At 63.0% G+C, this 112,389-nt stretch carries 106 protein-coding genes, 1 tRNA gene and 2 pseudogenes (2 of these 109 cut by a window edge); 65 read left to right on the top strand and 44 right to left on the bottom strand.

Going from position 1 to position 112,389, the window contains the following annotated elements:
- Window positions 1-7: the beginning of a Zn-dependent hydrolase gene (locus SJ05684_RS12195; protein ID WP_034856518.1), read on the bottom strand. 1,244 nt of this gene lie to the left of the window's left edge; the window shows 7 of its 1,251 coding nt (coding positions 1-7); it begins with the start codon at window positions 5-7; its stop codon lies off the left edge, out of view.
- Window positions 8-283: 276 nt separating this feature from the next.
- Here SJ05684_RS12195 and SJ05684_RS12190 point away from each other — a divergent pair, with 276 nt between their 5' ends.
- Window positions 284-925, top strand: a complete 642-nt coding sequence (locus tag SJ05684_RS12190; protein WP_034856519.1) for a TetR family transcriptional regulator C-terminal domain-containing protein — start codon at window positions 284-286, stop codon at window positions 923-925.
- A 146-nt stretch (window positions 926-1,071) separates the two neighbouring features.
- Here the strand turns inward: SJ05684_RS12190 and SJ05684_RS12185 are convergent, their stop codons facing one another.
- The 3 genes from SJ05684_RS12185 to SJ05684_RS12175 form a co-directional block, all read right to left on the bottom strand.
- Entirely contained in the window at window positions 1,072-2,739 is a 1,668-nt protein-coding gene (locus tag SJ05684_RS12185; protein WP_034856521.1) for an adenylate/guanylate cyclase domain-containing protein, read from the bottom strand.
- A gap of 199 nt (window positions 2,740-2,938) precedes the next feature.
- Window positions 2,939-4,252, bottom strand: a complete 1,314-nt coding sequence (preA, locus tag SJ05684_RS12180) for an NAD-dependent dihydropyrimidine dehydrogenase subunit PreA (RefSeq protein WP_034856523.1) — start codon at window positions 4,250-4,252, stop codon at window positions 2,939-2,941.
- Between the two features lie 31 nt (window positions 4,253-4,283).
- Window positions 4,284-5,645, bottom strand: coding sequence for an NAD(P)-dependent oxidoreductase (locus SJ05684_RS12175; RefSeq protein ID WP_034856524.1), 1,362 nt, complete (start codon window positions 5,643-5,645; stop codon window positions 4,284-4,286).
- A gap of 197 nt (window positions 5,646-5,842) precedes the next feature.
- On the opposite strand from SJ05684_RS12175, the gene SJ05684_RS12170 reads away from it, so the two are divergent.
- From SJ05684_RS12170 to SJ05684_RS12130, 9 genes are all read left to right on the top strand, one after another.
- Window positions 5,843-6,796: a sugar-binding transcriptional regulator gene (locus SJ05684_RS12170; RefSeq protein WP_034856526.1), complete on the top strand. Its 954-nt coding sequence runs from the start codon at window positions 5,843-5,845 to the stop codon at window positions 6,794-6,796.
- Window positions 6,797-7,007: 211 nt separating this feature from the next.
- Window positions 7,008-8,318, top strand: a complete 1,311-nt coding sequence (locus SJ05684_RS12165; protein WP_034856528.1) for an ABC transporter substrate-binding protein — start codon at window positions 7,008-7,010, stop codon at window positions 8,316-8,318.
- 178 nt (window positions 8,319-8,496) lie between these two features.
- Entirely contained in the window at window positions 8,497-9,369 is an 873-nt protein-coding gene (locus SJ05684_RS12160; RefSeq protein ID WP_034856586.1) for a carbohydrate ABC transporter permease, read from the top strand.
- A 4-nt stretch (window positions 9,370-9,373) separates the two neighbouring features.
- Complete coding sequence (locus tag SJ05684_RS12155; protein WP_034856530.1) at window positions 9,374-10,204, top strand: carbohydrate ABC transporter permease; 831 nt, start codon at window positions 9,374-9,376, stop codon at window positions 10,202-10,204.
- Window positions 10,205-10,214: 10 nt separating this feature from the next.
- Window positions 10,215-11,216: an ABC transporter ATP-binding protein gene (locus SJ05684_RS12150; protein WP_034856532.1), complete on the top strand. Its 1,002-nt coding sequence runs from the start codon at window positions 10,215-10,217 to the stop codon at window positions 11,214-11,216.
- Window positions 11,213-11,986 carry an L-iditol 2-dehydrogenase gene (locus tag SJ05684_RS12145; protein WP_034856534.1) on the top strand — a complete coding sequence of 258 codons (774 nt, stop codon included), beginning with the start codon at window positions 11,213-11,215 and terminating at the stop codon, window positions 11,984-11,986. The genes SJ05684_RS12150 and SJ05684_RS12145 overlap by 4 nt, the downstream gene beginning before the upstream one ends.
- 27 nt (window positions 11,987-12,013) lie before the next feature.
- Entirely contained in the window at window positions 12,014-13,498 is a 1,485-nt protein-coding gene (locus tag SJ05684_RS12140; RefSeq protein WP_034856536.1) for a mannitol dehydrogenase family protein, read from the top strand.
- A gap of 3 nt (window positions 13,499-13,501) precedes the next feature.
- Complete coding sequence (locus SJ05684_RS12135) at window positions 13,502-14,170, top strand: HAD family hydrolase (protein ID WP_034856544.1); 669 nt, start codon at window positions 13,502-13,504, stop codon at window positions 14,168-14,170.
- A gap of 179 nt (window positions 14,171-14,349) precedes the next feature.
- Window positions 14,350-15,933: an FGGY-family carbohydrate kinase gene (locus tag SJ05684_RS12130; protein ID WP_034856551.1), complete on the top strand. Its 1,584-nt coding sequence runs from the start codon at window positions 14,350-14,352 to the stop codon at window positions 15,931-15,933.
- A gap of 423 nt (window positions 15,934-16,356) precedes the next feature.
- Here SJ05684_RS12130 and SJ05684_RS12120 read toward each other — a convergent pair whose 3' ends face one another.
- Window positions 16,357-17,151: a response regulator gene (locus SJ05684_RS12120; RefSeq protein ID WP_034856553.1), complete on the bottom strand. Its 795-nt coding sequence runs from the start codon at window positions 17,149-17,151 to the stop codon at window positions 16,357-16,359.
- Between the two features lie 187 nt (window positions 17,152-17,338).
- Here SJ05684_RS12120 and SJ05684_RS12115 point away from each other — a divergent pair, with 187 nt between their 5' ends.
- The 3 genes from SJ05684_RS12115 (at window position 17,339) to SJ05684_RS12105 (ending at window position 19,769) form a co-directional block, all read left to right on the top strand.
- Window positions 17,339-17,533, top strand: a complete 195-nt coding sequence (locus tag SJ05684_RS12115; RefSeq protein WP_034856587.1) for a NepR family anti-sigma factor — start codon at window positions 17,339-17,341, stop codon at window positions 17,531-17,533.
- A gap of 7 nt (window positions 17,534-17,540) precedes the next feature.
- On the top strand, window positions 17,541-18,095 hold the full coding sequence (locus tag SJ05684_RS12110; RefSeq protein ID WP_034856555.1) for an RNA polymerase sigma factor: 555 nt from the start codon (window positions 17,541-17,543) through the stop codon (window positions 18,093-18,095).
- Window positions 18,096-18,248: 153 nt separating this feature from the next.
- Complete coding sequence (locus tag SJ05684_RS12105) at window positions 18,249-19,769, top strand: sensor histidine kinase (RefSeq protein ID WP_034856557.1); 1,521 nt, start codon at window positions 18,249-18,251, stop codon at window positions 19,767-19,769.
- Between the two features lie 83 nt (window positions 19,770-19,852).
- On the opposite strand, the gene SJ05684_RS12100 is transcribed toward SJ05684_RS12105, so the two are convergent.
- The 3 genes and pseudogenes from SJ05684_RS12100 to SJ05684_RS12090 all read right to left on the bottom strand — a co-directional run.
- The gene (locus SJ05684_RS12100) at window positions 19,853-20,287 is read right to left on the bottom strand and encodes a hypothetical protein (RefSeq protein WP_034856559.1); all 435 of its coding nucleotides are present in this window, start codon (window positions 20,285-20,287) and stop codon (window positions 19,853-19,855) included.
- A 110-nt stretch (window positions 20,288-20,397) separates the two neighbouring features.
- Window positions 20,398-20,760 (bottom strand): DUF883 family protein, encoded by a 363-nt coding sequence (locus SJ05684_RS12095; protein ID WP_034856561.1) that lies wholly within the window; start codon window positions 20,758-20,760, stop codon window positions 20,398-20,400.
- A gap of 173 nt (window positions 20,761-20,933) precedes the next feature.
- Window positions 20,934-21,102 (bottom strand): annotated as a pseudogene (locus tag SJ05684_RS12090) (heme ABC transporter ATP-binding protein); the annotation flags it as partial.
- Between the two features lie 151 nt (window positions 21,103-21,253).
- Here SJ05684_RS12090 and SJ05684_RS12085 point away from each other — a divergent pair.
- The 5 genes from SJ05684_RS12085 to hmuQ all read left to right on the top strand — a co-directional run bounded on the left by SJ05684_RS12085 (window position 21,254) and on the right by hmuQ (window position 23,873).
- Window positions 21,254-21,688 carry a hypothetical protein gene (locus SJ05684_RS12085; protein WP_034856563.1) on the top strand — a complete coding sequence of 145 codons (435 nt, stop codon included), beginning with the start codon at window positions 21,254-21,256 and terminating at the stop codon, window positions 21,686-21,688.
- A 40-nt stretch (window positions 21,689-21,728) separates the two neighbouring features.
- The gene (locus tag SJ05684_RS12080) at window positions 21,729-22,640 is read left to right on the top strand and encodes a TonB family protein (protein ID WP_034856565.1); all 912 of its coding nucleotides are present in this window, start codon (window positions 21,729-21,731) and stop codon (window positions 22,638-22,640) included.
- A 181-nt stretch (window positions 22,641-22,821) separates the two neighbouring features.
- Window positions 22,822-23,226 (top strand): DUF2325 domain-containing protein, encoded by a 405-nt coding sequence (locus SJ05684_RS12075; protein ID WP_034856567.1) that lies wholly within the window; start codon window positions 22,822-22,824, stop codon window positions 23,224-23,226.
- A gap of 53 nt (window positions 23,227-23,279) precedes the next feature.
- On the top strand, window positions 23,280-23,555 hold the full coding sequence (locus SJ05684_RS12070; RefSeq protein ID WP_034856569.1) for a hypothetical protein: 276 nt from the start codon (window positions 23,280-23,282) through the stop codon (window positions 23,553-23,555).
- 3 nt (window positions 23,556-23,558) lie between these two features.
- Entirely contained in the window at window positions 23,559-23,873 is a 315-nt protein-coding gene (gene hmuQ / locus SJ05684_RS12065) for a heme-degrading protein HmuQ (RefSeq protein WP_034856571.1), read from the top strand.
- Between the two features lie 57 nt (window positions 23,874-23,930).
- Here the strand turns inward: hmuQ and SJ05684_RS12060 are convergent, their stop codons facing one another.
- Together SJ05684_RS12060 and SJ05684_RS12055 are read right to left on the bottom strand one after the other, a co-directional pair.
- Entirely contained in the window at window positions 23,931-24,293 is a 363-nt protein-coding gene (locus SJ05684_RS12060) for a DUF423 domain-containing protein (RefSeq protein ID WP_034856573.1), read from the bottom strand.
- A gap of 6 nt (window positions 24,294-24,299) precedes the next feature.
- Window positions 24,300-24,692 carry a globin domain-containing protein gene (locus tag SJ05684_RS12055; RefSeq protein ID WP_095694300.1) on the bottom strand — a complete coding sequence of 131 codons (393 nt, stop codon included), beginning with the start codon at window positions 24,690-24,692 and terminating at the stop codon, window positions 24,300-24,302.
- A 136-nt stretch (window positions 24,693-24,828) separates the two neighbouring features.
- On the opposite strand from SJ05684_RS12055, the gene SJ05684_RS12050 reads away from it, so the two are divergent.
- Together SJ05684_RS12050 and SJ05684_RS12045 are read left to right on the top strand one after the other, a co-directional pair.
- Window positions 24,829-25,389, top strand: coding sequence for a TetR/AcrR family transcriptional regulator (locus tag SJ05684_RS12050; protein ID WP_034856602.1), 561 nt, complete (start codon window positions 24,829-24,831; stop codon window positions 25,387-25,389).
- A 127-nt stretch (window positions 25,390-25,516) separates the two neighbouring features.
- Window positions 25,517-25,789: an SMR family transporter gene (locus SJ05684_RS12045; protein WP_374193091.1), complete on the top strand. Its 273-nt coding sequence runs from the start codon at window positions 25,517-25,519 to the stop codon at window positions 25,787-25,789.
- Between the two features lie 29 nt (window positions 25,790-25,818).
- Here the strand turns inward: SJ05684_RS12045 and SJ05684_RS12040 are convergent, their stop codons facing one another.
- Window positions 25,819-27,048, bottom strand: a complete 1,230-nt coding sequence (locus SJ05684_RS12040; protein ID WP_034856663.1) for an alpha/beta hydrolase — start codon at window positions 27,046-27,048, stop codon at window positions 25,819-25,821.
- A gap of 80 nt (window positions 27,049-27,128) precedes the next feature.
- On the opposite strand from SJ05684_RS12040, the gene SJ05684_RS12035 reads away from it, so the two are divergent.
- From SJ05684_RS12035 to SJ05684_RS11990, 10 genes and pseudogenes are all read left to right on the top strand, one after another.
- Window positions 27,129-27,338, top strand: a complete 210-nt coding sequence (locus tag SJ05684_RS12035; RefSeq protein ID WP_034856606.1) for a hypothetical protein — start codon at window positions 27,129-27,131, stop codon at window positions 27,336-27,338.
- A gap of 77 nt (window positions 27,339-27,415) precedes the next feature.
- Window positions 27,416-28,471 (top strand): dipeptidase, encoded by a 1,056-nt coding sequence (locus SJ05684_RS12030; RefSeq protein WP_034856608.1) that lies wholly within the window; start codon window positions 27,416-27,418, stop codon window positions 28,469-28,471.
- Between the two features lie 47 nt (window positions 28,472-28,518).
- A pseudogene (locus SJ05684_RS12025) lies at window positions 28,519-30,158 on the top strand (ABC transporter substrate-binding protein).
- A gap of 17 nt (window positions 30,159-30,175) precedes the next feature.
- The gene (locus SJ05684_RS12020; protein WP_034856611.1) at window positions 30,176-31,243 is read left to right on the top strand and encodes an ABC transporter permease; all 1,068 of its coding nucleotides are present in this window, start codon (window positions 30,176-30,178) and stop codon (window positions 31,241-31,243) included.
- On the top strand, window positions 31,240-32,172 hold the full coding sequence (locus tag SJ05684_RS12015; protein ID WP_034856613.1) for an ABC transporter permease: 933 nt from the start codon (window positions 31,240-31,242) through the stop codon (window positions 32,170-32,172). Before SJ05684_RS12020 ends, SJ05684_RS12015 begins: the two co-directional genes overlap by 4 nt.
- On the top strand, window positions 32,169-33,002 hold the full coding sequence (locus tag SJ05684_RS12010; protein WP_034856615.1) for an ABC transporter ATP-binding protein: 834 nt from the start codon (window positions 32,169-32,171) through the stop codon (window positions 33,000-33,002). The genes SJ05684_RS12015 and SJ05684_RS12010 overlap by 4 nt, the downstream gene beginning before the upstream one ends.
- Window positions 32,999-33,766 (top strand): ABC transporter ATP-binding protein, encoded by a 768-nt coding sequence (locus tag SJ05684_RS12005; RefSeq protein WP_034856617.1) that lies wholly within the window; start codon window positions 32,999-33,001, stop codon window positions 33,764-33,766. Before SJ05684_RS12010 ends, SJ05684_RS12005 begins: the two co-directional genes overlap by 4 nt.
- Before the next feature lie 175 nt (window positions 33,767-33,941).
- On the top strand, window positions 33,942-35,381 hold the full coding sequence (locus SJ05684_RS12000; protein ID WP_034856619.1) for an FAD-binding oxidoreductase: 1,440 nt from the start codon (window positions 33,942-33,944) through the stop codon (window positions 35,379-35,381).
- Between the two features lie 94 nt (window positions 35,382-35,475).
- Window positions 35,476-35,883, top strand: coding sequence for an EF-hand domain-containing protein (locus SJ05684_RS11995; protein ID WP_034856621.1), 408 nt, complete (start codon window positions 35,476-35,478; stop codon window positions 35,881-35,883).
- A gap of 94 nt (window positions 35,884-35,977) precedes the next feature.
- Window positions 35,978-36,352: a DUF488 domain-containing protein gene (locus SJ05684_RS11990; RefSeq protein ID WP_034856623.1), complete on the top strand. Its 375-nt coding sequence runs from the start codon at window positions 35,978-35,980 to the stop codon at window positions 36,350-36,352.
- Between the two features lie 274 nt (window positions 36,353-36,626).
- Here the strand turns inward: SJ05684_RS11990 and SJ05684_RS11985 are convergent, their stop codons facing one another.
- Window positions 36,627-37,880 carry a saccharopine dehydrogenase family protein gene (locus SJ05684_RS11985; RefSeq protein ID WP_034856625.1) on the bottom strand — a complete coding sequence of 418 codons (1,254 nt, stop codon included), beginning with the start codon at window positions 37,878-37,880 and terminating at the stop codon, window positions 36,627-36,629.
- Between the two features lie 38 nt (window positions 37,881-37,918).
- Entirely contained in the window at window positions 37,919-39,019 is a 1,101-nt protein-coding gene (nspC, locus tag SJ05684_RS11980; RefSeq protein ID WP_034856627.1) for a carboxynorspermidine decarboxylase, read from the bottom strand.
- A 584-nt stretch (window positions 39,020-39,603) separates the two neighbouring features.
- Here nspC and SJ05684_RS11975 point away from each other — a divergent pair.
- From SJ05684_RS11975 to SJ05684_RS11970, 3 genes are all read left to right on the top strand, one after another.
- Window positions 39,604-40,305, top strand: coding sequence for a hypothetical protein (locus tag SJ05684_RS11975; protein WP_034856629.1), 702 nt, complete (start codon window positions 39,604-39,606; stop codon window positions 40,303-40,305).
- Between the two features lie 834 nt (window positions 40,306-41,139).
- Window positions 41,140-41,313 carry a hypothetical protein gene (locus tag SJ05684_RS29640; RefSeq protein ID WP_157211989.1) on the top strand — a complete coding sequence of 58 codons (174 nt, stop codon included), beginning with the start codon at window positions 41,140-41,142 and terminating at the stop codon, window positions 41,311-41,313.
- Between the two features lie 466 nt (window positions 41,314-41,779).
- On the top strand, window positions 41,780-42,322 hold the full coding sequence (locus SJ05684_RS11970; RefSeq protein WP_034856630.1) for a DUF2971 domain-containing protein: 543 nt from the start codon (window positions 41,780-41,782) through the stop codon (window positions 42,320-42,322).
- A gap of 297 nt (window positions 42,323-42,619) precedes the next feature.
- On the opposite strand, the gene SJ05684_RS11965 is transcribed toward SJ05684_RS11970, so the two are convergent.
- The 4 genes from SJ05684_RS11965 to xylF form a co-directional block, all read right to left on the bottom strand.
- Window positions 42,620-42,696 (bottom strand) — tRNA-Arg (locus SJ05684_RS11965).
- A 217-nt stretch (window positions 42,697-42,913) separates the two neighbouring features.
- Window positions 42,914-43,699 carry an ATP-binding cassette domain-containing protein gene (locus tag SJ05684_RS11960; RefSeq protein ID WP_034856632.1) on the bottom strand — a complete coding sequence of 262 codons (786 nt, stop codon included), beginning with the start codon at window positions 43,697-43,699 and terminating at the stop codon, window positions 42,914-42,916.
- A 15-nt stretch (window positions 43,700-43,714) separates the two neighbouring features.
- The gene (locus SJ05684_RS11955) at window positions 43,715-45,028 is read right to left on the bottom strand and encodes a sugar ABC transporter permease (RefSeq protein ID WP_034856634.1); all 1,314 of its coding nucleotides are present in this window, start codon (window positions 45,026-45,028) and stop codon (window positions 43,715-43,717) included.
- A gap of 247 nt (window positions 45,029-45,275) precedes the next feature.
- Window positions 45,276-46,316, bottom strand: coding sequence for a D-xylose ABC transporter substrate-binding protein (gene xylF / locus SJ05684_RS11950; RefSeq protein WP_034856635.1), 1,041 nt, complete (start codon window positions 46,314-46,316; stop codon window positions 45,276-45,278).
- Between the two features lie 281 nt (window positions 46,317-46,597).
- Between xylF and SJ05684_RS11945 the strand changes: the two genes are divergently transcribed.
- The gene (locus SJ05684_RS11945; RefSeq protein WP_034856637.1) at window positions 46,598-47,815 is read left to right on the top strand and encodes an ROK family transcriptional regulator; all 1,218 of its coding nucleotides are present in this window, start codon (window positions 46,598-46,600) and stop codon (window positions 47,813-47,815) included.
- 66 nt (window positions 47,816-47,881) lie between these two features.
- On the opposite strand, the gene iolG is transcribed toward SJ05684_RS11945, so the two are convergent.
- Complete coding sequence (gene iolG / locus SJ05684_RS11940; protein WP_034856639.1) at window positions 47,882-48,874, bottom strand: inositol 2-dehydrogenase; 993 nt, start codon at window positions 48,872-48,874, stop codon at window positions 47,882-47,884.
- Window positions 48,875-49,353: 479 nt separating this feature from the next.
- On the opposite strand from iolG, the gene SJ05684_RS11935 reads away from it, so the two are divergent.
- Complete coding sequence (locus SJ05684_RS11935; RefSeq protein ID WP_034856641.1) at window positions 49,354-49,584, top strand: hypothetical protein; 231 nt, start codon at window positions 49,354-49,356, stop codon at window positions 49,582-49,584.
- Window positions 49,585-49,635: 51 nt separating this feature from the next.
- Here SJ05684_RS11935 and SJ05684_RS11930 read toward each other — a convergent pair whose 3' ends face one another.
- Together SJ05684_RS11930 and SJ05684_RS11925 are read right to left on the bottom strand one after the other, a co-directional pair.
- Window positions 49,636-50,088, bottom strand: a complete 453-nt coding sequence (locus SJ05684_RS11930) for a hypothetical protein (RefSeq protein ID WP_034856643.1) — start codon at window positions 50,086-50,088, stop codon at window positions 49,636-49,638.
- Between the two features lie 68 nt (window positions 50,089-50,156).
- Window positions 50,157-51,131, bottom strand: a complete 975-nt coding sequence (locus SJ05684_RS11925; protein ID WP_034856645.1) for a LysR family transcriptional regulator — start codon at window positions 51,129-51,131, stop codon at window positions 50,157-50,159.
- Between the two features lie 274 nt (window positions 51,132-51,405).
- Here SJ05684_RS11925 and chvE point away from each other — a divergent pair, with 274 nt between their 5' ends.
- The 6 genes from chvE (at window position 51,406) to araD (ending at window position 59,967) form a co-directional block, all read left to right on the top strand.
- Window positions 51,406-52,473 (top strand): multiple monosaccharide ABC transporter substrate-binding protein, encoded by a 1,068-nt coding sequence (chvE, locus tag SJ05684_RS11920; RefSeq protein WP_034856655.1) that lies wholly within the window; start codon window positions 51,406-51,408, stop codon window positions 52,471-52,473.
- A gap of 189 nt (window positions 52,474-52,662) precedes the next feature.
- The gene (gene mmsA, locus SJ05684_RS11915; RefSeq protein ID WP_034856657.1) at window positions 52,663-54,198 is read left to right on the top strand and encodes a multiple monosaccharide ABC transporter ATP-binding protein; all 1,536 of its coding nucleotides are present in this window, start codon (window positions 52,663-52,665) and stop codon (window positions 54,196-54,198) included.
- Window positions 54,198-55,412: a multiple monosaccharide ABC transporter permease gene (gene mmsB, locus SJ05684_RS11910; RefSeq protein WP_034856659.1), complete on the top strand. Its 1,215-nt coding sequence runs from the start codon at window positions 54,198-54,200 to the stop codon at window positions 55,410-55,412. Before mmsA ends, mmsB begins: the two co-directional genes overlap by 1 nt.
- A gap of 149 nt (window positions 55,413-55,561) precedes the next feature.
- Window positions 55,562-56,557 carry an AraD1 family protein gene (gene araD1 / locus SJ05684_RS11905; RefSeq protein ID WP_034856661.1) on the top strand — a complete coding sequence of 332 codons (996 nt, stop codon included), beginning with the start codon at window positions 55,562-55,564 and terminating at the stop codon, window positions 56,555-56,557.
- A 62-nt stretch (window positions 56,558-56,619) separates the two neighbouring features.
- Window positions 56,620-58,053, top strand: a complete 1,434-nt coding sequence (locus SJ05684_RS11900; RefSeq protein ID WP_095694257.1) for an aldehyde dehydrogenase family protein — start codon at window positions 56,620-56,622, stop codon at window positions 58,051-58,053.
- Between the two features lie 168 nt (window positions 58,054-58,221).
- A complete protein-coding gene (araD, locus tag SJ05684_RS11895) occupies window positions 58,222-59,967 on the top strand; it encodes an L-arabinonate dehydratase (RefSeq protein ID WP_034851641.1) in 1,746 nt (581 codons plus the stop codon).
- 177 nt (window positions 59,968-60,144) lie between these two features.
- On the opposite strand, the gene SJ05684_RS11890 is transcribed toward araD, so the two are convergent.
- From SJ05684_RS11890 to SJ05684_RS11880, 3 genes are read right to left on the bottom strand one after another with little or no spacing between them, the layout of a single operon-like run.
- Entirely contained in the window at window positions 60,145-60,993 is an 849-nt protein-coding gene (locus SJ05684_RS11890) for a transglutaminase family protein (protein WP_034851640.1), read from the bottom strand.
- A gap of 16 nt (window positions 60,994-61,009) precedes the next feature.
- Window positions 61,010-61,951 (bottom strand): alpha-E domain-containing protein, encoded by a 942-nt coding sequence (locus tag SJ05684_RS11885; RefSeq protein ID WP_034851639.1) that lies wholly within the window; start codon window positions 61,949-61,951, stop codon window positions 61,010-61,012.
- 4 nt (window positions 61,952-61,955) lie between these two features.
- Window positions 61,956-63,350, bottom strand: coding sequence for a circularly permuted type 2 ATP-grasp protein (locus SJ05684_RS11880; protein WP_034851638.1), 1,395 nt, complete (start codon window positions 63,348-63,350; stop codon window positions 61,956-61,958).
- A gap of 397 nt (window positions 63,351-63,747) precedes the next feature.
- Here SJ05684_RS11880 and SJ05684_RS11875 point away from each other — a divergent pair, with 397 nt between their 5' ends.
- On the top strand, window positions 63,748-64,209 hold the full coding sequence (locus tag SJ05684_RS11875) for a GyrI-like domain-containing protein (protein WP_034851637.1): 462 nt from the start codon (window positions 63,748-63,750) through the stop codon (window positions 64,207-64,209).
- A gap of 109 nt (window positions 64,210-64,318) precedes the next feature.
- Window positions 64,319-65,230, top strand: coding sequence for a DMT family transporter (locus tag SJ05684_RS11870; protein WP_172901128.1), 912 nt, complete (start codon window positions 64,319-64,321; stop codon window positions 65,228-65,230).
- 144 nt (window positions 65,231-65,374) lie between these two features.
- Here SJ05684_RS11870 and SJ05684_RS11865 read toward each other — a convergent pair whose 3' ends face one another.
- The 3 genes from SJ05684_RS11865 to SJ05684_RS11855 all read right to left on the bottom strand — a co-directional run bounded on the left by SJ05684_RS11865 (window position 65,375) and on the right by SJ05684_RS11855 (window position 68,569).
- Window positions 65,375-66,865, bottom strand: coding sequence for a DEAD/DEAH box helicase (locus SJ05684_RS11865; protein WP_034851634.1), 1,491 nt, complete (start codon window positions 66,863-66,865; stop codon window positions 65,375-65,377).
- A gap of 295 nt (window positions 66,866-67,160) precedes the next feature.
- Window positions 67,161-68,261, bottom strand: a complete 1,101-nt coding sequence (locus SJ05684_RS11860; protein WP_050979920.1) for a DNA alkylation repair protein — start codon at window positions 68,259-68,261, stop codon at window positions 67,161-67,163.
- 8 nt (window positions 68,262-68,269) lie between these two features.
- The gene (locus SJ05684_RS11855; RefSeq protein WP_034851632.1) at window positions 68,270-68,569 is read right to left on the bottom strand and encodes a hypothetical protein; all 300 of its coding nucleotides are present in this window, start codon (window positions 68,567-68,569) and stop codon (window positions 68,270-68,272) included.
- A gap of 143 nt (window positions 68,570-68,712) precedes the next feature.
- Here SJ05684_RS11855 and SJ05684_RS11850 point away from each other — a divergent pair, with 143 nt between their 5' ends.
- The gene (locus tag SJ05684_RS11850; protein WP_034851631.1) at window positions 68,713-69,387 is read left to right on the top strand and encodes a helix-turn-helix transcriptional regulator; all 675 of its coding nucleotides are present in this window, start codon (window positions 68,713-68,715) and stop codon (window positions 69,385-69,387) included.
- Between the two features lie 125 nt (window positions 69,388-69,512).
- On the top strand, window positions 69,513-69,962 hold the full coding sequence (locus SJ05684_RS11845) for a host attachment protein (RefSeq protein ID WP_034851629.1): 450 nt from the start codon (window positions 69,513-69,515) through the stop codon (window positions 69,960-69,962).
- 79 nt (window positions 69,963-70,041) lie between these two features.
- On the opposite strand, the gene mnmC2 is transcribed toward SJ05684_RS11845, so the two are convergent.
- On the bottom strand, window positions 70,042-70,758 hold the full coding sequence (mnmC2, locus tag SJ05684_RS11840; RefSeq protein WP_034851627.1) for a tRNA (5-methylaminomethyl-2-thiouridine)(34)-methyltransferase MnmC2: 717 nt from the start codon (window positions 70,756-70,758) through the stop codon (window positions 70,042-70,044).
- A gap of 118 nt (window positions 70,759-70,876) precedes the next feature.
- Here mnmC2 and SJ05684_RS11835 point away from each other — a divergent pair, with 118 nt between their 5' ends.
- From SJ05684_RS11835 to uraH, 6 genes are all read left to right on the top strand, one after another.
- Window positions 70,877-72,010: an NAD(P)/FAD-dependent oxidoreductase gene (locus SJ05684_RS11835; protein ID WP_034851625.1), complete on the top strand. Its 1,134-nt coding sequence runs from the start codon at window positions 70,877-70,879 to the stop codon at window positions 72,008-72,010.
- 106 nt (window positions 72,011-72,116) lie between these two features.
- Window positions 72,117-72,908: a DUF1045 domain-containing protein gene (locus tag SJ05684_RS11830; protein WP_083846061.1), complete on the top strand. Its 792-nt coding sequence runs from the start codon at window positions 72,117-72,119 to the stop codon at window positions 72,906-72,908.
- A gap of 221 nt (window positions 72,909-73,129) precedes the next feature.
- Window positions 73,130-74,059: an allantoinase PuuE gene (puuE, locus tag SJ05684_RS11825; protein ID WP_034851657.1), complete on the top strand. Its 930-nt coding sequence runs from the start codon at window positions 73,130-73,132 to the stop codon at window positions 74,057-74,059.
- Window positions 74,059-74,562 (top strand): 2-oxo-4-hydroxy-4-carboxy-5-ureidoimidazoline decarboxylase, encoded by a 504-nt coding sequence (gene uraD / locus SJ05684_RS11820; RefSeq protein WP_034851623.1) that lies wholly within the window; start codon window positions 74,059-74,061, stop codon window positions 74,560-74,562. Before puuE ends, uraD begins: the two co-directional genes overlap by 1 nt.
- A 78-nt stretch (window positions 74,563-74,640) precedes the next feature.
- On the top strand, window positions 74,641-75,156 hold the full coding sequence (locus SJ05684_RS11815; protein WP_034851621.1) for an ureidoglycolate lyase: 516 nt from the start codon (window positions 74,641-74,643) through the stop codon (window positions 75,154-75,156).
- Complete coding sequence (uraH, locus tag SJ05684_RS11810) at window positions 75,153-75,515, top strand: hydroxyisourate hydrolase (protein ID WP_034851618.1); 363 nt, start codon at window positions 75,153-75,155, stop codon at window positions 75,513-75,515. Before SJ05684_RS11815 ends, uraH begins: the two co-directional genes overlap by 4 nt.
- A 30-nt stretch (window positions 75,516-75,545) precedes the next feature.
- Here uraH and SJ05684_RS11805 read toward each other — a convergent pair whose 3' ends face one another.
- From SJ05684_RS11805 to SJ05684_RS11790, 4 genes are all read right to left on the bottom strand, one after another.
- Window positions 75,546-76,682, bottom strand: coding sequence for an alpha-hydroxy acid oxidase (locus SJ05684_RS11805; protein WP_034851615.1), 1,137 nt, complete (start codon window positions 76,680-76,682; stop codon window positions 75,546-75,548).
- A 103-nt stretch (window positions 76,683-76,785) separates the two neighbouring features.
- Complete coding sequence (gene guaD / locus SJ05684_RS11800) at window positions 76,786-78,102, bottom strand: guanine deaminase (protein WP_034851613.1); 1,317 nt, start codon at window positions 78,100-78,102, stop codon at window positions 76,786-76,788.
- On the bottom strand, window positions 78,099-79,331 hold the full coding sequence (locus tag SJ05684_RS11795; protein ID WP_034851611.1) for a urate hydroxylase PuuD: 1,233 nt from the start codon (window positions 79,329-79,331) through the stop codon (window positions 78,099-78,101). The genes guaD and SJ05684_RS11795 overlap by 4 nt, the downstream gene beginning before the upstream one ends.
- Window positions 79,332-79,507: 176 nt before the next feature.
- Window positions 79,508-80,407 (bottom strand): LysR substrate-binding domain-containing protein, encoded by a 900-nt coding sequence (locus SJ05684_RS11790; RefSeq protein ID WP_034851609.1) that lies wholly within the window; start codon window positions 80,405-80,407, stop codon window positions 79,508-79,510.
- A 37-nt stretch (window positions 80,408-80,444) separates the two neighbouring features.
- Here SJ05684_RS11790 and SJ05684_RS29635 point away from each other — a divergent pair, with 37 nt between their 5' ends.
- On the top strand, window positions 80,445-80,714 hold the full coding sequence (locus SJ05684_RS29635; protein WP_157211947.1) for a hypothetical protein: 270 nt from the start codon (window positions 80,445-80,447) through the stop codon (window positions 80,712-80,714).
- Between the two features lie 124 nt (window positions 80,715-80,838).
- Here SJ05684_RS29635 and xdhB read toward each other — a convergent pair whose 3' ends face one another.
- The 3 genes from xdhB to SJ05684_RS11775 form a co-directional block, all read right to left on the bottom strand.
- A complete protein-coding gene (gene xdhB, locus SJ05684_RS11785) occupies window positions 80,839-83,175 on the bottom strand; it encodes a xanthine dehydrogenase molybdopterin binding subunit (RefSeq protein WP_034851607.1) in 2,337 nt (778 codons plus the stop codon).
- 96 nt (window positions 83,176-83,271) lie between these two features.
- Window positions 83,272-84,768 (bottom strand): xanthine dehydrogenase small subunit, encoded by a 1,497-nt coding sequence (xdhA, locus tag SJ05684_RS11780; protein WP_034851606.1) that lies wholly within the window; start codon window positions 84,766-84,768, stop codon window positions 83,272-83,274.
- Between the two features lie 13 nt (window positions 84,769-84,781).
- The gene (locus tag SJ05684_RS11775; protein WP_034851604.1) at window positions 84,782-85,558 is read right to left on the bottom strand and encodes a 3-hydroxybutyrate dehydrogenase; all 777 of its coding nucleotides are present in this window, start codon (window positions 85,556-85,558) and stop codon (window positions 84,782-84,784) included.
- Between the two features lie 305 nt (window positions 85,559-85,863).
- Between SJ05684_RS11775 and glpK the strand changes: the two genes are divergently transcribed.
- From glpK to bacA, 5 genes are all read left to right on the top strand, one after another.
- On the top strand, window positions 85,864-87,357 hold the full coding sequence (gene glpK / locus SJ05684_RS11770; protein ID WP_034851602.1) for a glycerol kinase GlpK: 1,494 nt from the start codon (window positions 85,864-85,866) through the stop codon (window positions 87,355-87,357).
- 288 nt (window positions 87,358-87,645) lie between these two features.
- Window positions 87,646-88,692: an LLM class flavin-dependent oxidoreductase gene (locus tag SJ05684_RS11765; RefSeq protein WP_034851600.1), complete on the top strand. Its 1,047-nt coding sequence runs from the start codon at window positions 87,646-87,648 to the stop codon at window positions 88,690-88,692.
- A gap of 72 nt (window positions 88,693-88,764) precedes the next feature.
- On the top strand, window positions 88,765-89,514 hold the full coding sequence (gene map / locus SJ05684_RS11760) for a type I methionyl aminopeptidase (RefSeq protein ID WP_034851591.1): 750 nt from the start codon (window positions 88,765-88,767) through the stop codon (window positions 89,512-89,514).
- A 242-nt stretch (window positions 89,515-89,756) separates the two neighbouring features.
- On the top strand, window positions 89,757-90,890 hold the full coding sequence (locus SJ05684_RS11755; protein WP_244426592.1) for a YbfB/YjiJ family MFS transporter: 1,134 nt from the start codon (window positions 89,757-89,759) through the stop codon (window positions 90,888-90,890).
- A gap of 129 nt (window positions 90,891-91,019) precedes the next feature.
- On the top strand, window positions 91,020-92,282 hold the full coding sequence (gene bacA / locus SJ05684_RS11750) for a bacteroid development protein BacA (RefSeq protein ID WP_034851589.1): 1,263 nt from the start codon (window positions 91,020-91,022) through the stop codon (window positions 92,280-92,282).
- Window positions 92,283-92,294: 12 nt separating this feature from the next.
- On the opposite strand, the gene SJ05684_RS11745 is transcribed toward bacA, so the two are convergent.
- On the bottom strand, window positions 92,295-93,293 hold the full coding sequence (locus SJ05684_RS11745) for a polysaccharide deacetylase family protein (protein WP_034851587.1): 999 nt from the start codon (window positions 93,291-93,293) through the stop codon (window positions 92,295-92,297).
- Between the two features lie 184 nt (window positions 93,294-93,477).
- On the opposite strand from SJ05684_RS11745, the gene SJ05684_RS11740 reads away from it, so the two are divergent.
- The 3 genes from SJ05684_RS11740 to der all read left to right on the top strand — a co-directional run bounded on the left by SJ05684_RS11740 (window position 93,478) and on the right by der (window position 96,415).
- A complete protein-coding gene (locus SJ05684_RS11740; RefSeq protein ID WP_034851585.1) occupies window positions 93,478-94,065 on the top strand; it encodes an NnrU family protein in 588 nt (195 codons plus the stop codon).
- Window positions 94,066-94,302: 237 nt separating this feature from the next.
- Complete coding sequence (locus tag SJ05684_RS11735; RefSeq protein WP_034851647.1) at window positions 94,303-94,971, top strand: tetratricopeptide repeat protein; 669 nt, start codon at window positions 94,303-94,305, stop codon at window positions 94,969-94,971.
- A 10-nt stretch (window positions 94,972-94,981) separates the two neighbouring features.
- Window positions 94,982-96,415, top strand: a complete 1,434-nt coding sequence (gene der / locus SJ05684_RS11730) for a ribosome biogenesis GTPase Der (protein ID WP_034851584.1) — start codon at window positions 94,982-94,984, stop codon at window positions 96,413-96,415.
- Window positions 96,416-96,447: 32 nt separating this feature from the next.
- Here the strand turns inward: der and SJ05684_RS11725 are convergent, their stop codons facing one another.
- Window positions 96,448-97,371 carry a sugar kinase gene (locus SJ05684_RS11725; RefSeq protein WP_034851582.1) on the bottom strand — a complete coding sequence of 308 codons (924 nt, stop codon included), beginning with the start codon at window positions 97,369-97,371 and terminating at the stop codon, window positions 96,448-96,450.
- Window positions 97,372-97,513: 142 nt separating this feature from the next.
- Here SJ05684_RS11725 and bglA point away from each other — a divergent pair, with 142 nt between their 5' ends.
- Entirely contained in the window at window positions 97,514-99,160 is a 1,647-nt protein-coding gene (gene bglA / locus SJ05684_RS11720; protein ID WP_034851581.1) for a beta-galactosidase BglA, read from the top strand.
- An 87-nt stretch (window positions 99,161-99,247) separates the two neighbouring features.
- On the opposite strand, the gene ade is transcribed toward bglA, so the two are convergent.
- From ade to SJ05684_RS11680, 8 genes are all read right to left on the bottom strand, one after another.
- Window positions 99,248-100,945 (bottom strand): adenine deaminase, encoded by a 1,698-nt coding sequence (ade, locus tag SJ05684_RS11715; protein WP_034851579.1) that lies wholly within the window; start codon window positions 100,943-100,945, stop codon window positions 99,248-99,250.
- Between the two features lie 83 nt (window positions 100,946-101,028).
- The gene (gene aptA, locus SJ05684_RS11710; protein ID WP_034851578.1) at window positions 101,029-102,357 is read right to left on the bottom strand and encodes an omega-aminotransferase AptA; all 1,329 of its coding nucleotides are present in this window, start codon (window positions 102,355-102,357) and stop codon (window positions 101,029-101,031) included.
- Window positions 102,358-102,546: 189 nt separating this feature from the next.
- The gene (locus SJ05684_RS11705; RefSeq protein WP_034851577.1) at window positions 102,547-103,083 is read right to left on the bottom strand and encodes an ATP-binding protein; all 537 of its coding nucleotides are present in this window, start codon (window positions 103,081-103,083) and stop codon (window positions 102,547-102,549) included.
- A gap of 200 nt (window positions 103,084-103,283) precedes the next feature.
- Complete coding sequence (locus tag SJ05684_RS11700; protein ID WP_034851574.1) at window positions 103,284-103,628, bottom strand: ArsR/SmtB family transcription factor; 345 nt, start codon at window positions 103,626-103,628, stop codon at window positions 103,284-103,286.
- 116 nt (window positions 103,629-103,744) lie between these two features.
- On the bottom strand, window positions 103,745-104,488 hold the full coding sequence (locus SJ05684_RS11695; RefSeq protein ID WP_034851646.1) for a HugZ family pyridoxamine 5'-phosphate oxidase: 744 nt from the start codon (window positions 104,486-104,488) through the stop codon (window positions 103,745-103,747).
- Window positions 104,489-104,577: 89 nt separating this feature from the next.
- Window positions 104,578-105,624, bottom strand: a complete 1,047-nt coding sequence (choV, locus tag SJ05684_RS11690; protein WP_034851572.1) for a choline ABC transporter ATP-binding protein — start codon at window positions 105,622-105,624, stop codon at window positions 104,578-104,580.
- Entirely contained in the window at window positions 105,621-106,466 is an 846-nt protein-coding gene (gene choW / locus SJ05684_RS11685; protein WP_034851569.1) for a choline ABC transporter permease subunit, read from the bottom strand. Before choW ends, choV begins: the two co-directional genes overlap by 4 nt.
- A gap of 148 nt (window positions 106,467-106,614) precedes the next feature.
- Window positions 106,615-107,571 carry a choline ABC transporter substrate-binding protein gene (locus SJ05684_RS11680; RefSeq protein WP_034851568.1) on the bottom strand — a complete coding sequence of 319 codons (957 nt, stop codon included), beginning with the start codon at window positions 107,569-107,571 and terminating at the stop codon, window positions 106,615-106,617.
- Window positions 107,572-107,860: 289 nt separating this feature from the next.
- Between SJ05684_RS11680 and SJ05684_RS11675 the strand changes: the two genes are divergently transcribed.
- The 4 genes from SJ05684_RS11675 to SJ05684_RS11660 all read left to right on the top strand — a co-directional run.
- Complete coding sequence (locus SJ05684_RS11675) at window positions 107,861-108,445, top strand: thymidine kinase (RefSeq protein WP_034851566.1); 585 nt, start codon at window positions 107,861-107,863, stop codon at window positions 108,443-108,445.
- A gap of 116 nt (window positions 108,446-108,561) precedes the next feature.
- The gene (locus SJ05684_RS11670; RefSeq protein ID WP_034851565.1) at window positions 108,562-109,650 is read left to right on the top strand and encodes a coiled-coil domain-containing protein; all 1,089 of its coding nucleotides are present in this window, start codon (window positions 108,562-108,564) and stop codon (window positions 109,648-109,650) included.
- Between the two features lie 61 nt (window positions 109,651-109,711).
- Complete coding sequence (locus SJ05684_RS11665; protein WP_034851563.1) at window positions 109,712-110,860, top strand: hypothetical protein; 1,149 nt, start codon at window positions 109,712-109,714, stop codon at window positions 110,858-110,860.
- Window positions 110,861-110,863: 3 nt separating this feature from the next.
- On the top strand, window positions 110,864-112,389 hold the 5' portion of the coding sequence (locus SJ05684_RS11660; protein WP_034851562.1) for an AAA family ATPase. Its footprint extends 391 nt past the window's final position; the window shows 1,526 of its 1,917 coding nt (coding positions 1-1,526); it begins with the start codon at window positions 110,864-110,866; the stop codon falls past the right edge of the window.

Genomic DNA, 112,389 nt, shown 5'->3' with positions numbered 1-112,389 from the left:
CTGCCATGGCGTTCTCCTCTTTTTTCGGCTGGGCCCTCCCCGGGGATAGCCCTCATGTTCCCGTTGGCCAATTCGGAGCTTTGTTTTATGCCCTTCGAACAGCCGTTGCCTTTAGCGGCGATCTGGCTGATAATTTGACCGGTTGGTAAACATTACAGCTTCCGCAGCCGCACTCAAGCGGGAAAAAGAAAAAATCAAAGGCGCTGCGCAATTAAATGGCGCTGCCGAAATTCCGACAGTTCTATTCCGTTCCAATCGGATGCGGTCATCAACAGGGGGAGAGATGGTACTTCCAAGAGCGGCCAAGACCCAGAGGCGCACACGCATCCAAGAGGAAAAGGAGGAGCGCATCCTGGAAGCGGCGCTCGAGGTCTTCTCGGCCCATGGTTTTCGCGGTTCGACGATAGACCAGATTGCGGAAGTGGCGGGCATGTCGAAGCCGAACCTGCTCTATTATTTCCGCACGAAAGAGGCCATGCACCGCGCGCTGATCGACCGCGTGCTCGACACCTGGCTCGATCCGTTGCGCGAACTCGATGCCGAGGGCAACCCGGTCGCCGAGATTCGTAGCTATATCCGGCGCAAGCTCGAATTGGCGCGGGATTTCCCGCGCGAAAGCCGCCTCTTCGCCAACGAGGTCCTGCAGGGGGCGCCGCACATCGAGGACGAACTGAAGGGTCCGTTGAAACAACTGGTCGACGAGAAGGCCGAGGTCATCCGCGCCTGGGCGAAGGCCGGCAAGATCGCCAAGTGTGATCCCTATCACCTGATCTTCGCAATCTGGTCGACGACCCAGCATTACGCCGACTTCGACGTGCAGGTGCGCGCCGTCCTCGGCCAGGGACACGCGGGCGATGGGCGCTTCGAGGATGCGGCGCGGTTCCTCGAGCGGCTGTTCGTGGATGGGCTGCAGGTGCGGGAGTAGGTACGACGGAGTCTCTGCCGGGCCCCTCATTCCGCTGCCGGGGCCTTCTCCCCGTTTTGACGGGGAGAAGGGACTCGCGGCATACTCCCAGTCCCCTCTCCCCGCTTGCGGGGAGAGGGCTAGGGTGAGGGGCAAGCGGCGGTCTTTCAATCCTCTGCCGGCAGAGCCTTCGAAATCTCCGCGGCGTTCTCGACGATCCAGGTTTCGAGCCTCGCCTGACGGCCGCGTAGGCTGATGTCGAGCCTGCGATTGCCATCGAGGCCGATCCCCGCTCGACCGGCGAGTTCGACGGAGACGGCAAGCTCGCAGTCGTGTTCCTTTGCCAGGCCTTCCAGCCGGCTTGCGATGTTGATCGTGTCGCCGACGGCAGTCAGCGACGTCGCCCGGCCGTAGCCCATCTCGCCGATGATCGCGGGCCCGGCATGCAGGCCGATTGCGAGCCGCAGCGGGTGCCGAAGTTCGGCCTCGAATGTCTGATTGAGCGCCCGAACGCCCTCCGACAGCCGCATGGCGGCGGTGAGCGATTGCAGGCAAGCGTCCTTGTAAGAGCCCTTCAGACCGAAAATCGCCAGCGCGCCGTCACCGATGAATTTGTCGATGACGCCGCCCGAGCCCTCGACCGCCTCGCCGACCATCTGGAAATAGCGATTGAGCAGGAAGACCGTGTCGTAGGGCAGCCGGTGCTCGGCAATGCGGGTGAAATCGCGCAGGTCGCAGAAGAGCACGGCGACCTGCCGCTCGCGCCCGCCGCCATTGTGGCGCGCAAGCTGCGTCTTGGTGCCGAGACTGTCATTGTCGAGGACCGGCACGACCGTGACATTGTGCACGGGGCGGAACTGGCAAGCGAGGCGAACATTGTTGGGAGCGCCGATGCGGGTTAGTGTCGCAAGCTCCGCCGCGTCCGGTTCCGGCTGGCCTTCGAGGCCCTCGATGATACGTATCCGGCAGGTCGAACAGCGGCCGCGGCCGCCGCAGACGGAAACGTGGGGAATTCCGGCGGCGCGGCTTGCCTCGAGCACGCTGAAGCCGAGGCTGACCGCCGCGACCCGCCCATCGGGGTAACGCACGCGGATGCGGCCGCGCGATGGCAGCGCGCGCAGGGCCAGCGCTCCGCCGATAAGGCCGGTGAAGCCGGCATAGAGGGCCAGACGGATATCTTCAGCAGTCGGGCTGTTCTGCGACCGGCTGATGCTGGCCCTGTCGCCATAGGCGCCATGTTCCGCATAGACGGGCGGAAGCGAGCGGGCGCCGCTGACGAAGCCGAAGAGTGCGAAGATCGGGACGAGAATAGCAATCGTGTAGAGCAGAATCTCGTAGCGTGCAAACCAGCTTCGGCCTCGCATCCAGAACCACGCCCCGAGGCAGGCATGGCCCCACACCAGGAGCAGCGCGACGCTCTGCCGCGAGGCGTTTGAGGCATGCGACCAGAGCCCGCGCAGGATCATCGGATAGTCGGCGTTGATCCCGGTCAGGATCGGTTCCACGCGGGCCGCGACGACATGGGGTATGAGCAGAAAGGGCAGGCTCAGGCCGAAGACGATCTTCAAAGCCTCGCCGACGGGCATTCGCAGGGTTTGGCGACGATAGAGGCTGTCGAGCGCCATCAGGAAGTGCAGGAGAAGGGCACTATAGAGGAGGACGGTTCCGGGCGTGCTCTGCCAAAGCAGGCCGAGCGTGCGCCGCCCTGCTTCCATCGCGCCGACGGAAATGAGACCGAGCGAATGGTTGATGAGATGGCACAGGACAAAGGAGCCGAGCACGGCGCCAGAGACCAGGTGCGCTTTCTTGCGGATGTCGGCGGAAAGGATCGTCAAGCAGTCTGCCCGGATTGCAACCCTGTGGTGGCGTCTGATGCCGCTTCTTATTCACCAGATCGCCGTCCCCGACAACTTACGTTTCCTACACAAACTGTTTCGTTTTTGTGATCGGCGACCTACCGCACGAGTACCTGGCCACAGGCAGGCGACGGAGGCCGCCGATCCGGCGGCCTCGTGATCTGTTCAATGGACTCGCCTACTCCGCGGCCTCACGGGCCATCGGGTTGTTCGGATGCGTGGTCCAGTTCGCGTAGTCCGGATCGACCGGCTTGCCGGTCCGCCGGTCGAGCGTGCCAGCGGCAAGCGGCTCCATGGTGATGCAGTTCTCGACCGGACAGACGTTGACGCAGAGATTGCAGCCGACGCATTCCTCCTCGATCACTTCGAAGCGGCGCACGCCATTGACGAACTGCGTGATCGCCTGGTGCGAGGTGTCCTCGCAGGCGATGTGACAGCGGCCGCATTTGATGCAGGCGTCCTGGTCGATCTTTGCCTTGGTGACGTAGTTGAGGTTGAGATACTGCCAGTCGGTGACATTCGGGGCGGCGCGGCCGCGGATGTCGTCGAGCGTCCGGTGACCCTTGGCGTCCATCCAGTCGGAAAGGCCCGTGATCATTTCCTGGACGATCTTGAAGCCGTAGGTCATCGCGGCCGTGCAGACCTGGACGTTGCCGGCCCCGAGTGCGATGAATTCCGCGGCATCCCGCCAGGTGGTGATGCCGCCGATGCCGGAGATCGGCAGGCCATAGGTCTCCGGATCACGGGCTATCTCGGCAACCATGTTGAGGGCGATCGGCTTGACCGCCGGCCCGCAATAGCCGCCATGGCTGCCGCGGCCGTCGATCGACGGTTCCGGCGAGAAGGTGTCGAGATTGACCGAGGTGATCGAGTTGATGGTGTTGATCAGAGACACCGCATCGGTGCCGCCGGCCTTGGCGGCGCGGGCCGGCTTGCGGATGTCGGTGATGTTCGGCGTCAGCTTGGTGATCACCGGCATACGCGTATATTGCTTGCACCACCGAACGACCATCTCGATATATTCCGGTACCTGCCCGACCGCGGAACCCATGCCGCGCTCGGACATGCCGTGCGGACAGCCGAAGTTGAGCTCGATGCCGTCGGCGCCTGTTTCTTCGACGAGCGGCAGGATGGCCTTCCAGGCGTCCTCGTCACAGGGCACCATGATCGAGGCGATGAGCGCTCGGTCCGGCCAGTTCATCTTCACCTGCTTCATCTCGCGCAGGTTCACGTAAAGGTCGCGGTCTGTAATGAGCTCGATGTTGTTCAAGCCCAACAGCCGCCGGTCAGCGCCCCAGATCGCGCCGTAGCGCGGGCCGTTGACGTTGACGACCGGCGGCCCTTCCTCGCCGAGGGTCTTCCAGACGACGCCGCCCCAGCCCGCCTTGAAGGCGCGCTCGACATTGTAGGCCTTGTCCGTCGGCGGTGCCGAGGCGAGCCAGAACGGGTTCGGGGATTTGATGCCGACAAAATTGTTGCGAAGATCAGCCATTGTTCTCGTCCTCTCGATCCAGTTCCGCTTTTCAAGCAACGGCGCTCGCCAGCGGCGCTTCCGCGGCGAGGGCTTGGTTGATCGATTCGGCGGCGTCGCGTCCCATGGCGACGGCCGAGACGGTCAGGTCTTCGCCGCCACGCACGCAGTCGCCGCCCGCCCATACCTTTGCCAGCGAGGTGCGGCCGTCCTGATCGACGGTGATGCGCCCGCCCTCCATCTGAAGCGCGCCGAGGCCCGAGGCCTCGAATGTCTGGCCGATCGCCTTGAAGATCTGGTCGGCGGCAATGATACCGGTCTCCCCGGTCGGCATCAGCTTGCCCTCTACAAGGGTGGTGTATTCGAGCTCGATGCCGGCAACCTTGCCGTCCTTCACGGCTATGCGCTTCGGCTGCAGCCAGTGGCGAATGGTGACGCCCTTGGAAGTGGCCAGATCCTGCTCGAATTCCGAGGCGTTCATGTGCTCCTTGCCGCGGCGGTAGCAGATCGTCACTTCTTCGGCGCCGAGCAGTTTTGCCTGTACGGCCGCGTCGATCGCGGTCATGCCGCCGCCGAGGACGACGACCCGTCGACCGACGGGAATGTCGGCCCTGGTCTTCGATTGGCGCAGCGCGGCGATGAAATCCACGGCGTCCTCGACGCCAGCGGCATTCTCGCCTTCCATCCTGAGCGCGTTGACGCCGGCCAGGCCGAGGCCGAGGAAGACGGCGTCATGCTGCTCGGCCAGGTCGGCGAGCGAGAAGTCGCGGCCAAGCGCCTGGCCATGGCGTATCTCGATGCCACCGACGGACAGCACATAGTCGACCTCCTTCTGGGCGAAGTCGTCGACCGACTTGTAGGCGGCAATGCCATATTCGTTGAGGCCGCCGGATTTTTCACGGGCGTCATAGATCACCACGTCGTGTCCCTTGATGGCGAGGCGATGGGCGCAGGCAAGGCCGGCGGGCCCGGCGCCGACGACAGCAACCCTGCGGCCCGAGGGCGCGGGCCGCGTATAGTACTGCTTGTCCTCCCTCATCGCGATGTCGGTCGCATAGCGCTGCAAGCGCCCGATCTCGACCGGCCGCTCCTCGGCGGTGTTGCGCACGCAGGCCTGCTCGCAGAGCGTTTCGGTGGGACAGACGCGGGCGCACATCCCGCCCAGGATGTTCTGGTCGAAGATGGTCTTGGCGGAACCGATCGGGTTGCCCGTCGCGATCTGCCGGATGAACAACGGAATATCGATGGAGGTGGGACAGGCCGTCATGCAGGGCGCGTCATGACAGAAGTAACAGCGGTCCGCGGCAACGAGCGCTTCGTGTTTGTCGAGTGGCGGATGAAGGTCGGAGAAGTTCTCCTCGTACTCCGCGAGCGGCAGGCGCCCGGCGAGAATCCCAGATTGCGTCGTTCCCATTTTTGGCTCCCAATGTTTTCTCAGGATAGGAAACGGTATCACGCTTTATTTTTTTATCAAACGGTAAAATTTTGGCCGCGCTTTCCGCGAATCCGGAGGGTTGCGCTCTTTTTTCCTCGAAGTGCGGGTCGATTTACGCCTTGGTTTGACAGGGCATGGCAAATAATGGCAGCAAATCAAGGGGAAGGAGGCGATCCATGGCGCGCAAGCCGGAGAACAACAACAGGCTGGACGATGCTGCCCGTGCTGGCTGGCTCTACTATGTCGCCGGCCGCACGCAAGACGAGATCGCGGCGATCATGGGCATTTCGCGGCAGTCGGCCCAGCGCCTCGTATCGCTTGCCATGGCCGAGCGGCTCATCAAGGTGCGCCTCGACCATCCGATCGCCGCCTGCCTGGAAGCGGCCGCCCGGCTCAAGGACAGATACGAGCTGAAATATGCGGACGTGGTGCCGAGCGATCCGGGCTCGGCGTCGACGACGGTCGGCATTGCCGAAGCCGGGGCGGCGGAAATCGAGCGCTGGCTGAAGTCCGCCGATCCTGTCGTACTTGCGATCGGCACGGGCAGGACGCTGAAGGCGACCATCGACCAGTTATCGCCGATGGACTGCCCACAGCACCGCATCGTCTCGCTCACGGGCAATATCCGGCTTGACGGTTCGGCCGCCTATTACAACGTCATCTTCAGCATGGCGGACGTGGTAAACGCGCGCCATTTCCCCATGCCGCTGCCGGTTCTCGTCTCGTCGCCGGAAGAGCGCGAAGTGCTGCACAAGCAAAGCCTGGTGAAGATAGCGCTGGAACTCGGCGCCCGGGCCGATGCCGTTTTCGTCGGCGTCGGCGAACTCGGCGCCGAGGCGCCGCTCTGCGAGGACGGCTTCCTGGCCCGAGAGGAAATGGCGGGATTGATGGCGGCGGGGGCGGCCGGCGAGATTTGCGGCTGGATGTTCGACCATGACGGTTCCTTGCTCACGGGCAGCATCAATGAGCGCGTCGCCTCGATTCCGCTGCCGCCGCGCGACCGCGCCTCGGTGATCGGTATCGCCAAGGGAAGACGCAAATACGAGGCGTTGCGGGCTGCCCTGAGGGGCGGGATCATCAATGGCCTCATTACCGACGAATCCACGGCCGAATATCTGCTCAAGGCCTGAAGTCGGGCGGAAACGGAAATTTCGCCCAGCCGCCGCGGTTGCGGATTCACTGCTTCAAACCGGAAAACGCCGGAAGAAATCACAGATAAAACAGCGATTTAGTGCGTCGTGCTGCATTGCAGCATCGAATGCGCATTGACATTTTTTGCCAAAAAGTGAGTAATTGCCCACGAGCAAAGCAAATGCTCATTTCTTCCGGGAGGGAATATCGATGAATTTGAGAACATTTCTGCTGGGCACGTGCTCGGCAGTCGTTGTGGCGGGCTTGGCGCAGGCAGAGACCCTGACCATCGCGACAGTGAACAACGGCGACATGATCCGCATGCAGAAGCTGGCGGACGATTTCACGTCGAAAAATCCGGGTATCGATCTCGAGTGGGTGACGCTCGAGGAAAACGTGCTGCGCCAGCGCGTGACCACGGACATCGCGACGAAAGGCGGCCAGTACGACGTCATGACGATCGGCACCTATGAAGTGCCGATCTGGGCCAAGCAGGATTGGCTTCTGCCGCTCGACAATCTCGGCGCCGATTATGACGTCGACGATCTCTTGCCGGCGATCCGCAGCGGCCTGACCGTAGACGGCAAACTCTACGCAGCGCCGTTCTATGGCGAGAGCTCCATGGTCATGTATCGCAAGGATCTGTTCGAGAAGGCCGGGCTTACCATGCCTGAGTCGCCGACCTGGGAGTTCATCGCGGATGCGGCCCACAAGATCACCGACAAGGAGAACGAGATCTACGGCATCTGCTTGCGCGGTAAGGCTGGCTGGGGCGAGAACATGGCCTTCCTGACGGCGACCGCGAATTCCTTCGGGGCGCGCTGGTTCGACGAGAACTGGGAACCGCAGTTCGACCAGCCGGAGTGGAAGAATACGCTCGATTTCTATGTCAAGCTGATGAACGATGCCGGCCCGCCCGGTGCCTCGTCGAACGGCTTCAACGAGAACCTGTCCCTCTTCCAGACCGGCAAGTGCGGCATGTGGATCGACGCGACCGTGGCCGCATCCTTCGTTACCAACCCGGACGAGTCGACGGTTGCCGACAAGGTCGGCTTTGCACTGGCCCCTGACACAGGACTCGGTAAGCGCGGCAACTGGCTTTGGGCCTGGAGCCTCGCCATTCCGGCGGGTTCGCAGAAGGCGGACGCGGCCCAGAAGTTCATCGCCTGGGCGACCGGCAAGGACTATCTGAAGCTGGTCGCGGAGAAGGAGGGCTGGGCCAATGTTCCTCCAGGAACCCGCAAGTCTCTTTATGAGAACCCGGAATATCAGAAGGCCGCACCATTCGCGGAGATGACGCTGGAGTCCATCAACTCGGCGGACCCGAAGAACCCCGCCGTCAAGCCCGTGCCCTATGTCGGCGTACAATTCGTTGCGATCCCGGAGTTCCAGGGTCTCGGTACGGCTGTCGGCCAGCAGTTCTCGGCAGCGCTTGCCGGTCAGGTCAGCGTCGATCAGGCGCTTGCCAATGCGCAGCAGCTGACGACGCGCGAAATGACCCGGGCCGGCTACATTAAGTAAAGCTCCCAAGGGTCGGGGTGCTGGCTGGAAACGGCTGGCGCCCCGGCAAACTCCGGAGCAGGACGAGGAAGGCGAACACTCCCGGCCGCGTCCGCTCCGCCTTTTCAAATCGGCGATAGGCGTGTTCCGCATGCGACGCGCATGCTCAGCAACAGTGCCGACACTCATGGGGAATGCGATGGCGACCTTGCACACCCGCTCTGCCGCGCGGCTGATGATCGCACCTTCGGTGCTCCTGCTTCTGGCCTGGATGATCGTTCCGCTGTCGATGACGATCTATTTCTCGCTGCTCCGCTACAATCTGCTGATGCCGGGAATGGAAGAGTTTGCGGGCCTTTCCAACTATACCTACTTCCTCACGGATCCCGCCTTTTTCCAGGCGATCTTCAACACGCTCGCCATCGTGCTCGGCGTGTTGCTCATCACCGTTGCCGGAGGCATCGCGCTCGCGCTTTTGCTCGACCAGCCGATGTTCGGGCAGGGGATCGTGCGCATCCTCGTAATCGCGCCCTTCCTGATCATGCCGACCGTTGCGGCGCTCGTCTGGAAGAACATGTTCATGAATCCGGTGAACGGGCTTTTTGCCTGGCTCGCCAAGCTCGTCGGCCTGCAGCCCTTCGATTTTCTCGCCAATGCGCCGCTTTTCTCAATCATCCTCATCGTCGCCTGGCAATGGCTGCCTTTTGCGACGCTCATTCTCCTGACGGCGCTGCAGTCGCTAGATGAGGAGCAGAAGGAGGCGGCGCAGATGGACGGTGCCGGCGCCTGGAGCCGCTTCATCTATCTCGTACTGCCGCACCTTTCGCGCGCGATCACCGTGGTGATCCTGATCCAGACGATCTTCCTCTTGTCCGTCTTTGCCGAGATCCTCGTCACCACCAATGGCGGCCCCGGTACGCAGAGCACGAACCTTACCTTCCTGGTCTACGCGCAGGCGCTGCTGCAGTTCGATGTCGGTGGCGCGTCCGCCGGCGGCATCATCGCCGTCATCCTCGCGAATATCGTCGCAATCTTCCTGATGCGCATGATCGGCAAGACGCTGGAGGCTTGATCACATGGCACGAAATGTTTCGACCCGGCGCAAGCTGCTGACCACGGCCGCGGCCTGGACCATCGGCATCCTCATCTTCTTTCCGATCCTCTGGACGGTCCTCACCAGCTTCAAGACGGAGGCCCAGGCGATCGCCTCGCCGCCCGCCTTCCTGTTCTTCGACTGGACGGTGGAGAACTACTTCGAGGTGCAGAGCCGGTCTGACTACTTCAAGCACTTCATGAATTCGGTCGCCATCTCCTTCGGCTCGACGCTGCTTGGCCTGCTGATCGCCATTCCGTCCGCCTGGGCGATGGCATTTGCGCCGACGAAACGCACCAAAGATGTGCTGATGTGGATGCTCTCCACCAAGATGATGCCGCCGGTCGGGGTGCTGGTGCCGCTCTATCTTATCTTCCGCAATACGGGGCTGCTCGACACCCGCATCGGCCTGGTCCTGGTGCTCATGCTCATCAACCTGCCGATCATCATCTGGATGCTCTACACCTACTTCAAGGAAATCCCCGGCGAGATCCTTGAGGCGGCGCGCATGGACGGCGCATCGCTCGCCAAGGAGATCATCTATGTACTGACGCCGATGGCGATCCCCGGCATCGCCTCGACGTTCCTGCTGAACATCATTCTCGCCTGGAACGAGGCGTTCTGGACGCTCAATCTCAGCGCGGCACGGGCTGCCCCACTGACCGCCTTCATCGCCTCCTATTCGAGCCCCGAGGGCCTCTTCTACGCGAAGCTTTCGGCGGCCTCGACGATGGCGATCGCCCCCATCCTCATTCTCGGCTGGTTCTCGCAGAAGCAGCTGGTGCGCGGCCTCACCTTCGGCGCGGTCAAATAAGGAAACGACTATGGGAAGCATTACACTGAAGAACGTATCGAAGGTCTTCGGCGCCCACGCCGTGATCCCGTCGATCGATCTCGACATCAATGACGGCGAGTTCGTCGTCTTCGTCGGCCCCTCCGGTTGCGGCAAGTCCACGCTCCTGAGGCTGATTGCCGGGCTGGAAGATGTCAGCGGCGGCGAAGTCGTCATCGATGGCAAGAACGCGACCGAGCTGCCACCGGCCAAGCGCGGGCTGTCGATGGTGTTCCAGTCCTATGCGCTCTACCCGCATATGAGCGTGCGCGGAAATATCGCATTCCCGCTGAAGATGGCGGGCGAAGACAAGGCGGTGATCGACAAGAAGGTCCAGGATGCGGCGCGCGTCCTGAACCTGACCGACTATCTCGAGCGCAAGCCCCGCCAGCTTTCCGGCGGTCAGCGTCAGCGCGTGGCGATCGGGCGGGCCATCGTCCGCCAGCCGGAGGCATTCCTCTTCGACGAACCGCTGTCGAACCTCGACGCGGCACTGCGCGTCAATATGCGGCTTGAGATCAGTCAGCTTCACCAGCAACTGAAGACGACGATGATCTATGTCACCCATGACCAGGTCGAAGCGATGACGATGGCCGACAAGATCGTCGTGCTCAATCGCGGCCGTATCGAGCAGGTGGGCTCGCCGCTGGAGCTCTATCACCGGCCGGACAATCTCTTTGTCGCGGGCTTTATCGGCTCGCCGAAGATGAACCTCGTCTCCGGAGCGCCAGCCGCGGCCTACCAGGCCCACACGATCGGCATCCGTCCGGAACATCTCGTGCTGTCGAAGGACCACGGGACATGGCGCGGCACCGTTGGCGTCGCCGAACATCTCGGCTCCGACACTTTCCTGCATGTAAGTGCCGAGGGCATCGGCACGATGACGGCGCGCGTCAGCGGCGACTTCCCCGTCACTCATGGCGATCAGGTGTTCCTGACGCCGGACGCCCAGCGCGTGCACAGGTTCGACGAGAAAGGAATGGCAATCCGATGAAACGTCTCGACGGCAAGAATGCGCTGATCACCGGCTCGGCGCGGGGAATCGGCCGGGCGTTCGCTGAAGCCTATATACGCGAGGGCGCGACCGTCGCGATCGCCGACATCAATATGGAGCGTGCGAGGGAGGCGGCCGCGGAAATCGGGCCGGCGGCTTACGCGGTCGAGATGGACGTCACCCGACAGGACTCGATCGATGCGGCCATCGCCGCGACCGTCCAGCAGGCAGGCGGGCTCGACATCCTCGTCAACAATGCCGCTCTCTTCGATCTCGCGCCGATCGTCGAGATCACCCGCGAAGGCTATGAGAGACTGTTCTCGATCAACGTCGCTGGCACGCTCTTCACGCTGCAGGCGGCGGCGAGACAGATGATCGCGCAGGGGCGGGGCGGCAAGATCATCAACATGGCAAGTCAGGCGGGCCGGCGCGGCGAAGCTCTGGTCGCCGTCTATTGCGCCACCAAGGCGGCCGTCATCAGCCTCACCCAGTCTGCAGGCCTCGACCTCATCAAGCACCGGATCAACGTGAACGCGATCGCCCCCGGCGTCGTCGAGGGCGAGCACTGGGACGGGGTCGACGCGCTGTTCGCAAAATATGAGAACCGCCCTCTCGGGGAGAAGAAACGGCTCGTCGGCGAGGCCGTACCTTACGGCCGCATGGGCACGGCCGACGACTTGACCGGCATGGCGATCTTCCTCGCCTCAGCGGAAAGCGACTATGTCGTGGCCCAAACCTATAACGTCGACGGCGGCAACTGGATGAGCTGAGGCCGTGTTCTCGAAAGGAACAACAGGATGACGACCAAACTCTCGCTCGCCACGCTTGATGCGATTGAGGCCAAGGCCGGCGTGCCCGGGTATGATCGGCATGATCTCAAAGCCGGGATCGTGCATTTCGGCGTCGGCAATTTCCATCGCGCCCATCAGGCCGTCTATCTCGACGATCTCTTCAACCTGGGGCGCGATCGCGATTGGGCGATCATCGGGGCGGGCATCCTGCCCTCGGACGAGGTCATACGCGCCAAGCTCGAAGCGCAGGATTTCCTGACGACCGTGGTTGAGCAGGACAACAACCGCACGGCGGCTCGTGTGACCGGCGCGATGATCGCGTATCTGAAGCCCGGCGACACGCCGGCCATCGTCGCCCAACTTGCAAGCCCCTTCATCCGTATCGTGTCGCTGACGATCACGGAGGGCGGCTATTTCATCGACCCGGCCTCCGGGGCCTTCAATCCGGAGCATCCGGCAATCGTCGAGGATGCAGGCAACCCATCATCACCGAAGACCGTCTTCGGCCTCATTCTCGCGGGCCTTGCCGGGCGGCGGGCAAAGGGCATTCCGCCCTTCACCGTCATGTCCTGCGACAATATTCCGGGCAATGGCGAGGTGACGCATGCAGCCATTTCCGGTCTCGCGCGTCTCTCCGATCCGGTCTTCGCGGACTGGATCGACGCCAACGTCGCCTTTCCGAACGGCATGGTAGACCGCATTACACCGGCGACCGGCGCCCGCGAGATCGGCATCGTCGCATCCGATTACGGTATCGACGATGCTTGGCCGGTCTTCTGCGAGGAGTTCAAACAATGGGTGCTCGAAGACGACTTTCCGCAGGGTCGCCCGGCGCTGGAAGAGGTCGGTGTGCAATTCGTTTCCGACGTGGCGCCCTATGAGCATATGAAGATCCGCATCCTCAATGGCGGCCATGCGGCGATCGCCTATCCGGCGGCATTGCTCGACATTCATTTCGTTCACGAGGCCATGGAGGAGCCGCTGATCCGCGCCTTCCTGGCAAAGCTCGAGCATGAGGAGATCATTCCGGTGATCCCCCCGGTTCCCGATACGGACCTGAAGGACTACTACAGCCTTATCGAGAAGCGTTTCTCCAACCCGAAGATCGGCGATACGATTGCCCGGCTGGCTCAGGACGGCTCAAACCGGCAGCCGAAATTCATCCTGCCCTCGACAGCCGACCGGCTGGGCCGCGGCGAGGACGTGGTCGGACTGTCTCTGGTCTCAGCGCTCTGGTGCCGCTATTTCGTCGGTAAATCCGACAGCGGCAAGGACATAGTCTTCAACGACGCAAACGCCGACCGTTTGCATGCCGCAGCGCTCGCGGCAAAGGACGAGCCGGCGGCTTTTCTCGCGCTTTCCGACATTTTCGGCGATGTCGCGCAATCCGATCTCTTCCGCCGCCGTTTTGCTCATGCCTTGAAAACCCTCTCGGAAAAGGGTACGCGCGCCACACTCCAGTTCTATCTGGATGGCGAACTTGGGGAATAGGCAATGGCGGTGCACGCGTCCGGACTGGTCATTTTCGACTGTGACGGCGTGCTTGTGGACAGCGAGCCGATCTCGCTCGCCGTTCTGGTGGAGTCGCTCGAAGCCGCGGGGGTTTTCATGACGACCTCAGAGGCGGGCGAACGCTTCCTCGGACGCAGCCTCAAGAGCATGTCGGCCATCCTGCACGAGGAGTATGGGCTTGCGACCGACGATGCCTTCCTCGAAGGAATGCGGATGCGGCTTTACGCTCGCTTTCGTCAGGAATTGAAACCGGTCCGCGGCGTCCGCGAGGCCGCTTCGCAGCTCGACGGCGCTTGCTGCGTCGCCTCGTCGAGCCAGCCGGAGCGCATCCGCCTTTCACTGACGGTGACCGGGCTCATCGATTTATTCGAGCCGCATATTTTCAGCGCGAGCATGGTGGCACATGGCAAGCCGGCTCCCGACCTCTTCCTGCATGCAAGCGCCGAGATGGGTTACAGGCCGGCCGATTGCATCGTCATCGAGGACAGCCCGGCCGGAATTGAAGCGGCGAAGGCCGCGGGCATGCGCGTCTTCGCATTTGCGGGCGCCAGCCACGCGCGCAACGAGCGACACCGGCAAGCGCTCGCCAGTCTCGATCCCGATGTGTTGTTTGACGACATGGACGAATTGATACAGTTTGTCCGACAATGATCGAAATGGATTGAACGCCCAGCGCCACTGCATGTCTTTGTCCTTGTATCGTCCTCGATTTGAGGACGAAGACATGCAGCAATTCAAAGTGCTACAGCGACCTTCGCGTCTCTGACAAGACGCGCGGCGCCGTAGAGGCCGGCGGCACCTTGCTATTTTCGGGACGGGGACATCCATCGATGCGGGAATATGTCGTTGCGGTCGATATCGGAACCGGCAGCGCCCGTGCCGGCTTGTTCGACCGGAAGGGAAACCTTCTGGCGCGCGCCGACCGGCCAATCGCCATGAACCAGCCGGCGGAGAACCACGCCGAGCATGATTCCGAAGACATCTGGGCCGCCGCCTGCGCGGCGGTGCGCTCGGCCCGTGAGGAAGCGGGGATCGACGCCGAAAGCGTCGCGGCGATCGGTTTCGATGCGACCTGTTCGCTGGTCGTGCGCGATCGCCAAGGCGCGCCGCTGTCGGTCAATCGCGCCGGGGAGGCGCGCTGGGACACGATCGTCTGGCTGGACCACAGGGCCCTGGACGAGGCCGATCTCTGCACGGCCACCAGGCATCCGGTGCTCGACCATTCGGGCGGCGTGCTGTCGCCGGAGATGGAAATGCCGAAGCTGATGTGGCTGAAGCGGAACCTGCCGCAGCAATGGGAGAAGGCGGGCTACTTCTTCGATCTTGCCGACTACATGTCCTGGCGGGCGACCGGAAGCATTGCCCGCTCGCGCTGCACGCTTACGGCGAAATGGAACTATCTCGCGCACCAGGACCGCGGCTGGCAGCAAGACTATCTCGAGCGGATCGGTCTAGCCGACCTGATCGAGCGCGGCGGTCTGCCGGAGGAGACTTTGCCGGTGGAGGGTGCCGTCGGAAAGCTGACGACAAGTGCGGCGGCGGCGCTTGGACTCGGCACCGAATGCCGCGTAGCGCCGGGGCTGATCGATGCCTATGCCGGCGCCCTCGGCGTACTCGGAGCCTTTGCCGGCGATCCGGCAAAGCTCGAACGGCAACTGGCGCTGATCGCCGGCACGTCAAGCTGCATCGTTGCCTTCTCGAAGGAGATGAAGCCCGGCTTCGGCATGTGGGGACCCTATTTCGAGGCGGTACTGCCAGGCTTATGGCTGATCGAAGGCGGGCAATCGGCGACGGGAGCGCTGCTGGACCACATCGTTCGCCTGCATGGCGGCGGGCGCCAGCCTTCGGCTGACACGCACAAGAGCATCATCGAGCGCGTGCAGCAATTGCGCGCGCTGCACGGCTCCGACTTTGCAGACCGTCTCCACGTGCTGCCGGATTTTCACGGCAACCGATCGCCGCTGGCCGATCCGCACGCGCTCGGCGTCATCAGTGGGCTGGCGCTCGATTCGTCCTTCGATGCGTTGTGCCGCCTCTATTGGCGAACCTGCGTCGCAATCGCGCTCGGAGTTCGCCACATTCTCGAAATGATGAAAGAGGCGGGTTACGATCTCGACACGCTGCACGTCACCGGCGGCCATGTGCGCAACCCTCTGCTGATGGAGCTCTATTGCGACGTCAGCGGTTGCCGGGTCGTGGCGCCGCAAACGCCTGACGCCGTCCTGCTCGGCACGGCGATGGCGGCGGCGGTTGCGGGCGAGCTCTATCCGGACATGGCTGCCGCGGGTGGCGCAATGGCCTCGACGGGGAAGGAACGGTTTCCGGATCCCACGCTACGCAGCTTCTACGACCGGGACTATCGGCGCTTTCTTGCCCTCCAGCGACATCGCGCCGAACTGGAGGCGATGCGCTAGCGCTGGGCGCATCGCCCGAAAGCCGGAACCGATTTTCGGAAAGTTCGATGCACGGCTTCAAAGAGTGTGCGTCTGAAATGACGGGCGCTGTAGTCACTGCCGAAACCCCGAGTCAAAGATTTTTTGCACCCGCGGAACCTTTTTTTCGTTTGCGCGTTTTGACGCATAGCCGAGCGGTGACGCACATCGCCCCCAATGTGACGTCGGAGGCATACCGCCGGTCGCCAACTCACAATCCCCCTCAGTGAGTTGCATTAGCTCAGCCAGTGCCTTCCCTCGGCACTGGCTGTTTTGCGTGTGGAGGAATGACGTTCTCTGCAGCCGTCGCTGGATTGTCTTGTCCTTGGATCGTGACGATTGAAGCAGACAGGCAGCAAGCCTCATTCCCGTGACGAGCAAGGGAATGAGGCGCTAAGGTGCGGATCAGGCGGCAGCCCGTGTCGACTCGTTGAAGAACAGCGCCTGGCTGATGAGCGCCTTTACCATTTCCGGGTTGAAGGGCTTGGTCACCAGGAAGGTCGGCTCCGGCCTTTCACCGGTCAGCAGCCGTTCCGGGAAAGCGGTGATGAAGATCACCGGAACTGCGTTCGTCTTCAGGATCTCGTTGACGGCATCGACGCCCGAGCTGCCGTCGGCGAGTTGGATATCGGCGAGCACCATGTTCGGTTTCGTCGAGTTGAAGAGGGTGACGGCCTCGTCCCTGGTTCTTGCGATGCCGGTGACGCGGTGACCCAGGCTCTCCACCATCTGCTCGATATCGATCGCGATCAGAGGCTCGTCCTCAATGATCATGATATCCGTCGCGACCTGGCGGGAGATTTCCTTGGAGGCGCGTTCGAGGAGAGAAGCGAGCTTTTCGGTACCGATGTCGAGCACCTCCGCGGCCTCGCGCGAGCTGAAGCCTTCGACCGAGACAAGCAGGAAGGCCTGGCGTGCAAGCGGGGTGACGGCGGCGAGATTGACCGATGCCTGCTGTTCCCAGGCGAAGGGTGATGCCGGTTCCGGAACCAGCATGGAGGACGAACCGAACAGCGACGTGAAGAGACGGAACAGCGCAACCTTGTCATTGCTCGAGTTTGGGAAAATCGCCGGGTCGGCAATCAGGGCCTCGAGAACGGCTGCGACATAGGCGTCGCCTGAAGTCTGAGATCCGGTGAGTGCGCGGGAATAGCGGCGTAGATAGGGGAGAAACGGAGCGATGCGGGTGGACAGTGTCATGCAGGACTCCCTCGATCCAGTCATATTTCATTTGGTATTTCGTTCCGGTGCGGAAACGTCCCGTCGAAAAAAAGGTTCCGCCCGGGAACCTTTCATTTTTTCGCGGCGTTAATGAGCAGGCATTTTTCTCGGCGATGAACGTGCGGCGAAAGTGCGCATGCAATCTTTCAAAGGCGACAGTTACAAGATGAGATATACTTCAGGGGCAGGGAGGCCAGTGGGGGCGAACCCGAAGGCCGAAGATCCGAATGCGCAAATCGCGACGAAGCTGAAGGCGCTCTATCAGTCCGTCCAGGAGGAGGCGATACCGACACGCTTTCTTGAACTTCTGGAGAGGCTGGATGCCGCCGAACAAACAACGGTGCGGCGAGGCAAGGAGTAGGCGCTGGATGCCATCGGAGAATGAAGAGTTCAAGCGCGAGATGCTTGCTGCCCTGCCGAGCTTGCGGGCTTTCGCCATGTCATTGATCGGACGCCACGATCGGGCCGACGATCTCGTCCAGGACACGATCATGAAAGCCTGGGCCAAGCAGGACCATTTCCAGATCGGCACCAACATGAAGGCCTGGCTCTTCACCATCCTGCGCAACGAGCTCTATAGTCAGATGCGCAAGCGTGGCCGCGAGGTTCAGGACAGCGACGGTCATTTGACCGAGACGCTCGCACATCATCCGGAACAATATGGCTCTCTCGACCTGCAGGATTTCCGGCGGGCGCTCGACCAATTGCCGCCGGATCAGCGGGAAGCGATCATCCTTGTCGGGGCTTCCGGGTTTTCCTACGAGGAGGCAGCGACGATCTGCGGCTGTGCCCTCGGCACGATCAAGAGCCGCGTTAACCGCGCCCGCCAGCGCCTGCAGGACATCCTTCAGGTCCAGGGTGAGAACGACTACGGGCCGGATGAGACTTCAGCTCCCATAACGTCCCGTGCCTTCGTTTCGTGACACCCACGCGATTTGACGGTCGCTCGACGCCGGCCTTTGTCCTGCCGCGATATGGTTGAGGCAAGGCTTGCCGGGGCGGACGGAAATCTGCATTCTCCTGTCCTCATGGGAGCTCAAACTCGAAGAGCTGACGCCAATGGGAGCTCGGATTGAGTGAATGAGGTAACCGCGATGCTTCCGACGCTTGCTCGAGTGCTCGGCTCGCAAGATCGACTCGCCGTCTTGCATGCCGCCGCGCCCGACATGGCCCAGCCGGACAGCGACTTCGACGCGCTGGCAAGGCTGGCAGCCGGGATCTTCGGGGCGCCGATCGCTCACGTCACGCTCGTTGGGCAGGATTGGCAATGGTTCAAGGCCGCCGTCGGAACCCCGGAAACGCGTATGCGCGTGGAGGAGTCGTTCTGTGCGCACACGATTGCGCAGGGAGGGCGCGAGGTTTTCCTCGTGCACGATGCCTCGAGGCATCCGGTTTTCCGCCACTGGCGCAAGGTTGCCGAAGCGCCCTCGCTGCGGTTCTATGCGGGCGTTCCGATCGTACTCGACGGGCAGGCCATTGGGACCGTCTGCGTCCTCGATGTTGTAGCCCACAGCGACGTCCCGGCAAAACAGCTCGAGGAATTGCGGCGGATTGCCGAAATCGCGGCCGTGCTGTTCAAGATCAAGGAAGAGGCGCACACGCGTTCGCTCAAGGAAGCGGCACTTCTGCGTCAGGAGCAGCGGCTCGCCATGGCGCTCCAAGCCGCGAATGTCGGCAGCTGGCTATGGGACATTCGTGCGGGGACGGTTGCGGGCGATGGCGCCATGACGCGCATGTTTGGACTGCCGCCAGAGCGCTCGCTCAGGGCCAAGGCGGTCTTTTCCTCCATACATCCGGATGACCGCGCCGCAACCTTCTCGAAGCTTCGCAAGGCGATGGCCGCAGACGAGGAATATGACGGCATGTTTCGGATCCGGTCGAGCGGACGCTGGTTGCTCGGCCGCGGCCGCGTGCACGACCGCGACGGCAAGGGTGTGCCGCTTACATTTCTCGGCATGTCCATCGATGTCTCCGAGCAACAGGAGGCCGTCCAGCGGACCCGGCTCCTGCTCAAAGAACTGAACCACCGGGTAAAGAATACGCTTGCGATGCTGCAATCGCTGGCCCGTCAGACGCTGCGCCAGACCAGCGACCCGGCCGAGTTCATGATGGCCTTTGCCGGCAGGCTGCAGGCAATCTCCGAAGCGCATGGGCTGCTGTCGGACCATGAATGGGGCACGATCCGCCTTTCGGAATTGATCTCGAAGCAGTTGCGGCCCTATGTCAGCGACTATGCGGAACAGGTCGAGCTGCACAAGGACGAGATCCTCCTCGGACCTGATCAGGCCGTAGGCCTCGGTCTGGTTCTGCACGAGCTGGCGACCAATGCGGTGAAGTACGGCGCGCTTTCGGTGCCGAAAGGCAAGATCGTTCTCACCGCGCGCAGCGTCGTCGAGGAGGGCAGTGCCGTCCTGCATCTGACCTGGACGGAAGTCGGCGGGCCGCCTGTCCAGGAGCCGCGACGGCGCGGCTTCGGCTCGCTTCTGATTGAGCGCAGCCTGGACAAGATCATCGGCAGCTCGGTAAAGGTCGAATACATGTCGGCCGGCGTCACGGCGCTGATACATCTGCCGCTTTACAGCGCTGCGCGTCCTTAGTTCGATGCGCAGATTCAAAGCGTTCCAGCGACCTTTTGCGCGTCTGAAAAGACGCGCGGCGCTGTATATTTCGGGCCGATGCGCTAGCGCTCGGGCTTTCGGCGCCGCCGGCCCGTGCGCAGGCCGAGAAGGGTGCCGACTGAGATCGCGGCGGCCAGCGCGAGCAAAGGCTGGCTCCGCACGACACTTGTGACGGCGATCAGCCCCATATTTGCCTGGAGCAGAGCGCGGCGTCGACGTTCCTCGGCCAGCCGGCGGTCGCGGGCGTGAAGAATGGCCAGCACCAGGAAGAGGATCAGGGCGGTCGCAAAGAGCACGGCCGCGACCATTGCCGCGGCGAAGACCGGCGAATAGCGCTCGGCAAGCGCCAGGGTGATGGCTACCAGAACGAAGACATAGGTGCTGCCGAGCAGAACGGCGATGATCGCCCACAGGATCGCGTTGCGCTTGTAACGTGCGGCGGTAGAACTCAGATCGGCTGCGAGCAGGGCGGACAAGACAGCTCCCAGTGTCCCCATGTGAATTTGCTCCTCTTCGCAATGAGGGCCAGAAAGGTCCTCCGTTCCGGCCATTTTAACCGGCTTCCAGACGCCTTTCGCGATTTCTGCCGGATAGTGTAACCGTCTGGTTACCTGCGCAATAGAGCAGCCATAATCAGTCCGATAACCGCGGCCGTGCCAAGCGTTGCGACCGGGTGTTCACGCACCACCGTGCGGAGCTGTCTTTCTGTATCCGCATAGCGGCTGCGCAGCTCGGAGAGCATCTGTTCTCCGCTTGCCAGGAGGTCCTCCAGATCGGCTTCGGCACTGGCACGGGCGCCTCGCGCCTTCGCCCTCGCGTCCTTGGAGGCGGCGAGGCCGCGATCGGCCAGCAAGGCCACGAGCTTTCCGACATCGTCGCGGATTTCGTCGAGTTGGTCCTGGATCGGCGCTTCACCGGATCCGCCGTTGTGTTTCCTCGTGCTCGAACTTGAGAAGAGACCAGTCGCCATTTTTCGCTCCCTCCGCTAAAATGCCGGCAGGCGGCCGGCGCGTGGTCGACTGCGCGCGCGTCTGGGCCGGCGAAACCGGCCGCGCCGCGCGGGCATGCCCGATCAACGCATGAGGGAGAGATTTGTTTCGATAAATCTTGGCGTTGTTGCGGTTTGCTGCTGCTGACCGCGGCTCAGTAGGCCGCCAACTGCGGCAGTACGAAGGGGACATCGCGCGCCGGCGCGACGCTCACCTGCATCCGGCAGCCGAACACGGTTTCCATATTCTCCTCGGTGAGTACGTCCCTCGGCACGTCCCGGGCGCGGATGCGCGCATTTCATCATCACCATCTGGTCGGCGAAGGCAAAACCCTCTTATTCCCCCGCGTCTTCCATTTGCTATCTTGACTTCGTTACTCATATTTTTTTTAAGGACGAAATACAAGTTTTAGTCAAGTTATCCGATCGCGTCGGCGAGATCAGGCGGGCGTGGTCGCGGACGAGGGATGTAACGATGGCCTATCTTTCCCGTTCGGCCTTTCCGGCCGCAATCGTGGTTCTCGGCATGGCAGGAGCCGTTGCCGCGCAGGACGCTCGATCCGGCGGGCTCTCGATCGAGCTCAACGAGATTGCTTCGTCGGAGAGAGGCTGCAAGCTCACCTTCGTTGCCGATAACGGCCTTGAGCAGTCGCTTTCCAAGGTTTCGTTCGAATTCGTGCTCTTCGATCAGAAGGGTTTGGTCGAGCGCATGGCCGTACTCGATTTTCGCGACCTGCCTGCCGGAAAGACGAAGGTCCGGCAATTCGATCTTCCGGGCACGAAATGCGAGGCGGTCAAAAGCCTGCTCATCAACGATGCGCCGGCTTGCGTCGGCGAGGGCATCGACAAGGGCGCCTGCATGACGGGTCTGAAGACCGGTTCCAAATCGGCGGTTGAACTCAAGGGCTGACGAAGCCCGGCTGTGGCAGGCCGACGAAAGGCAGGTTCGGATGAGGCAGATCATCAAATGGACCGGGGCGATCGCCCTGTCGCTGCTCGCGCATGCCGGCGGCGCGATGCTGTTCGAGCCCGGCCAGGACGACGTCCAGATGGCCGGGGGCGCTGGCATGGAGGTTGCGCTGCTCGGCAACGCGTTCGAGGAGACGGTGCAGGCCGGCGACCTGTCCGATGCCATCGAGCCGACGGAGGAGACGCCGGAGGAACTGACGCCGACGGAGATCCCGCCCGTGCAAGAAACGGTTGATGAGGTCGAGTCGACGGCGCCCGATGTCGTTTCCGAACAGCCGTCAGAGGTGGCGCCCGCGGAATCGGACGTCATCCTCCCGGCCGAGCAGATGCCGATTGCCGAAGTCCTGGAGCCCGCGGTGGTGGCAAGTGTCCCCCCGGTCGAGACCGTCGTTCCACAGCCGAGGCCGGAGCCGCCGAAGACAGTGGAAAAGGTCGAAAAGCCGGAACCGAAGAGGGAGCCGGTGAAGAGAAAGAAGATCGCGCGCAAGAGGGCGGGTGAAGCCGGAAACCAGGCGATGAAGGTCAAAGGTCAGGCGGACGGCGTGGACAACGCGGCCGCGAGCAAGGCCACGGGCGCCAAGGGTAGCACGCGACAGGCGGGTAACGCGGCCGTTTCCAATTACCCGGGCAAGGTGCGGCGGAAGCTGAACCGCGCCTTCCGTTATCCCGCCGAGGCCAAGCGTCAGGGCTTGCGCGGCGTCGCGCATGTGAGTTTCACCGTCACCTCCGGTGGGGGGCTTGCCGGCGTGCGCATAGCCAAGAGCGCCGGTTCGGCGCTTCTCGACGGGGCGGCGCTCGATGCCGTGCGTCGCGCAGCTCCCTTTCCGGCGATACCGGCCGGCGCCGGACGCGACAAATGGGTCTTCACCATACCGCTCGAATTCAAACGCTGAGAAGGCGGCGTGGCTTGCCGCCGTGGACTCTAACTTTTCTGAATTGCTCAAGTTTATACTTTACTCCAATAATCAAGTTTAATAAGTTGCCGCCACCATACAACCGGACGCTGTGGGCGCCGGAGGATATCTGAGTGCGGTCGGCGGCAGAAAACGCCCGCAAGAGAAGACGGAGAACTGGATGCGCGGCAAACGGCAGCAAGGCGAGAATTCAGCCAAGAGCGGCAAGGGCAAGCCGAAAGGTGAAGCGAGCACCGGTAGCGGCAGGGCGACGCTCGAAGGCCGCAGCTTCCTCTATGTCGGCGGCCGCGACTGCCAGGTGGCGCATCTGCGCGAGATCGCCAGTTCCTTCGGGGCGGAACTCATCCACCACGACGGCGGTTTACGGGAGGCGGTTTCGCGCATCGACCGGGTTCTGCCGTCGGTCGACTGTGTCTTCTGCCCGATCGACTGCATCAGTCATGATGCGTGTCTTCGCGTGAAGACCGGCTGCAAGAAGTGGGGCAAGGCCTTCGTTCCGCTGCGCAACGGCTCGAAATCGAGCCTGGAGCGGGCACTCCAGAACCTCACCGGCGGCGACGATTGAGCCCGAGCAACATTGATGTCGAGCGAGGCGCGCGTGCGCGTGGAGAACTCACGATGAATGACGAGCGTCCGGATCAGATGATGATGATCGGCCTACACAAACTGGCCTCCCAGTTGGGCGACGGTCTGGTGCCGGAACTCTACGAATTGCTGACGCGCCGCGCCCGGATGTCGGAAGACAACCCGAACGTGGCGGAGTTCCCGGCATGGCAGGCGCGGCAGCCGGGGAGGGCGCCGCACGGTCTTGTGCCTTCGTCCGAGGGCGTTATCCTGCCGTTCCCGCATGCGGACGCGGCGTCCGCTCCGGACAAGAAGGCGCTTGAGAGGTAGCCCATGTATTTCGCGATGAACCGTTTCCGTGTCGCCCTCGGCCAGGAGGAGGCCTTCGAAGCCGTCTGGAAGGGGCGCGATTCGAGCCTTGCCGAAATGGCCGGCTTCATCGAGTTCCATCTGCTGCGCGGCGAGAGCGTGCCGGAAGAGGGCTATACGCCGTTCATTTCCAAATCGACCTGGGAAAGCAAGGATGCGTTCCTCGCCTGGACGAAATCGGAGAACTTCCGGGCGGCGCATAGAAGCGCCGGCGACAACCGGGCCATGTATCTCGGACCGCCGAAATTCGAAGGCTATACCGTCGTCGAGGGGGCGTGATATGTGAGCGTGGCAGAGGGGCAGAAGGCACCATCGCCAAATGCACCCGAGGCAAGACTAGCCACGCGGCAGAAACGCCCCGAGCGCCACGGCCAGCCACCCCGCCATCATCGTCAAGCCGCCGAGCGGCGCCGACATCGGAAAGAGGCCGTGGCCGGCGAAATGCCGGAACGTCAGGTCCCCGGCAAAGAGCGCCGTCCCTGCTGCCAACAGCAAGGCGGCAAGCGCGGCCGTGCGAAAATGCGTCCATCCGCCATAAAGCGCGACGAGCGCCGGCGCATGGGCCAGGCACATAGCGGATGCGCCGCCGAGGAGCCGCGGATCGGTCCCATGCGACGCGGCGGCAGCGGCGGCGACGCCGAAGAGGCCCATCAGTCCGGCGACGAAAAGCAAGGTCGAGCGCAGCGCCCCGTTCGGCATTCGACACTATTCCTTGTTCTGCATGTGAAAGGCGAGCCGGGTGATCGGCGCGAGGATGATTTCCCGGAGCTTCGGATGGGAGACCGTTTCCTCCAGGGCGCGGGTGAAGCAGAGCAGCCATTCATCGCGTTCGGCCGGTCCGATATCGGCGATGAAATGGCGGCGGCGCAGCATCGGATGGCCGCGCTTCTCCACATAGATCGGCGGGCCGCCGAGCCAGCCGGTCAGGTACTCGTAGAGTTTTTCCTCGCTGCCCGAAAGGTCCGGCGGATGCACGGCGCGGCAGCGAGCCGCCTCCGGCAGGCTGTCCATGAGATCGTAGAAGCGCCGCGTCAGCGCCCGCACCGTCGGGTCGCCGCCGATCGCCTCGTAAAGCGTCGTCGTTTCCGTCATCGTCATTTCCTTCGGGCGGATGTCGTATAGCGGGCTCGATCCGCGGACAATGCCTGCTCGCCGCTTGCGGCGTTTCATCGCGGCGGGGCTGCATTGAAATGTGGCTCTTGACAAACCGTCTGGACGGTATGTTTAATGTGCCATGACCAACGCTTATCAGAGAAGGAAGCAGCCGGAGCGCGTGCGCCAGCAATTGCTGGAGGTTGCCGCGCGGCTGTCGCTAGAGCAGGGCATCGCCGCGGTGACGCTCGATCGGGTGTCGCAGGCGGCCGGGGTCAGCAAAGGCGGGCTGTTGCACCATTTTCCCAACAAGCTGGCCCTGCTCGACGGCCTGTTCGACGAACTCGTCGCCCGCTTCGACCGGGCGATCGCGGCGGCGATGGCCGAAGACGATATCGAACGGGGACGTTTCACTCGCGCCTATCTCGCCGTCTGCTTCGCCCTCGACGGAGAAGCGGAACGACAGGATTGGCAGGTGCTGGCGATCGCGCTGCTTGCCGAACCGCAGCTCAAGGCCCGCTGGCGAGACTGGGTGGCGCGGCATTCGGCCGAGTTCGCGAAGACCGACGGCTCGCCGAACTGCCTGATCGCCCGGTTTGCCGCCGACGGCGTCTGGCTCGCCGACCTGATGCAGAGCCACGAGCTCGCCATGGCGACGCGCGCCGAGCTGCTCGAGAGGCTGAAGGCGCTGTCGTTGCAGTGAGTCGCGAATTCAAAGGTCGCTGTAATCCCATGCTCCAACCCCACCGGAGGCGCCGCCCGTGAACCCCGCCACGCTCTATACCGTCCTGGTGATCGCCATCGTCTTCGAAGTGCTCGGCACCTCGGCCATGCAAGCGGCACAGCATTTCACCCGGCTGGCGCCGACCCTGCTCATGGTCGTCTGCTATGCCGTCGCCTTCTTCTTTCTGTCCTATACGCTGCGCTACATTCCGGTCGGCATCGCCTACGCGCTTTGGAGCGGCCTCGGCATCGTGCTGATTTCGCTCGTCGGCTATCTCACCTTCGGGCAGAAGCTGGACTTTGCCGCCATCCTCGGCCTGGCGCTCATCATTGCCGGGGTTCTCGTGCTCAATCTCTTCTCGAAATCGACCTTCCATTGAGACTGGGTGCGTCGGAATGGTGAGCGGCCTTACGGCGCGACGGCGGAGCCGACGGTGTTTTCCATCGACTGGCCGAGGCGGCGCAGCTGGTCGTCGTAGTTTTGCCGGGTGCGCGGGTCGAAGATCATGATAGGGGTCGAGACGGCGACGCTGGCTGCGCTGCCGACGGTTTGCGCGGTTCCAAGCGCCACGGCGCCCACCCGCTCCCCAAGCCCGATATCCGAATCGGTGACCGTCTGCCCGGCAATCAGGCGGTTGCCGAGAAGTTGCACCACTTCAGGGCTCTCGGCGAACTTGCCGTGGTTGAGCTGATCCCCGCCCTTGAGCGCCGTCAGGTCGAGCACCGTGATACCGGCCTTTTCAAGCTGGCTCCGATAGGGTTCGACCGTGGGATCGATTTGGCCGAGCCGGTCGATATTGCCGGCGATGCGCCGCGAGACGGTCAGCGCCCGGTCGTCGCGGGAGACGAAAAGCGTGAATTTCGGCCGATCCTTGCCCATCGCCTGCATCTGCTGGGAGAAGACGTCGACGTCGAGGTCGGGTGAGGCGAGGATCACGTCGGTGATCTTCGGAGCGACGCGGCGGTCGCGGATCGCCATCTGCCGCAGTGCCTCGACGGTGAGCCACGATCCCATGGAATGGGCCATCAGCGTGATCTCGGCGACTGCGGGATCCTTGGACGCTCGCTGCAGCAGCTCCTCAAGCGCATCGCGCGAGTAGTTGGTGCTTTCCTTGTCGTAGTTATAGTCGAAGATGCTCGCGCGCGACGGCCAGGTGAAGATCACCGGCGCAACCTCGGCACCGGAATCGTGGACGATCTGGGCGTAGCGATAGACCGCATCCTCGAAGCGATTGTTGAAGCCGTGGACGAAGATCAGCACCCGTCGGTTCCTGGGCAGATGCCCCTTGAGCCAGGCCTGCGTTTGCGAGCCCGCTTCAATCGGCTTGACGCTGACGGTCGAGAAATCGCGGCTCGGGTCGGGCGGGAGCTTCTTCGGCCATTGCACCTGGCCGACCGTCCGGTTCTCCTCTGGAGGTATCGAGACGACGATTTCCGTCAGCGACAACTGCCGGGCACGCTCGCCGGTGAAAAGGATGCCGGGATCGTCGGAGGGCGCGCGGGTGGTGGCAACCAGGAGATCGACCTTCGAAGCGCCGTCGGCGGAACCGGAGGGAACGAGAACACCGACCGGACGGCCGCCGCAGCCGGCAGTGCCAAGCATCAGCGCCAGGCAGATGAAGGCGCGCGCCAGCCGCATTGTGAGGTTGAGATCAGCGATCGACGACACGTCAGATTTCCCTCGGCCTGTCCTTCAGCGCCGTGCCTTCAGAAGGAGACATGCGGCAGACGGTCATCATGACCGGCGATCACCGGCTTTTTGCGGAAGCCATGGCAGATTTCCGCTCGGCTGGCACCTCTTCGATCGTCCTGCGCGTCCCGTTCGACAGGCGCTCGCCAATCGATTGCGGCTTTCATGCAACATTTCGCTACAGCGCCCACGGACAGGGCCCCTGGAAATTCATTGAAATGGCTGGTGCCTTTCAATAGCATCGCCCGGTCCACCCATGGGCGCGGCATGGCGGATGATCCATCCGATCTCCCTGATATGACGAGGAATTCTGCGAATGCAGGCGGTATTCGACGGCCACAACGACGTGCTCTTGCGGCTTTGGCAGCGCGCACGCGGCGGCAGCGATCCGGTGGCGGAGTTTGTGCACGGAACCGAAAAGGGCCATATCGATGCGCCGCGCGCCCGCGAGGGCGGTCTCGTCGGCGGCCTCTGCGCCATCTACATCCCGTCCGGCGATCTTGTCCTGAAGGTGCCGGACGCCAACGGCCATTATTCGACGCCGCTCTCCGCGCCGCTCGACCATCTGCCGTCGCTCGCGACTGCGCTCGAGATCGCCGATATCGCTTTCAGGCTCGACCGGGTCGGCGCCTGGCGACTCTGCCGCTCGACCGACGCAATCCGCACAGCGATCGAGGACGGCGTCTTCGTAGCCGTGCTCCACATGGAAGGCTGCGAGGCGATCGGGCCGGATCTTGCGGCGCTCGAGACCTTCCATGCGGCCGGGCTTCGCTCGCTCGGACCGGTGTGGAGCCGCCACAACGTCTTCGGCCACGGCGTGCCCTTCGCCTATCCGATGTCGCCGGATACGGGCGGCGGGCTGACGGAGGCCGGCTTCGAACTCGTGCGCGCCTGCAACCGCCTCGGCATCCTGGTCGATCTCGCCCATATGACCGAGAGAGGCTTCTGGGATGTCGCGAAGACCACGGACCAGCCGCTCGTCGCCAGCCATTCCAATGCCCATGCACTGACACCCGTCGCCCGCAATCTCACCGACCGCCAGCTCGATGCGGTCCGGGAAAGCCGGGGGCTCGTCGGCCTCAATTATGCGACGACGATGCTTCGCCCGGACGGACAGGAAAACGCCGCCACGCCGCTTGCCGATATGGTGCGCCATGTCGACTACATGGTCGAGCGCCTCGGCATCGACTGCATCGCGCTCGGCTCGGATTTCGACGGCGCGACGATACCGGCGGAAATCGGCGATGCGGCGGGCAATCAGCGGCTCGTCGCCGCGCTGAGAGACGCCGGCTATGGCGATCGCGAGCTCAAGAAGATCTGCCGGGAGAACTGGTTGAGAGTTCTCGGACAGGCCTGGCACGAGGGTGCCTGAATTCATGAAGAAGGGCCCGCCAAGGGCATAAAAGAGGGAAACGCAAGATGATGCATAAGCTCTATGGACGTTTTCGACTTCTGACTGCCTCCGCCGCGCTTGCGCTCGCAATGGGCGTGGCTCTGCCGGCATTCGCCGAGACGCCGAAGGACACGCTCGTCCAGGCCTGGGCGATCGACGACATCATCACCATGGATCCGGGTGAGGCCTTCGAGATTTCGACCGCCGAGATGACGAGCAACACCTACAGCCTGCTCGTCCGCCTCGATCTCAACGACACGAGCAAGGTGGTCGGCGATCTCGCCGAAAGCTGGGAGGTGTCCGACGACGGCCTCACCTATACGTTCAAGCTGAAGCCGGGCATGAAATTCGCTTCGGGCAATCCGATCACCGCCGAGGATGTCGCCTATTCCTTCGAGCGGGTCGTCAAGCTCGACAAGAGCCCGGCCTTCATTCTCACGCAGTTCGGCCTGACGGGCGACAACGTCACCGAAAAGGCCAAGGCTGTCGACGACGAAACCTTCGTTTCACGGTCGACCAGCCCTATGCGCCGAGCTTCGTGCTGAACTGCCTGACCGCCACCGTTGCTTCGGTGGTCGACAAGAAGCTCGTGCTCGAACATGCCAAGCCTGTCGAGCCGAGCGACGCCTACAAATACGACAACGACTTCGGCAATGAATGGCTGAAGACCGGTTACGCCGGATCCGGGCCGTTCAAGCTGCGCGAATGGCGGGCCAACGAGGTCGTCGTGCTGGAGCGCAACGACAATTTTTACGGCGAACAGGCGAAGCTCGCCCGGGTCATCTACCGGCATATGAAGGAAAGCTCCGGCCAGCGCCTCGCGCTCGAAGCCGGCGATGTCGATGTCGCACGCAATCTCGAACCGGGCGACTATGAGGCGGTTTCGAAGAATGCGGATCTCTCGACCACCAGTGCGGCGAAAGGCACTGTCTATTACATCAGCCTCAATCAGAAGAACGAAGACCTCGCGAAACCCGAGGTGCGCGAGGCTTTCAAATATCTCGTCGACTATGACGCGATCGGCGCGACCTTGATCAAGGGAATCGGTGAAATCCACCAGACCTTCCTGCCGAAGGGCGTTCTCGGAGCGCTTGACGAAAACCCCTACAAGCTCGACGTGGCCAAGGCCAAGGAACTGCTGGCGAAGGCCGGCTATCCGGACGGCTTCTCCGTCACCATGGACGTGCGCAACACCCAGCCGGTAACCGGCATTTCCGAATCCTTCCAGCAGACGCTGGGCCAGGCCGGCGTGAAGCTCGAAATCATTCCCGGCGACGGCAAGCAGACGCTCACGAAATATCGTGCCCGCAATCACGACATGTATATCGGTCAGTGGGGCATGGATTACTTTGACCCGCACTCAAACGCCGATACTTTCACCAACAATCCGGACAATTCAGACGAGGGTACGAACAAGACCCTTGCCTGGCGCAATGCTTGGGACGTTCCGGAATTGAGTAAGAAGACCGCGGAGGCGCTCCTTGAGCGCGACAGCACCAAGCGTGCCGAAATCTACAAGGAACTGCAGAAGACCGTTCTCGAGGATAGTCCCTTCGTGATCATCTTCCAGCAGACGGAGGTCGCTGGTCTGCGGAGCAACGTCAAAGGCCTCAAGCTCGGACCGAGCTTCGATACGAACTTCGTCTGGAACGTCTCCAAGGAATAGCGGGAAGGACCGTTTCCTTGAACACGAGCGCAACAGAGCGGGAGAACGGGCGCGGGCGCGCCCGTCCCCGCAAGGTCATTGCCGCGGCGCTTCGCTTCCTCGTCGTCGTGGCGACCACCTATCTCGGCCTGCTCGCCGTCACCTTCTTCATCGGCCGGGTGATCCCGATCGATCCGGTGCTGGCGGTGCTCGGCGACCGCGCGCCGGCGCATGTTGTCGAGCGGACGCGTGAGGCGATGGGGCTAAACCTGCCCCTCTACCAGCAGTTCTTCATCTATGTCCGGCAGGCGCTTTCCGGCGACTTCGGCACCTCCGTGCTGACGACCAATCCGGTGATGACCGACATCCGCCGCGTGTTCCCGGCGACGATCGAGCTGGCGACGCTCGGGACCTTGATCGGCGCGCTGATCGGCGTGCCGCTCGGGGTGCTCGCTGCCGTCAAGCGCGGCAGTCTTGCCGACCAGATCGTCCGCATTATCGGCCTTGTCGGCTATTCCGTACCGATCTTCTGGTTGGCGCTGCTGGCGCTCCTCGTCTTTTATGCGCGGCTGCAATGGGTCGCCTATCCCGGCCGCATCGATATCGTCCATGAATATAGCTTCACGCCGATCACCGGCTTCTATCTCGTCGATGCGCTCTGGCAGGGTCAGTGGGACGTCTTTCGCGACGTCTTCCGGCACATCATTCTGCCGGCCTCGCTGCTCGGCTATTTCTCGCTTGCCTATATCAGCCGCATGACCCGCAGCTTCATGCTGAACGAGTTGCAGCAAGAATATATCATCGCCGCGCGCGCCAAGGGTCTTTCCGAGGCGCGGATCATCTGGGGCCACGCACTGCGCAATGCGGCGGTGCCGCTCGTCACCGTGATCGCGCTTTCCTATGCCGGGCTGCTCGAAGGCTCCGTGCTGACCGAAACGGTCTTCGCCTGGCCGGGGCTCGGCCTCTACATCACCAGTTCGCTGCAGAATGCCGACATGAACGCAGTGCTCGGCGGCACGATCGTCATCGGCTCGGTCTTCATCGGCATCAATCTTCTCTCCGATCTCCTCTATCGGACACTCGACCCGAGGACGCGCGCGCGATGAGCCTTGACACCCAAACCCGCCCGATGACGCGGCGCGAATGGCTGCTTTCGGACCGGCCGCAATCCCGAACACAAGCGCGGCTTGGCCGCGCCTACGTGACCTGGCGCCGGTTCTCGGCGAACCGCCTCGCCGTTGCGGGACTTCTGATCCTCATGGCGCTCGTGCTCGTCGCCGCCTTTGCCGACCTCCTCGCACCGCATTCGCCCTTCATCGGCAATCTCGCAGGCGCGCGACTGCTGCCGCCGGGCAGCGAGGGCTATCTGCTCGGCACCGACGATCAGGGACGCGATATCCTGTCGCGGCTGATCCACGGCTCGCGGCTGACGCTCATGGTCGTCGCGCTCGTCGCGATCATCGCCGCGCCCGTTGGTCTGATCGTAGGCGCCGTCGCCGGCTATACCGGCGGCTGGATCGATGCGGTCCTCATGCGTATCACCGATATCTTCCTCGCCTTTCCGAAGCTCGTGTTGGCGCTCGCCTTCGTCGCAGCACTCGGGCCCGGCATCGAGAACGCCGTCATCGCCATCGCGATCACCTCCTGGCCGCCCTATGCGCGCATCGCCCGCGCCGAGACGCTGACGGTGCGGAACTCCGACTACATCGCCGCGGTGCGGCTGATGGGGGCGTCGCCGACGCGCATCGTCTTCCGCCATGTGATGCCGATGTGTCTGTCATCGCTGATCGTCCGCGTCACGCTCGACATGGCCGGCATCATCCTGACGGCGGCGGGCCTCGGCTTCCTCGGCCTCGGCGCGCAGCCGCCGCTGCCCGAATGGGGCGCGATGATCGCCTCCGGCCGTCGCTTCATTCTCGACCAATGGTGGGTCGCCACGATGCCGGGCATCGCAATCCTCATCGTCAGCCTCGGCTTCAATCTGCTGGGCGACGGGCTGCGCGATGCGCTCGACCCGCGGGAGAGCGGCCAATGAGCGCGCTTCTGACGGTCGAGGATCTGAGGGTGCGTTTCCCGACCCGCACCGGCGTGGTCGAGGCGGTGCGCGGCGTCTCCTTCACGCTCGGGCGCGAACGCCTCGGCATTGTCGGCGAGAGCGGCTCCGGCAAGTCGCAGACGGGCAGGGCAATCATGGGGCTGACGCCGCCGCAGGCAGAGGTGACGGCCAAGACGCTCTCCTTCGACGGCATCGATCTGCTGCACGTTTCGCCGAAGCGGCGCAGGGACCTGCGCGGCAAGCGGCTCGCCATGATCCTGCAGGACCCGAAATATTCGCTGAACCCGGTGATGAGCATCGGCCGGCAGATCGTCGAGACGCTGCGGCAGCACGAAAAGGTAAGCCGGGCCGAAGCGCGCGAACGGGCGCTCGACATGCTGGCCGCGGTGCAGATCCGTGACCCGAAGCGCGTCTTCGACCTCTATCCGCACGAGGTCTCGGGCGGCATGGGCCAAAGGGCGATGATTGCGATGATGCTCATTGCCGGGCCGGAACTGCTGATTGCCGACGAGCCGACCTCGGCCCTCGACGTCACCGTTCAGCTCGAGGTGCTGTCGATCCTCGACAGGCTGGTTTCCGAGCGCGGCATGGGGCTGATCTTCGTCTCGCACGATCTGAGGCTCGTCTCCTCCTTCTGCGACCGGGTGCTCGTCATGTATGCGGGCCGGATCGTCGAGGAGATCGCCGCCTTGGATCTCGCCAACGCGAAACACCCCTACACGCAGGGCCTCCTGAACTGCATGCCGGTGATCGGCGCCGACCGCCATCCCTTGCCGGTGCTCGACCGCAAGCCGGAGTGGGCGCTATGACCGCGGCCGTTTCGGTTGAAAATCTCAGCGTCGTCTTCGACGGCTTCACGGCGCTGGACGATGTCAGTGTCGTGATTGCGGCCGGGGAATCCTTCGGCCTCGTCGGCGAGTCCGGCTCGGGCAAATCGACGCTCCTGCGCGCGATTGCCGGGATTGCGCCGACAAGCGCAGGCGCGATCCGGGTCGAGGGGCGCACGCTGAGGGGCACAGGTCGCGACAAGGCCTTCTACCGCGCGGCGCAGATGGTGTTCCAGGACCCCTATGGGTCGCTGCATCCGCGCCAGACGATCGACCGCCAGCTGATGGAGCCGCTCGCGGTCCACGGGATCGGCGACAGCGAGCGGCGGATCCTGACGGCGCTTGACGAGGTGGGCCTCGGCGCGGGTTTCCGCTTCCGCTACCCGCACCAGCTTTCCGGCGGCCAGAGGCAGCGCGTGGCAATCGCACGGGCCCTGATCCTCGAGCCTTCGATCCTGCTTCTCGACGAGCCGACTTCGGCGCTCGACGCCTCCGTCCAGGCGGAGGTCCTGAACCTGCTCGACGAGGTGCGCAGGCAGCGCAAGCTGACTTTTCTCCTGGTCAGCCACGATCTCGGCGTCGTCACCCATATGTGCGACCGCCTTGCGGTGATGCAGGGCGGGCACGTCGTCGAGCGGCTCGCCTCGGCAGATCTCGTCGCCGGCCGCATCGCCGAGGACTACACGCGCAACCTCATGGTGGCGAGCCAGGGCTTCCGCCGAGAGGCCGCGCCGGCGCCGGGCTGACCCCTCCTTCCTCAACACCGCAGCGCCGCTGGGTGCATATCACGCGCCCAAAAAAAGCGCGCCCGCTCCCGCAGATGTGTAGGCGGCCGCGGCCGCCTTTGCTTGCGGGCCGTTCCGCAAGGGCGCAGAATGCCTGACTGCTGGGGCGGGAGGTTGACCGCGGGAGGAGCGGATCATGAATGATATGAGCCTCACCAATCTGCAAGCAGGAAAGACAAGCGTTGCCGCCGCGGCTGTCGAAGCGCTTCAAGGCCGGCTGCGCGGCCGCGCGCTGACGCAGGGCGACCCGGGCTACGAGGAGGCGCGCACGATCTGGAATGCAATGACCGATCGCAGGCCGGGGTTGATCGTGCAATGCGCCGGCGCTTCCGACGTCATCAGTGCCGTTCGCTTTGCGGCGGAGAACCAGTTGCTCGTGGCCGTGCGCGGCGGCGGGCACAACATCGCCGGCAATGCCGTTTGCGACGGCGGGCTGATGATCGACCTCTCGCCCATGAAATCGGTGCGCGTCGATGCAACGACGAAGCGGGCCTGGGTGGAACCGGGCGCGACGCTTGCCGATGTCGACAAGGAAACCCAGGCCTTCGGCCTGGCGCTGCCGGTCGGCATCAACTCCACCACCGGCATCGCGGGATTGACGCTTGGCGGCGGGTTTGGCTGGACCACGCGCAAATTTGGACTGACCTGCGACAACCTGCTCTCAGCCGACGTGGTGACGGCAAGCGGCGAATTGCTGCGCGCGAGCCCGACGGAGCATCGCGACCTCTTCTGGGCCTTGAAGGGTGGCGGCGGCAATTTCGGCGTCGTTACGGCTTTCGAATTCGCCCTGCACGAGCTCGGCCCCGAGGTGCTTTCGGGACTGGTCGTGCACCCCTTCGACGATGCAGGCGAGGTCCTTGCGCAATACCGGCAGGCGCTCGAAGCGGCGCCGGACGAACTCACCTGCTGGGTCGTCTTGCGGCAGGCGCCGCCCTTGCCGTTCATACCCCAGGAGTGGCACGGCAAGGAGGTCGTGGTGCTCGCCATGTGCTATTGCGGCGATATCGCGGCGGGCGAGAAGGCAACGGCAGCCCTCCGCGCGATCGGCAATCCGATCGCCGACGTGGTCGCGCCCCATCCCTTCCTCGCCTGGGAGCAGGCCTTCGATCCGCTGCTGACGCCGGGCGCCCGCAATTACTGGAAGAGCCATGATCTCCTGGAGCTTTCCGACGCGGCGATCGATGGTCTGATCGAGGCCATCCGCAAGCTGCCGGGGCCGGAATGCGAGGTTTTCATTGGCCATGTCGGCGGTGCCGCCGGCCGGATCGCCGCCGAGGAGACGGCATTTCCGCAGCGCAATTCGCATTTCGTCATGAATGTGCATGCCCGCTGGCGCGAACCGGCCATGGACGAGACCTGCATCGGATGGGCGCGCGACGTCTATGAGGCGATGAGGCCCCATGCCGCCGGCACCGTCTATGTCAATTTCATGCCGGCCGACGAGGTCAACCGGGTGGAGGCGGCCTATGGCGGCAATTATCAACGGCTCGTCGAGGTCAAGCGCCGCTACGACCCGGGCAACCTGTTCCGCATGAACCAGAATGTGCAGCCGGTAGACGCCCGCGGAGCGGCATGAACCGGAGAGGGAGGCCGCGATGCGATCGCGGGCGGGAAAAGCGCAGGGCGCTTTTCCCGCCCGCCCTGTTCTGTCCAACCGAAGGAGGAGTCTCATGTTCTCAATGCGATTACCAGCGGTGGCCGCCCTCGCTGTCATCATGACCCTGGGCTCGACGAACATCGCCGCCGCTCAGGCGGCCGATGCGCCCCAGGAACCGGAGGTCACGCCGGAGGCGCCCCAAGCGGAAACGCCCATGCCGGATCAGGAGCCCCAGGCCGGGCAGCAGCAGGCGATGCCGCGCGACATGATGCGACCGGGCCGTATGGGGTATCACGGCCGGATGATGGGGGGACGCGGGCACATGATGAAGATGATGTTCGCGATCGCCGATGCCGACGGCAACGATGCGCTCTCCTTCGAGGAGATCAGCACCATTCACCGGCGCGTTTTCGACGCGATCGACGCCGACGGCAACGGCGAGGTGACGCAGGAGGAGATCGAGACCTTCGTGCGCGAATAGGGCGCATCCGCTGAAGCGCCGCATCTCGCCTGGACCATTGCGTTCGGGCGGGATGCGAGGGAAGATCTCGCATGACTCGCATTCAGGGGGACGGATGGGGGAGTTGCTACTCAAACGCGTCTATGAAGCGCCGGGACCGGACGACGGGACGCGCATCCTCGTCGACCGGCTATGGCCGCGCGGCATCGCCAGGGACAAGGCGAGGATCGAACTCTGGCTGAAGGAGATCGCGCCGAGCGACGCCCTGCGCAAGCGCCTCCACGGCAAGCCGGATGAATGGGAGGCGTTCTGCGAAGCCTATGCCGGCGAACTCGAAGGCGAGGCGGCGCAGGCGGCGGCAGGCGAGGTTTTCAAATACCTAGCGCAAGGACCGGTGACGCTGCTCTATGCGGCGCGTGACGAGCGCCGCAACAATGCTGTGGCGCTGAAGGCCTGGCTGGAGATGCGGGGAGAGGGCTCGCCGGGGTGAGCTGATCGGCTGCACCGGATTGTGTGAGGCGGTGGAGCGTGGTCAGAACCCCTCTGGCCCGCCGGCCATCTCCCCCACGAGAGGGAGAAAACCAGCGGTTTGCCCCTCGCTCCAACCGCGACACTTGTTCAAGCGGAACGCTCAGGTGAGGGCGCGGACGGTGCCACGCGGATTCTCCCCCTTGTGGGGGAGATGGCCGGCAGGCCAGAGGGGGTCTGAAGCCGCGTTCGTCAGTCCCCCCAAATCGACGTGATCCGGTGCAGCCGAGAAATGCTCAGGCAGCGGCCATTTCGAAGCTCACGGCGCGGTCGCCGTTTTCGTCCTGGATGCGCGTCGGCAGGCCGATGCGGTTGAGGATGTCGATGAAGGGCCTCGGCGGCAGTTCTTCGACATTCGCCATCTTCTTCACGTCCCACTCGCCGGTGGCGATCAGCATGGCCGCGGCGACCGGCGGCACGCCGGCGGTGTAGGAGATGCCCTGCGAGCCGACCTCGTTATAGGCTTGCCTGTGATCGGCGACATTGTAGATGAAGACGGTGCGCTCCTTGCCGCCCTTGATCCCCTTCACATAGTCGCCGATGCAGGTCTTGCCCTCATAGTCCGGCGCCAGCGACGCCGGATCCGGCAGGCAGGCCTTGACGACCTTGAGCGGCACGACCTCCTGGCCCTCCGCCGTCGTGACCGGCTGCTCGGAGAGAAGGCCGATATTCTTCAGCACCGTGAAGACGTTGATGTAATGGTCGGAGAAACCCATCCAGAAGCGCACGTCGGCGCCGTCCATGTTTTTCGCGAGCGAGTGCACCTCGTCATGGCCGCAGAGATAGGCCTTCCGCTTGCCGACCACCGGCAGGTCGTATTCCTTGCCGATCTCGAACATCCTGTTCACCTGCCACTCATTGTTCTGCCAGGAATAGACGACGCCGGTGAACTCGCGGAAATTGATCTCCGGATCGAAATTGGTGGCGAAGTACTTGCCGTGGCTGCCGGCATTGATGTCGACGATGTCGACATCCGTCACCTTGTCGAGATACTCGTCCTTGGCGAGCCGCGCATAGGCGTTGACGACACCCGGATCGAAGCCGGCGCCGAGAATGGCGGTGATGCCCTTTTCCTCGCATTCGGCGGCGCGCTTCCATTCGTAATTGCCGTACCACGGCGGCGTCTCGCAGATCTTGCCGGGCTCTTCATGGATGGCGGTGTCGATATAGGCCGCACCTGTGTCGATGCAGGCGCGGAGCACCGACATGTTGAGGAAGGCGGTGCCGACATTGATGACGATCTCTGCGCCGGTCTTTCTGATCAGCGCCTTCGTCGCTTCGATGTCGAGCGCGTCGAGCGCATGGGCCTCGAGAACGCCAGGCCGTTTCAACGCCTTCTTCTCATGGACCGACTCGATGATCCTGTCGCACTTCGCCTTGGTGCGCGAAGCGATATGGATGTCGCCGAGCACGTCGTTGTTCTGGGCGCATTTATGCGCCGCCACCTGTGCGACGCCGCCGGCGCCGATGATGAGCACGTTCTTCTTCATTTTGCGGGATATCTCCTTCTATCCGTTTGGATTTCGCCTCAGGAGAGGCTCTGTTCGTAGTCCGCGTAGGTGAATTCGCGGACGGTTTTGATGCTGCCATCGAGTTCCCTGATGGCGATCGCCGGCATCTTCACGCCGTTGAACCAGTTCTTCTTGACCATCGTGTATCCGGCCGCATCCTCGATCGAGATGCGGTCGCCGACCTTCAATTCCTTCTCGAAATCGAACTCGCCGAAGATATCGCCGGCAAGGCAGGACTTGCCGCAGACCATGTAGCGGTGCGGGCCCTTATTTGGCTTAAGCTTGGCGCTCTCGCGATAGATCAGCAGATCGAGCATGTGCGCCTCGATCGAGGAGTCGACGATCGCAAGGTGTTTGCCGTTATGAAGCGTGTCGAGCACCGTCACCTCGAGCGTCGTCGATTTGGTGATCGACGCCTCGCCCGGTTCCAGATAGACCTGGACGCCATAGTCGCCGGCAAAGCGCTTCAGCCGCTCGGCGAAGCGATCGACCGGATAGTCCTCGCCGGTGAAATGGATGCCGCCGCCAAGGCTCACCCATTCGGCCTTCTTTAGAAGCGGCGCGAACCGCTCCTCGATCACGCCGAGCATGCGGTCGAAGAGGTCGAAATCGGCATTCTCGCAATTGTTATGGATCATGAAGCCGGAAATCCGGTCCATCACCCGCTCGACCTTGGCGAGGTCCCATTCGCCGAGGCGGGAGAAGGGCCGGGCGGGATCGGCGAGATCGAAGCTCGAGGAACTGATCTGCGGATTGAGGCGCAGGCCGCGGGCGATGCCGGAGGCCCTGTCGGCGAAACGCTCCAACTGCCCGATCGAGTTGAAGATGATCTTGTCGGCGTGGCTGACGACCTCGTCGATCTCGTAATCCGCATAGGCGACCGAATAGGCATGCGTCTCGCCGCCGAACCGCTCATGCCCGAGACGGACCTCGTTGAGCGAGGAGGAGGTGGTGCCGTCCATGTAGTCGCGCATCAGGTCGAAGACCGACCAGGTGGCGAAGCATTTCAGCGCCAGGAGCGCCTTGGCGCCGGATGTATCGCGCAGCCGCGCGATCTTCTCCATGTTGCGGATGAGCCTGGACTTGTCGATCAGGTAATAGGGTGTCGTCAGTTGCATGATATTCGCTTACGATTTGCCGGATGGTTCGCCGGAGTGGGTTCGGCGAGCGGTAGCCCTCGCCGTCGGGCGCGGCGGCGCCTCCGGTTGAGGATCGGGATCGATGGAAATGGAGGCGACGTTACGTCGGAATCGTCGCCGCGGCCCGGCGAGAGGGCAGCGTCCTGCAGGATTTCCCCGGGCGCGCCGCATGCGCGCGCGTCAAAAAGCGTTCTTCCGTTCGGGGGGCATCGACCGAGCCCATCCCCGATTGGAAGAGGGCGTCGTCAGCCATGGCGTCCTCTCCAACCAGCAGATGAAACCTGCAAATTGGGCGGGTCTCTAGCACAGGGGGGTGGGGGAGGGCAACATCCGCAGGTGCTTGATTGAGGCGACGTAAGGGTAAGCACGTCGAGGATGTTCATAACTCTGTCAGCGCGTTTCTAGGAGCGCCAAATTCCTCTCAGCTTGCCGTGAAAGGCAGCCGTCACATGCGGGCTCAGCTTTTGCCTAAAACGGTCGGCCCCGCGGGCGAGCGCTTTGCGGATTGCTGTCGTCGGACTAGGCTGGAACGAAAGAGCCGCAGACCAAGGAGACAGATCGAAGTGAAACCAGATAGCGACGCACTCGACGATTTCTATGCAGCGCTAAAAGGGGGGCTTGCGGTGGACGACTTCTTGCGGCGGCGCAAACAAATCTTTCAGTTCGTTAAGTCAATCGGCCTTACTGACGACTATGTGCTCGGACGCAGACGGATGGCCAGGCTTCGCGATGAGGTCACCCCCGCCGCCCGATTCGTAAGGGAACATGCCCGGCCTGATGACGAAATTCTGTTCCCTTTGGATGGCACCTATCCTGACTGCGTCGTCCGCAATCGGCACGGCCGCAAGCGCGAGATTGAGGTTACCGTTGCACGGGCCCGGGAACGGCTTGCACTGATGGAGCGGGCGATCAAGGACGGCGAGGTACGCGGGATCATTAACGTTCAGGATTACGAAGAGCTGGTTGTCTTTAGGCGCTATGCGGACCACTCCGGTGATCCGGACAAGGTGGGAACATATTCGACCGAGCAGCTTTTCAGCCTCATCGTCGATGCTGTGGAGACACGCGCCAACAAAAAGGCTCGTCACAAAGGAGACACGCTGCTAATTGAAATACTGCCGGATATGTATGCCTTGGCCGATGATCGGGCTCGGGATCTGCAAATTCTGCTCCTCCAGAGCGAAGTAGTGAAGCGGCTTTTCTTTTCAGACGTCTATGTTGTTGGTTATGGTCACCAAGGCGACATCTGTATGAAGATAAAATGAGCCGTCCATGGCACCGGGAGGTGTCATCGGCAAGGTAGCATATCGCCTTGGAAGTCCGCTCGACCGAATGCGGACGTGGCTCTACCACGCGCCATCGCCGCCCGCTGTAATGTCGGCTTTGTCCAGGGAGAGCCGGTCGCGCATGTCGCCTTTTCGACCCCGCCCCGGCCCTCGTGAGGCGCGCCTGCCGCCTCGTCGTCGTGCTAGTTTGCGCCGCATGGCGCCGCGGCCCGATCCGTATCGACGGCCCATGCCGACGCTGATCGATACCTCGCACCCCGGCCTAGCATCCGCCCTTCGCCGGCGTCCGCTGTGGGTCCAGGTCTCAACGGCCCTTTATGGTTCATGCAAGAGCAGAAGCGCCGCCTCGACCTCGAAGACGGCCGGCGAGATCAATGCCCGTTATGGCGGGCACTTCCTGCCGGTACAGGGTTTTAGGTATGTGGAGGGGATGCGTTCCGTAAGCGATAACTGGACCACCAGAGCTGAAGCGCCTGCCACAGACCTATGGAATTTGACACAACGATAGATCACGTTCCTTCTCACTGGCATAATAACAGGCTCCATTTTTTTAAGTATATGTGTGCCGCCACCGCAAAAATCGTGCAGCACTTCAGGCAGTCGGTTTCCGGATCGGCTGCTTTTTTTGTTGCCGGTCGCCCTGTGGATCACGGTGCTGCTTGGGGGAAACGGCATAATGACTGTCAGAACGAACCGCGAATTTTAACGTAGGTATTGCCAACCCAAGCGGATTCTGCCCACATGCGGTAGCAGGTAGCAGGTAGCAGGTAGCAGCAAGCACTGATTCGTTTTTTTAAATGGAGAAGTGTGCTGATGCCGAAATCCCCAAAAATCCCTGAACGCTTGTGGTTCAAGTTCCTTGGGCACGAAACCCTTGCTGAAGGTCGCTTCTCCATCGCCTGTGCCGTCCTGATTGCCGTGTTGCGGATGTTACTTCGGCTTGGCGTCCTCGTGCTGGTCGGCAAAGCGGCGGCACGGCTGATGTGATGCCGGAAAGGCTGTAGGGGCATGCTTTACGGTTGAATTACAATGGCTTGTACAATCGGCTTGCCTGTAGAGAACCTACGCCGTTGCCTGTCTGTAGGTTCAACAACAGCAGGAGCGCAGATGTCGAAGACCAACCCCAATGAGAATGAACAACTGAACTTGAATTTCCTTGGCGTGTTCGGCAGGTCGGCGAACGGTCGCTACTCGATAACCTGTCTCGTCATCATTACCGTTCTGTTCATGTGTGGGTTGGCTTACGGGTTTTGGTGAAGCGGTCGGACAGGCGGTTTTTGGGTGGATTCCGGGGCGAAGAGACGGCGCGGGCGGAATACGATGAGCATGGATGCGATACCGAACCAAACGCTGCGATGGTCAACTCCCGAACGGATGAATGATGTCTATGACATGCAACTCGATCTGACGTTGACGCCAATCTCGATACCTGAGGCCAAAGGCGCTCGATGAGTTGTGGCAGGCGTATAAAGGTGAACTCGACCCCGTCGCCACCAAGCTCGGTCGGCTCATCAAGCTTCTTTGTGATAAGGTCCCGAACCTTCCTAAGGAAGAGGTTGAGCGGCTTTTTGGTCCAGCAGTTGAAGAGGCATTCGAGAGAACGGGTCGCTCATTGCCTCGGCTGAACGAAGATTTGCGCCAGTATTTGCGCACTGCCAAAATGCTCTGCCTGACCGATAGGCCAAACAGTCCCGTAATGTGGGCGTTCTACGCGGAGTACCACACAGTAGTGGTTCTGCGCTTTCGATCGATCCCTGCGTTCGACAGCCTATTTGGGATAGCTCGAACAGTCGATTATGTTCCTAACGTCCCCGCATTGGCCGATGAAGACAACCTCGCCGACATGTTCTCTGCCGTTGGGACATTGGACAAAGGCAAGGTGATGGATCGATTGATGTACACGAAATCTGAGGCGTGGGCTCACGAACGTGAATGGCGAATTTGCAGCGGTTCCGGATGGTCCCCCGATGAGCCATTCGAAGATAACCCGTTCTGAGCAAACGAGCTGGACGGAATAATCTGTGGCATGAACATGCTGCCCGACACTCGATCTGAAATCGCGGAGCTTGCCTCTAATTTTCCCAATGCCGAGTTCTTGACCACTAAACGATCATCCCCTTTTGAGATGGCAATCATTCCGCACGATTAGCGAAGCGGACCGCCGCGTCCGACTTTAGATGTGCCAAAGCTAACGCCGATCTCCGACGCGCCGCTCCACAGTTCGGCACGAGGTTGTCACCCATGTCTTAGGTACAAACTGTTACCTATGTCTCCGGGTCGGACATGAAAAGATTGGCGCACCCGACAGGATTCGAACCTGTGACCTTTGGAATCGGAATCCAACACTCTATCCAGCTGAGCTACGGGTGCATCCGTTGGCGGCCAAGGCCGCCGAAGCAGGCTGTGAGCGGTTCTTAGCCTAGCTTGCGGCTCGCTTCAATGGTCAATTGCAGGAGATTGTGGGGGAATTCGAATTTCGCCCGCCGGCCTGTGGTCGCACTGCATCGCTCGCGGCGGGTTATCGCCCCAAGAAAAATGCCGCATCCTCGCGGGGATGCGGCATCGATGGATGCGGGCGGGTAAAGGCTCAGGCCATCTGCATGGCGCCGGGGCCGGGGATCGCCTTGGGCGGCACCTTGCCCATGATGATCATGCCGAGCACTTCGTCCTTGGTCACGTCCTCGGTGCGGGCATGGCCGACGACCTGGCCGTTCTTCATCACCGAGACGCGGTCGGCGAGGTCGAACACGTCGTGGATGTCGTGGCTGATCAGGAAGATGCCGATGCCTTCGCGCTTCAACTGCTTTATGAGCTCGCCGACCTGCGCCGTCTCCTGGGGCCCGAGTGCTGCGGTCGGCTCGTCCATGATCAGGATGCGGGCGTCGAAGAGGATGGCGCGGGCGATCGCCACGGATTGGCGCTGGCCGCCGGAAAGCGCCTTCACCGGCTCCTTGAAGCGCTGGAAGTTGGGGTTCAAGCGCCCCATCACCTCGCGGGCCTTCGCCTCCATCGCGACATCGTCGAGCGTGCCCCAGGGGGTGCGCAGTTCCCGGCCGAGATAGAGGTTGGCGGCGGCGTCGACATTGTCGGCGACGGCGAGCGTCTGGTAGATGGTCTCGATGCCGTATTTCTTGGCGTCGCGCGGATTGCTGATCTCGGCCGGTTCGCCGTTGATCAGGATCTCGCCGGCATCGCGCCTGTAGGCGCCGGAGAGAATCTTGATCAGCGTCGACTTGCCGGCGCCGTTGTGGCCGAGAAGGGCGACGACCTCGCCGGGATAGAGATCGACGGAAGCGTTGTCCACCGCATGGATGCCGCCGAAGGAGATGGAAATGTTCTTCATTTCCACGAGCGGAGTGCGTTGTTCAGTCATGTTCGAACTCCTCGATTACTTGGCGCGGGCGCGGTAGACGGTGTCGAGCCAGACGGCGGTGACGAGCACGACGCCGACGACGATGCGCTGCAGCGGGCTGTCGATGCCGACCAGGACCATGCCCGATTGCAAAGACTGCATGACGAGCGCGCCGAGCATGGCGCCGGCGATCGTGCCCATGCCGCCGGCAAGCGAGGTGCCGCCGATGACGGCCGCGGCGATCGTGTAGAGCTCGTCGAGCTCGCCTTGCGCATTGGTGGCGGCGTTGAGGCGTGCTGTCGAGATCGCCGCGGCGACGGCGCAGAGCATGCCCATCAGCGCGAAGATCCGCACGGTCACCCAGCGCGTCTTGATGCCGGCGAGTTCGGCCGCCTCCGGATTGCCGCCGATCGCGAAGACGTAGCGGCCGAAGCGCAGGCGCGTCGAGATGAAGGTCATCAGGATGCCGATGACGATCGCGATGAGCACCGGAACGGCGATGCCATGGGCGATGAAGAGGCCGCCTTCCGGCCAGGCGATGCTGTTCGCCTCGGCATAGCGGCGGGCGATATTGACCGGCCAGGGATAGCTGTTGACGATGGCGATCGCGCCGAGCACGAGAGTACAGCCGACCACGGAGAGGAAATATTCGGCCCAGACGGGGCGAAGCGGGAAGCCGAAGCGTTTGCGCTGCCGGCGCGAGTGCAGGATGCTGGCGACGATCGCCACGCAGGCGATGACGCCGACGATCCAGCTTGCGGTCGCGCCGATCGAGCCGGCGGTGCCGCCGCCCATCAGGCGGAAGGTCGCGTCCATCGGGGCGACGGTGCGGCCGCTCGTCACGAACCAGGTGGCGCCGCGCCACACGAGCAGGCCGCCGAGCGTGACGATGAAGGACGGCACGTTCAAAAAGGCGATGATCATGCCGTGCAGCGCGCCGATCGACGCGCCCAGCGCAAGGCCGGCGAGAAGCGTGATCACCCAGGTGGCGGGATGGTTGAAACCGAGGACCTGCGGCAGCATCTCCGCTTGGAGCACGCCCATGATCATGCCGACGAAGCCGAGGATGGAGCCGACGGACAGATCGATGTTGCGCGTGACGATGACGAGCACCATGCCGGTCGCCATGACGGCGATCGAGGCGGTCTGGACGGAAAGGTTCCAGAGGTTGCGCGGCGTCAGGAAGAGCCCGCCGGAGAGCATGTCGAAGCCGAGCCAGATGATCAGCATCGCGCCGACCATGCCGAGCAGGCGGGTGTCGATTTCGGTGGCGCGGAAGAAGCGCTTAACCGGGCTTTCGGTGGCGCTGCGGGCGCGATTGAAATGTGCGGTATTCGTCGTGTCGGCCATGGACGCCGTCCCCCACTTGTTCTGCTTTCACGCGGGTCGCTTCGGCTGCCTGTCTGATTAGTCGAGTTCAAGGACGAAAACAGGCAGAAAATCAAAAGTGCTACAGCGACTTTTGCGCGTCTGATAAGACGCGGCGCTGTCGGCGTTTCCGCCATCATAGCACCGCGCAAGACAAGAGCGATCGGACCTTAAGCAAACGCCGCAACGGTCTGCCGTCGCGGCGTCGATGAGGTCAATGCAAGGGCCGTCAGTTGCAGGCTGCGACCGAGCCGGCGGCAACGCCCTGGCAGGCGGCTTCCTTGGAAATCCAGCCGGCGTCGATGACGACGTTCAGATTGTCCTTGGTGATCGGCATCGGCGCGAGGAAGACCGACTTCATCTCGACGCCCTTCGGGCCGCCGTTGAAGGTCTGCACGCCTTCGATCTCGTCCATGGTCTTGCCGCCGGCGAGTGTTGCCGCGATTTCAGCCGCCTTCTTGCCGAGTTCGCGGGCATCCTTCCAGACGGAAACCGTCTGCGTGCCGAGGGCGACGCGGTTGAGCGCGGCGTGGTCGCCGTCCTGACCGGAGACCGGAACGGAGCCGGCAAGTCCCTGGGCGGAAAGCGCGGCGATGGCGCCGCCGGCGGTGCCGTCGTTGGAGGCGACGACCGCGTCGACCTTGTTGTCGTTGGCGGTCAGGAACTGCTCCATGTTCTTCTGGGCGTTTTCCGGCTTCCAGCCGTCGGTATAGGCTTCGCCGACATTCTTGACCTTGCCGGCGTCAACCGCTTCCTTCAGCACTTCCATCTGGCCTGCCAAGAGGAAATCGGCGTTCGGGTCGGAGGAGGAGCCCTTGATGAAGACGTAGTTGCCTTCCGGCTTCACCTTGAACACCTCGCGCGCCTGCATGCGGCCCACTTCCTTGTTGTCGAAGGTGATGTAGAAGGCGTCCGGGTTCTCGATCAGGCGGTCATAGCCGACGACCGGGATGCCCTCGGCGGTCGCCTTTTCGATCGCCGGCGCAATGGCGTCGGAGTCCTGGGCAAGCACGATCAGCGCATTGGCGCCCTGGGCGATCAGCGATTCGATATCGGTGAGCTGCTTGGCGGCGGAGGACTGCGCATCGGCCGAGATATACTTGTCGCCGGAGGCTTCAAGCGCGGCCTTGATGGCGGCCTCGTCGGTCTTCCAGCGCTCTTCCTGGAAGTTCGACCAGGAGACGCCGATGACGAGGTCCTTTGCGACCGCTGCGGAATGCATGGATGCGATGATGGCGGCACCTGCCATCAGCTTCAAAACGGATTTCATATTTACCTCCCGAAGGCTTTGGGTTGATGCGCACGAACCCTCCCGCGCGCATCCGACGAGCCGTTTGATCGCTGCCTCGAAAGATCGCCGCCACTCCCGGGCAGGCTTTTTTCTCGACAGTCGAGAAAATAAATGTCAGAGTTTGGGAAGGCTGTCAACAAGGGTACTTTAGGACTTCGAAACTGTATGTCTCCTGAACATGCGGGCTCCTTGTTCGGGCGGTTGCCGGCGCTTTGGGAGGAGCATGTGTATCTAGCGGGCGCGATCGGCAGGGGCGGGGAATGCTGACCAAGTCCAGCACCGAACTGGTGCGTCAGCAGAATTCCGCGCTCGTGCTTTCGGCGCTCCGCCGCAAAGGCGCGCTCGCCCACACGGAAATCGCCGAGCAGACCGGCCTCGCCTCGGCGACGATTTCCGCAATCACCGCCGAACTGGAGCGCATCGGTGCCATCGCCAAGAGCGAGCATCACGTCCAGGGGGGCAGGGGCCGGCCGCGCGTGCTTTTCGCGCCGAAACGCGATTGCGGCTACCTGATCGTCGTGCGGATTTCCTCCGACCTCGTTCAATATTCCCTTGCCGATTATGGCGGTGTGCTGCTCGACCGTTTCGAAGAGGCGCGCGGTCAGGATCATGCCGGCGCGGCCGCCTTCGGGCGCCGGTTCGCGGCGGCGCTCGAGCGCCTGCTGGAGCGCTCCGGCATCACCAGGGAACAGGTGCTTGCCGTGTCCATCAGCAGCAAGGGGCTGGTCGCGGTCGATGCTGCGCGGCTCATCTGGTCGCCGGTCTTCGGCAATGAGGAGCTCGATTTTACGGACCTGCTCGGCGACGGCTGGCGCGCGCGGATCATGCTCAGCAACGAGACCCTGCTGGTCGCCCAGGCGCTTGCAGTCCAGGCGGACAATAGGGGGGAAGCGCCCCGGGCGCTTGCCGCCATTTCGCTCGGCCACAGCATCGGCCTCGGCCTTGCGAGACGGAGCCGGTCAGGCGAGTTCGACGTCTCCGCGCCGAATTTCGGCCATATGTTGCATGCCACCTCGGCCGGGCTCTGTCGCTGCGGCGCCCATGGCTGCATCGAGGCGGCGGCCGGCTTCTACGGCATCCTGCGCACCGCTTTCGAGGTGCCGTCCGACACGATACCCGCGAAATTCGTGCCGCTCGTGGAGATGGACAAGATCGCTGCCGGCGCGCGCCAGGGGCACCGCATGGCCGGCTATGCCTTCCGGCAGGCGGGCCTTGCGCTCGGCATCGGCATTTCCCGGCTCATCAGCCTTTACGAGCCGATGCCGATCTTCGTCACCGGACCGGGCTTGCGCTATTTCGACCTGCTCCAGAAAGGCATGGAGGAGGGGCTGCAGCAATCGCTGCAGGTGCGGCTGCAGGGCATGCCGGAAATCGCCGTCGCCGCCGATGAGCAGCAGCTTGTCTTCGACGGGCATCTGAACCGCGCGCTCACCGCGGTCGATGGCGACATCGCGGCGGCCGGGCATCAGGCGGCGTGAGTTACTGCAGGATATGAAAAGGCCGGGCGTCGTGCCCGGCCGTCCCGATCAAGTTTACGATCCGCATCAGTCGAGGCTGATCTGGCGCTTTTCGGCGACCGACTTCACGGCCGCATCGGCGAGTGCCAGGGCGGCGAGGCCGTCCTTGCCGGACGGGCTGATTTCCGCGCCCTTTTCGATCGCGGCGATGAAGCTCTCGATCTCGTTGGCATAGGCTTCGGTATAGCGCGTCATGAAGAAGTCATGCAGCGGCGGGCGCGTATAGCCTTCGCCGTTGGCGATTTCGATCGAGACGGGGCGCTGGTTCTCGGCCGAAACGGCGCCCTTCGAGCCGTGCACCTCGATGCGCTGGTCATAGCCATAGGTGGCGCGGCGCGAGTTGGAGATGATCGCCTGCTTGCCGGAGGCCGTCTGCACGATGACGGAAACGCTGTCATAGTCGCCGGCCGCGCCGATCTCCTCGTCGACGAGCACGGCGGCGGTCGCCGTCACCGAAACCGGCTCCTCGCCGAGCAGGAAGCGCGCCATGTCGAAGTCATGGATGGTCATGTCGCGGAAGATGCCGCCCGAGCGCTTGATGTAGTCGATCGGCGGGGCGCCCGGATCGCGCGAGGTGATCGTCACCATCTCGACTTCGCCGATCTTGCCCTCGTCGATCGCCTTGCGCACGGCCATGAAATGCGGGTCGAAGCGGCGGTTGAAGCCGACCATCAGCTTTGCGCCGGTCTCGGAGACCACCTTCATGCAGGCCCTGACACGGTCGACGTCGAGATCGATCGGCTTTTCGCAGAAGATCGCCTTGCCGGCGCGGGCGAAGCGCTCGATCAGATCGGCATGCGTGTCCGTCGGCGTGCAGATGACGACGGCGTCGATATCCTCGGCCACCTCGATCGCCTCGATGGTGCGGACCTCGCAGCCATAGGCCTTGGCGATCGCGTCGGCGGCGGCCGGGAAGGCATCGGCAACGGCGACAAGAACGGCGTTCGGATTGCCGCTGACGGCTTTCGCGTGAACCTTGCCGATACGCCCGGCGCCCAGAAGACCAAATCTCACTGTCATCTTCGTTTTCTCTCGAATTCCGGTCCGCGACCGGGTTGGGGCGTGATGATATGCCGCTCATCGCGCAAAGGCGTCGCGGGACGAGGGCCCGCGAATTCAGAAGTCAAGGAGGGGAACCATAATGGCGCCTGTGGCGCGCCAATTGCTCTCCCGTGCCCTTCAAGCCGATTCTGCCCTGGCGCCTGTCGTCGCGCAATCGGAATGAAAAGGCTAAAAATTATCAATGCGGAACAATTATTCCATTTCGTCGGTTGGCGTCAAGCCGGTGTCTGCCGGGACCCGTGCGTTTGCGCACGAGAAACGGACCAGATTTTCGAAAGGCACGCACGGCGCTGTAGCCGCGACGGGGTTTACCCGGGGTCGGTTCCGCTTTAGGGAAATATGCGCGACTGCATAATGCGGTTTAAAGGGGCTGCGGCACGTTTCAGCGTCCGATCGACGCAGCGACCGCCAACCGCGCGTATCTTCAGAGGCATGAGATGATCAAATTCATCGATCCGGACCACCCTTTCTATCGGCCCCTATGGATCCGGCTGCTGATCGTCGCCCTCTGCGCCACGTGGACCGCCGTCGAGTTCTACGGCGGGCAGATGATGTGGGGAACGATCTTCCTGATCGTGACCGCCTATGCCGGCGCCGCGCTTCTGCTCTTCTACCGGCCGAAGGAGCCGGAAGAGAAGGAAGCGGTGACGTCCGACGAGCCGAAGTGACTGGGACAGGCTCACCTCTTCTGGCCGGCAGGCCAGAGGGGGTAGGCGACCTCAAGGCCGGCCAAGTCTCCTCGTGGCCTCATCGATGAGCATATTGGCGAGCTTCATCCGGAGGGTCGCATTTGATCGAAACTCGGCCGGCAGCCTGTCCGGATGATTCGCCGCGGCAAAGCGCCGGCGCTTGGCCGCAAGCGTGAGGCTCGTTTCGTCTTCCGTGATCGCGAGCTCTTCGGCGACCTCGGCAAGGCTGGTGCGCGTCAGATAGGCGGGCATGACCGGCGGCTCCGCCCTTTCGGAGGGTGACAGCTCCCGATAGGCCATTGCAACGGCATCGAAGGCTGACGCCGTCTGGACAGGCATCTCCATGACGAAGACCGGTGACCGATCGATCGGCGCGCGCCACGCCTGGCCCTCGCCGCCGTCCGCCGCATCCCCGTCCTCTTCAATGTCCCGCTCGGCCTTGAGGCGCTCGAGCACCGATTGGAACACCGACATGCCGAACATGAAGCCTCCGTGATTCCCGAGTCTTTAGCATCGCGCCATCCTGCCGGGCGAAGATTAAGCGGGCCTGATCACATGCGGCTTTGCTTCAGGATCAAGTCGTAGAGCAGCTTGGCGCTCGGGGGGAGGGCCCGGCCCTCGGCGGTGATGAGCCCATAGGGCTTGATTCGGATCGGAAATTCGGTCGTCAGGATGCGGATCTCGCCGGCCTGCGTGCCGTTGCCGGCGACGAGCCGGGCGACGTCGAGCGCGACCGGGGCGATGGCGTTGGTGTTGCGCACGATCGACAGCGTCAGGATGATGGAGGAGGTGTTGATGACGGTCGCGGGCAGGCGGACGCCGGCGGAGAGGAAGCTGTCCTCCACGGCGCGGCGCAAGAGCGTGCCCGGCGGCTGGAATACCCAGTCGTAGCCGGGCAGGTCGTCGGCGCTCACGGAGGCTTTCTCGATCAGCGGATGGCCTTCCCGCACGATCAGGCAGACTTCCTCGAAACCGACCTCGACCATATTGAAGAGGCGCGGGTTGAGGTCGTCGGGGATGCGGCCGATGACGAAGTCGTGGCGGGCGGCGAGCAACTCGCGCGTCAGCACGTTGCTGTTGTCGATCTGCACGTTGATCTCGATGCCGGGATAGGCGGTGGAAACCTGGCGGATCGCGGGGACGCCGAGATTGAGTGCCGGGCCGGTGACGGAGCCGAGCGAGACCGAGCCGCCGCTGCCGCTCCTCAGCTCGTTGATTTCCCGGGCGGCCTCGCGTAATTCAAGGAAGATGGTGCGGGCCCGCCGGGCAAGCGCCTCGCCGTAGCGGGTGAGTTCGACGCCGCGGGCGACGCGCGCGCAGATCGGCGCCTTTACGATGGCTTCGATTTCGGCGAGCATGCGCGAGGCGGCCGGTTGCGAAATGCCGAGCGACTCGGCGGCGGCGCTGATGCGGCGGTGGTCGTCGAGCGCCAGCACGAGGCGCAGGTGATTGATCTTCAACCCCGACCGGAAAAGGCCGGCATCGAACGGTTCGCCCACGGGTGCAAGCGCGCTGTCGGGGATCATACTTTCGAACTCGTTTATCAAGCGATTCAAAAATCACACTCTTTGTGAGTGGTATATCAATTTTGATATGCATGCAAAGCGATATTGTATTTGACAGTTATGGCGATTGATTCCAGTTTCGCAGCCTATGCGACAGCGCATGCGGGAGTATGTGAGAGGGGAGGGCTTCCTTCATCTTGAAACGCCGCCGGAGATCGAAGTCTCGGGCAGGCGGGTTCGCTGTGCATAGACGGGGGCTCTGGCCTGCCGGCTTCAACACTCAGGGAGAGATCTGATGAAATTTGTTACTTCGCTTCTCGCAGCCGCAGCGATGACCGCCGCGTCCTTCGCTTCGCCGGCATTCGCCCAGGACAAGGGCATGGTCGGCATCTCCATGCCGACCAAGACGTCCACCCGCTGGATCTCCGACGGCGAAACCATGGAGAAGCTGTTCAATGAAGCCGGCTACACGCCGGATCTGCAGTTTGCTGACGACGATATTCCGAACCAGCTGTCGCAGATCGAGAACATGGTGACGAAGGGCGCGAAGGTTCTCGTCATCGCCGCCATCGACGGCACGACCCTCTCCGACATTCTGCAGAAGGCTGCCGACTCCGGCGTCAAGGTTATCGCTTACGATCGCCTCATCCGCGATTCGGGCAATGTCGATTACTACGCTACCTTCGACAACTTCCAGGTCGGCGTCCTGCAGGCGACCTCGCTCGTCGAAGGCCTGAAGCTCGACGGCGCCACCGAGCCGAAGAACATCGAACTCTTCGGCGGTTCTCCGGACGACAACAACGCCTTCTTCTTCTATGACGGCGCCATGTCGGTCCTGCAGCCGCTGATCGACAGCGGCAAGATCGTCGTCAAGTCGGGCCAGATGGGCATGGACCAGGTCGGTACGCTGCGCTGGGACGGCTCCGTCGCTCAGGCCCGCATGGAGAACCTGCTGTCCTCCACCTATACGGATGCCAAAATCGATGGCGTTCTTTCGCCCTATGACGGTCTCTCCATCGGCATCATCTCGGCCCTGAAGGGCGTTGGCTACGGCTCCGGCGACCTGCCGATGCCGGTCGTCACCGGCCAGGACGCCGAACTGCCGTCGGTCAAGTCGATCCTCGCCGGCGAACAGTATTCGACGGTCTTCAAGGACACCCGCGAACTCGCCAAGGTCACCGTCAACATGGTCAATGCCATCATGGACGGCAAGGAGCCGGAAGTGAACGACACCAAGACCTATGAAAACGGCGTCAAGGTCGTTCCGTCCTACCTCTTGAAGCCCGTTTCGGTCGACAAGACCAACGCCAAGGAAATCCTCGTCGGTTCCGGCTACTACACCGAAGAGCAGATCGACAACTAATCCAGTCGAAGGGGTCCGCGGGACCGCGGGCCCCTTTTTTCTGAGCCGACCGGCATCTTGCGGATGCATGAAGGTCGCTCCAAAACTTTGAACTGCTGCACAATGTCCGGAAGCCAATGAATTCCGGAATTGTCGCAGCGGGGAGGAAGCCTGTAGTCTCTCGCGAGACTGCCGCTGGAATCGCTGATTATGGACAATATCATTCTCGAAATGCGGGGCATCACGAAGACGTTTCCCGGCGTCAAGGCGCTGGACAACGTCTCGTTCAAGGTCCGCGAAGGCGAAATCCATGCCCTCGTCGGTGAGAATGGCGCCGGCAAGTCGACCTTGATGAAGGTCCTGAGCGGCGTCTATCCCGCCGGCACCTATGAGGGCGAAATCCGCTACGACGGCGAGGTCCGCCGCTTCAGCACGATCGCCGACAGCGAAGAGCTCGGCATCATCATCATCCACCAGGAACTGGCGCTGGTGCCGCTGCTTTCGATCGCCGAGAACATTTTCCTCGGCAACGAGCTCGCCACCAACGGCGTCATCCACTGGCCGCAGACCTTTGCGCGGACGCAGGAGCTGCTGAAGAAGGTCGGCTTGAAGGAATCGCCGGCGACGCTCATCACCGACATCGGCGTCGGCAAGCAGCAGCTGGTGGAGATTGCCAAGGCGCTTTCCAAGAAGGTGCGGCTCCTGATCCTCGACGAGCCCACCGCGTCGCTCAACGAGAACGACTCGGACGCGCTCCTGAAGCTCCTCATGGAGTTCCGCAACCAGAGCATGACTTCGATCATCATCTCGCACAAGCTAAACGAGATCAAAAAGGTCGCGGACCAGATCACCATTCTGCGCGATGGCGGCGCCGTGGAAACGCTCGACTGTCACAAGGAAGACGTCGGCGAGGACCGGATCATCAAGGGCATGGTCGGGCGCGCGCTCGAGGATCGCTATCCGCCGCGCGAACCGAATATCGGCGATACGCTGCTCGAGGTGAAGAACTGGAACGTGTTCCATCAGCATCACCGTGACCGGCAGTTCCTGCACGACGTCAGCTTCAAGGTCCGCGCCGGCGAGATTGTCGGTATTGCGGGGCTGATGGGTGCCGGACGCACCGAGACGGCGATGAGCATTTTCGGCCGCTCCTGGGGCCACAAGATCACCGGCGAGGTGACCATGCGCGGCAAGCCCGTGGATGTGAGCACCATCCCGCGGGCGATCAAGGCGGGGCTTGCCTATGTGACTGAAGACCGGAAACAGCTCGGTCTCGTCCTGATCAACAACATCATGCACAACACCACGCTCTCGAACCTCGGCGCGGTTTCCGCGAACGGTGTCATCGACGAGCGCAAGGAGGCGAAGGTCGCGTCCGACTACCGCTCCAAGCTCCGCATCCGTTCGCACTCGATCTATCAGGAGGCAGTGAACCTGTCGGGCGGCAACCAGCAGAAGGTCGTGCTGTCGAAGTGGCTGTTCACCAATCCCGAAGTCCTCATACTCGACGAGCCGACGCGCGGCATCGACATCGGCGCGAAGTATGAAATCTACACCATCATCAATCAACTCGCGGCCGAGGGCAAAGGCATCCTGATGATCTCGTCGGAAATGCCGGAGCTGCTCGGAACCTGCGATCGCATCTACGTCATGAACGAGGGACGCATCGTGGCCGAGCTTTCCAAGGAAGAAGCCAGCCAGGAATCCATCATGCGTGCCATCATGCGTTCAGGGGAGAAACACTAATGGTCGCCGATACGAGCACCCACACCACCAAACCGTCGATCGGTGACTACCTCAAGAACAACATCCGCGAGTACGGCCTTCTGGTCGCGCTCGTGATCATCATGCTGTTCTTCCAGTTCGTGACCAACGGCGTTCTCTTCAAACCCGTCAACATCACCAACCTGGTGCTGCAGAACTCGTTCATCGTCATCATGGCGCTGGGCATGCTGCTGATCATCGTGGCGGGCCATATCGACCTCTCGGTCGGCTCCATCGTCGCCTTCATTGGCGCGGCCTCGGCCATCATGCTGGTCAAATGGGGGCTGCCGGCTCTCGTCGTCATTCCCGCCTGTCTCGTCGTCGGCGGCATCATGGGAGCGGCGCAGGGCTATTGGGTCGCCTATCAGAAGATCCCCGCCTTTATCGTGACGCTTGCGGGCATGCTGGTCTTCCGCGGACTCACCTATGTGGTGCTCGGCGGGCGCCCGATCGGCCCGTTCCCGAAGGAATTCCAGCTTCTTTCGACGGGGTTCGTTCCGGATTTCCTCTACTTCCTGAACCCGAGCCCGGACGTCATCAAGAACATGGTCGCGCTGGTGGCGGTTATCCTGCTCGTTGGCTACGCGATGTATGCGGGCCTGCGCAATCGCCGGATCAACGAGCAGCACGGCACCGACAACGAGCCTTTCTTCTTCTTCGCCACACAGATGGCGGTGATCGCCATCGTTGCGCTGTTCCTCGGCTTCCAACTCGCGACCTATCGCGGCCTGCCCAATGTTCTCGTCGTCATGGGTGTCCTGATCGCTCTCTACACCTTTATCACGACGCGCTCGACCGTCGGCCGCCGGGTCTATGCGATGGGCGGCAATGAGAAGGCTGCCAAGCTCTCCGGCATCAACACGGAGCGACTGACCTTCTATGCCTTCGTAAACATGGGCGTGCTCGCAGCACTTGCCGGCATGATCATCACCGCGCGCTTGAACTCGGCGACGCCGAAGGCCGGCGTCGGCTTCGAGCTCGACGTGATCGCGGCCTGCTTCATCGGCGGTGCGTCGGCTTCGGGCGGCGTCGGCAAGATCACCGGCGCGGTGATCGGCGCCTTCATCATGGGCGTGATGAACAACGGCATGTCGATCATGGGCATCGGGATCGACTACCAGCAGCTCATCAAGGGTCTCGTGCTGCTCGCAGCGGTGTTCTTCGACGTCTACAACAAGAACAAAGGCAAGGCCTGATCGGAGGTCCGGTCGGCCGCCTTACCCGGCAGGTGAAAGGGCAGCCCAGGCTGCCGGAGCTGGGCGGTCATCGAGGCCGCCCTGAAGGTGGCGCGTTGCCTTCGCCGTGAAGGAGCGTCGCCTGGATCGAACTCAGGAAGGACAGAAACGTGCTGATTTCTCAGGTCAGAATGCAAGACGGGTCGACCGCGGTTGCAGTGCGGGTGCCCGGTGAAACGGCGCGCGTCGTCAAGGGCGCGGAAAGCGTCTATGCGCTCGCCATGGAGGCGGCGAACGGCGGCAGGAGCCTGAAGGACGTCATCGATGCCAAGGGACTGGGCGACGCCATCGATCTCGAAAAGGCCTATGCCGAGGGGCGGATGCTGCCGCCGATCACCCACCCCGATCCGGCGCACCTCCATTTGACCGGAACCGGGCTGACGCATCTCGGCTCGGCGGCGACGCGCGACGCCATGCACAAGAAGACGACAGAGGCGGCGGAAGAGACGCTGACCGACTCGATGAAGATGTTCCGCATGGGGCTCGAGGGCGGCAAGCCGAGGTCCGGCGAAAAGGGCGTCCAGCCGGAATGGTTCTACAAGGGCAACGGTAGCGCTGCGGTGGCACCCGGCCAGCCGCTGACGTCGCCCTCTTTTGCGGAGGATGGCGGCGAAGAACCGGAAATGGCGGGCATTTACGTCATTTCCGACGAGGGCGTGCCCTATCGCCTCGGCTTTGCGGTCGCCAATGAGTTTTCCGACCACAAGACCGAGCGGGTCAATTATCTGTGGCTGGCACACTCGAAATTGAGGCAGGCGAGCTTCGGTCCGGAGATCCGCATCGGCGCCGCGCCCGACGACATCCGCGGCACCTCGCGAATCCTGCGCGGCGGCAAGGTCCTGTGGGAAAAGCCCTTCCTTTCCGGTGAGGCGAACATGTCCCACAGCTTCGCCAATCTCGAGTATCACCACTTCAAATATGAGCTCTTCCGCGTGCCGGGCGACGTGCATGTGCACATGTTCGGAACCGCGACGCTCTCCTTCGGCGACGGCATCCGCACGGAGGCGGACGACGTTTTCGAGATCGAGGCCGAGGGCTTTGGTCTGGCGTTGCGCAACCCGCTGGCGATCTCCGAGGAAGAAGAAATCGCCATCCATCAGCTCTGACATGTAAAAGACGGCTGGCCGCGACGGGCGGTCGCTTGCGACAAGACAAGGAGGCTGAAGCCATGACACTTCACCAGAACCTGATTGCCGGCGAATGGGTCGGCAGCGACGGCATTGCCAACATCAATCCGTCGAACACCAATGACGTCGTCGGCGAATATGCCCGTGCGAGCGCCGAGGATGCGAAGGCCGCAATCGCCGCGGCAAAGGCGGCCTTTCCGGCCTGGTCGCGCTCCGGCATCCTCGAGCGCCATGCGATCCTCAAGAAAACCGCCGACGAGATCATGGCGCGCAAGGACGAACTCGGGCGGCTCTTGTCGCGCGAGGAGGGCAAGACGCTTGCCGAAGGCATCGGCGAGACGGTGCGCGCCGGCCAGATCTTCGAGTTCTTCGCCGGCGAGTGCCTGCGGCTGGCCGGCGAGGTCATCCCCTCGGTGCGCCCGAACATCGGCGTCGAGATCACCCGCGAACCGGTCGGCGTCGTCGGCATCATCACCCCCTGGAATTTCCCGATCGCCATTCCCGCCTGGAAGATTGCGCCGGCGCTCGCCTACGGCAACACCGTCGTCTTCAAACCGGCGGAACTGGTGCCGGGCTGCTCTTGGGCGATCGTCGACATCCTGCACCGCGCCGGCCTGCCGAAGGGCGTGCTGAACCTCGTCATGGGCAAGGGCTCGGTCGTCGGCCAGGCGATGCTCGACAGCCCGGACATCCAGGCGATCACCTTCACCGGCTCGACCGCCACCGGCAAGCGCGTGGCGCTCGCCTCGGTCGAGCACAATCGCAAGTTTCAGCTGGAGATGGGCGGCAAGAACCCGTTCGTCGTGCTCGACGACGCCGATCTGTCGGTCGCCGTCGAAGCGGCGGTCAACTCCGCCTTCTTCTCGACCGGCCAGCGCTGCACGGCCTCGTCGCGCATCATCGTCACCGAGGGCATCCACGACAGGTTCGTCGCGGCGATGACCGCGCGCATGCAGGGCCTCGTCGTCGACGATGCGCTGAAGGCCGGCACCCATATCGGACCGGTGGTCGACCAGGGCCAGTTGAGCCAGGACACCGACTATATCGCCATCGGTCAGCAGGAAGGGGCGCAGCTCGCCTTCGGCGGCGAGCTGATCAGGCGCGACACGCCCGGCTTCTACCTGCAGCCGGCGCTGTTCACCGAGGCGACCAACCAGATGCGCATCAGCCGCGAGGAGATCTTCGGCCCGGTCGCCGCGGTCATCCGCGTCAAGGACTATGACGAGGCGCTCGCCGTCGCCAACGACACGCCCTTCGGGCTCTCCTCCGGCATCGCCACGACGAGCCTCCGGCATGCGACGCATTTCAAGCGCAATTCCGAAGCCGGCATGGTGATGGTCAACCTGCCGACGGCCGGCGTCGATTTCCACGTGCCCTTCGGCGGCCGCAAGGGCTCTTCCTACGGCCCGCGCGAACAGGGCAAATACGCCGCCGAATTCTACACGACCGTCAAGACAGCCTACACGCTGGCCTGATCGACTGGGCCGGGTGCGGGAGGAACTCCGTATCCCGGCCCACAGCGCCGCACGTCTTGTCAGACGTGTCGCCCTTTGAATTGCTGCATGTTCCAGAGATCGAGCCGATTTAAGGGATGCAGCAGGCCAGCCCGTTTCCGCCCGCCCGCGGGCCTTAAGGAAGAAGAGATGAAGAAGAAAGCTGAGTGGCCGCGCAAATTGCGTTCCCAGGATTGGTTCGGCGGTACGGGCAAGAACGCCATCATGCATCGCTCCTGGATGAAGAACCAGGGACTCCCCGCCGACACTTTCGACGGGCGGCCCATCATCGGCATCTGCAACACCTGGTCCGAGCTCACCCCCTGCAACGCGCATTTGCGGGATCTTGCCGAGCGGGTGAAGCGCGGGGTCTACGAGGCGGGCGGCTTCCCGGTTGAGTTCCCGGTCTTCTCGACCGGCGAGAGCACGCTTCGCCCGACGGCGATGATGTTCCGCAATCTCGCGGCGATGGATGTCGAGGAGGCGATCCGTGGCAATCCGGTCGACGGCGTCGTGCTGCTCGGCGGCTGCGACAAGACCACGCCCAGCCTCCTGATGGGTGCTGCGAGCGTCGATATCCCGGCGATCGTCGTCTCGGGCGGTCCGATGCTCAATGGCAAGTGGCGCGGCAAGGATGTCGGCTCCGGTACGGCGGTTTGGCAGTTCTCGGAGATGGTCAAGTCCGGCGAAATGACGCTGGAGGAGTTCATGGATGCCGAACAGGGCATGGCCCGTTCGGCGGGAAGCTGCATGACCATGGGCACGGCTTCGACCATGGCGTCCATGGCCGAAGCGCTCGGAATGACGCTCTCCGGCAATGCGGCGATTCCCGCCGTCGATGCGCGCCGCCGGGTGATCTCACAGCTCACCGGCCGCCGCATCGTCGAGATGGTCAAGGAGGACCTGAAACCCTCCGACATCCTGACGAAAGAGGCCTTCGAAAACGCCATTCGCGTCAATGGCGCCGTCGGCGGCTCGACCAATGCCGTCCTGCACCTGCTGGCACTTGCCGGCCGCGTCGGCGTCGATCTCTCGCTCGACGACTGGGACCGGCTCGGCCGCGATGTACCGACGATCGTCAACCTGCAGCCCTCCGGCAAATATCTGATGGAGGAGTTCTATTATGCCGGTGGCTTGCCGGTGGTGATCAAGGCGGTGGCCGAAATGGGACTCCTGCACAATGATGCGATCACCGTCAGCGGCGACACGATCTGGAACGACGTCAAGGGTGTCGCCAACTATAACGAGGATGTAATCCTGCCCAAGGAAAAGGCGCTGACCAAGTCGGGCGGCATTGCCGTTCTGCGCGGCAATCTGGCGCCGCGCGGTGCCGTGCTGAAGCCGTCGGCGGCATCGCCGCACCTGATGCAGCACAAGGGCCGGGCGGTCGTCTTCGAAAGCATCGAGGACTATCACGCCCGCATCAACCGCGACGATCTCGACATCGACGAGAACTCTATCATGGTGCTGAAATATTGCGGCCCCAAGGGATATCCCGGCATGGCCGAAGTCGGCAATATGGGTCTGCCGCCGAAGGTCCTGAAGAAGGGCATTACCGACATGATCCGGATTTCGGACGCGCGCATGTCGGGCACCGCCTACGGCACCGTCATCCTCCACACGGCACCGGAAGCCGCTGAGGGCGGACCGCTGGCGCTGGTCGAGAACGGCGACATCATCGAGGTCGATATCCCGAACCGCTCCCTGCATCTCCATGTTTCTAACGAGGAGTTGGCCCGCCGCCGGGAAGCCTGGGTCTCGCCGGTTACGCCGCTCGTCGGCGGCTATGGCGGCCTCTATATCAAGACGGTCATGCAGGCCGACACCGGCGCCGACCTCGATTTTCTAGTCGGGGCGCGTGGTGACCGCATCCCAATGGACCGTGACAGCCATTGATGGACGTGAGGCGAAGGCGAGTTGACTTTCGCTTCACTTCCAAATTGGCCCCTCTCTTTGGGTTTAACCCGAGAACTATCTCTCTCTCCGCTTGCGGGGAGGTGCCGGTCCACCCTCCGCAGCTGCTGCGGAGGACGGGCAGGCGGATGAGGGGCTGACCGAGCCAATACTTTCGCCTCACTGGCTTTGCGTCTGGCTCTGGTTTCCCTGGCTCTGGCTTTGCGCCTGCTGTTGCCGCTCAACCGTCACGGCCACCTTCAGCGTCTCGCGGGCAGCGCCGTGAAAGAGGCCTGAGACCGGGGCCGCATCCCGGTAGCAGAGGCCGGAGGCGACGCGGACATAGCGGTCGTCCGGGCAGATCTTGTTGGCGGCGTCGAAACCGACCCAGCCGAGACCGGCCAGATGGACGTCGGCCCAGGCATGGCTTGCGGTCTGCTCGGGATGGCCTTCCACCATCAGATAGCCGGAGACGTAACGGGCGGGCAGGCCGAGAGTGCGCGCGGCGGAGATGAGAATCTGGGCGTGGTCCTGGCACACGCCCTTGCCGCGCTCCAGCGCCTCTTCGGCACGGGTTTCGACGTGGGTCTCGCCCGTCCCGTATTCGACGCTCTCATGGACCATCGCCATGAGTGCGTGCATGCGGTCGAGATCCGTCTTGCCCGTGGCCGATTTCGCCAATTCACGAATGCGCTTGCCGGGCTTGCTGAGCGGCGTCTCACGCAGGTAGAGCCATAACGGCACGTAGGATTGGTGTGCGCCGAAGACGCCGGCCTTGTCGTCGGTGTCGACTTCGCCGCTCGCCTCTATGCGGAAGCTCGTCCGGTTGGCGTCGACGCTGACGAGATGGGTGCGGTTGCCGAAGTGGTCGTCATAGGCGACCTCGACGACGGCGCCCTCGACGAGCGTCCGCCAGTTTAGAACCGTCTGACCGGGCTGGCTCGTCGGCGTCAGGCGCAGCCGCTGCAGGGCGTAGGGCACCGGCTGGTCATAGTGATACTCGGTCGTGTGGCTGATTTTCAGGTACATGCCATTCTCCCGAGCCTCAGTTGTAGAACCGGTAGCCGTCGGTGATTTCCTGTCCCAGACGGTTGTTGTGGCTGATGAACTCTTCCAGATATTCGTGCAGGCCCCGGTCCATGATGTCTTTGATCGAGCGGCTGCGCAGGGACGTGAGCGTCTGCTCCGCCGTCTCGTGAGCCGCGTGCTTCTCGCCATATTCGCGCGCGAGATAGCCGAGATTGCTGGCGATCTTCTCGTAGCAATAGGCGAGCGAGCGCGGCATGCGGCCGTTCGAGATCAGGAAGTCGGCGATATTCGCCGGCTTGAGCTCGGCATCGTAGACCCAGCCATAGGCGCGGTGCGCAGAAACCGAGCGCAGGATCGATTCCCATTGCACATTGTCCATAGACGAGCCGACGGCGGACACCGCCGGGAGCAGAACATAATATTTCACGTCGAGAATTCGGGCTGTGTTGTCCGCCCTCTCGATGAAGGTGCCGATGCGTGAGAAGTTGAAGATTTCGTTTCGGAGCATCGTGCCGTGGAAGGCGCCGCGGATGAGGCCGGTGCGCCGCTTGATGCCATCGATGACCTCGGGCATGTCTGCGGGCCGCACCTTCCTGGCGAGGCTCTCCTTCATCGCGATCCAGCATTCGTTGGTCGCTTCCCAGGTCTCGCGGGTCAGCGCCGTGCGGACCATGCGGGCATTGTGTCGGCCCGCCTCGATGCAGGACATGACGCTCGACGGGTTGGCGCGGTCGCGCAGGAGGAAGTCGATGGCGTCGCTGCTCGTCAGCCTGTCGTGTACCTGGTCGTAAAGCTCGCGCACGCCGGCGCTCTGCAGTACGCCTTCCCAGTCGTCCTCCGTCGCTTCGCTGCGCGTCAGCGACATGCGCAGGCCCGCATCGATGAGGCGGGCGCCGTTCTCTGCGCGTTCGATGTAGCGGAACATCCAGTAGAGGCCGTTCGCAGTTCTTCCCAACATGGCCTCAGTCCTCCAGTACCCAGGTATCCTTCGTGCCGCCGCCCTGGCTTGAATTCACCACCAGCGAGCCCTCCTTCAGCGCGACCCGCGTCAGGCCGCCTGGAATGATCTGCACCTTGTCGGAGACGAGGACGTAAGGACGCAGGTCCACGTGCCGTGGCGCAATGCCCTTGTTGACGAGGATCGGAACGGTCGAGAGCGACAATGTCGGCTGCGCGATGTAGTTGCCGGGGCGCTCCTTCAGCTTCTCAGCGAAGGCGGCGCGTTCCCTTTTCGTCGCCGTCGGCCCGACGAGCATTCCGTAGCCGCCCGAGCCATGCACTTCCTTGACGACGAGTTCCTCCAGATGCTCGAGCACATATTTAAGGCTCTGCGGTTCGGAGCAGCGCCAGGTCGGCACGTTTTCGAGCAGCGGCTTGCGGCCGGTATAGAACTCGACGATCTCCGGCATGTAGGAATAGATCGCCTTGTCGTCGGAAATGCCGGTGCCGGGCGCATTGGCGATGGTGATATTACCGGCGCGATAAACGTCCATGATGCCCGGAATGCCGAGCGCGGAATCCGGGCGGAACGTCAAGGGGTCGAGGAAATCGTCGTCGACGCGGCGATAGAGCACGTCGATCGCCTCGTAGCCGCGGGTCGTGCGCATCTTCACCTTGCCGTCGATGACGCGCAGGTCCGAACCCTCGACCAGCTCGACGCCCATCATGTCGGCGAGGAAGGCGTGCTCGTAGAAGGCGGAGTTGTAGATGCCGGGGGTCAGGACGGCGACGCGCGGCCTGCCGGCGCAGCCGGGCGGGGCGAGCGAGGCCAGGCTCTGGCGCAGCAGATAGGGATAGTTTTCCACCGGCCGCACGCGGTTCTGGTGGAACAGCTCCGGGAACATCTGCATCATGGTTTCCCGGTTTTCCAGCATGTAGCTGACGCCGGACGGCGTGCGGGCATTGTCCTCCAGCACATAGAACTGGTCCTCGCCGGTGCGGACGATGTCGGTGCCGACGATGTGCGTATAGACGCCGCCCGGCGGACGGATGCCGATCATCTGCGGCAGGAAGGCTTCGTTCTTCTCGATCAACTCGCGCGGAATGCGGCCGGCACGGATGATCTCCTGCTTGTGATAGATGTCGTCGAGGAAGGCGTTGAGCGCGATCACCCGCTGTTCGATGCCCTGGGCGAGCCTGCGCCATTCGCGGCCGGAAATGATGCGGGGAATGAGATCGAAGGGAATGAGCTTCTCGGAGGATTCCGCATGTCCGTAGACCGCAAAGGTGATGCCCGTCTTACGGAAGATGTTCTCGGCTTCCTTCGATTTCGCTATGAGCCGGTTTCGGTCCTGGCTGGCATACCATTCATGGTAGGTCGAATATGGCTGGCGCGGGCTGGTGTCCGCATTCATCATTTCGTCAAATGCCAAAGGCGTGGTCCCCTTATTTTGCGACCATTTGAGTACATCGTTTGACGCAATGCAAGAAGCGTGCACGTTCGCCGGCGAAGAAATTTCGGGCTGGCGCCGACTGAGTCGAAAGCGTTTTGCCTCGCCCCGCCGTGCTCGTCACCGCTGCAACCCACGTTTCGTGCGGCTGCCGATTCCAACACGCGGTCGTCAACCGGGCAAATGCCGCAATTTTTATCAGACCGGGTGAGGTGGCCCGACGATCCGCCCTTGAAACAATTGAGCCCATTTCGGTCTTTCGTTGAAACGGAGCAGTCTACTGCATGAGCGATTCACGTCGGGATAAGACGCACAGCGCTGTGAAGTGTACGATGTTTATCGCTCGCCAACCGGAGCAGGCACGATGGAAGCAAAATACGAGATTGCGGAAAGGCCGGCGCAACGGATCACCGGACGACTCTGGGAAGGAACATTCGTCGACGCGGCCGACGGCGCCATCCACCGGCTGATCGCGGAAGCGCAGGAGCATCGGCGGCGAAGCCACCCAAAGGATCACTCCGCTCTGATCGGGCTCGCCTGGGATGTCCGGACGGATGGTTTCCGTTATCTCGTCGGCTATGCCGGCGAGAGTCGTACGACTTTCGCTGATCCGGAGCACCTGGATCTGCCAGCCATGCGCTTTGCAACGACGATGCACCGCCCCGAAGATGGCGATGTCTTTGTCCAGTACCGCAAGATGTTCGATTGGATCGCCGCCACTGGATACGCGGCCGACACCGGCCATCTGCACTATCGCGAGGAGTACGAGGCAGGCTTTATCTCTCCGGCAGCATCCTCGCTGCGGCTGATGGTTCCGATTCGCTGATTGCAGCCATCAGAAAAATTGCTTTGACCAGGCGAGGCGTGCGCTCTACCGCCATAAGTACGAGTCTCCTGCGGGCCTCGATCCGCCTTGCTTCAGGAAAACGCCGATGTTGCTTGCCCGCCTGGCTCCGGCCGTCTTCGTGCTGCTCTGGTCCACGGGCTGGGTGGTTGCGAAATACGCGGCCTTTTTCGCCGAACCGCTGACCTTCCTCGCGATGCGCTACAGCATCGCCATCCTGCTCTTCATCGGCTTCTGTGCCGCGACCGGCGCGCGCTGGCCGCGCTCGTGGAACATGATCGGCCATGCGGTGATCTCCGGCGTGTTTCTCCACGGGCTCTATCTGGGTGCGATATGGTGGGCGATCGGCGAAGGCGTGCCCGCAGGCATCTCCGGCATTATCGCCGGCCTGCAGCCCCTGATGACCGCGGCCGTGGCGCCTTACCTGATCGGCGAAAATATTACCCGGGTGCAGCGGCTGGGGATCGTGCTCGGCTTCTCCGGCATCGCGCTTGCGGTGCTGCCGAAGGTGCTGGCGATCGACACCGACATCAATCTTTTTCCGGTGGCGGTGAATGTGCTCGGCATGGGTGCGGTCACCTATGGCACGCTTTACCAGAAGCGGCACCTGCAGACCGGCGACATCCGGGCGATCGCGACGCTGCAATATGCCGGCGCCTTGATCGTCACTGTGCCCTTAGCCCTGATGCTCGAGGATATGCGCGTGACCTGGAGCGTCGAACTTGTCGCCGCGCTCGCCTGGTCGGTCCTCGGCCTGTCAATGGGCGCGATCGCGCTCCTGCTTTATCTCATCCGCCGCGGTCAGGTCTCTCGCGCCGCATCGCTGATCTATCTGGTGCCGCCGCTCGCGGCCGTTGAGGCGGCGCTCCTTCTGGGCGAGGCACTCACCTGGCCGATGATCGTCGGTACGGTCATTGCCGTGACGGGTGTCTACCTCACCAACCGCAAGAGCGAAAGCGAGGGAGCTTCCGAAGGGCAGACCGGCAAGGCTGCCGCTGCCTGAGGCGATAGAGAAGAATGAGGGCTCCCGGCCGAATGCGGCCGGGTTCCTGTTTGCAGCGCCGCGCGTCTTTTCAGACGCGCGGTGCTGTAACTCTTTGAATCCGCGCATCGAGCTTTCCGAAAATTCGATTTTCGGGCCGATGCGCTAGGCCTGACGGCTGCCCTTACCGGCGCGGCGCACGTCCTGACGGCGATTGCCGTCGCTGGGGCCGCGGCGGCTGTCTTGCGGTCCCGGGCGACCGTGATGGTGCTTCTTGGCCTCGTGGTTGCGATTGCCTTCCGCACGACCGTCATGATGTCCGTGGCCCGTCGCACGCTGGTCGCGCCGCGCGTGCTTCTGCGGGCGGTCTTCGAGCAGGAGCTCGTCGCCGGCAAAACCAACTGCCGCTTCGCGCGCCGGGCGTTTCTGGCGGGGGGCCTTGTCCTGGCGCGGGCCGCCGCCATTGCCGCGGTTCTGGCCATTGCCGCGTCCGCCGCGTCCCTTCGACGGGCGAGCCTGGTCGGCCGGCGCCTCGCCGCTAGCGACTGCGATCTCAATGCCCGTCAGCTTCTCGATGTCGCGCAGCAGGCGGATTTCATCCGGCGCGCAGAAGGCGATGGCGATGCCGTCGCGGCCGTTGCGGGCGGTGCGGCCGATGCGGTGCACATAGGCGTCCGGCACTTCCGGCAGGTCGTAGTTGTAGACGTGGGTGACGCCGGTGATGTCGATGCCGCGGGCGGCGACATCGGTCGCGACAAGGACGCGGATTTCGCCGTCGCGGAAGGCCTTGAGGGCCCGTTCGCGCTGGCTCTGGCTCTTGTTGCCATGGATCGAAGCGGCCTTGAAGCCCACATGGTCGAGATGCTTCATCAGCTTCTCTGCCCCATGCTTGGTGCGGCTGAAGATCAGCGACAGGCCATCGGGATTGGCGGTCAGCGACTGCTTGAGGATCTGCGTCTTCAGGTCCTTGCCCGGCACGAAATGGACATATTGCTCGATCTTGTCGGCGGCCTTGCCCGGGGGGGTCACTTCGACCTTCACCGGATCGGTCAGATATTCATGGGCGAGTTCCGCAATCTGCTTCGGCATGGTCGCGGAGAAGAGCAGCGTCTGGCGGGTCTTCGGCACGAGCTTGGAGATCTTGCGAAGGTCGTGAATGAAGCCGAGATCAAGCATCTGGTCGGCCTCGTCGAGAACGAGGTAGCGGCCCTGGGTCAGCGTCACCGCCTTACGGGCGACGAGATCGAGCAGTCGGCCGGGGGTCGCGACGAGAATGTCGACGCCGCGGGCGAGCTGTTCGGTCTGCCTGTTGATCGAGACGCCGCCGACCACGACGCCGATCTTAAGCGGCGTCTTCCTGACGAAGAGCTTGAGATTGGTGGCGATCTGGTTGACGAGCTCACGGGTCGGTGCGAGCACCAGGGCGCGGATATTGCGCGGGTCTGCGCGCCCGCCGTCGGCGAGGAGCTTCTCGATCATCGGCAGGCCGAAGGCGGCGGTCTTGCCGGTGCCCGTCTGGGCAAGGCCTATGAGGTCATGGCCTTTCAGCACGAGCGGAATGGATTGCATCTGGATGGGCGTCGGTTTCTCGAAACCATTGGCAGCAAGCGTCGCCAGAATTTCCTGCGAGAGACCGAGCTCTTTGAAATTGGACAAGAGATATATACCTTTCGGGGCGCCAGACAGGTTCGCCGGAAACGCTTCCTCGCGCTTCCGGTGTCGTCTGGCGTCAAGAACCCCGCGTGAATTGGGAACTTGTGGGTTAAAGCAAATCGTCGAGCGCGGTGCCGTGGATACGGCGAGTGCTTCGCGCTTTCCTTCTTCCCGGCTTGAAACTGCTTGCCGAGGGCGCGCTCACGCGGCGGCCGGAAGGTGACGCGCTGTCCATGTCGATGTTTTGCTCCGAAAAGTCAAGCCCGCATCTCGGCCGCGGGCAGGTCAGGCGTTCGACTCATGCCATGTCGAGTTCGAAATCCGCCTCGCACACGGCCTCGCCGTTGACGAGGACGACGAGCCGGTGCGTGCCGGCGTAATAGCGGCGTGTGGTGATCGGCCGGATCGAATGGCGCTTTTCGAGCCTGAGCGACGCCCCCGGCTCAAGCGTCGCAACCGTCCATTTGAAGACCTTCGGCGAAGTGCCGCCGTTTGCCTTCCGGTGGTGAACGGCGTAATCGATCATGACCTGCTGCTTCGATCGATGTGAATTTTCCACCGTCAGGCCGAAGACGAGACTGTCGCCGAAGCGGACGGCCGTTGTCGCGAGCGAAAGGCGCGTGCCGATACCGGATGGAGGCGCAAACCCGAAATTGGCGAGCACGCCGCGATGCCCCTGTTTCAGGAGTGTGCGCGAGGCGTGGCGCAGCAGTCTCAGGCGCGGTGGCGGCGCGCCGGCGATATGTCTTGCAACGAAATCCGCCACGAGATCGGGGTGATCCTTGCCGATGTCATTGAGACTGTTGGCGACGGAGCGCCGGACATAATCTTCCGGGTCGTCGAGCAGGGCGGTGAGAATCGGCAGGATGGGTTGCGGATCGCGGACCAGTTGCGGCAGCCGCATCGCCCAAGGCAGGCGAGGGCGCGTGCCCTCGCTCGCAAGCCGGCGGACATGGGGGTCGTCATCCGCGACCCAGCCGCGGATCGCCGCCAGTGCCCGGTCCTGGTCCGCGTGAATGAAGGGGCGGATCGCGAACTCGGCGGTGAAGTGGCGCGTCAGCCGCCGGAGGAGCGACAGGGAAAGCGCGAAATCACCAAGCCCGCGTGCGGCTACGAACTGGCTTACCGGCAGGAGTGCCCAGCCGCTAAGGCCGGGCGCCGTGCCGCTGGGCAGTGCAGCGTCGATGGCCGTGGCGGCCGCGGGGAAATCGGCCGGCAAGGTCTCAAGGAGCGCGTCGCGGATCTTGAGTGAACGCTGCATCAGTTCCAAGGCTTCGAGGCCATCGCCGGCGGAAGCGGCGAAGCGGTCGCGATCGAAGCCAGGCGCGCATTGGGACAGACGATCGGCGATCTCCGTCACGACGCCCGGATGCAGGAGATTCTTGAGGGGTTCCGCCATCGCCTTGTTCAAATCTGCCGTTCGGTCAGGAAGTGCTGCATGAGCTGAACGGAGCCGATCGCGGCCATGTAGGGCGCGAAGTCGGGATCCGTCATGACGCGCTTTCCAGCCTCTCGCGCCGCCTCCAGCGTTTGCCACTCGACGAGATCGGCGAGCAGGTCGGCCGTTTCGCAGGCCGTGACCGCGCGCCATGAGACGAAGCCCGGATAGCGCGAGACGGCCTGCATGGCCTTGCCGCGTGCCGCAAGCGCGGCCTCCTTGTCCGTGACCGTGCACACGGCGAGTTCGAGAACATGCTTCGTTGTCATCGGGATCTCCTTGTTTGAATACTGCTTGACTTAAGCACATCCCAACTGACAGCCTTATGGCCATAGCCGAAGCGGCCTGAGAGAAAGCGTGACCGGCATTTCGCCCTCATTCCGCTCGGACTGTTCGGAATTTGGAGAAGACCATGCGGCCCGCCGACCGATTGTTCCGCATCATTCAGCTCATGCGCGCCACGGGCCGCGCGATGACGGCAGGCGAAATCGCCGAACGGATGGAGGTCGCGCCGCGCACGATCTATCGCGACATGCAGCACCTGATCGCTTCGGGTGCACCGATCGATGGCGAGCGCGGCGTCGGCTATCTGTTGCGAGAGGCCTTCGATGCGCCGCCGCTCACCTTCACCTTCGAGCAACTGGAGGCGCTGGCCTTCGGCGTGCGCGCCGTGCAGATGCTCGGCGACAGGCGCCTGGCGCAGGCGGCGCGGGAGGCGATGGAGAAGATCAGCCACGGCCTCCAGCCCGAACATGCGGAGAAATTGCGCAGCGCACCGCTTCGCGCCTTCCGATCGGCGCTGCAGGCCGCCCCGCCGGCGCTGCTGGGCGAAATCCGCAAGGCCATTGCCGGAGAGCGCAAAATCCGCATCACATATGAAAGCCTTGCACAAGAAACGTCGGAGCGTACAATTTGGCCGCTCGGCCTCAGCATTTTCGGGCATCATTGGCTGCTGACGGCCTGGTGTGAACTGCGCCAGGACTTTCGCGATTTCCGGGTCGACCGGATCCTCTCGCTTAAGATCGAGCGCCAGCAATACGAGTCAACGCCGGACCGCAGCTTCGATGCCTATCTTGCCCGCCTGTAGCCAAGCCGCGTGATATTGGGAAACAAGGACTATCGGCGATTGGGAACCTGACGCAAGCTTCAACCGTTCCGTTTCCTGTGCACTCGCCGACATATCTGCCAACCAGGACAAAAACGGAGGAAGTAGTGCGGAACCGGGTTTGGATACTGGCAGCCGACGGCAACGCGGCGCGCATCGTCAAGGACGTCAATTTGCTGAAGGACGGCCATCAGCATCCGGCAGAGGAGACCTACCAAATCGAGGCTAAACGGGCCCAGGATATCATGGCCGACAAGCCCGGCCGCAGCCATTCGTCTGTCGGTCACGGTCGCTCGGCCATGGAATACAGCAGCGATCCGGTCCGCGAGGAGCAGCATCGCTTTGCCGTCGAGATCGCGGGAAAAATCGATCACTACGCGCTTGAGAATGCTTTCGAGAACCTGGTGATCTGTGCCGCACCGAGAACGCTCGGCGACTTGAGGAAACTGCTTTCGCATCAGGTCAAGGAAAGGACGCTTGCCGAGATCGACCGCAATTGCGTCGCAGTCCCGACCGATCAGTTGATCGCAACGGTGAAATCCGTCGTCTTTCCCTGATACCATCGGCAGTGGATTTGACCGATCTGACGGGACAGGGCGAACCGCTGGACGTCGTTGGTATGCCAGCGCGCCGTGTTCAGGGCCTATCGCCCCGTAACATCTCCCGCTTGCCGGCAAAGCCCGGCAGGCGCTCGACGGCGAAGCCGGCAGCCGTGAGGTTGCGGCGGACGAAACCGGCCGCGGCATAGGTTGCGAAAGTGCCCCCCGGCACGGTCCTGTCGAAGACGAGCCGCATCAGGTCATCGGACCACATGTCCGGATTGCGGGCCGGCGCGAAGCCATCGAGATACCAGGCGTCGAAGCGTTCCTGCGCTACGCCGACGCCCTCGATCGCCGTGCCGCAGACGACCGTCAGCCGTACCTCACCGAACTCGATGTCTATCCGGTCCGCCGGCGCGTCCGGCCAACTGGCGACAAGCGCCTGCCGCTCGGCATCGATCTCCTGCCAGTGCGACAACGCCCGGGCGATCTCCTCGGCTTGCATCGGGAAGCGCTCGAAGGAAACGAAGTGAAGGCGTCCGCCTTTCGGTGTGACCTGTTTCCATTGCCGCCATGTTTCGCAGAAATTGAGCCCGGTGCCGAAGCCGAGTTCGCCGATGGTGAAGGCGCTGCATCCCTGCCATCGTCTAGGCAGCCTGTTGCCGGCGAGGAAGACGTGGCCGCATTCGACCCGTCCGTCCGTGCGGCAATAAAAGTGATCGCCAAATTCCACCGAATAGGGCATATCGCCCCCGTGCCATTCGAGGTTTTGCGCGACCGGAGGCTGGCTCTGGCGGAGATCGGTTGTTGTCATGTCGATGCGGATAATCTTCCCACTCTGCAGCGCCGCGCGTCCAGAAGGACGCGTTGCTGCATAATTTTATCCCGAGATCGAATCCGATCTAAAGAATTATGCGTTGGAAGGTCAATCGATGAGCGAAGTCTTGATCGTCGGCGGCGGGATCATGGGGCTGTGGGCCGCCCTCATGGCAGGACGCGCCGGCATCGAGACGCGGCTCCTCGAAGGCAAGACGATCGGTGCGGGGGCGAGCGGCGGTTTGCTCGGCGCGCTCATGCCGCATATGCCGGACCGCTGGAACGCCAAGAAGCAGTTCCAGTTCGATGCGCTGGTGGCGCTCGAAGGCGAGATTTCCCGGCTCGAGGAGGAGACCGGTCTGTCGGCCGGCTATCGCCGTTCCGGCCGGATCATGCCGCTCGGCAAACCGCATCTCAAGGACATTGCTCTCGGCCATGAACAGGATGCCGCGCGGCACTGGATCGCGGGTGAGCGGCGCTTCCACTGGCACGTGAGGGACGGCGAAGACGGCGACTGGCCGGCCATGCAGGCGGCACCGTTCGGCGTCGTGCACGACACGCTGGCCGCCCGCGTTTCGCCGCGAGACCTGCTTCGGGCGCTCCGCGCCGCAATCGCCGGTCTTCCCCATGTCCGGATCGAAGAGGGCGCCGAGGTCGCGTCGATCGATCCGGGGCGCGGCCGGCTCCTGCTTGCCGATCGGACTGCGTTGAGCTTCGGCCATTGCATCCTTGCGGCCGGCGTCGAGAGCTTCGCCTTCATCGACCGTTTGACAAGCCATGGGCAGGCGCCGAGCGGCGTCGCTGTCAAGGGGCAGGCGGCCCTGCTTCGCGCCGACATTGACCCGGCGTCTCCGATCCTCTTCACCGACGGGCTCTATATCGTTGCGCATGAAAACGGTCATGTGGCGGTCGGCAGCACCAGCGAAAATCGTTTCGACGCGCCATTTTCGACGGACGATCAGTTGCAGGCGCTGATCGACCGCGCGGCGGAACTCGCGCCCGCGCTTCTGGGTGCCCCGGTCGTCGAGCGCTGGGCGGGCCTGCGCCCGAAGGCAACTGGGCGCGAACCGATCGTTGGCCGCCATCCCGATCATGGCCGGCTGTCGATATTGACGGGCGGCTTCAAGGTCAGTTTCGGGATGGCGCATGTGCTGGCGCGATGGGTGATCGACGAGATTGCCGGTCGGCAGCCAAGCGTCGCCCTTCCCGACTCATTCCGGTGCGCGACCCATATCGAAGTGCTGCGATAGCCTGTTCGACTTCGTCAATCTGTCACGCAAATCACCTAATACGCGGCCCATGTGAATTGGAGCGGGTTCCCTCGTCCCGCTCTGAACCGGTTTCGGAGCCTGCGTCATGCGGTATGCCATTTGTTTCACTCCGCCAATGAGCGACCCGCTCTCTGCCGTTGCGGCGAGTTGGCTCGGGCGTAGCGTGTATTCGGGCGAGCCGGTGGAGTTTCCATCCATCGGCGCCCTCAGCGTCTCCGAAATTGCCTTCCATACCGCCGTCCCACGCCGGTTCGGCTTTCACGCCACGATCATGGCGCCCTTCCACCTGGCACCGGAAACCGACGAGGTCCAGCTCTTGAAGGCGCTGATGCACTTCACCACCGTCGAGGCGCCGCTGACGGTCGAGCGCATGGAACTGGCGCGCATCGGCCAGTGCTGGGGACTGGCGCCGCAGGTGCATTGCCATTCGGTGCATCTGCTTGCGGCACGGGTCGTCCAGGCGTTCGATCGCTTTCGCGCGCCGCTTAGCGAGGAGGAGGTCGAGCGCACGGATCCCGACCGGCTGACGGCGCCGCAATTCGCCAATCTCCATCGCTGGGGCGATCCTTTCGTGATGGACGAGTATCGTTTCAACCTGAAGCTTACAGGCCCCTTGAACGCTGCCGCCGAACGGCGGCTGGAGACGCCTCTGCGCGGATTGTTCGAGCCGCGCCTGGCCGAGCCGCTCGTCGTCGACAGCCTTGCGCTGTTCGTCGAACAGGATGCGGGGGCACCGTTGCGCGTGCATTCGCAGCATCCGCTCGGCAAGATTTCCGCGCGTCAGCGTGGGGACCGTGCAAGGCGCACGAGGACGGAGCTTCGCCACCCGGTGGACCCGTTGCCGCGCACAGCCGGGCCTTTGTTGACGCCGCGCTAGCGCGGGATGAGGAAAAGTGTGCGCGGTTTTCCGCCCGCATCCCGCACCGACTTCATGGATTCACGTTCATAATTTTAGGTCGATCCGACCTAAAATCATGTTCTTATCGAAAAGTGTGTGATGCTTTTCCGGACTTGCCCGGGTTGCTCTCTCGCGGTCATTTGCATCTCGACAATCCGGCCCGCGGTGCTACCGTTCCGGAAAGATCGAAGGGTGATTTGATGGCAGAGAAGACCTATCCGCGCGACCTCGTCGGCTATGGACGCACGCCGCCCGATCCGCGCTGGCCGCGCGAGGCGCGCATCGCTGTCCAGTTCGTGCTGAATTACGAGGAGGGCGGCGAGAGCTCTATTCTCGACGGCGATCCGGCGTCCGAATGCCTGCTGTCGGAAATCGTCGGCGCGCAGCCCTGGCCCGGGCAGCGCAACCTCAACATGGAATCCATCTATGAATATGGTGCGCGCGCGGGCTTCTGGCGGCTGTGGCGGCTGTTCACGAGTCGCGGCGTGACGCTGACGGTTTATGGCGTAACCCTTGCGATGGCGCGCAACCCCGAGGCAGTCGCGGCGATGAAGGAGGCGGGCTGGGAAATCGCCAGCCATGGGCTGCGCTGGCTCGAATACAAGGATTTCCCCGAGGAGATCGAGCGGCAGCACATACGCGAGGTAGTGCGGCTGCACACGGAACTGACGGGTGAACGGCCGCTCGGCCTCTACCAGGGCAAGCCTTCGGTAAACACGCTGAAGCTGGTGCTGGAAGAGGGCGGTTTCCTTTATTCCTGCGATTCCTACGCGGACGAGCTGCCCTATTGGGTGCCGGGGCTATCGCCCGACAAGCCGCATCTGATTATCCCCTATACGCTTGACGCGAATGACATGCGCTTCGCCACCAATCAGGGCTTCAACTCCGGCGACCAGTTCTTCACCTATCTCAAGGACACGTTCGACGTGCTCTATGAGGAAGGCAGGGGAGGCAGCCCGAAGATGATGAATGTGGGCCTGCATTGCCGCCTCGTCGGCCGGCCCGGGCGCGTGGCGGCGCTCGCCCGTTTCATCGACTACGTCATGTCGCACGACAAGGTCTGGGTGCCGCAGCGAATCGATATTGCGCGCCACTGGTACGAGCATCACAAGCCGGAAGGAATGCGCTGATGTCCGGGCGCGAGGAATTTGTCCGCCGCTTCGGCGGTCTCTTCGAACATTCGCCCTGGGTGGCGGAGCGGGCCTATGATCGCGCGGCCTCCGTCGGGTTGACCGCAGGCAACGTGCATTCGGCGCTCTGCACCGCCTTTCGCGCCGCCTCGCCCGCGGAACGCCTCGCCGTCCTCAGGGCCCATCCGGATCTCGCCGGCAAGCTGGCGGTTGCCGGGGAACTCACCCCCGACTCGCGCGCGGAACAGGCGTCCGCAGGACTCGACCGTTTGTCGCCCGAGGAACATGCGCGCTTCACCGCCCTCAACGACGCCTATACGAAGAAATTCGGCTTCCCCTTCATCATTGCGGTGAAGGGGCTGACGAAGGACGAAATTCTCGCCGCCTTCGAGCGACGCATTGACAATTCCATGGAAGAGGAATTTGAAACCGCCTGCGCGCAGGTGGAGCAGATCGCACGGCTGCGCCTCAAATCCATGCTTCCGGGAGATGATTATGCCTGACAGTGCCGTTCCTGACCTGCCCGCCCGCGTCTCGTCGCGGCCCGGTGTTCGCGGGCTGAGAGCGGGAAGCAAGGCCTGATGTCGCATCTGCTGTCGATCGAGCCCCTGACAAAGGAGGCTTTTGCGCCGTTCGGAACCGTCATCGAGGCGGATCCGGCGTCGATGCGCATCATCAATGGCGGTAATACCGAGCGGTTTCATGCCCTTGCGGAGGCTGACGTCGTCGGCGCGGACGCACGCGTCGTGATCAATCTCTTCCGTGGCGAGCCGCGGACCTTTCCCTATGCGCTCGGCATGATGGAGCGGCATCCGCTCGGTAGCCAGAGCTTCTCGCCGCTCGAGGATCAGCCCTGGCTCGCAGTGGTCGCCGAGGACGAAGGCGGGCGCCCCGGCCGGCCGCGGGTCTTCCTGGCGAGCGGCCGGCAGGGCGTCAATTATGGCCGAAACGTCTGGCATCATCCGCTGATGGCGATCGGTACCGTGAGCAATTTCCTCGTCGTCGATCGCGCCGGACCGGGTAATAATCTGGAGGAGTTCTTTTACGAGGCGCCCTTCATCATTCCCGATCCGCTTCCGACGGAGAATATTCGATGAGCAAGACCGGCCGCCTGACGACCCATGTTCTCGACACTGCGCGCGGCAAGCCTGCCCAGGGGCTGCGCATCGATCTCTATCGGCTTGAGGGCGAGGAACGGCTCCTGCTTCGCACGGTCGGGACCAATAGCGACGGCCGGGTCGACGGCCCGCTTGCCGAAGGCGCCGGCCTCACGGCGGGCATCTACGAGCTGGTTTTCCACGCCGGAGATTATCTCAGGGCGGCCGGCACGGCGCTTCCCGAGCCGGCCTTTCTCGATCTCATCCCCTTGCGCTTCGGGATCGCCGACCCCGAAAGCCACTACCACGTGCCTTTGCTGCTCTCGCCCTACGGTTATTCCACCTATCGGGGCAGTTGAAGCGCCGCCGGGCGTACCCGGCCATATCACCTATTCCGCGATGATGTCGCGCCCGACGTCGGCGATGCGGCGCTTGCCGCAAAGCGCCATGGTGATGTCCATCTCCTTGCGGATGATGTCGAGGGCAAGCGTCACGCCTTCCTTGCCCATGGCGCCCAGGCCATAAAGGAACGGACGGCCGATATAGGTGCCCTTGGCACCCAGCGCGATCGCCTTCAAAACATCCTGACCGGACCGAATGCCCCCGTCCACGTGAACTTCGATCTGGTGGCCGACGGCATCGACAATGCGCGGCAGCATGCTGATGGAAGACGGCGCGCCGTCAAGCTGACGGCCGCCATGGTTCGAGACGATGATCGCGTCGGCGCCGGACTTGGCGGCCATTTTGGCGTCTTCCGGATCGAGAATACCCTTGAGGATAAGCGGACCGCCCCAGCGCTCCTTGATCCACTCGACATCCTTCCAGGAGAGTTGCGGGTCGAACTGCTCGGCCGTCCAGGCGCTGAGCGAGGAAAGGTCCGTGACGCTTTTCGCGTGGCCGACAATATTGCGGAAGGTGCGTCGCCTGGTGCCGAACATCTTCATGCACCAGCGCGGCCGTGTCGCCATCATCCAGAGGTGTTTCGGCGTCATGCGCGGCGGCGCCGACAGGCCGTTACGCAGGTCCTTGTGGCGCTGGCCCAAAACCTGCAGGTCGAGCGTCAGGACCAGCGCCGAGCATTTTGCGGCCTTTGCGCGGTCGATGAGGTTGAGCACGAATTCGCGCTCGCGCATGACATAGAGCTGAAACCAGAAAGGTTTCGTCGTCACCGAGGCGACGTCCTCGATCGAGCAGATGCTCATGGTCGACAGCGTGAAGGGAATGCCGAAGGCCTCTGCCGCCTGGGCGGCAAGCATTTCGCCGTCGGCGTGCTGCATGCCGGTCAGGCCCGTCGGAGCGAGCGCTACCGGCATCGATACCTTCTGGCCGATCATCGTCGTCTCCAGCGAGCGATCGGTCATGTCGACCAGAACCCGCTGGCGCAGCTTGATTTTCTGGAAGTCCTCCTCGTTTGCCCGATAGGTCCCCTCGGTCCAGGCGCCGCTGTCCGCATAGTCGAAGAAGAGCTTCGGAACGCGCCGCTTGGCGAGGGCCTTGAGATCGTGGATGTCGAGGATTTGCGTCATGGGTCTCGGCCTTCAACGATGATGACTGCCGAGCCCTTATCATGTTTCAAGCAGGGGCGTAATAGCGCGAGGCGGAAGAGGTAAAAAAAATTGACCTCTCCATTCAGGGCGCGCCGAGCGGCGATTTGGCCGGCCGGCCGGCCACATAGGTCTCGGCCACGGCGCGGTCGTCGCCCATCGTCTGCAGCAGGAAGAGCTCGTCGGCGAGCGAATTGACCACTTCGGCCCTGAGCGCCATGGCCGGTGTCGCCGCCATGTTCAGAACCGTGAGATCGGCATCGGTGCCCGGCTCCAGCGTGCCGATGCGATCGGCAAGCGACAGCGCCTCGGCATTGCCGCGCGTCATCATGTAGAAGGTCTCGAACGGGTTCAGCCGTTCACCCTGCAACTGCAGGATCTTGTAGGCCTCGTCGAGCGTCTTCAGCATCGAATAGCTGGTGCCGCCGCCGATATCGGAGGCGACCGAGACGCGCACCGGCTTTTCGCGCCTTGACAAGGCGCGCAATGGAAAAAGGCCGGAGCCGAGGAAGAGGTTCGATGTCGGGCAGAAGACGGCGACGGAGCCGCTCTCGCTCATCGCATCGGCCTCGCGCTCGGAGAGATGGATGCAATGGCCGAAGAGGCTCTTGCGCCCGAGCAACCCGTAGCGGGCGTAGACATCGGTATAGTCCTTCGCCTCCGGATAGAGCTCGCAGGTCAAGGCGATCTCGTCGCGGTTCTCGGATAGATGCGTCTGGACGTGCAGGTGCGGGAATTCGCACAGAAGCGATTGCGCGACCTCCATCTGCTCCGGTGTCGAGGTGATGGCGAAACGCGGAGTAATGGCGACATGGTTGCGGCCCTTGCCGTGCCAAGCGGCAATGACGGCGCGTGTCTCGTCATAGCTCGTTTCGGGCGTATCGAGGAGGCCCTGGGGGGCGTTGCGGTCCATCATCACCTTGCCCGCGACCATACATGTCCCGCGCCTGAGGCTCTCGGCAAAGAAGGCATCGGCCGAGGCCTTGTGCACGGAGCAATAGGCCGTTGCCGTCGTCGTGCCGTGGCGCGCCATCTCGTCGAAAAAGTGTCGCGCGATCCGCTCGGCATGCGCCGTTTCGACGAAGCGGCACTCCTCGGGAAACGTATAGGTGTTCAGCCATTCCAGCAGGTTGGCCGCATAGGAGGCCAGCACCTGCATCTGCGGAAAGTGCAGGTGCGTGTCGATCAGGCCCGGCACGATGAGAGATGGCCGGTGGTCGATCTCCTTCACCCCCTCCGGTGCTGCGGCCTTGACGGTGGCATAAGTGCCGGCGGCCTTGATCAGCCCGTCCTCGATAAGCAGGGCGCCATCGCTTTCGTAAGAATAGGCGGCGCTGTCGTCGATGCTTTGCGGCGCGCGGTCGAAACTCAAGGTGCGGCCGCGAATGAGGGTGGGTGTCATCGTGTCTCCCCGACGGCGCTTTCGAACCAGGTCGTGATCAGACCACGTTCCTCCGCCGTCATGTCGGTTATGTTGGCGGGCGGCATCGCATGGCTGCGCCCGGCCTGGATATAGATTTCGCGTGCACGGGCGGCAATCTCGGCGTCGCTCTCGAGCGTGACGCCGAGGGGCGGGCGGGCGATGCCCTCATAGACGGGTTCGGCCGCATGGCACATGCTGCAGCGGGTGGAAATCGCCTCCTTCACCGCCGGAAAATGCGCGTTCCCGGCAAAGCGGGCAAAGGCCGGCGCGGCCTCGGCCCGTACTTCGCCGGTCAAGACCTTCGGGACCGTCGAAAGCCAGATGATGAGGATGAAGAGAAGCACGGTGGCGAGCCAGGTCCAGGTCGGCTTGCCCTTGCGCGCATGCGTGGTGTTGAACCAGTGGCGAATGGTGACGCCCATCAGGAAGACGAGCGCCGCGATGATCCAGTTGAAGTCCGTCGCGAAGGCCAGCGGGTAGTGGTTTGACAGCATGAAGAAGATGACGGGCAGCGTCAGGTAGTTATTGTGCAACGAGCGCTGCTTGGCCTGAGCGCCAAGCCTCGGATCCGGCGTGCGCCCGGCGATCAGGTCGGCAACGACGATCTTCTGGTTGGGGATGATGATGAAGAAGACGTTGGCCGACATGATCGTCGCCGTGAAGGCGCCCAGATGCAGAAAGGCGGCGCGGCCGGTGAAGACCTGCGTATAGCCCCAGGCGATAGCGACGAGAACGCCGTAAAGCAGGATCATCAGCCCCCAGGTATTCTTGCCGAGCGGCGATTTGCAGAGCAGGTCGTACAGGATCCAGCCGAGTCCGAGCGAGGCAAGTGAGAGTGCGATCGCGGTCGTTGCGGAAATGTCAAGCACATGCCGGTCGATCAGGAAGAGATCGGCGCCGCCGTAATAGACGATGCAGAGCATGGCGAAGCCGGAGAGCCAGGTTGAGTAGGATTCCCATTTGAACCAGGTGAGGTGCTCCGGCATCCTCTCGGGCGCAACCAGATATTTCTGGATATGATAGAAGCCACCGCCATGGACCTGCCATTCCTCGCCATAGGCGCCAGGGGGCAGGTGGTCGCGCTTCACCAAGCCGAGGTCGAGCGCGATGAAATAGAAGGATGAGCCGATCCAGGCGATGGCGGTGACGACATGCAGCCAGCGGACGGCAAAAGCCAGCCATTCCCAAGCAATGGCGAATTCGTACATTCAGTTCCCCTTTTTCTCCGGTCGCCCAACCTTGCGAGAAAAAGCGGTGGCGGGGAAGGGGCGATTTCGTTCTCCGGCCGCATTTCACGAGTGACGCTCGCCTCCGCGAAGCTCATCTTTTACAAAAGCTTAGAGTGACGCCCTGGAAGTTCGACTGAGACGTTTCAACATCAGCATTAAGCGAGGCCGTCCGGCCCGAGCGCGCCCATAATCCAGTCGCGGAAGGCGCGGATCTTGGGCGTGTTGCGGCGCGCATGGGGATAGACGAGCCAATAATCGTGGCCGTCGCTGCTGCGCAGATCGAAGGGCTGGTAAAGCCTGCCGAGCGCCACGTCGTCGCTATAGAACCCCGGCATCAGGATCGCCACGCCCTGGCCGGCGACAGCTGCACGAGCCTCGAAGGCCTGGGCACCGAGACGGTTTGCCGGCCGCCCCGCGAGGTCCGGGTCCGCGATGCCGGCGGCGTGGAACCATAACGGCCACCAGGGATCTCGCGGGTCGATGATGCGGAGCTTCAGCAGGTCTGCCGGCGTGCGCACGCCGCCGATCGTCTCCGCAAGTGCAGGGCTGAGCATTGGCGTAAACTCCACCCGCATTAACTGGTGGCTGATGAGACCCGGCCAGTCGCCCTTGCCGGAGCGGATCGCCACGTCGACCGACTCCTTGCTGAAATCGACGATCGCGTCGTTTGCCACCAGACGTACGGCAATGTTTGGGTGTGCAAACTGGAATGTGCCGATCTCTCGGGCGAGCCATTGTGAGGCAAAGGTCGCAGTCGAGCTGATGAGTAGTGTAGCCTCAGTGTCGCCGCGGGCCGACGCAACCGCCTCCTTGAGAATTTCGAAGGCCTCCGTCACCTTCGGCGCCAGCTGTTCGCCGACCTCCGTCAGGGAGACATGACGCGGACGCCTGAGGAACAGCGGTTCGCCGACATTCTCCTCCAGGAGTTTGATCTGGTAGCTGACCGCGGTCTGGGTCATGCCAAGCGCTTCCCCGGCCTTGGTGAAGCTGCCGAGCCGGGCGGCTGCCTCAAATACCCGCAGCGCGTTCAGCGGGAACTGCTTCGACATCTTCATGGATAAGTTCTCTTGATGCATAGAGACGGACGTTCGATTGGAATTGGAGCACCGTTATCGGCATCCTGCAAGTCAACTTCACTCATCTGCAACAGGTGCGACGATGACTTGGGATGCACTGGAAAGCACTGGAACGAAAGCATTATTGCCGAACCGCCTATTATCGGGGCTGGTCTCGGGTCTGGCACTGCTGTTGAAGCCGCGCTATCCGCGTCTGGACGTCGGAACCGTGTCGGATCACATGAAGAGAGATATGGGTTTTATGGACGGACGGGCGCCTCGAAAAGAAGGGGATGTGCTTGATTAGAGGCTGGAATTGCGCTCAACCGGCCTGCCGGCCGCCTTCTCCCCGCAAGCGGGGAGAAGGACAAGCGGCACCCCCAGTCACCTCTCCCCGTCAGAACGGAGAGGGCTAGGGGTGAGGGGAAAACTCATATCTTTTTCAAGCGTTCCACCGCCATGAGCACCCGTTCCGGGGTCGCCGGCGCGTCCAGTCGCGGGCATTCGCGGTAATCGGCGACGCTCGCGATCGCCATGGAGAGGGCCTCGAGCACCGAGATCGGCAGCATCAGCGGCGGTTCCCCCACCGCCTTGGAACGGCCGACCGTCTTTTCGGCGTTTTCCGACCATTCGGCGAGGCGGACGTTGAAGATCTTCGGCCGGTCCGAGGCGAGCGGAATCTTATAGGTGGAGGGCGCATGCGTTCTCAGCCGTCCCTTGTCGTCCCACCAGAGTTCTTCCGTCGTCAACCAGCCCATGCCCTGGACGAATCCGCCTTCGACCTGGCCGATATCGATCGCCGGGTTGAGCGAACGGCCGACATCGTGCAGGACGTCGGCGCGCTCCACCTGATATTCCCCCGTCAGCGTGTCGATCGAGACCTCGGACACCGCGGCGCCATAGGCGAAATAATAGAAGGGGGAGCCGTGCCCGGTGCTGCGATTCCAGTGGATCTTCGGCGTCGCGTAAAAGCCCGCGGCGGAAAGCTGCACGCGTGCCGCGTAGGCTTGGGCGACAAGCTCCGCGAAGGGGATCAGCTCTTCGCCAATCCTCACGTGGTTGGGCACGAAGGTGACGTTTTCAACCGTCGTCTGCCAGCGCTCGGCGGCAAAGGCCGCGAGCCGTTCCTTGATCTGCCGCGCCGCATCGAAGGCGGCCATGCCGTTGAGGTCCGAGCCCGAGGAGGCGGCGGTTGCCGAAGTGTTCGGTACCTTGCCGGTCGTCGTCGCGGTGATCTTCACGCGGTCGATATCGATCTGGAAACCATCGGCAAGGACCTGCGCCACCTTGGTGTAGAGCCCCTGGCCCATTTCGGTGCCGCCGTGATTGAGATGCACTGAACCGTCCGAATAGATATGGACGAGCGCACCGGCCTGATTGAGATGGGTAAGCGTGAAGGAAATGCCGAACTTCACCGGCGTCAGTGCAATACCCTTGCGGATCACCCGGCTGGACCGGTTGAATTCGATGATCGCCGCCCGCCGCGCCTGATAGTCGGCGCTTGCCTCCAAGTCGTCGACGATGCGGCGGATGATGTTGTCCTCGACCCTCTGGTGATAGGGCGTGATGTCGCGGCCGGACTCCTTATCGCCATAGAAATTCAGCTTGCGGACTGCGAGCGGGTCCTTGCCGAGCGCATAGGCGATCTCCTCGATGATCCGCTCGCCGCCAAGCATGCCCTGCGGGCCGCCAAAGCCGCGAAAGGCGGTGTTCGAGACCGTGTTCGTCTTCAGCGGCTGTGAGGTCAGCCGCACGTGCGGATAGAAATAGGCATTGTCCGCATGGAACAGGGCGCGATCGGTGACGGGGCCGGAAAGGTCGGCGGAATAGCCGCATCGCGCGGCGTAGTTCGCCTGGACCGCCCGAATGCGGCCCTCGTCATCGAAGCCGACCTCATAGTCGACGAGAAAGTCATGCCGCTTGCCCGTGGCGATCATGTCGTCGTCGCGATCCGGGCGGAACTTGACGGCGCGACGGAGTTTGCGCGCGGCGACCGCCGCAAGGGCCGCGAACTGATTGCCCTGCGTTTCCTTGCCGCCGAAGCCGCCGCCCATGCGGCGGACATTCACCGTCACCGCATTGGAGGGCACCCCAAGCACTTGCGCGACCATATGCTGGATCTCGGTCGGGTGCTGGGTCGACACCCAGACGGTCACCTCGTCATCCTCGCCGGGGATCGCGAGCGCGATGTGACCCTCCAGGTAGAAATGTTCCTGGCCGCCGATCCGCATCTGTCCCTTGAGCCGGCGAGGCGCCCGCTGCAGCTCGGTTTCGGCATCGCCGCGCTCGAGCGTCAGCGGCGGCGTCACGAGTTCGCCGCCCGCAGCTTTCGCCTCGCCGACATCGACCAGCGGCGGCAGGTCCCGGTAGGTGATCCTGGCAAGCCGTGCAGCGCGGCGGGCGATGTCGCGCGTCTCGGCAATGACCGCGAAGGCCGGTTGTCCATGAAACTGCACCAGGCCGTCGGCGAGCACCGGCTCGTCGTGCAGATGCGTCGAACTGATGTCGTTGGAATGCGGCATGTCCCTGGCAGTCAGAACGCGGACGACGCCCGGGACCGCGGCAACGGCGGAAAGGTCCATCTCCAGGATCTCGGCATGCGCCCGGTCGGTGAGGCCGAGCGCGCCGTGCAAGGTGCCGACCGGTTCCGGCATGTCGTCGATATAGTCGGCGGTGCCGGCGACGTGCTTGTGGGCGCTGTCGTGGGGGAGCCGCGCGTGCATCGGTCCGACGATGGTGGCTTCGTCTTCGAAAGTGGATTTATCCATCCTGTTGATTCCTTTCGAGGAAGCTGCCCTTCATCCGGCCTGCCCGTCCTCTGCAGCTGCTGCGCAGCAGCTGCCCGTCATTCTCGAAGCCGGCCTTCATGCCAACTCCTCGAACCGCTGCAACTGTGCCGGCTGGCCCGCGCCTACCAGGAAGAAGCGCATCAGCAGGTTCTTCGCCGCCAGCATGCGATAGGCGCTGGTGGCACGCCAGTCGGTAAGGGGCTGATAATCCGTCTCGAAGGCTGGTTGCACCGCACGAATTGTCTCCTCCGTCCAGGGCTGGCCCACAAGCGCCGCCTCCACCGCCTTTGCCCGCTTCGGCGTCGCCGCCATGCCGCCATAGGCGATATGGGCTGCGGTTACGCGGTTCGCTTCATCGAGGGAGATGCGGAAAGCACCGAGCAGGGCGGAGATGTCCTCGTCGCGGCGCTTCGAAATCTTGTAGGCGGCGAAAAGATCACCCGCCGGCAGCGCCGGAACGAAGATGCTTTCGAGGAATTCTCCAGGCTTCCGGTCCTGTTTGCCATAGGCGAGGAAGAAATCCTCGAGCGGAAGCGTGCGTGGGCCGGCTTTCGAGCGCAATGTCACGATCGCTCCGAGAGCGATCAGCGGCGGCGGGCTGTCGCCGATCGGCGAGCCGTTGGCGATATTGCCGCCGATCGTGCCCATATTGCGCACCTGTTCGCCGCCGACACGTTCGAGAAGACGGCCGAATGTCGGATAGGCCGGTGCGAGGGCGTCATGGGCCTCCGTATAGCTGACGCAGGCACCAATCGTCAGGCCGGCATCCGAGCGCTCGATCCGCTGCAATTCGGCAATGCCGTTGATGAAGACGACCGGGTTCAGGGATCGCATCTGCTTCGTCACCCAAAGGCCGACATCGGTGGCGCCGGCGACGATTGTGGCGGCCGGATGTTCGGCGAGTACCGCCGCGAGGCCGGCCGTATCTGCCGGCACGATCAGACAGTCCTCGTCCTTACGAATGGTGATCGTTTGCGTCGGCCGAAGTTCTTCGAGCCGCGCGGCAACCGCGTCCCGCATACGCGTGATCGGATCGAATATCGCCGAAGGCCGCGCCTTGGCCGCGGCTTCGGCCGCCCGCACGATCGGCTCATAGCCGGTGCAGCGACAGAGATTGCCCTGCAGCGCCTTTTCGATTGCAGCGCGGCTCGGCGTGTCGTTGGTCAGCCACAGCCCGTATAGCGACATGACGATACCCGGCGTGCAGAACCCGCATTGCGAGCCGTGGAAATCCACCATTGCCTGCTGCACCGGATGGAGTGTGCCGTCCCGGGCAGCCATGTGCTCGACGGTCACGACATGCGTCGCATTGAGGGAGCCCAGAAAGCGGATGCAGGCGTTCACGGTCTCATACACGAGTTTTCCGCCGCCACGGCCGCCGGCGGTGTCGGCAAGGCGTCCGACGAGCACCGTGCAGGCGCCGCAGTCGCCCTCGGCGCAGCCCTCCTTGGTGCCGGTGAGGCGGCGGTCAAGCCGCAGATAGTCAAGCAGCGTCGCGGTGGGAGGGACCGCTGAAAGGGCGACTTCCGCGTCGTTGAGGATGAACCGGATGCTGTCGGATGCCGTTGCCATGGGCCGTCTCGCTCTACTGGGCCGTCCAGCCGCCATCCATCGAGACATGCGTGCCGGTGATCTGGGCGGCATCGTCGCTGGCGAGATAGAGCGCCAACGACGCCACCTGCTCCACGGTGATGAACTTCTTCGTCGGCTGCCCCTTGAGCATCACCTCGTTGACCACCTGTTCTTCCGTGATGCCGCGCGTCCGCGCCTGATCCGGAATCTGCTTTTCGACGAGCGGCGTCAGCACATAGCCGGGGCAGATCGAGTTCGCCGTGATGCCGTTTTCCGCCACCTCCAGGGCGACGGTCTTGGTGAGCCCCATGACGCCGTGCTTGGCCGCGACATAGGCGGACTTGAAGGGAGAGGCGACGAGCCCGTGCGCCGAGGCGATGTTGACAATGCGGCCCCAGCCCTTCTGCTTCATCGCCGGAACGGCCGCGCGGATCGTATGGAAAGAGGACGAAAGATTGATGGCGATGATCCGGTCCCATTGTTCGACCGGGAAGTCTTCGATCTTCTCGACGAATTGCACGCCGGCATTGTTGACGAGAATATCGGTGCCGCCGAAGCGCGAGACAGCGGTGGCCATCAGGTCGGCGATTTCCTCCGGCTTCGTCATGTCGGCCGGGTGGTAGAGCACCGTCCCGGAGGTGAGGCCTGCGACAGCGTCCGTCACCGCCTGGATCTCCTCCGGTTTGCCGAAACCGTTCAACAGGATATTGGCGCCGGTCTTGGCGAAGGCCTTGGCGATGGCCAGTCCGATGCCGCTTGTCGAACCCGTTATGACCGCAGTTTTCGTCATTCTCGATCTCTCCCTCGGCGTCGCGATGGTCCGTCTCGCCCGTCGTTCGTTTTGCAATGCAAGATCTTAAGCCTACGCGCAAAAGCGCGCCGGTGACAATTGTGTTTTTCGACCCCGCAAAGCAGAGTCGGGGCAGATGCGAAACAGAATGGAGTTGCGTTTTGTTTTCGTTTGACATTCGTTTTTTCATCGTATTGAACTCTTTCGAATGCCTTTGAGGAAGGGCGAAAAGACAGGATGAGCAGAGCCGGGCGGGGTGTCGCCCACGTCCTGTTCTTGAAACATCGCGTGCCGAGGAGGGGCATATGGGCGGATATATTCTTGCTATCGATCAAGGTACGACCTCGAGCCGCGCGATTGTTTTCGACGGCGCGCAGAAGATCGCCGGCGTCGGCCAGAAGGAATTCACGCAGTACTTCCCGAAGTCGGGCTGGGTGGAGCATGATCCGGAGGAGATCTGGCAGACGGTGATTTTCACCGTCAAGCAGGCGATCGCGCAGGCCGGCATTTCCGCAAGCGATATCGCGGCGATCGGAATCACCAACCAGCGTGAGACGGCGGTCGTGTGGGACCGCGAAACCGGCAGGCCGATCCACAATGCGATCGTCTGGCAGGACCGTCGCACTGCGGCCTTCTGCGACAAGCTCAAGAAGAAAGGGCTGGAAAAGACCTTCGCCAGGAAGACCGGCCTTTTGCTCGATCCCTATTTCTCCGGGACCAAGCTCAACTGGCTCCTTTCCAATGTGAAGGGGGCGCAGGCGCGCGCCGCGAAGGGCGAGCTCTGCTTCGGCACCATCGACACCTTCCTCATCTGGCGGCTGACCGGCGGCCAATCCTTCGTTACCGATGCGACCAATGCTTCGCGTACCCTGATCTACAACATCGTCGACAATGCCTGGGACGACGAATTGCTCGCGATCCTGCGCATTCCGCGGTCGATGCTCCCGGAGGTGAAGGATTGCGCTGCCGATTTTGGGGTCGCTGATCCTACGCTCTTCGGTGCCGCGATTCCGATACTCGGCGTTGCGGGCGATCAGCAGGCGGCGACGATCGGCCAGGCCTGCTTCGAACCCGGCATGCTCAAGTCGACCTACGGCACCGGCTGCTTCGCCCTGCTCAATACCGGCAAGGACATCGTCCGCTCGAAGAACCGCCTGCTCACGACGATCGCCTATCGCCTCGGTGGTGAGACCACCTATGCGCTCGAAGGTTCGATCTTCGTCGCCGGAGCAGCGGTGCAATGGCTGCGCGACGGGCTCAAGGTCATCAAGGCGGCGCCGGACACGGGCACGCTTGCCGAAAGTGCCGATCCCTCCCAGGACGTCTATCTCGTGCCGGCCTTCACCGGCCTCGGTGCACCGCATTGGGACCCGGATGCCCGCGGGGCGATCTACGGAATGACGCGCAATACAGGGCCCGCCGAGTTCGCCCGTGCGGCGCTGGAATCCGTCTGCTACCAGACTCGCGACCTGCTCGATGCCATGCATCGGGATTGGCGCAGCAACAGCAAGGAAACGGTGCTGCGCGTCGACGGCGGCATGGTCGCTTCCGACTGGACGATGCAGAGACTGGCCGACCTGCTCGATGCGCCGGTCGACCGGCCGGTGATCCTCGAGACCACCGCGCTCGGTGTCGCCTGGCTCGCCGGCAGCCGCGCCGGCGTCTGGCCGGACAGGCAGGAATTCGCCAAGTCCTGGGCCCGTGACCGACGCTTCGAGCCGAAGATGGACGGGCCAACCCGCAAGGGCAAGTTGAAAGGCTGGCGGAGCGCCGTCAAGCGGACGCTGGTGGCAGCGTAGAGAGTGCCGCTTTGCCCCTCACCCTATACCCTCTCCCCTCTCCCCACACGCGGGGCGAGGGACTTGGAGTTTGCGGCGTCGCCTTCACTGAGTCAAAGATAGCCGCCGTTGGGGACTGGGAGCGTGCCGCGAGTCTCCTTCGCCCGCTTGCGGGGAGAAGGTGGCCGGCAGGCCGGATGAGGGGCGGAAACTTCATGCTCCGTCGGAAACAGAGTGTTTCCTGAACGCGCCTTTGCGGCCTGAGCGCCAACTGACTATCTCATCGCGCAGAGCAAACAGGATGCTGCCATGGAACTCGGGCTTTACACATTCGCGGATGTCGATCTGAATGCCGCCGACAAGGGCGCCGAAGGGCGCCGCCGGCTTGCCAATCTCATCGAGGAGATCGAGCTTGCCGACCAGGTGGGGCTCGACGTCTTCGGACTTGGCGAGCATCACCGGCCGGATTACGCGGTCTCCGCACCGGCGGTGGTGCTTGCGGCGGCCGCGGCGCGCACCAGCCGCATCCGGCTGACGAGTGCAGTGACGGTGCTGAGTTCGGATGACCCGGTGCGCGTCTTTCAGCAGTACGCGACCCTCGACCTCCTTTCCAATGGCCGCGCCGAGATCATGGCCGGGCGCGGCTCCTTCATCGAATCCTTCCCGCTCTTCGGCCAGTCGCTCGATGATTACGACCAGCTCTTCGCCGAGAAGCTGGATCTCCTGCTCAAGCTCCGGGAGACCGAGAAGGTCACCTGGACTGGCGAGATACGGCCGGCGATCAACGACCGCGGCGTCTATCCGCGGCCGCTGCAGGATCCGTTGCCGCTCTGGATCGCCGTCGGCGGTACGCCGCAGTCGGTTGCGCGTGCCGGCGCCCTCGGGCTGCCGATGGCGCTTGCCATCATCGGAGGCGAGCCGCGGCGTTTCGCACCGCTCTTCGACCTCTATCGCGAGGCCGCCCGCCGCGCCGCGCAGGATGTCTCGAAGCTGAAGACGAGCATCAATGTACATGGCTTCATCGCCGACACGACGGAGACGGCGGCCGATCAGTTCTACGGCCCCCAGGCCGAGGTGATGGACCGTATCGGCCGCGAACGTGGCTGGGGGCCGACGAGCCGTGCGCAATACGAGCAGGCACGGAGCCCGACCGGCAACCTCTTCATCGGCGATCCGGAGACGGTTGCCCGGAAGATCGTCGTTCATCAGCGGCTCTTCCGCAACGATCGCTTCCTCCTGCAGATGGCGATCGGGCTCATGCCGCACGACCAGATCATGCGCGGCATCGAACTCTACGGCACCAAGGTGGCCCCGCTTGTCCGGGAGATGCTGGCGGAGGAGGCGGTCGGCGACTGAAGGGACGACGCAGTCGGGGAACTGGCATAAGCCCCGCCGGTACGCTAAATGTGCCGGCGAAAGCGAGACACCATGACCCTCAACAACGACGAAGACCTCGAACGGCTGAAGGAAATCGGCCGCATCTGCGCCAATGCGCTCCAGGCGATGGGCGACGCACTCGAGCCGGGCATAACGACCGCGGAGCTCGATGCCATCGGCCGCAAGGTGCTGGAGGATGCGGGGGCGCGCTCGGCGCCGGAGCTCTGCTACCGTTTTCCGGGCGCGACCTGCATCAGTGTCAACGAGGAAATCGCCCACGGCATTCCTGGCAGCCGGGTGATCCAGGCGGGCGATCTCGTCAATATCGATGTCTCTGCCGAAAAGGACGGCATCTTCGCCGATACGGGCGCGTCGTTCCCTGTGCCGCCGGTGACGGCTGCGATCGACCGCCTCTGCCGCGACGGCAGGCGCGCCATGTGGGTGGGTCTCAAGCAGGTGCGGCCGAACCAGCCGCTTGCGGCCATCGGCAATGCCATTGGCGAATTCGCGCGCAAGAACCGCTATTCGCTCGTCACCAATCTCGCAAGCCACGGCATTGGCCGCTCGCTCCACGAGGAGCCCGGCGAAATCGCCACCTGGCCCGACCCTTCGGAGCGGCGACGGATGAGCGAAGGCATGGTCTTTACGGTGGAGCCGTTTCTGTCGATGGGGGCGCATTGGGCCGAGGGCGGAGACGACGACTGGACCCTCTACAGCGAACCGCGCGCACCGACGGTGCAATACGAACATACGGTCGTCGTCGCCCGCGGTGGTCCGCTAGTGGTGACGCTGCCGGGTTGAGTTTGCCGAAGCAGATCGTTCCTTCAAATATTCTGATTTGTTGCTTTGCTGTTGCGGTGCAATAAGAAGCAATGAGCACGCTCCAGGGAGTGCCGGACCGCGACGGCAGGCGACCCGGCGACACCGTCGTCGAAGGAAACGATCCGCACCCAAGGGAGCATACGGAAGATTTGCCGTCTGCCAGCCTGCACGCTGTTTCGAGCGGAAGCCTCCTTGCGACCGCCATTGCCGGCGCCACCGCGATGGCGGTGGCGATGGGCTTCGGCCGGTTCTCCTATACGCCGATCCTGCCGGCCATGATGGCGGATGCGGGGCTTTCACCCGCGGAGGCCGGGCTGATCGCCTCGGCGAATTTCGTCGGCTATCTGGCCGGTGCCGTACTGGCGGCCTATGGCTGGGCCAACGGCCACGAACGCAGAATCGGCGTGGCCGCCTTGGCGGCTACGGCACTGCTGCTTGGCGTCATGGGATTTGCCGCGTCTGTGCTCGCCTTTGGCCTCATCCGCTTCCTTGCGGGCCTCGCAAGCGCCTTCGCCATGGTCTTCGTATCAGGGATCGTGCTGGGGGAGGGCCTGCGCGCGAGATCGGAGCATGTGGCGTCGGTCCATTTCGGCGGTGTCGGGTTCGGCATCGCCCTGTCCTCGATTGTTGTCTGGACGGCGCCGCTTGCCGGTGTCGGCGATCTTTCCGACTCGCACGGACACTGGTTTGCCGGCGCTCTCGTTGCGCTTGCGGGCACCGCTCTCGTTGCGGTTCTGTTGCCGGAGAGTGGCACGGCAACGGAGGCGGGACGGCCGGAGGCGCCGCTTTTCTGGACGAGACCGCTCACGGTGGTGACGCTCACCTACGGCTTCTTCGGATTCGGCTATGTGATTACCGCCACCTTTCTCGTCGCCATGGCGCGCGAGGCGGGCGGGGGGGAATTCCTGGCTTGGCTGCTGACGGGCGCCAGTGCCGCATTGTCGGTGCAGCTCTGGCGTTTCGCCGTGCCGCGCTTCGGTCTGGCGGGCGTATATGCCATCGGGCTTCTCGTCGAGGCGGCCGGCCTTGTCCTGGCCGTGTCTTTGCCCGGATCCTTGGCACCGCTCGTGGGCGGTCTGATGTTGGGCCTCACCTTTATGATGATCACGGCCTACGGCCTTCAGATCGGCCGCCGCCTCGCCCCCGAGAGCCCGCGCCGGGCACTCGCTTTCATGACCGCCACCTTCGGCGTGGGGCAGATCATAGGGCCTCTGGCGGCCGGCTGGCTGGCCGAATGGACCGGAAGCTTCACGCTGCCGACATTGGTAGCCGCCTTTGTGCTGCTGGTGTGCGGTGGCGTCGTGGTGCTGGAGCGGCGCGGAATCAACGCCGCGCTCGCCGCACCGCATCCATGATCTCGCGGCGCTCTCATGAAATAACGGTAACATTCGCATTGCCGAATTGTTGACGCGGGCAAATTGCCCTAGTTTCGGCGCATCAGGAGGCAAGTCGTAGACCTCCGAGAAAAACGTGAGTGCCGTCCCTTGTTCGAATCCTTCTTCCCCAAACCGAAGCTGTTCTTCATCTCGGCCGTGATATGGTCGCTCGTCGCCATCCTCGGCTGGTATAGCGCTGGGCGTGATCTCGGTGCAGTGTTCGGGCTGCCGCCGCTTCCCGAGGGTGTGGAGCCGGTCATCGGCGTTTCGGTTTTCTGGTCGGCCCCATTCCTTTGGTTCTACATCTACTATCTGGCCGTCGTAGCCCTGTTCGCCGGCTTCTGGTTCGCCTACGCGCCGCACAGGTGGCAATATTGGTCGATTCTCGGTTCAGCGCTGATCATCTTCAACACCTATTTTTCGGTCCAAGTCAGCGTCGCAATCAACGCCTGGTACGGCCCGTTCTACAACCTGATCCAGCAGGCGCTGGCGAAGACGGCACCCGTCACGGCGGAGCAGCTCTATACCGGCATGCTCGGCTTCGCCGGAATCGCATTCGTGGCGGTGACGGTCGGCGTGCTCAACCTCTTCTTCGTCAGTCATTACATCTTCCGCTGGCGGACCGCCATGAACGAGTTCTACGTCTCGCATTGGCCGAAGCTGCGCCACGTCGAAGGGGCGTCTCAGCGCGTGCAGGAAGACACGATGCGCTTCTCGTCGACGGTCGAGCGGCTGGGTGTCGGCCTCGTCAGTTCCGTCATGACGCTGATTGCCTTCCTCCCGGTGCTGTTCAAGTTCTCGGAGCAGGTCAATGTACTGCCGGTCGTCGGTGAGGTGCCCCATGCGCTGGTGTGGGCGGCGATCAGCTGGTCGATTTTTGGGACCGTTTTCCTTGCCTTGGTCGGCATCAAGCTGCCGGGCCTCGAGTTCCGTAACCAGCGGGTTGAGGCGGCGTATCGTAAGGAACTGGTCTACGGCGAAGACCACGCGGATCGCGCCGATCCGCTGACGCTTGGGGAGCTGTTCCAGAACGTCAGGAGGAACTATTTCCGCCTCTATTTCCATTACATGTATTTCAACATCGCGCGCATCTTTTACCTGCAGGCCGACAACCTATACGGTACATTCGTGCTGGTGCCTGCGATCGTGGCAGGCAAGCTGACGCTCGGCGTGATGACCCAGATTTTGAACGTCTTCGGACAGGTGCGCGAATCGTTCCAGTATCTCGTCAATTCCTGGACAACGATCGTCGAGCTCCTGTCGATCTATAAGCGTCTGCGCGCCTTCGAAGCGATCCTCTATCATGAGCCGCTGCCGGAGATCGATCAGGAGTTCATCGAGGCCGGTGGCAAGGAGGAGATGGCGCTCTGATCGCGCCATCCGTCAGAAGGCGGAGCCGTCCGCCTTCTTCCCGGCGCTCTCGATCATGGGCAGAGCCTGCGTGTAGCTGACGCAGGCGACATCCGGCTTGCCGCAGACTTCGGCCAGGAAACGGTCGAGGGCGCGCCAATAGGCGCCACCGTTCATCTCGACGAAATGGAACCCGAGCTGCAGCGGGATGCGCTCGCCGTCATATTCCTTGGCGAAGGCGTTGCGATAGGCTTCCAGCGTGCGTTCTTCGAAACGGGCGCTGTCCTTCTTGTTTTCGATCCCCATGGAATGGCGGACGAAGAGATTGTAGTCCATGCCGATTACCGGCCGGCGGGAAGGCCCTTCGGGGATGAGCGGCAGGCCGAAGCGGGGTAGCCCGTCCGTGGCCTGGGGCCAAGCGGGGCCTTTGGTGACGAGGCTGGCATCGTAGGTGAAGCCGAAGGCCTTTATCGCCGGCATCAGGCCGTCGCTCAAGGATAGGTAAGGCGCGCGAAAGCCGGTAATTCCGGTCCGGGCGAAGTCCGCCCATCCTTCCGGCTCGGCCTCCGGCTTGCCGGCCCTCTTCCAGGCGTCGACGAGCGCCGTGCGGAAGGAGGAGAATTCCTGCTTCCAGTCGGCCTCGCTCCAACCCTTGCCGTCGAAGTGACCGCAGGCATGGCTGCCGATGTCGTGTCCTTCGAGATGCGCCCGCCAGATATGGCCGGCGCGAACGGCGATCTCGTCTCTATCCTGGGCATAACCGACATTCGAGCGGCCCCGTCTCTGGCCCGGCGCCTTGTAGCTCTCCTTTCCGTCTGCCTTCGTCATCAGAAAGGTGCAGGAGAGGAAATAGGTGAATTGCGCGCCGCGCCGTTTCGCAAGCGCGAGGCTCTTCTCCCAAAGCACGTTGTCATGGGCGCCGTCGAAGGAGACGATCACCAGTTGCTTGTCCTTTGCCGGTGCGGCCGGCGGCGCCGCGACGGCAAGGGCGGGAAAAAGGCAGACGGGGAGCGTGAGGAGCTTGCGGATCATCTGGAAGGCTTCTTGGGAGAATCAGTGGCTGCGACGATTTGTTCGCTGCCTCCTTGTGCAACAATGCGGCAATCCTTTGATCCGGCTGGAATTTCGCAGGCGGTCCCGCTATGCGATGGTAAACGTACGGTAAACGGGGCGAAGGGCGGTCTGTCGCCCGAGTTCAAAGCAAAACGGGGGAGACATGGCACTTCTGGTCCTGGGCATTGTGATTTTTCTCGGCATCCATCTGGTGCGCAGCGTCGCGCCTGCGATCCGCATTGCGGTGATCAAGCAGCGCGGGATCGGAACCTGGCACGCGATCCACGCGATCCTCGCGCTTGTCGGCCTGGCGCTGATCACGATCGGCTTCGCTCAGGCGCGCACGACCACCGGTATGCTCTACACGCCGCCCGTCTTCATGGCGCATGCCGCACTGACACTGATGCTGGTCGCCTGCATCTGTCTGGTGGCCGCCTTCCTGCCGCCCGGCAAGATCCGCGTGGCGACCAGGCACCCGGCTATCCTGGCAGTCAAGATCTGGGCGCTCGCGCACTTGCTTGCCAATGGCGAAACGGCGTCCGTCCTGCTTTTCGGCTCCTTTCTCGCCTGGGGCGTTATCATGCGCGTCTCGATGAAGAGACGGTGGCGGGCAGGCGAGATCGCCTATCCCCGCTTCGTCTCCTACAGCTACGATCTTGCGGCGGCGGTGATCGGGGCGGCGCTTTTTGGCGTCATCGTCTGGAAGCTGCACGAGTTGGTGATCGGCGTCGCCCCGCTCGTCGTCGCGTAAATCACGTTCTCCCCCTTACAAGCGGCGCAAAATCGGGTAGAAGGCGCAGAATTCCTGGGGCAGCACCGAGAAAGATGCGCGGCGTTCCCGCTCCAGACCCAATCTTACGGCGTCGTGCGCCCTCGGACGCACAAAGGTCGCTGTAACTCTTTGAAACTGCGCATCGTACTTTCCGAAAATCGGGTCAGATTTTCGGGCCGATGCGATAGAGTGAAGGCCGGGCAGCCGGAACAGGACATGGCGAACCAAGACGACAGCTTTATCCGCGAGGTCAATGAAGAACTCCGTTCGGACCAGATGAAGGCGATCTGGACGCGGTTCGGAGGGATCATCATCGCGGTCGCCGCCTTGATCATCCTCGGCACCATCGGCAAGGTCGGCTACGACTATTGGCAGGATAGCTCTTCGTCGGAATCCGGCGACGCCTTCCTGGTCGCCCTCGACCTTGCCAAGGAAAACAAGTCCGATGAAGCGCTGGCCGCGCTGACGAGGCTTGAGCAGGAAGGCTATGGCTCGTATCCGGTGCTTGCCCGTCTGCGCGCGGCGACGCTTGAGGCCGAGAAGGGGGAAACCGACGCGGCGATCGCCGCGTTTACCGAAATCGGCAAGGACAGCCGGATTCCGGCGGCGCTGCGCGATGCAGCGCGGCTGCGCGCGGCCTATCTGCTGATCGACGCGGGAACCTATGAACAGGTCTCGGCCGAGGTCGAACAACTGGCGGTGCCGCAGAACGCCATGCGCCATTCCGCGCGCGAGGCGCTCGGACTTGCCGCTTACAAGGCGGGCGACTACGCCAAGGCGAAGAGCTGGTTCCAGCAGATCGCCGAGGATACGGAGAGCCCGCGCGGCGTCGCGAACCGGGCGCAGATGCTGCTCGACGTGATCGGGGCCAGCGGCAAGGCTTGAGGCATTCAGAATGAGTTTCACCGTCGCCATCGTCGGGCGCCCCAATGTCGGCAAGTCCACCCTATTCAACCGGCTGGTTGGCAAGAAGCTGGCGCTTGTCGACGACACGCCGGGGGTCACGCGCGACCGCCGTCCGGGCGACGCCAAGCTCGTCGACCTGAGGTTCCGCATCATCGATACGGCCGGCCTCGAGCAATCCGACCCCGATAGCCTGCAGGGGCGCATGTGGGCGCAGACCGAGGCAGCGATCGACGAGGCCGACCTGTCGCTCTTCATCATCGACGCCAAAGCCGGCCTGACGCCGGCCGACGAGACGCTTGCCGAAATGCTGCGCCGGCGCGGCAAACCGGTCATCGTCGTGGCCAACAAGGCCGAGGCCCGCGGATCCGAGGGCGGCTTCTACGATGCCTTCACGCTCGGCCTTGGCGAACCTTGTCCGATCTCGGCAGAGCACGGCCAGGGCATGCTGGACCTGCGCGACGCGATTGTCGCAGCGCTCGGCGAGGAGAGAGCCTTTCCACCGGCCGAAGACGTCGCCGTGACCGATGTCGATGTCCGGCCGGCCGAGGTGGGCGAGGGGGCGGAGGGCGAAGAGGCCGAGTCCGCCTATGACGAAACCAAGCCCCTGCGCGTCGCGATCGTCGGCCGCCCGAATGCGGGCAAGTCGACGCTGATCAACCGCTTTCTCGGCGAAGACCGGCTCCTGACCGGCCCGGAGGCGGGGATTACCCGAGATTCGATTTCGGTCGAGTGGCAATGGCGGGGCCGCACGATCAAGATGTTCGACACGGCAGGCATGCGCCGCAAGGCGAAGGTTCAGGAGAAACTCGAAAAGCTCTCCGTAGCCGATGCGCTACGCGCGATCCGCTTTGCCGAAACGGTCGTCATCGTCTTCGATGCGACCATTCCCTTCGAGAAGCAGGACCTGCAGATCGTCGACCTGGTGCTGCGCGAGGGACGTGCGGCGGTACTCGCCTTCAACAAATGGGATCTGGTCGAGGACTGGCAGGCGGTGCTCGCGGACCTGCGCGAAAAGACGGAGCGGCTGCTGCCGCAAGCTCGCGGCATCCGCGCGGTGCCGATATCCGGGCATACCGGTTACGGCCTCGAGCGGCTGATGCAGGCGATCATCGAGACGGACAAGGTCTGGAACCGCCGTATTTCGACGGCGCGCCTCAACCGCTGGCTGGAAACGCAACAGGTGCAGCACCCGCCGCCGGCTGTCTCCGGCCGTCGGCTCAAGCTCAAATACATGACCCAGGTGAAGGCCCGCCCGCCGGGCTTCATGATCTCCTGCACCCGTCCGGAGGCGGTTCCGGAATCCTATGTCCGCTATCTCGTCAACGGCCTGCGCAAGGATTTCGACATGCCAGGCGTGCCGATCCGCGTCCATTTCCGCGCGTCGGACAATCCCTATGAGTCGAAGGCGCGCAAGAGGCGGTGAGGCTTGCGAGTGAGCGGGAAGATTGCCCCGCGCTAAGCGATACCCTCGGCCGCCAGCGTCTGCCGTGCAACCAGCGCCCCGTGATGGCCGATGACGGCGGCGGCGACACGGGCGGCGAAGGCGGCGGCATCGGCGGGACTGTCACCGGCAGCGAGGCGGGCGAGGAACGAACCGTTGAAACTGTCGCCGGCGCTGGTGGTGTCGACGATCCGCGAGACAGGTACTGCCGGCACATGCAGGCGTTCACCTTCAAACTGCAGCGTGACGCCTTTGCCGCCGTCCTTCACGGCTATCTCCTCGACGCCAAGCGCGCGGTAGCGGTCAATCGTCGCGCCAACGGACGCGTCGCCGAAATGCATCGTCTCGTCGTCAAAGCTCGGCAGCACCATCGTCGCCGCCCGGGCGCCGGCCTCGAGGGTGGTGAGCATCCGGGTCGCGTCGTCCCATAGGCGCGGGCGGATATTCGGATCGAAGACGACGCGCCTGCCGCTGGCTTTCGCGCGACGCAGTTCGGAAAGCAGCGTCTCGCCCGCGCCGGGCGAGAGGATCGCCAGCGTGATGCCGGAGAAGAATGCAATGTCCGCGGCCTCGATAGCCGTCCTGAGCCTATTCGGGTCCTCGGCAAGCAGCTTGGCGGCGGAGGTGGAACGCCAATAGGAGAAGCTGCGCTCGCCCTCTCTCAGGTGGATCATGTAGAGGCCGGGCATGCGGCTCTCGATCCGGGCGATATGCGACGTGTCGATGCCGGTGCTTTCCATGAAGGCGAGCATTTCGTCCGAGACCGCATCGGTGCCGACGGCGGTGAAATAGTCCACCGCCCAGTCCGTCGGAGCAAAGAGCCGGGCATAATAGGCGGTGTTGAAGCTGTCGCCGGCATAACCCTTGCGCAACATGTCGCCTTCCGCCTGCATCAGTTCGACCATGCATTCGCCGATCGAAAGCATCGTGCCTGCCATAAACTCCTCCCCTGCCGGTTGCTCGCGCCCAATGGGTTAGCGAAGCGCTGCGGCTTGGGCAAGCGAATGTTGCCAGCGCCGTTTACTCGGACGGTGCCGGGCGATACATCTCAGAAGGAGTTGCGGAATGAAAGGAAGGCGCATGGCGATCGAGGCGAGGCAGGGCGACGACTGGTGGCGCGGCGCGGTGATCTACCAGGTCTATCCGCGTTCCTTTCAGGACACGGACGGCGACGGCGTCGGCGATCTGCGCGGCGTTACCCGGCGGCTTTCCCACATCGCCTCGCTCGGCGTCGACGCAATATGGCTCTCGCCCTTTTTCACGTCGCCGCAGGCGGATATGGGCTATGACGTCTCGGACTATTGCGACGTCGATCCGATGTTCGGCACGCTCGACGACTTCGATGAAATGCTGGCGGAGGCGCATCGGCTCGGGCTGAAGGTCATCATCGACCAGGTGATCTCCCACACTTCGGACCGGCATCCGTGGTTCGTCGAAAGCCGCTCGAGCAGGACCAATGCCAAAGCGGATTGGTATGTCTGGGCTGACCCGAAGCCGGATGGTGCGGCGCCGAATAACTGGCTTTCGGTCTTTGGCGGCCCGGCCTGGGAATGGGACGGTGTGCGCAGGCAATATTACCTGCACAATTTCCTGACGTCGCAGCCGGATCTCAATTTCCACAATCTCGAGGTACAGGAGGCGCTGCTTTCGACAGTTCGTTTCTGGCTCGAACGCGGTGTCGACGGGTTCCGGCTCGACACGGTGAACTACTACTTCCACGACGATCAGTTGCGGGACAACCCGCCGCTCGTGCCGGATCCCGATGCGACGAGCAGGGATGCTCCGGACGTCAATCCCTACGGCATGCAGAACCATCTCTACGACAAGAGCCGTCCGGAAAACATCGCCTTCCTGCGTCGCCTGCGGGCGCTGCTCGACGAGTATGGCGGCCGTGCGACCGTGGGCGAGGTGGGCGATGGCGCCCGGTCATTGAAGACGGTTGCCGCCTATACGAGCGGCAGCGACAAGCTGAATATGTGCTACACGTTCGACCTCCTCGGGCCGGCTTTCACGGCGAGCCACATTCGCCGCTGTGTGGAGAGTTCCCAGGCGACGGTCACCGATGGCTGGGTGTGCTGGGCCCTCTCCAATCATGACGTGATGCGGCATGTCAGCCGTTTTGCGCTTCCGGGTGCCGATCGCGAGCGACTGGCCAGGCTCGCCATCTCAGTGCTTGCAACCCTGCGCGGCTCGATCTGCCTCTATCAGGGTGAGGAACTGGGCCTGCCGGAGGCGGAACTGGCGCTCGAGGAACTGCGAGATCCCTACGGCATCCGCTTCTGGCCGGCTTTCAAAGGCCGCGACGGGTGCCGCACGCCGATGGTCTGGGAAAGGAAGCATCCAACCGGCGGCTTTTCGTCCGGCATTCCCTGGCTGCCGGTAAGAGACGAACAGCGCCTGCTGGCGGTGGATTCGCAGGAGGGTGTCGCCGGATCGGTGCTCGAACACTACCGTCGAACGTTGGCCTTCCGGCGTGCGCATGGGGCGCTGATCGACGGCGAAATGTCTATCCTGGCGTCCAATCGGGACGTACTGGCTTTCGTGCGGGAGAAGGACGGCGAACGGCTGCTGTTCGTATTCAACCTGACGACGGAACCGCAAGAGGTCCATCTCTCGTCGGCCACCACCGTCGCGGAGGCGCTGCCGATGCCGGGCTTTGCCCCCGAGATTTCGGACAATGTGATTATGCTCGACGGGCTCGATGCGTTTTGCGGACGTTTGCGGTAGCGGACGCGCGGCGCTGTAGGACGGCGACGAGGAGAAAAGCCGGAGCAGGCCGGGGCAAGGCTGATGCTGCCAGAGCCAGCGGACAACTCACCCGATCAGCGCAAACTTGTCGACGTCCACCAGCCCCCGGTCGGAGATCTTCAGATGCGGGATCACGGGAAGCGGCAGGAAAGCGAGCTGCAGGAACGGTTCTTCGAGCGTCGCCCCCAGCGCGAAGGCGGCCTGGCGCAGGTGATGGAGGATGTCGCGCACCCGCTCATAGGGTTCGAGACTCATCAGGCCGGCAACCGGGAGAGAGATCTCGCCGGTGACTTTCCCATCCTCGACAACGACGAAGCCGCCTTTGATCTCGCCGAGGCGGTTGGCGGCGAGCGCCATGTCCTCGTCATTGACACCGACGACGCAGATATTGTGGCTGTCATGGCCGACGGTGGAGGCGATCGCGCCTTTTTTCAGTCCGAAGCCCTGGACGAAGCCATTGGCGTGATTGCCGTTGAGGCCGTGGCGCTCGATGACGGCGACCTTGATGATGTCGCGGCCGAGGTCGACACCAGTTTGGTTGCCCTCGGCGGGCAGACGGTAGCGGCGGTGTTCGGTGATGATCTTGCCGGGCAGCACGCCGATCACTGAGGTCTCGCCTTCGATGTAAGGCATCGCGAAGTCGGCTGCCTTGACCTCGCCCGCCTTGACGCTGTCGAGCCCGACCGGCTCGACCGGTCTGCGTCGCGCGAAGAGCTGTTCGGTGACCCGGCGGCCACTGGCAAAGACGATCTCGGCACGGCAATTCTCAAGGCTGTCGACGACGACGAGGTCGGCGCGCCAACCGGGTGCGACAAGGCCGCGGTCCCTGAGCCCAAAGGCGCGCGCGGCCGATATCGAGGCGGCGCGATAGATGGCCAGAGGTTCGACGCCTGCGGCGATCGCCGTGCGGATCATATGGTCGAGATGGCCCTGTTCGGCGATGTCGAGCGGGTTGCGATCATCCGTGCAAAGCGCCAGATAGGGCGACAGACGTTCGGTGATGATCGGCATCAAGGCGTGCAGGTCCTTGGAGACGGAGCCCTCGCGCACGAGGATGTGCATGCCCTTGCGAACCTTTTCCAGCGCCTCTTCCGCGCTCGTGCATTCGTGATCGGTGCGGATGCCGGTTGCGAGGTAACCATTCAGTTCATTGCCGCGGAGGAGCGGCGCATGCCCGTCGATGTGGCCACCCTGGAAGGCGTCGAGCTTGGCGAGGCAGACCGGATCCTTGTGGATCACGCCGGGGAAATTCATGAACTCCGCGAGGCCGATCACCTTCGGATGCTGGCGGAAAGGCAGGAGCCGCTCGACCGGCAGGTCGGCGCCGGAGGTTTCGAGGTGGGTGGCCGGCACGCAGGAGGAAAGCTGGACGCGGATGTCCATGATGGTTTCCAGCGCCGAATCCAGGAAGAACTGGATGCCTTCGGTGCCGAGCACGTTGGCGATTTCATGCGGATCGCAGATCGACGTGGTGATGCCGAGCGGCAGGACGCAGCGGTCGAATTCATGCGGTGTCACGAGCGATGATTCGATGTGCAGGTGCGTGTCGATGAAGCCGGGAACGACGATGCGGCCGGAGATGTCGATCTCCTCCAAGCCGTGATAATCGCCGCAGGTGCCGACAATGCGGTCGCCTGAGAGGGCGATGTCCGAGGCGATCAGTTCGCCGGTGACGAGGTCGAAAAACTGTCCGCCCTTGAGCACAATGTCCGCCGGATTGCGGCCGACGCCCTGATCGATCAACCGTTCCAGCGTCTCGGACATGGCCTTCTCCGTTTTCTGTTGCAATTCATAACAATAACCCTCTCCCCACGGGCGGGGAAAGGGCCAGAGATTGCGAGCGGATTTCAGATATTGTTCTCCAGGACGTCGCGCAGCTTGTCGAACAATTCGTCGATCTGCTGCTTTTCGATGATCAGCGGTGGCGACAGCGCGATGATGTCGCCGGTCGTTCGGATCAGAAGGCCTTTCTCATAGGCCTTCAGGAAGGCCGAGAAAGCGCGCTTCGTCGGCTCGCCGGCGATCGGCTCGAGTTCGATCGCGCCGATCAGTCCGATATTGCGGATATCAATGACATGCGGGCAGTCCTTGAGCGAATGCAGGGCCTCTTCCCAATAGGGGGCGAGTTCGGCGGCGCGCGTCAGCAACCCTTCTTCCCTGTAGGTGTCGAGCGTGCCGAGCGCCGCGGCAGAAGCGATCGGGTTGCCCGAATAGGTATAGCCGTGGAAGAACTCGATCAGGTGCTCCGGCCCGGTCATGAAGGCATCGTGGATCTCGGATGTGACGAAGACCGCGCCCATCGGGATCACGCCGTTGGTGAGCCCCTTGGCGGTGGTGATGATGTCGGGCTTGACGTCGAAATATTGTGCGGCGAAGGGCGTGCCGAGTCGGCCGAAGCCGGTGATGACCTCATCGAAGATCAACAGGATGCCGTGTTTCGTGCAGATCTCGCGCAGTTTCTGAAGATAGCCCTTCGGCGGGATGAGCACGCCGGTGGAACCGGCAACCGGCTCGACGATGACGGCGGCGATCGTCGATGGGTCGTGCAGGGTGACGATGCGCTCCAGCTCGCTCGCGAGATCGGCGCCGTGTTCGGGCTCTCCGCGGGTGAAGGCGTTCTTGCCAGGCAGGTGCGTGTGCGGAAGATGGTCGACGCCGGTCAAAAGCGTGCCGAACATCTTGCGGTTGGCAACGATGCCGCCGACGGAAATGCCGCCGAAATTGACGCCGTGATAGCCGCGCTCGCGGCCGATGAGGCGGAAGCGCGAGCCCTGGCCCTTGGCGCGGTGATAGGCGAGGGCCACCTTGAGCGCGGTGTCGACCGATTCCGAACCGGAATTGGTGTAGAGAACGTGGTCGAGCCCCTCGGGGGCGATATCGACGAGGCGGTTGGCGAGTTCGAAGGCTTTCGGGTGGCCGAGCTGGAAGGCCGGCGCATAGTCGAGCTCGCCCGCCTGCTCACGAATGGCCTCGGTGATCTTCGGCCGACAATGGCCGGCATTGACGCACCAGAGCCCCGCGGTTCCATCCAGAACCGTCCGCCCATCATGGGTCGTGTAGTACATGTCCTTGGCGCCGACGAAGAGGCGCGGCTCTTTCTTGAATTGCCGGTTGGCGGTGAACGGCATCCAGAAGGCGCCGAGGTCGTTCGGCGCGGTGTTCAGGCGGTTCGACATGTACTGTTCTCCTCGGCGGATCTTGAGTGCCGGTAGCTAAGGCGGCTGGCCGGCCGAATTTTTTACCCGTTGGTCAAACTATCAGCGCGCCTATGGGCGTCAAGCCTGAGAGCCCACGCGTCTCGCACCACGCATCCTGCAATTTCCGAGGCGAAGCGCTCCTGGGGGTCGTCTGACGTCGCCAATTTTTCATGTCAGCAAGCGGAACCGTCCGCTGTTCACGGCCTCGAGCACCGCGATCAGAGTGTCTTCCCGAGTGTGCCCATCGGTTGACAAGACATGCCGCTCAAGCGGGCCCAGCGATGAAAGCTGTTGATGGAGCGCCGCAATGGGACCGGGGTCGGTCAACGTGTCTCCACCACGCTCCTGGCAGCGCCGGATGGCGACATCGAGCGGTGGACGTAGAACGACGTAATGGAGCGGCGCCGTGATTTTTCTGAATGGTTCCAGGAACCATGGTCCGACAATGCCGTCTACAATGACAAAATAACCACCGTCGGCATAGGTTGCGGCCACCTTCGTCAAAGCGTCGAGGACAACGATGTTTTGCTCATGAGCTTCAGGCAGATAGGGCGGGATCGCTCCGTTCTTGATGAAACGCCAGAAGTCGTCGCAGTGAAGATGAACCTTCGATGACCCAGGTCCTATGGCAAGCGCCTGCGCTGTCGTGGTTTTTCCAGACCCGGGCGAACCGGTGAGTATGAGAACTTCACCCGCATGATTCATGACGCGACCATTTAGCACAGAACCCCGCCACAGTCAGCAATGCGCCGGAAAGCCGGCACGGGCGGAGTGGCGCGTCCAATAAATCTTTGGCTTGGGCGTGGATTTCTCAATGAACTGCGGGCAACCCCCGCAAAAACAAAGCCCCCGAGTGCTCGTGGGGCTTGTCGGGGACTTCGTTCAGCTAGTGGCGTTTCGGGAGGTTACGCCGATTTGCGGATCAGCGGCTTTTCGTCGACGGCGTGGGTGTCTTCGCCATAGATCTCGTCAAGCGCGCCCAGGATCTTCATGACAGCGTCGGAAGAGCTCGAGTAGTAGATCGTCTGCGCGTCCCGGCGGGTGCTGACCAGATTCTGTGCCCGCAGTTTCGAAAGATGCTGAGAAAGGGCAGACTGACTCAGTCCGACCTTGTTGGCCAATGCGCCCACTGCCATCTCTTCCTTGACCAGGGAGTCGAGGATGAGCAGGCGTTTCGGATTTGCCATGGCAGAAAGAAAACCGGCTGCTGTTTCGGCTTCCTCGTGTTTTTCAGGCGAGAGAGGCTGCATTGCGTGCTCCATGCGATCACATCACACGTAGTTATGTTTGACGAAGCACGATAATTAGCCGTGATGCATGAAAGGGCAACCACCCACTGCAAGAAATGGGGGTAGCTAAGTGCCACTTAACGGTAAAGTTTTTTCAGGACAGGTTGCAACTCGGCCGCATTTTGGATGGGCGTCTCGAATTCGAGGCGTTTCAGCGCCTCGCCATCGGCGAGATCGAGGCCCGCGGCATCGATTCCAACGAGCTTCCAGTCGCCATCGGATGCCCGGCAGTGAACCTTCGCGTAGTGTTTCACCGCTTCGCCATGGTCGGCATTCATGTGGTCGATGGCGCTCGCCTCCATCTCCGCAAGCGCGGCGATCGCCGGCGAATCGATGGCGAGATCGTCAGCTGTCAGCGCATAGGCGCGGCCAAAGCCGCCATTAAGGCTCGCGCGCTGCGGCGCCAGGCGGAAAAAGCCGAAATCCGGAAAGTCGATATAGAGGCCGGCTTTCGGGTGGCGCCTCAGGAAGCGTTCGCGGATGCGTTCGTGGTCGTCCGAACCGCGCCGGATCTCTTCGGCTGCGCATTGCACGGTCAGGCGCGGATGGGCGAGCGGATCACCCTTGCCGGCTTCGCCCGTCAAGAGAGATGCGCGGTCGTCAGCGAGCAGCGCCTGGGTATGGGTCGACAGACGCGAGACCAGAACCACCGGCGCGCCGTCGACGTCGGTGCCGAGCAGCACGCGGCTGACGAAAGGAAAGCCGCCGCTCTGGGGCTCGATCACCGCGAGCGCTCCGCTCCTCGCCGACCGGAGCAGGACACGGGCGAGCTTGCGCGCCTCGTCATCGGTCTCACGCAGGACATTGGGTTTGTCGCTCATGGTCGCCTCCTTTGCGTTCGGTGCCTGTCGAAAATAAAAGGCCCGGAGCGTGAGCTCCAGGCCTTTTCGAACGCATGGCCTTGCCGGCGTCATTCCTTGCTGCGATGGCGGGTCAGTCCTTGGACGATATCCTGCGCATCGATGGTTCCAACGACCGCGCCGTTGTCGACGACGCCGATACTGCCCGGCTGGCGCGACATGGCGTCGAGAATGTCGACGAGCGGTGTCGTGGGCTTGGCGGTGGCCGTCACCCCCGCGCCGGTCGAGCGATCGACGCCGCTCTGCATCACGTCCTTCGCAGTCAACATGCTGATCGGATTCATGTGCTGGACGAAGTCGGCCACATATTGGTTTGCCGGATTCTTCACGATTGCCTGCGGGGTGCCGCACTGGATGATCCGCCCGCCCTCCATGATGGCGATGCGATTGCCGATGCGGAAGGCCTCGTCGAGGTCGTGGCTGACGAAGATGATCGTCTTCTTCAGCCGCCGCTGGAACTCGAGCAGCTCATCCTGCAGGCGCGTGCGGATCAGCGGATCGAGCGCCGAGAACGGCTCGTCCATCAGCAGGATGGGCGCGCCCGTCGCAAAGGCACGGGCGAGGCCGACGCGCTGCTGCATGCCGCCCGAAAGCTCGTTCACCTTGCGGTCCGCCCACTTGCTGAGATTGACGAGTTCGAGCTGCTCGCCGACGCGCTTCTTGCGTTCGGCATCCGGAACGCCGGCGAGTTCGAGGCCGAAGCCGACGTTGTCGGCCACCGTACGCCAGGGCAGAAGCGCGAACTGCTGGAACACCATCGAGACGGTGTGCATGCGGAAGTCGCGAAGCGCCTTGGCATTGCAGCGATAGGGATTGAGCGAGCCGCCCGCCGTCCTGACCTCGACTTCGCCGCGCACGACGGGGGCAAGACCGTTGACCGCGCGAAGCAGCGTCGACTTGCCGGAGCCGGAGAGACCCATCAGCACGAGGATCTCGCCTTCGTGGATCGACAGCGAGGCCCCGGCGACGCCGAGCACATGGCCGGAGGCCGCGCCGATCTCGTCCCGGCTTTTCCCCTGGTCGACCATTTCGAGCGCCGCCTGCGGGTTCTTGCCGAAGATGATGTCGACATTCTTGAAAACGACGGCGTCCGTCATGCGCCTTCTCCTTCATCGGATGAGCGAAACAGACGATCGAGAACGATTGCGAGGATGACGATGCAGAGACCGGACTCGAAGCCCCGGGCGATATTGACCGTGTTCAGCGCCCTGAGGACGGGCACGCCAAGGCCGTTGGCGCCGACCAGCGCGGCGATGACCACCATCGAAAGCGAGAGCATGATCGTCTGGGTAAGGCCGGCCATGATCTGCGGCATTGCAAAGGGCAGTTCCACCTTGCGCAGCACCTGCCAGGGCGTGGCGCCGAAGGATTCGGCGGCCTCGACCAACGCGGGCGGCGTCGAGATGATGCCGAGACGGGTGAGGCGGATCGGTGCGGGAACGGCGAAGATGACGGTGGCGATCAGGCCCGGCACCATGCCGAGGCCGAAGAGGATCAGCGCCGGGATCAGGTAGACGAAGGTGGGAATCGTCTGCATGAGATCGAGGATCGGGCGCATGAAGGCATAGACCCAGGCGCGCCGCGCCGCGGCGATGCCGAGCGGGATGCCAACGGCCATGCTGACGAAGGTTGCCGCGAGCACCAGCGCCAGCGTCTCGGTGGTTTCCTTCCAGTATCCCTGGTTGATGATCAGCAACAGGCCAAGACAGGTGAAGGCCGCGATGCCGATCGAGCGGCGGAACCACCAGGCAAGCGCGGTCACGATCGCGATGACCACGAAAGGGTGCGGCGTCTGGAGGATGTAGAGCAATATGGAGATGATTGCCGACAGGAAGTTTGCGAGTTGGTCGAAGAACAGCTCGAAATTGGTTGTCAGCCAGTCGACAAAGGCCTTAGCCCAGCCGCCGATCGGGATGGGATTGTCGGATAGGAATTCCACGGGATTGAATCCCTCTTGTCAGGGGTCGAACAGAATCGCATGAAGCCGTGGAAAGGGCAGGCTGCAGCCGCATGTTGCCGGTTCCGGAAACATGCGGCACGCGTCTACACCCTTATGCACGTCTTCAGGACGTGTGGCGCCGGGTCGGTCAGAGGCCGAGCTCGGACTTGACTGCGGCAAGCCCGTCGCCGCCATCCATGGTGGTGACGCCCGCAAGCCACGGCTCGAGGACCTGCGGGTTGGCCTTGAGCCAGGCGGCTGCGGCCTTTTCCGGGTCTTCGCCGTCGTCCAGGATCTTGCCCATGATCTCGTTCTCCATCTCGAGCGTGAACTTGAGATTCTTGAGAAGGGCGCCGACATTCGGGCATTCCTCGGTGTAGCCGGCGCGGACATTGGTGTAGACCGTGGCCCCGCCGAAGTTCGGCCCGAAGACGTCATCACCGCCGGAAAGGTAGGTCAGCTTGAAGTTGGCGTTCATCGGATGCGGCTCCCAGCCGAGGAAGACGATCGGCTCACCACTCTTCTCGGCGCGGGCGACCTGCGCCAGCATGCCCTGCTCGGAGGATTCGACCACTTCGAAGCCCTTCAGGCCGAACGTGTCCTTCTCGACCATGTCGATGATCAGGCGGTTGCCGTCATTGCCGGGCTCGATGCCGTAGATCTTGCTGTCGAGCGCATCCTTCTGCGCGGCGATGTCCTTGAAGTCCTTGATGCCGAGTTCCGCGCCCTTGGCGTTGGTCGCAAGCGTGTATTTTGCGCCCTCGAGATTCTCGCGCACGGTCTCGACCGATTTGTCCTCGCGATAGGGGGCGATGTCGGCTTCCATCGTCGGCATCCAGTTGCCGAGGAAGACATCGATATCCTTGTTCTTCAGCGACGTGTAGGTGACCGGAACCGAGAGCACCTTTACGTCCGTCTCGTAGCCGAGCGCCTCGAGGATGGTCGTGGCCGTTGCCGTCGTCGCGGTGATGTCCGTCCAGCCGACGTCGGAGAAGCGGACGGGGCTGCAGCTTTCCGGATCCGCTGCTGCGGCGTTCCCAGCGGCCATGGCCGCCACGCAAACGGTGCCCGCGAGCATGAGCTTGAGAGAGAGATTTCTTATCATCGTAGTCGTTCCCCTGCTTCCATTCTTTGTTTAGCCAACCACCAATGGGGCCGGAATTCAAGGCCTTGGTCCCCACGGCAGTGTATTGTCTCAATACGCTGAAGGGATGCACGGAGCGACGTGGAATGTCGCAATCCCTGAGAAATAAGGCGCGATGCGGCTATCTTATGATCCGTCACCGCGGCTTCCGCAGCGACTGGCGAAAAGCTGTGGGTCGCGTCGCCCGCGCTCTGGCCATCCGCCCGTGGCCTCGTCATGTAAGGCATGCGATTCCGGAAGACGGGGGCTCATGGCAAAACTCTATTTCAGCTACGCGACGATGAATGCGGGCAAGAGCACGCTGCTGCTGCAGGCGTCCTACAATTACCAGGAGCGCGGCCTGCGCGTCGCGATGCTGATCGCCGCTTTCGACCATCGCGCCGGCGTTGGCCGGATCGCCTCGCGCATCGGGCTCGATTCGGAGGCGATCCCGTTCCACCGGGCGGATGATCTCTACGCCCTCGTCGAGCGCATGAACGGCGACGGTTCCGGCGAGATCGCCTGCGTTTTCGTGGACGAGGCGCAATTCCTTGGAGAGGACCAGGTCTGGCAGCTCGCGCGGGTGGCCGATCGTCTCGGTATCCCCGTCATGGCCTACGGCCTGAGGACGGATTTCCAGGGCAAGCTCTTTCCCGGCTCGATGGCGCTGCTCGCAATTGCCGACGAGCTGCGCGAGGTGCGAACGATCTGCCCTTGCGGCCGCAAGGCGACGATGGTCGTGCGCCTCGACCACGAGGGCAATGTCGTGCGCGAGGGGGCGCAAGTTGATGTCGGCGGCAACGAAAAATATGTGTCCTATTGCCGCCGCCATTGGGAAGAGCTGATGGAGGGGTGAAAAAAGCCCCACCGCGTCTTGTCCTCGCCTGTCGGACGTCCTTTATATAAGTGCAATCGATGGCTGAGTAATCTGGCCGCTGACGTGTCTGTCGGTTCGGATCAAGGGGACGGGAAATGGCAACTCTTCAGAATTTTGACGCTGAAATCGAGAAGACGAAGAGCGTCGTCCACGAGATGCGCAGCAAGCTCGAGCAGTCCGGCGTCGTTCTCGAGCAGTTCGCCAAGGCCGATACCAAGCTCGGCGACGTCAATTTCGACATCGAGAACGCCCGCATCCAGGACGTCATTCAGCAGCAGAAGGTGATGGAGGCGAACATCGCCGATCTGATCATCGGCCTCGAAGACGCGACCAATGTCTTCGGCGCCGAATTCGAAAGCATGAAGAGCTATACCGGCTATGAGAAGTTCATCGGCATTTTCTCCAAGCAGTCGATGCAGCGCCTGCGCACCGATCGCGTTCGCAACATGTCACTCGCCGGCAATCTGCAGGAGTTGCTTGCCAAGTCCGATATGATTGTCGGCATCCTCAAGGATCAGAAGTCGATCCTCGATCAGCGCTACAAGACCTCCGAGCAGAGCCTCATCCAGGTGATCGAGCGCCGCAAGGGTACGATGTCGGCGCTCGAGGAAACGCAGAAGCGAATCGAAGAGCTCAATCCGCTGCTGCTCGACATCGAGAACCGGATCGCCGCCTCAACCGACCAGAAGACCCGGACCGACCTCGAGGCGGAGCGCTCAAGTCTTGCGACCGAATACAACCAGAAGCAGGCCAAGGAGCAGGAACTTCTTGCCGAGAGCCAGACGCTCGAGCGCTACACGGCGATGTTCCAGACCTTCGTCGACTCGCTCAACAACCAGATCGCGGCGCAAAACACGCTGATCAACAAGCTGACGATCGACACCGAACAGCGCATCGTCCTCTACAAGGCGCTCGAGGATTCCTTGAAGACCGCGGCGCAGCAGGATGTCGCCCACAAAATCAATACGCTCGGCAGCCAGGTCGACACCGCCGCCGAGGAAACCATGGCCGGCATCGGCGCCGCGGCGCAGCGCCACATCGGCGACCTGCTCGAAATGCATGAAAAGAACATGCAGGCGACACAGGATATCCAGCGGCGCAAGAAACTCGCCGACGACGCCTTTGCCCGTCGCTTCCAGGCCGTAATGGACAAGCACAATGCCGCAAACTACGTGAAGCAGTGATCGGCAAAGCGGTAATGATCCGATTTCCGGCCGCCCTTTGGCAGATGGCGGGAGGCGTTCGATGAGCGCTGCGATACCCTCGGCCGTCCGGCAATACTTCACCTCCATTCGGGCTGCGGTGGCGGGGCTGGAGCTGTTTCTCGGCGACCGCAACTCGCCGCTCTACCGCAACACGGTGGTGGGGGAGGTCATCGTTCCCTATCTGGCGCGGCTGAAGGCATCGGTCACCTGCTGGGAGAACCGTATCGGTTTCGTCGAGCAGTTTCGCATCGCGCGTGCGGAGAGCGGCTTTCCGACTTTCCAGAACGTGCTGGAACTCGAGAACGACCGCCAAAGCGCCGACAAGCGGCTGGCGAGCATTCCCGCTGCCGATGCGCTTCGCGAGGAAATGGTGGATTTCATCCTGCGGCACAAGGCCTTCCCGGAGGCGCTGCAATCGCGCATGGCCGAACGGCTTTATCTCGAGCAGATCCGCAAGGGGGACATCTTCTCCCCCTTTATCCTGCCGGAGACGATCCGGGTCGCCGTCAACCCGAAGACGATGCGGCCCTATTACGTGGTCTCCTGGGGCGCCTTCGACGGCAGCCAAACCTTGCCGATGGTCTATATGGCGACGATCGAGGATTCATCGGAAAACATCGTCGGAATGCTGGTGACCAGGGACGGCAAACTCAATCCGGAGGTCGATATCCCGCTGCCCGTCGGCGGCCTGCTCAATCCGGAGCTTGCCAGCCGTTTCGACGATTTCGCCTCAAAGCACAGCGCCTATTCGCTGACGCCGGCAACGATCGCCACCACGCTCGACAGAGATTTTCCCGAACTGCATCCGAAGCAGCTTCGGCGCATTGTGCTCGGGCCCTTCTATTCGGCGGGGATCACCGAAAACAACGAGAAAATCAACGAAATTCTCTCGAAGGTGCGCAAGGCGGAGAATGCCTGGCTTTTGACCTGGACTGTGCAGGAGGTCTTTTCGAAGGCGGAGCGTCCCGCCAAACGCGGCTTCTGGTCCTCGACCCAGGCGCAGGAAGAATTCCATATCGACACCGACGATCTCGAGGCCGCCCGCATGGGGGTCAGCGCCTATGAGAAGCATGCGCTGGTTCCGCATGATGCCTACCAGGCGCTCTACGCTTCCGGTGAGGCGGCAGAGATCTTTGGTGATTACAAGGTGCATGTGATTTCCGGTAATCACGTGGTGAGCGAGGTTTGATCGATGACATTGAATGCGGGCCTCACGACGCTGCACGAGGACGACATAGCCAAGCACCTGGCGGTGGCCCAGAGCCTGGTTACCAAGCTCATCATCCTCGAGCGTGGTGAAAGTTCAACGGGCGCGCCGCTTGCCGGAACGGGGCGTCGCTTCGTCTCGACCGTGTCGGCCGGCGGCCAGCGGCGGACCCGAGAGGTCGAACTCGCCCGCACCATCCAGGCGATCCGCACTGCCGATCCGCTGCTCTCTCCGGCGCAGCACGCCGTTCTCTACCGCACCCGCCGCGGCATCCAGGTGGCGCTCGCAGTTGCCGACTTGTTTGCGCGGCAGACTTACCTCGAACAGTTGCAGGCGCGCAATTCGGCCGCACCGCTCACCGGCGAGGAGGCGGAGCAGTTCAAGGCGCTGCTTGCGGCTTCCGCCTATGTCGCCGCCTTCACGCTCGCCGCCTATCTCGGTGCGACCTTGCAAGGGGAGGGGGAGCCGGTCGATGATGCCGCCGAGCCGGAGTTCCTCTTCGACACGCCGCAGGACGCGCTGAAAAGCATGGTGGCGGCGCTCGATCGCAGTATTGCGGGCTCGCCCGACGAGCTTGCCCTGGCAGCCCGTACCCGTGCCTTTTCACGGGTCGCGATCGAGGGATTGCTCGCCCGCAAGGCGCGCTTCACGGGATTGCAGAACTTCGAAACCGTGCATATCCGGCTCGACCAGGATGACTTCACCCTCAACGGCTTCGACATCGCGCCCGGCCAGAAGCGCAAGCCGCTGGTGATGACCTTCAAGAAGCCGGAGGAGATCATCGGCAACCACATCGCCAAATATCAGGCGCTGAAGCTTGCCAAGATGCTGATGGCCTATGACTTCGACCGGCAGATGAACCCGTTCGTCGAACTCGGCGGCTTCCTCTTCACCTTCATCGGCGACGGCATGCCGGGCACCGGCAAGACGATCCTGATCCAGATGCTTGCCGGCCTGCTGCACGACTATTGCGGCGTCGCCGGCTACGCCTTCCATTACGAGAATTTCGGCGTCGACCAGATTTCCTCCTACCAGGGCAAGTCGGGTCAGAACTGCAAGGAGTTCGTCAATAACGTCATGAACCCGCGTGCGATCGGTTTCGGCACCATCGACGATGTGGACCAGGTAACGGCGAAGCGCTCTGACGATCGCGCCTCGGCCGGTCAGCATGAGGTGACGGCGGTTCTGATGGAGAGCTTCGCCGGCGCCTCGACCGTCATTCGCGGCAATTGCACCTTCGGCATGTTCTCGAACCACCCGGAGAACGTCGACGATGCTCTGCGCCAGCGGGCCGGCGCGCGCTGGCTGGTCGACGGGCCGCAGACGGAAGCGGACTATATCGACATTTTTGCGCTGCTCGTCGGCAGAAATCACGATATCCCCTTGGGAGAGCACGAGCTCTATGCCGGCCAGGAGATCAGGCGGGCCGTCAACCAATCCTACGCGGCGCATTCGCAGCCGCAGGAGGAGGGGCTCGTCGCAGTCTGGGAGCGCTATGAGAAGGAAAGGGG

This window comes from Sinorhizobium sojae CCBAU 05684 (assembly GCF_002288525.1).
In the GTDB taxonomy this organism is placed as follows: Bacteria; Pseudomonadota; Alphaproteobacteria; order Rhizobiales; family Rhizobiaceae; genus Sinorhizobium; species Sinorhizobium sojae.
This window is presented reverse-complemented; position numbering and strand designations above follow the sequence as displayed.

What these genes read in the sequence shown, in the direction of transcription:
- SJ05684_RS12060 (WP_034856573.1), bottom strand. Translation starts at nt 24,293, where the DNA reads ATGCCGAACGGGGCGCTGCGCTCGACCTTGCTTTTCGTCGCCGGACTG.
- SJ05684_RS11795 (WP_034851611.1), bottom strand. Translation starts at nt 79,331, where the DNA reads ATGTACGAATTCGCCATTGCTTGGGAATGGCTGGCTTTTGCCGTCCGC.
- der (WP_034851584.1), top strand. Translation starts at nt 94,982, where the DNA reads ATGAGTTTCACCGTCGCCATCGTCGGGCGCCCCAATGTCGGCAAGTCC.
- SJ05684_RS12155 (WP_034856530.1), top strand. Translation starts at nt 9,374, where the DNA reads ATGGCACGAAATGTTTCGACCCGGCGCAAGCTGCTGACCACGGCCGCG.
- xdhA (WP_034851606.1), bottom strand. Translation starts at nt 84,768, where the DNA reads ATGGCAACGGCATCCGACAGCATCCGGTTCATCCTCAACGACGCGGAA.
- SJ05684_RS11925 (WP_034856645.1), bottom strand. Translation starts at nt 51,131, where the DNA reads ATGATCCCCGACAGCGCGCTTGCACCCGTGGGCGAACCGTTCGATGCC.
- preA (WP_034856523.1), bottom strand. Translation starts at nt 4,252, where the DNA reads ATGGCTGATCTTCGCAACAATTTTGTCGGCATCAAATCCCCGAACCCG.
- SJ05684_RS12145 (WP_034856534.1), top strand. Translation starts at nt 11,213, where the DNA reads ATGAAACGTCTCGACGGCAAGAATGCGCTGATCACCGGCTCGGCGCGG.
- SJ05684_RS11935 (WP_034856641.1), top strand. Translation starts at nt 49,354, where the DNA reads ATGATCAAATTCATCGATCCGGACCACCCTTTCTATCGGCCCCTATGG.
- SJ05684_RS11990 (WP_034856623.1), top strand. Translation starts at nt 35,978, where the DNA reads ATGGGGGAGTTGCTACTCAAACGCGTCTATGAAGCGCCGGGACCGGAC.
- mnmC2 (WP_034851627.1), bottom strand. Translation starts at nt 70,758, where the DNA reads ATGACAACAACCGATCTCCGCCAGAGCCAGCCTCCGGTCGCGCAAAAC.
- chvE (WP_034856655.1), top strand. Translation starts at nt 51,406, where the DNA reads ATGAAATTTGTTACTTCGCTTCTCGCAGCCGCAGCGATGACCGCCGCG.
- SJ05684_RS12170 (WP_034856526.1), top strand. Translation starts at nt 5,843, where the DNA reads ATGGCGCGCAAGCCGGAGAACAACAACAGGCTGGACGATGCTGCCCGT.
- SJ05684_RS12110 (WP_034856555.1), top strand. Translation starts at nt 17,541, where the DNA reads ATGCCATCGGAGAATGAAGAGTTCAAGCGCGAGATGCTTGCTGCCCTG.
- map (WP_034851591.1), top strand. Translation starts at nt 88,765, where the DNA reads ATGACCCTCAACAACGACGAAGACCTCGAACGGCTGAAGGAAATCGGC.
- SJ05684_RS11735 (WP_034851647.1), top strand. Translation starts at nt 94,303, where the DNA reads ATGGCGAACCAAGACGACAGCTTTATCCGCGAGGTCAATGAAGAACTC.
- SJ05684_RS12010 (WP_034856615.1), top strand. Translation starts at nt 32,169, where the DNA reads ATGAGCGCGCTTCTGACGGTCGAGGATCTGAGGGTGCGTTTCCCGACC.
- SJ05684_RS11850 (WP_034851631.1), top strand. Translation starts at nt 68,713, where the DNA reads ATGCGGCCCGCCGACCGATTGTTCCGCATCATTCAGCTCATGCGCGCC.
- SJ05684_RS11860 (WP_050979920.1), bottom strand. Translation starts at nt 68,261, where the DNA reads ATGGCGGAACCCCTCAAGAATCTCCTGCATCCGGGCGTCGTGACGGAG.
- SJ05684_RS11765 (WP_034851600.1), top strand. Translation starts at nt 87,646, where the DNA reads ATGGAACTCGGGCTTTACACATTCGCGGATGTCGATCTGAATGCCGCC.
- SJ05684_RS11955 (WP_034856634.1), bottom strand. Translation starts at nt 45,028, where the DNA reads ATGGCCGACACGACGAATACCGCACATTTCAATCGCGCCCGCAGCGCC.
- SJ05684_RS11695 (WP_034851646.1), bottom strand. Translation starts at nt 104,488, where the DNA reads ATGAGCGACAAACCCAATGTCCTGCGTGAGACCGATGACGAGGCGCGC.
- SJ05684_RS11680 (WP_034851568.1), bottom strand. Translation starts at nt 107,571, where the DNA reads ATGATAAGAAATCTCTCTCTCAAGCTCATGCTCGCGGGCACCGTTTGC.
- SJ05684_RS12120 (WP_034856553.1), bottom strand. Translation starts at nt 17,151, where the DNA reads ATGACACTGTCCACCCGCATCGCTCCGTTTCTCCCCTATCTACGCCGC.
- mmsB (WP_034856659.1), top strand. Translation starts at nt 54,198, where the DNA reads ATGGTCGCCGATACGAGCACCCACACCACCAAACCGTCGATCGGTGAC.
- hmuQ (WP_034856571.1), top strand. Translation starts at nt 23,559, where the DNA reads ATGTATTTCGCGATGAACCGTTTCCGTGTCGCCCTCGGCCAGGAGGAG.
- SJ05684_RS12050 (WP_034856602.1), top strand. Translation starts at nt 24,829, where the DNA reads ATGACCAACGCTTATCAGAGAAGGAAGCAGCCGGAGCGCGTGCGCCAG.
- uraH (WP_034851618.1), top strand. Translation starts at nt 75,153, where the DNA reads ATGAGCAAGACCGGCCGCCTGACGACCCATGTTCTCGACACTGCGCGC.
- SJ05684_RS12055 (WP_095694300.1), bottom strand. Translation starts at nt 24,692, where the DNA reads ATGACGATGACGGAAACGACGACGCTTTACGAGGCGATCGGCGGCGAC.
- SJ05684_RS11790 (WP_034851609.1), bottom strand. Translation starts at nt 80,407, where the DNA reads ATGAAGATGTCGAAGCAGTTCCCGCTGAACGCGCTGCGGGTATTTGAG.
- SJ05684_RS11985 (WP_034856625.1), bottom strand. Translation starts at nt 37,880, where the DNA reads ATGAAGAAGAACGTGCTCATCATCGGCGCCGGCGGCGTCGCACAGGTG.
- SJ05684_RS11815 (WP_034851621.1), top strand. Translation starts at nt 74,641, where the DNA reads ATGTCGCATCTGCTGTCGATCGAGCCCCTGACAAAGGAGGCTTTTGCG.
- SJ05684_RS12190 (WP_034856519.1), top strand. Translation starts at nt 284, where the DNA reads ATGGTACTTCCAAGAGCGGCCAAGACCCAGAGGCGCACACGCATCCAA.
- SJ05684_RS12095 (WP_034856561.1), bottom strand. Translation starts at nt 20,760, where the DNA reads ATGGCGACTGGTCTCTTCTCAAGTTCGAGCACGAGGAAACACAACGGC.
- SJ05684_RS12085 (WP_034856563.1), top strand. Translation starts at nt 21,254, where the DNA reads ATGGCCTATCTTTCCCGTTCGGCCTTTCCGGCCGCAATCGTGGTTCTC.
- nspC (WP_034856627.1), bottom strand. Translation starts at nt 39,019, where the DNA reads ATGCAACTGACGACACCCTATTACCTGATCGACAAGTCCAGGCTCATC.
- SJ05684_RS11725 (WP_034851582.1), bottom strand. Translation starts at nt 97,371, where the DNA reads ATGGCAGGCACGATGCTTTCGATCGGCGAATGCATGGTCGAACTGATG.
- SJ05684_RS12075 (WP_034856567.1), top strand. Translation starts at nt 22,822, where the DNA reads ATGCGCGGCAAACGGCAGCAAGGCGAGAATTCAGCCAAGAGCGGCAAG.
- SJ05684_RS12040 (WP_034856663.1), bottom strand. Translation starts at nt 27,048, where the DNA reads ATGCGGCTGGCGCGCGCCTTCATCTGCCTGGCGCTGATGCTTGGCACT.
- SJ05684_RS11830 (WP_083846061.1), top strand. Translation starts at nt 72,117, where the DNA reads ATGCGGTATGCCATTTGTTTCACTCCGCCAATGAGCGACCCGCTCTCT.
- bglA (WP_034851581.1), top strand. Translation starts at nt 97,514, where the DNA reads ATGGCGATCGAGGCGAGGCAGGGCGACGACTGGTGGCGCGGCGCGGTG.
- SJ05684_RS11880 (WP_034851638.1), bottom strand. Translation starts at nt 63,350, where the DNA reads ATGATGAATGCGGACACCAGCCCGCGCCAGCCATATTCGACCTACCAT.
- SJ05684_RS29640 (WP_157211989.1), top strand. Translation starts at nt 41,140, where the DNA reads ATGCCGAAATCCCCAAAAATCCCTGAACGCTTGTGGTTCAAGTTCCTT.
- xylF (WP_034856635.1), bottom strand. Translation starts at nt 46,316, where the DNA reads ATGAAATCCGTTTTGAAGCTGATGGCAGGTGCCGCCATCATCGCATCC.
- SJ05684_RS12035 (WP_034856606.1), top strand. Translation starts at nt 27,129, where the DNA reads ATGCGGCAGACGGTCATCATGACCGGCGATCACCGGCTTTTTGCGGAA.
- uraD (WP_034851623.1), top strand. Translation starts at nt 74,059, where the DNA reads ATGTCCGGGCGCGAGGAATTTGTCCGCCGCTTCGGCGGTCTCTTCGAA.
- SJ05684_RS11890 (WP_034851640.1), bottom strand. Translation starts at nt 60,993, where the DNA reads ATGTACCTGAAAATCAGCCACACGACCGAGTATCACTATGACCAGCCG.
- SJ05684_RS11670 (WP_034851565.1), top strand. Translation starts at nt 108,562, where the DNA reads ATGGCAACTCTTCAGAATTTTGACGCTGAAATCGAGAAGACGAAGAGC.
- SJ05684_RS12045 (WP_374193091.1), top strand. Translation starts at nt 25,517, where the DNA reads ATGCAAGCGGCACAGCATTTCACCCGGCTGGCGCCGACCCTGCTCATG.
- SJ05684_RS12015 (WP_034856613.1), top strand. Translation starts at nt 31,240, where the DNA reads ATGAGCCTTGACACCCAAACCCGCCCGATGACGCGGCGCGAATGGCTG.
- SJ05684_RS12100 (WP_034856559.1), bottom strand. Translation starts at nt 20,287, where the DNA reads ATGGGGACACTGGGAGCTGTCTTGTCCGCCCTGCTCGCAGCCGATCTG.
- mmsA (WP_034856657.1), top strand. Translation starts at nt 52,663, where the DNA reads ATGGACAATATCATTCTCGAAATGCGGGGCATCACGAAGACGTTTCCC.
- SJ05684_RS11875 (WP_034851637.1), top strand. Translation starts at nt 63,748, where the DNA reads ATGGAAGCAAAATACGAGATTGCGGAAAGGCCGGCGCAACGGATCACC.
- araD (WP_034851641.1), top strand. Translation starts at nt 58,222, where the DNA reads ATGAAGAAGAAAGCTGAGTGGCCGCGCAAATTGCGTTCCCAGGATTGG.
- SJ05684_RS11700 (WP_034851574.1), bottom strand. Translation starts at nt 103,628, where the DNA reads ATGCAGCCTCTCTCGCCTGAAAAACACGAGGAAGCCGAAACAGCAGCC.
- SJ05684_RS12080 (WP_034856565.1), top strand. Translation starts at nt 21,729, where the DNA reads ATGAGGCAGATCATCAAATGGACCGGGGCGATCGCCCTGTCGCTGCTC.
- SJ05684_RS12160 (WP_034856586.1), top strand. Translation starts at nt 8,497, where the DNA reads ATGGCGACCTTGCACACCCGCTCTGCCGCGCGGCTGATGATCGCACCT.
- aptA (WP_034851578.1), bottom strand. Translation starts at nt 102,357, where the DNA reads ATGTCGAACCGCCTGAACACCGCGCCGAACGACCTCGGCGCCTTCTGG.
- SJ05684_RS12070 (WP_034856569.1), top strand. Translation starts at nt 23,280, where the DNA reads ATGAATGACGAGCGTCCGGATCAGATGATGATGATCGGCCTACACAAA.
- SJ05684_RS12140 (WP_034856536.1), top strand. Translation starts at nt 12,014, where the DNA reads ATGACGACCAAACTCTCGCTCGCCACGCTTGATGCGATTGAGGCCAAG.
- SJ05684_RS11705 (WP_034851577.1), bottom strand. Translation starts at nt 103,083, where the DNA reads ATGAATCATGCGGGTGAAGTTCTCATACTCACCGGTTCGCCCGGGTCT.
- SJ05684_RS11745 (WP_034851587.1), bottom strand. Translation starts at nt 93,293, where the DNA reads ATGATCCGCAAGCTCCTCACGCTCCCCGTCTGCCTTTTTCCCGCCCTT.
- ade (WP_034851579.1), bottom strand. Translation starts at nt 100,945, where the DNA reads ATGTCCGAGACGCTGGAACGGTTGATCGATCAGGGCGTCGGCCGCAAT.
- SJ05684_RS12175 (WP_034856524.1), bottom strand. Translation starts at nt 5,645, where the DNA reads ATGGGAACGACGCAATCTGGGATTCTCGCCGGGCGCCTGCCGCTCGCG.
- choV (WP_034851572.1), bottom strand. Translation starts at nt 105,624, where the DNA reads ATGACGGACGCCGTCGTTTTCAAGAATGTCGACATCATCTTCGGCAAG.
- SJ05684_RS11665 (WP_034851563.1), top strand. Translation starts at nt 109,712, where the DNA reads ATGAGCGCTGCGATACCCTCGGCCGTCCGGCAATACTTCACCTCCATT.
- SJ05684_RS11900 (WP_095694257.1), top strand. Translation starts at nt 56,620, where the DNA reads ATGACACTTCACCAGAACCTGATTGCCGGCGAATGGGTCGGCAGCGAC.
- SJ05684_RS11805 (WP_034851615.1), bottom strand. Translation starts at nt 76,682, where the DNA reads ATGACGCAAATCCTCGACATCCACGATCTCAAGGCCCTCGCCAAGCGG.
- SJ05684_RS11835 (WP_034851625.1), top strand. Translation starts at nt 70,877, where the DNA reads ATGAGCGAAGTCTTGATCGTCGGCGGCGGGATCATGGGGCTGTGGGCC.
- SJ05684_RS11885 (WP_034851639.1), bottom strand. Translation starts at nt 61,951, where the DNA reads ATGTTGGGAAGAACTGCGAACGGCCTCTACTGGATGTTCCGCTACATC.
- SJ05684_RS12000 (WP_034856619.1), top strand. Translation starts at nt 33,942, where the DNA reads ATGAATGATATGAGCCTCACCAATCTGCAAGCAGGAAAGACAAGCGTT.
- SJ05684_RS12165 (WP_034856528.1), top strand. Translation starts at nt 7,008, where the DNA reads ATGAATTTGAGAACATTTCTGCTGGGCACGTGCTCGGCAGTCGTTGTG.
- guaD (WP_034851613.1), bottom strand. Translation starts at nt 78,102, where the DNA reads ATGACACCCACCCTCATTCGCGGCCGCACCTTGAGTTTCGACCGCGCG.
- SJ05684_RS12130 (WP_034856551.1), top strand. Translation starts at nt 14,350, where the DNA reads ATGCGGGAATATGTCGTTGCGGTCGATATCGGAACCGGCAGCGCCCGT.
- puuE (WP_034851657.1), top strand. Translation starts at nt 73,130, where the DNA reads ATGGCAGAGAAGACCTATCCGCGCGACCTCGTCGGCTATGGACGCACG.
- SJ05684_RS11755 (WP_244426592.1), top strand. Translation starts at nt 89,757, where the DNA reads ATGGCGGTGGCGATGGGCTTCGGCCGGTTCTCCTATACGCCGATCCTG.
- SJ05684_RS12135 (WP_034856544.1), top strand. Translation starts at nt 13,502, where the DNA reads ATGGCGGTGCACGCGTCCGGACTGGTCATTTTCGACTGTGACGGCGTG.
- SJ05684_RS11740 (WP_034851585.1), top strand. Translation starts at nt 93,478, where the DNA reads ATGGCACTTCTGGTCCTGGGCATTGTGATTTTTCTCGGCATCCATCTG.
- SJ05684_RS11775 (WP_034851604.1), bottom strand. Translation starts at nt 85,558, where the DNA reads ATGACGAAAACTGCGGTCATAACGGGTTCGACAAGCGGCATCGGACTG.
- SJ05684_RS11930 (WP_034856643.1), bottom strand. Translation starts at nt 50,088, where the DNA reads ATGTTCGGCATGTCGGTGTTCCAATCGGTGCTCGAGCGCCTCAAGGCC.
- SJ05684_RS12150 (WP_034856532.1), top strand. Translation starts at nt 10,215, where the DNA reads ATGGGAAGCATTACACTGAAGAACGTATCGAAGGTCTTCGGCGCCCAC.
- SJ05684_RS12005 (WP_034856617.1), top strand. Translation starts at nt 32,999, where the DNA reads ATGACCGCGGCCGTTTCGGTTGAAAATCTCAGCGTCGTCTTCGACGGC.
- glpK (WP_034851602.1), top strand. Translation starts at nt 85,864, where the DNA reads ATGGGCGGATATATTCTTGCTATCGATCAAGGTACGACCTCGAGCCGC.
- SJ05684_RS11675 (WP_034851566.1), top strand. Translation starts at nt 107,861, where the DNA reads ATGGCAAAACTCTATTTCAGCTACGCGACGATGAATGCGGGCAAGAGC.
- iolG (WP_034856639.1), bottom strand. Translation starts at nt 48,874, where the DNA reads ATGACAGTGAGATTTGGTCTTCTGGGCGCCGGGCGTATCGGCAAGGTT.
- SJ05684_RS11995 (WP_034856621.1), top strand. Translation starts at nt 35,476, where the DNA reads ATGTTCTCAATGCGATTACCAGCGGTGGCCGCCCTCGCTGTCATCATG.
- SJ05684_RS11855 (WP_034851632.1), bottom strand. Translation starts at nt 68,569, where the DNA reads ATGACAACGAAGCATGTTCTCGAACTCGCCGTGTGCACGGTCACGGAC.
- SJ05684_RS12030 (WP_034856608.1), top strand. Translation starts at nt 27,416, where the DNA reads ATGCAGGCGGTATTCGACGGCCACAACGACGTGCTCTTGCGGCTTTGG.
- xdhB (WP_034851607.1), bottom strand. Translation starts at nt 83,175, where the DNA reads ATGGATAAATCCACTTTCGAAGACGAAGCCACCATCGTCGGACCGATG.
- SJ05684_RS11960 (WP_034856632.1), bottom strand. Translation starts at nt 43,699, where the DNA reads ATGACTGAACAACGCACTCCGCTCGTGGAAATGAAGAACATTTCCATC.
- SJ05684_RS12115 (WP_034856587.1), top strand. Translation starts at nt 17,339, where the DNA reads ATGAGATATACTTCAGGGGCAGGGAGGCCAGTGGGGGCGAACCCGAAG.
- SJ05684_RS11945 (WP_034856637.1), top strand. Translation starts at nt 46,598, where the DNA reads ATGCTGACCAAGTCCAGCACCGAACTGGTGCGTCAGCAGAATTCCGCG.